At 53.8% G+C, this 115,343-nt stretch carries 110 protein-coding genes, 2 tRNA genes and 1 pseudogene (2 of these 113 running past the window's edge); 64 read left to right on the top strand and 49 right to left on the bottom strand.

Annotated elements, in window-relative coordinates:
- The 12 genes from ACO6S1_RS10290 to ACO6S1_RS10235 form a co-directional block, all read right to left on the bottom strand.
- Nucleotides 1-317: the start of a heavy metal translocating P-type ATPase gene (locus ACO6S1_RS10290; RefSeq protein ID WP_422342608.1), read on the bottom strand. The gene continues 1,816 nt to the left of window position 1, outside the view; the window shows 317 of its 2,133 coding nt (coding positions 1-317); it begins with the start codon at nt 315-317; its stop codon lies off the left edge, out of view.
- Nucleotides 314-790, bottom strand: a complete 477-nt coding sequence (locus ACO6S1_RS10285; RefSeq protein ID WP_422342607.1) for a FixH family protein — start codon at nt 788-790, stop codon at nt 314-316. Before ACO6S1_RS10285 ends, ACO6S1_RS10290 begins: the two co-directional genes overlap by 4 nt.
- On the bottom strand, nt 787-2,244 hold the full coding sequence (gene ccoG / locus ACO6S1_RS10280) for a cytochrome c oxidase accessory protein CcoG (protein WP_422342606.1): 1,458 nt from the start codon (nt 2,242-2,244) through the stop codon (nt 787-789). The genes ACO6S1_RS10285 and ccoG overlap by 4 nt, the downstream gene beginning before the upstream one ends.
- Complete coding sequence (gene ccoP / locus ACO6S1_RS10275; protein WP_422342605.1) at nt 2,231-3,181, bottom strand: cytochrome-c oxidase, cbb3-type subunit III; 951 nt, start codon at nt 3,179-3,181, stop codon at nt 2,231-2,233. The genes ccoG and ccoP overlap by 14 nt, the downstream gene beginning before the upstream one ends.
- Entirely contained in the window at nt 3,174-3,335 is a 162-nt protein-coding gene (locus ACO6S1_RS10270; RefSeq protein WP_422342604.1) for a cbb3-type cytochrome c oxidase subunit 3, read from the bottom strand. The genes ccoP and ACO6S1_RS10270 overlap by 8 nt, the downstream gene beginning before the upstream one ends.
- Nucleotides 3,332-4,066: a cytochrome-c oxidase, cbb3-type subunit II gene (gene ccoO, locus ACO6S1_RS10265; protein ID WP_422342603.1), complete on the bottom strand. Its 735-nt coding sequence runs from the start codon at nt 4,064-4,066 to the stop codon at nt 3,332-3,334. The genes ACO6S1_RS10270 and ccoO overlap by 4 nt, the downstream gene beginning before the upstream one ends.
- 13 nt (nt 4,067-4,079) lie before the next feature.
- Nucleotides 4,080-5,750, bottom strand: a complete 1,671-nt coding sequence (ccoN, locus tag ACO6S1_RS10260) for a cytochrome-c oxidase, cbb3-type subunit I (protein ID WP_422342602.1) — start codon at nt 5,748-5,750, stop codon at nt 4,080-4,082.
- Nucleotides 5,751-5,911: 161 nt separating this feature from the next.
- Entirely contained in the window at nt 5,912-6,622 is a 711-nt protein-coding gene (locus tag ACO6S1_RS10255) for a Crp/Fnr family transcriptional regulator (protein ID WP_422342601.1), read from the bottom strand.
- Between the two features lie 111 nt (nt 6,623-6,733).
- Nucleotides 6,734-7,264, bottom strand: coding sequence for a single-stranded DNA-binding protein (gene ssb, locus ACO6S1_RS10250; RefSeq protein WP_422342600.1), 531 nt, complete (start codon nt 7,262-7,264; stop codon nt 6,734-6,736).
- A 51-nt stretch (nt 7,265-7,315) separates the two neighbouring features.
- Entirely contained in the window at nt 7,316-9,175 is a 1,860-nt protein-coding gene (feoB, locus tag ACO6S1_RS10245) for a ferrous iron transporter B (protein ID WP_422342599.1), read from the bottom strand.
- Between the two features lie 3 nt (nt 9,176-9,178).
- A complete protein-coding gene (locus ACO6S1_RS10240; protein ID WP_422342598.1) occupies nt 9,179-9,445 on the bottom strand; it encodes a FeoA family protein in 267 nt (88 codons plus the stop codon).
- A 91-nt stretch (nt 9,446-9,536) separates the two neighbouring features.
- Complete coding sequence (locus tag ACO6S1_RS10235; protein WP_422342597.1) at nt 9,537-10,214, bottom strand: COQ9 family protein; 678 nt, start codon at nt 10,212-10,214, stop codon at nt 9,537-9,539.
- A 141-nt stretch (nt 10,215-10,355) separates the two neighbouring features.
- Here ACO6S1_RS10235 and ACO6S1_RS10230 point away from each other — a divergent pair, with 141 nt between their 5' ends.
- Nucleotides 10,356-11,453, top strand: a complete 1,098-nt coding sequence (locus ACO6S1_RS10230; RefSeq protein ID WP_422342596.1) for an alkene reductase — start codon at nt 10,356-10,358, stop codon at nt 11,451-11,453.
- 18 nt (nt 11,454-11,471) lie between these two features.
- On the opposite strand, the gene ACO6S1_RS10225 is transcribed toward ACO6S1_RS10230, so the two are convergent.
- Complete coding sequence (locus tag ACO6S1_RS10225; RefSeq protein ID WP_422342595.1) at nt 11,472-11,906, bottom strand: DUF1465 family protein; 435 nt, start codon at nt 11,904-11,906, stop codon at nt 11,472-11,474.
- Nucleotides 11,907-12,087: 181 nt separating this feature from the next.
- On the bottom strand, nt 12,088-12,291 hold the full coding sequence (locus ACO6S1_RS10220; RefSeq protein ID WP_422342594.1) for a YdcH family protein: 204 nt from the start codon (nt 12,289-12,291) through the stop codon (nt 12,088-12,090).
- A 189-nt stretch (nt 12,292-12,480) separates the two neighbouring features.
- Between ACO6S1_RS10220 and ACO6S1_RS10215 the strand changes: the two genes are divergently transcribed.
- From ACO6S1_RS10215 to ACO6S1_RS10175, 9 genes are all read left to right on the top strand, one after another.
- Complete coding sequence (locus ACO6S1_RS10215) at nt 12,481-12,639, top strand: YdcH family protein (RefSeq protein WP_422342593.1); 159 nt, start codon at nt 12,481-12,483, stop codon at nt 12,637-12,639.
- A gap of 171 nt (nt 12,640-12,810) precedes the next feature.
- Nucleotides 12,811-13,830, top strand: coding sequence for an NADP-dependent oxidoreductase (locus tag ACO6S1_RS10210; protein WP_422342592.1), 1,020 nt, complete (start codon nt 12,811-12,813; stop codon nt 13,828-13,830).
- A 104-nt stretch (nt 13,831-13,934) separates the two neighbouring features.
- Nucleotides 13,935-16,217 (top strand): phosphoenolpyruvate--protein phosphotransferase, encoded by a 2,283-nt coding sequence (ptsP, locus tag ACO6S1_RS10205; protein ID WP_422342591.1) that lies wholly within the window; start codon nt 13,935-13,937, stop codon nt 16,215-16,217.
- A 180-nt stretch (nt 16,218-16,397) separates the two neighbouring features.
- Nucleotides 16,398-17,270: a helix-turn-helix domain-containing protein gene (locus ACO6S1_RS10200; RefSeq protein WP_422342590.1), complete on the top strand. Its 873-nt coding sequence runs from the start codon at nt 16,398-16,400 to the stop codon at nt 17,268-17,270.
- A gap of 102 nt (nt 17,271-17,372) precedes the next feature.
- On the top strand, nt 17,373-18,257 hold the full coding sequence (locus ACO6S1_RS10195) for a tetratricopeptide repeat protein (RefSeq protein WP_422342589.1): 885 nt from the start codon (nt 17,373-17,375) through the stop codon (nt 18,255-18,257).
- A gap of 25 nt (nt 18,258-18,282) precedes the next feature.
- The gene (gene tilS, locus ACO6S1_RS10190) at nt 18,283-19,230 is read left to right on the top strand and encodes a tRNA lysidine(34) synthetase TilS (RefSeq protein ID WP_422342588.1); all 948 of its coding nucleotides are present in this window, start codon (nt 18,283-18,285) and stop codon (nt 19,228-19,230) included.
- A 156-nt stretch (nt 19,231-19,386) separates the two neighbouring features.
- Nucleotides 19,387-21,339, top strand: a complete 1,953-nt coding sequence (gene ftsH / locus ACO6S1_RS10185; RefSeq protein ID WP_422342587.1) for an ATP-dependent zinc metalloprotease FtsH — start codon at nt 19,387-19,389, stop codon at nt 21,337-21,339.
- A gap of 89 nt (nt 21,340-21,428) precedes the next feature.
- Nucleotides 21,429-21,800 (top strand): hypothetical protein, encoded by a 372-nt coding sequence (locus tag ACO6S1_RS10180; protein ID WP_422342586.1) that lies wholly within the window; start codon nt 21,429-21,431, stop codon nt 21,798-21,800.
- A gap of 132 nt (nt 21,801-21,932) precedes the next feature.
- On the top strand, nt 21,933-22,799 hold the full coding sequence (locus tag ACO6S1_RS10175; protein ID WP_422342585.1) for a sterol desaturase family protein: 867 nt from the start codon (nt 21,933-21,935) through the stop codon (nt 22,797-22,799).
- 13 nt (nt 22,800-22,812) lie between these two features.
- Here the strand turns inward: ACO6S1_RS10175 and rpoZ are convergent, their stop codons facing one another.
- A complete protein-coding gene (rpoZ, locus tag ACO6S1_RS10170; protein WP_207989176.1) occupies nt 22,813-23,160 on the bottom strand; it encodes a DNA-directed RNA polymerase subunit omega in 348 nt (115 codons plus the stop codon).
- A gap of 148 nt (nt 23,161-23,308) precedes the next feature.
- Here rpoZ and ACO6S1_RS10165 point away from each other — a divergent pair, with 148 nt between their 5' ends.
- Nucleotides 23,309-24,532, top strand: coding sequence for a phospholipase D-like domain-containing protein (locus tag ACO6S1_RS10165; protein ID WP_422342584.1), 1,224 nt, complete (start codon nt 23,309-23,311; stop codon nt 24,530-24,532).
- A gap of 156 nt (nt 24,533-24,688) precedes the next feature.
- Nucleotides 24,689-25,783: a class A beta-lactamase gene (bla, locus tag ACO6S1_RS10160; RefSeq protein WP_422342583.1), complete on the top strand. Its 1,095-nt coding sequence runs from the start codon at nt 24,689-24,691 to the stop codon at nt 25,781-25,783.
- A 32-nt stretch (nt 25,784-25,815) separates the two neighbouring features.
- On the opposite strand, the gene ACO6S1_RS10155 is transcribed toward bla, so the two are convergent.
- Entirely contained in the window at nt 25,816-26,004 is a 189-nt protein-coding gene (locus ACO6S1_RS10155) for a hypothetical protein (RefSeq protein ID WP_422342582.1), read from the bottom strand.
- 117 nt (nt 26,005-26,121) lie between these two features.
- A complete protein-coding gene (locus ACO6S1_RS10150) occupies nt 26,122-26,460 on the bottom strand; it encodes a hypothetical protein (protein WP_422342581.1) in 339 nt (112 codons plus the stop codon).
- A gap of 234 nt (nt 26,461-26,694) precedes the next feature.
- On the opposite strand from ACO6S1_RS10150, the gene ACO6S1_RS10145 reads away from it, so the two are divergent.
- From ACO6S1_RS10145 to metH, 4 genes are all read left to right on the top strand, one after another.
- Complete coding sequence (locus tag ACO6S1_RS10145) at nt 26,695-27,714, top strand: ArsR/SmtB family transcription factor (protein ID WP_422342580.1); 1,020 nt, start codon at nt 26,695-26,697, stop codon at nt 27,712-27,714.
- Nucleotides 27,711-28,667, top strand: a complete 957-nt coding sequence (metF, locus tag ACO6S1_RS10140; protein ID WP_422342579.1) for a methylenetetrahydrofolate reductase — start codon at nt 27,711-27,713, stop codon at nt 28,665-28,667. Before ACO6S1_RS10145 ends, metF begins: the two co-directional genes overlap by 4 nt.
- On the top strand, nt 28,664-29,713 hold the full coding sequence (locus ACO6S1_RS10135) for a homocysteine S-methyltransferase family protein (protein ID WP_422342578.1): 1,050 nt from the start codon (nt 28,664-28,666) through the stop codon (nt 29,711-29,713). Before metF ends, ACO6S1_RS10135 begins: the two co-directional genes overlap by 4 nt.
- A gap of 128 nt (nt 29,714-29,841) precedes the next feature.
- Complete coding sequence (gene metH / locus ACO6S1_RS10130; RefSeq protein ID WP_422342577.1) at nt 29,842-32,472, top strand: methionine synthase; 2,631 nt, start codon at nt 29,842-29,844, stop codon at nt 32,470-32,472.
- A gap of 48 nt (nt 32,473-32,520) precedes the next feature.
- Here metH and ACO6S1_RS10125 read toward each other — a convergent pair whose 3' ends face one another.
- Together ACO6S1_RS10125 and ACO6S1_RS10120 are read right to left on the bottom strand one after the other, a co-directional pair.
- Nucleotides 32,521-33,156, bottom strand: a complete 636-nt coding sequence (locus ACO6S1_RS10125; RefSeq protein WP_422342576.1) for a PEPxxWA-CTERM sorting domain-containing protein — start codon at nt 33,154-33,156, stop codon at nt 32,521-32,523.
- A 334-nt stretch (nt 33,157-33,490) separates the two neighbouring features.
- Complete coding sequence (locus ACO6S1_RS10120) at nt 33,491-34,126, bottom strand: PEPxxWA-CTERM sorting domain-containing protein (protein WP_422342575.1); 636 nt, start codon at nt 34,124-34,126, stop codon at nt 33,491-33,493.
- A gap of 74 nt (nt 34,127-34,200) precedes the next feature.
- Between ACO6S1_RS10120 and ACO6S1_RS10115 the strand changes: the two genes are divergently transcribed.
- Entirely contained in the window at nt 34,201-35,349 is a 1,149-nt protein-coding gene (locus ACO6S1_RS10115; protein ID WP_422342574.1) for a right-handed parallel beta-helix repeat-containing protein, read from the top strand.
- Between the two features lie 62 nt (nt 35,350-35,411).
- On the opposite strand, the gene ACO6S1_RS10110 is transcribed toward ACO6S1_RS10115, so the two are convergent.
- On the bottom strand, nt 35,412-36,134 hold the full coding sequence (locus ACO6S1_RS10110) for a winged helix-turn-helix transcriptional regulator (protein WP_422342573.1): 723 nt from the start codon (nt 36,132-36,134) through the stop codon (nt 35,412-35,414).
- A gap of 197 nt (nt 36,135-36,331) precedes the next feature.
- Between ACO6S1_RS10110 and ACO6S1_RS10105 the strand changes: the two genes are divergently transcribed.
- Together ACO6S1_RS10105 and ACO6S1_RS10100 are read left to right on the top strand one after the other, a co-directional pair.
- Nucleotides 36,332-37,198 carry a hypothetical protein gene (locus ACO6S1_RS10105; protein ID WP_422342572.1) on the top strand — a complete coding sequence of 289 codons (867 nt, stop codon included), beginning with the start codon at nt 36,332-36,334 and terminating at the stop codon, nt 37,196-37,198.
- 137 nt (nt 37,199-37,335) lie between these two features.
- Entirely contained in the window at nt 37,336-37,587 is a 252-nt protein-coding gene (locus ACO6S1_RS10100; RefSeq protein WP_422342571.1) for a hypothetical protein, read from the top strand.
- A gap of 191 nt (nt 37,588-37,778) precedes the next feature.
- On the opposite strand, the gene ACO6S1_RS10095 is transcribed toward ACO6S1_RS10100, so the two are convergent.
- Nucleotides 37,779-39,452 (bottom strand): alkaline phosphatase family protein, encoded by a 1,674-nt coding sequence (locus tag ACO6S1_RS10095; RefSeq protein ID WP_422342570.1) that lies wholly within the window; start codon nt 39,450-39,452, stop codon nt 37,779-37,781.
- Nucleotides 39,453-39,537: 85 nt separating this feature from the next.
- Here ACO6S1_RS10095 and ACO6S1_RS10090 point away from each other — a divergent pair, with 85 nt between their 5' ends.
- Entirely contained in the window at nt 39,538-41,661 is a 2,124-nt protein-coding gene (locus ACO6S1_RS10090) for a protein-disulfide reductase DsbD family protein (protein WP_422342569.1), read from the top strand.
- Between the two features lie 37 nt (nt 41,662-41,698).
- Nucleotides 41,699-42,316, top strand: coding sequence for a thioredoxin family protein (locus ACO6S1_RS10085; protein ID WP_422342568.1), 618 nt, complete (start codon nt 41,699-41,701; stop codon nt 42,314-42,316).
- A gap of 254 nt (nt 42,317-42,570) precedes the next feature.
- Here the strand turns inward: ACO6S1_RS10085 and ACO6S1_RS10080 are convergent, their stop codons facing one another.
- The 3 genes from ACO6S1_RS10080 to uvrB all read right to left on the bottom strand — a co-directional run bounded on the left by ACO6S1_RS10080 (nt 42,571) and on the right by uvrB (nt 46,386).
- Nucleotides 42,571-42,945, bottom strand: a complete 375-nt coding sequence (locus tag ACO6S1_RS10080) for a hypothetical protein (protein WP_422342567.1) — start codon at nt 42,943-42,945, stop codon at nt 42,571-42,573.
- A gap of 320 nt (nt 42,946-43,265) precedes the next feature.
- A complete protein-coding gene (locus tag ACO6S1_RS10075; protein ID WP_422342566.1) occupies nt 43,266-44,063 on the bottom strand; it encodes a class I SAM-dependent methyltransferase in 798 nt (265 codons plus the stop codon).
- Between the two features lie 145 nt (nt 44,064-44,208).
- Nucleotides 44,209-46,386 carry an excinuclease ABC subunit UvrB gene (gene uvrB, locus ACO6S1_RS10070; RefSeq protein WP_422342565.1) on the bottom strand — a complete coding sequence of 726 codons (2,178 nt, stop codon included), beginning with the start codon at nt 46,384-46,386 and terminating at the stop codon, nt 44,209-44,211.
- A 140-nt stretch (nt 46,387-46,526) separates the two neighbouring features.
- Here uvrB and ACO6S1_RS10065 point away from each other — a divergent pair, with 140 nt between their 5' ends.
- The 14 genes from ACO6S1_RS10065 (at nt 46,527) to pal (ending at nt 56,500) form a co-directional block, all read left to right on the top strand.
- The gene (locus ACO6S1_RS10065) at nt 46,527-47,066 is read left to right on the top strand and encodes a DUF3617 domain-containing protein (protein WP_422342564.1); all 540 of its coding nucleotides are present in this window, start codon (nt 46,527-46,529) and stop codon (nt 47,064-47,066) included.
- Nucleotides 47,032-48,255: a serine hydrolase domain-containing protein gene (locus ACO6S1_RS10060; protein WP_422342563.1), complete on the top strand. Its 1,224-nt coding sequence runs from the start codon at nt 47,032-47,034 to the stop codon at nt 48,253-48,255. Before ACO6S1_RS10065 ends, ACO6S1_RS10060 begins: the two co-directional genes overlap by 35 nt.
- Nucleotides 48,256-48,314: 59 nt before the next feature.
- Nucleotides 48,315-48,698, top strand: coding sequence for a VOC family protein (locus ACO6S1_RS10055; RefSeq protein WP_422342562.1), 384 nt, complete (start codon nt 48,315-48,317; stop codon nt 48,696-48,698).
- Nucleotides 48,699-48,700: 2 nt separating this feature from the next.
- A complete protein-coding gene (locus ACO6S1_RS10050; RefSeq protein ID WP_422342561.1) occupies nt 48,701-49,093 on the top strand; it encodes a VOC family protein in 393 nt (130 codons plus the stop codon).
- Nucleotides 49,094-49,121: 28 nt separating this feature from the next.
- Nucleotides 49,122-50,459, top strand: coding sequence for an amidohydrolase (locus ACO6S1_RS10045; RefSeq protein WP_422342560.1), 1,338 nt, complete (start codon nt 49,122-49,124; stop codon nt 50,457-50,459).
- Nucleotides 50,460-50,465: 6 nt separating this feature from the next.
- Nucleotides 50,466-50,813 carry a TraR/DksA family transcriptional regulator gene (locus tag ACO6S1_RS10040; RefSeq protein WP_422342559.1) on the top strand — a complete coding sequence of 116 codons (348 nt, stop codon included), beginning with the start codon at nt 50,466-50,468 and terminating at the stop codon, nt 50,811-50,813.
- 377 nt (nt 50,814-51,190) lie between these two features.
- Nucleotides 51,191-51,529 carry an ArsR/SmtB family transcription factor gene (locus ACO6S1_RS10035; RefSeq protein ID WP_422342558.1) on the top strand — a complete coding sequence of 113 codons (339 nt, stop codon included), beginning with the start codon at nt 51,191-51,193 and terminating at the stop codon, nt 51,527-51,529.
- Nucleotides 51,522-52,022: an SRPBCC family protein gene (locus ACO6S1_RS10030; RefSeq protein WP_422342557.1), complete on the top strand. Its 501-nt coding sequence runs from the start codon at nt 51,522-51,524 to the stop codon at nt 52,020-52,022. Before ACO6S1_RS10035 ends, ACO6S1_RS10030 begins: the two co-directional genes overlap by 8 nt.
- Nucleotides 52,023-52,116: 94 nt before the next feature.
- Nucleotides 52,117-52,587, top strand: a complete 471-nt coding sequence (locus ACO6S1_RS10025) for a YbgC/FadM family acyl-CoA thioesterase (RefSeq protein WP_422342556.1) — start codon at nt 52,117-52,119, stop codon at nt 52,585-52,587.
- 20 nt (nt 52,588-52,607) lie between these two features.
- Nucleotides 52,608-53,306, top strand: coding sequence for a protein TolQ (gene tolQ, locus ACO6S1_RS10020; protein ID WP_422342555.1), 699 nt, complete (start codon nt 52,608-52,610; stop codon nt 53,304-53,306).
- Between the two features lie 3 nt (nt 53,307-53,309).
- Nucleotides 53,310-53,750, top strand: coding sequence for a protein TolR (gene tolR, locus ACO6S1_RS10015; RefSeq protein WP_422342554.1), 441 nt, complete (start codon nt 53,310-53,312; stop codon nt 53,748-53,750).
- Nucleotides 53,751-53,771: 21 nt separating this feature from the next.
- The gene (locus ACO6S1_RS10010; RefSeq protein WP_422342553.1) at nt 53,772-54,524 is read left to right on the top strand and encodes a cell envelope biogenesis protein TolA; all 753 of its coding nucleotides are present in this window, start codon (nt 53,772-53,774) and stop codon (nt 54,522-54,524) included.
- A gap of 22 nt (nt 54,525-54,546) precedes the next feature.
- Complete coding sequence (tolB, locus tag ACO6S1_RS10005) at nt 54,547-55,899, top strand: Tol-Pal system beta propeller repeat protein TolB (protein WP_422342552.1); 1,353 nt, start codon at nt 54,547-54,549, stop codon at nt 55,897-55,899.
- 91 nt (nt 55,900-55,990) lie between these two features.
- Nucleotides 55,991-56,500 carry a peptidoglycan-associated lipoprotein Pal gene (gene pal, locus ACO6S1_RS10000; protein WP_422342551.1) on the top strand — a complete coding sequence of 170 codons (510 nt, stop codon included), beginning with the start codon at nt 55,991-55,993 and terminating at the stop codon, nt 56,498-56,500.
- 76 nt (nt 56,501-56,576) lie between these two features.
- On the opposite strand, the gene ACO6S1_RS09995 is transcribed toward pal, so the two are convergent.
- From ACO6S1_RS09995 to ACO6S1_RS09985, 3 genes are all read right to left on the bottom strand, one after another.
- Nucleotides 56,577-56,873, bottom strand: coding sequence for a hypothetical protein (locus tag ACO6S1_RS09995; protein WP_422342550.1), 297 nt, complete (start codon nt 56,871-56,873; stop codon nt 56,577-56,579).
- Between the two features lie 37 nt (nt 56,874-56,910).
- Nucleotides 56,911-59,826, bottom strand: a complete 2,916-nt coding sequence (locus ACO6S1_RS09990; protein WP_422342549.1) for a M16 family metallopeptidase — start codon at nt 59,824-59,826, stop codon at nt 56,911-56,913.
- A gap of 141 nt (nt 59,827-59,967) precedes the next feature.
- Nucleotides 59,968-60,594, bottom strand: coding sequence for a class I SAM-dependent methyltransferase (locus tag ACO6S1_RS09985; protein ID WP_422342548.1), 627 nt, complete (start codon nt 60,592-60,594; stop codon nt 59,968-59,970).
- Nucleotides 60,595-60,698: 104 nt separating this feature from the next.
- Between ACO6S1_RS09985 and ACO6S1_RS09980 the strand changes: the two genes are divergently transcribed.
- Both ACO6S1_RS09980 and ACO6S1_RS09975 read left to right on the top strand, forming a co-directional pair.
- The gene (locus tag ACO6S1_RS09980; RefSeq protein WP_422342547.1) at nt 60,699-61,046 is read left to right on the top strand and encodes an antibiotic biosynthesis monooxygenase family protein; all 348 of its coding nucleotides are present in this window, start codon (nt 60,699-60,701) and stop codon (nt 61,044-61,046) included.
- A 6-nt stretch (nt 61,047-61,052) separates the two neighbouring features.
- A complete protein-coding gene (locus ACO6S1_RS09975) occupies nt 61,053-62,408 on the top strand; it encodes an MFS transporter (protein WP_422342546.1) in 1,356 nt (451 codons plus the stop codon).
- Between the two features lie 13 nt (nt 62,409-62,421).
- On the opposite strand, the gene ACO6S1_RS09970 is transcribed toward ACO6S1_RS09975, so the two are convergent.
- Nucleotides 62,422-64,758: a CDC48 family AAA ATPase gene (locus ACO6S1_RS09970; protein WP_422346128.1), complete on the bottom strand. Its 2,337-nt coding sequence runs from the start codon at nt 64,756-64,758 to the stop codon at nt 62,422-62,424.
- 353 nt (nt 64,759-65,111) lie between these two features.
- Between ACO6S1_RS09970 and ACO6S1_RS09965 the strand changes: the two genes are divergently transcribed.
- The gene (locus ACO6S1_RS09965) at nt 65,112-65,990 is read left to right on the top strand and encodes a LysR substrate-binding domain-containing protein (RefSeq protein WP_422346127.1); all 879 of its coding nucleotides are present in this window, start codon (nt 65,112-65,114) and stop codon (nt 65,988-65,990) included.
- A gap of 178 nt (nt 65,991-66,168) precedes the next feature.
- The gene (locus ACO6S1_RS09960) at nt 66,169-66,420 is read left to right on the top strand and encodes a hypothetical protein (protein ID WP_422346126.1); all 252 of its coding nucleotides are present in this window, start codon (nt 66,169-66,171) and stop codon (nt 66,418-66,420) included.
- Nucleotides 66,421-66,510: 90 nt separating this feature from the next.
- Here ACO6S1_RS09960 and ACO6S1_RS09955 read toward each other — a convergent pair whose 3' ends face one another.
- Complete coding sequence (locus ACO6S1_RS09955) at nt 66,511-67,911, bottom strand: glutamate ligase domain-containing protein (RefSeq protein ID WP_422346125.1); 1,401 nt, start codon at nt 67,909-67,911, stop codon at nt 66,511-66,513.
- A 56-nt stretch (nt 67,912-67,967) separates the two neighbouring features.
- On the opposite strand from ACO6S1_RS09955, the gene ACO6S1_RS09950 reads away from it, so the two are divergent.
- Nucleotides 67,968-68,801, top strand: a complete 834-nt coding sequence (locus ACO6S1_RS09950; RefSeq protein WP_422346124.1) for an LD-carboxypeptidase — start codon at nt 67,968-67,970, stop codon at nt 68,799-68,801.
- Here the strand turns inward: ACO6S1_RS09950 and ACO6S1_RS09945 are convergent.
- From ACO6S1_RS09945 to ACO6S1_RS09930, 4 genes are read right to left on the bottom strand one after another with little or no spacing between them, the layout of a single operon-like run.
- The gene (locus ACO6S1_RS09945; protein WP_422346123.1) at nt 68,798-69,361 is read right to left on the bottom strand and encodes a carboxymuconolactone decarboxylase family protein; all 564 of its coding nucleotides are present in this window, start codon (nt 69,359-69,361) and stop codon (nt 68,798-68,800) included. The two genes, ACO6S1_RS09950 and ACO6S1_RS09945, sit on opposite strands and share 4 nt — an antisense overlap.
- Entirely contained in the window at nt 69,361-70,257 is an 897-nt protein-coding gene (gene yghU, locus ACO6S1_RS09940; RefSeq protein ID WP_422346122.1) for a glutathione-dependent disulfide-bond oxidoreductase, read from the bottom strand. The genes ACO6S1_RS09945 and yghU overlap by 1 nt, the downstream gene beginning before the upstream one ends.
- 23 nt (nt 70,258-70,280) lie before the next feature.
- Nucleotides 70,281-70,706, bottom strand: a complete 426-nt coding sequence (locus ACO6S1_RS09935; protein WP_422346121.1) for a hypothetical protein — start codon at nt 70,704-70,706, stop codon at nt 70,281-70,283.
- A gap of 9 nt (nt 70,707-70,715) precedes the next feature.
- Complete coding sequence (locus ACO6S1_RS09930; protein ID WP_422346120.1) at nt 70,716-71,165, bottom strand: peptidylprolyl isomerase; 450 nt, start codon at nt 71,163-71,165, stop codon at nt 70,716-70,718.
- A 171-nt stretch (nt 71,166-71,336) separates the two neighbouring features.
- Here ACO6S1_RS09930 and mgtE point away from each other — a divergent pair, with 171 nt between their 5' ends.
- Nucleotides 71,337-72,746 carry a magnesium transporter gene (gene mgtE / locus ACO6S1_RS09925; RefSeq protein WP_422346119.1) on the top strand — a complete coding sequence of 470 codons (1,410 nt, stop codon included), beginning with the start codon at nt 71,337-71,339 and terminating at the stop codon, nt 72,744-72,746.
- 9 nt (nt 72,747-72,755) lie between these two features.
- Nucleotides 72,756-73,268 carry a GNAT family N-acetyltransferase gene (locus tag ACO6S1_RS09920; RefSeq protein ID WP_422346118.1) on the top strand — a complete coding sequence of 171 codons (513 nt, stop codon included), beginning with the start codon at nt 72,756-72,758 and terminating at the stop codon, nt 73,266-73,268.
- A 19-nt stretch (nt 73,269-73,287) separates the two neighbouring features.
- Here ACO6S1_RS09920 and ACO6S1_RS09915 read toward each other — a convergent pair whose 3' ends face one another.
- Complete coding sequence (locus tag ACO6S1_RS09915; RefSeq protein WP_422346117.1) at nt 73,288-73,788, bottom strand: hypothetical protein; 501 nt, start codon at nt 73,786-73,788, stop codon at nt 73,288-73,290.
- A gap of 164 nt (nt 73,789-73,952) precedes the next feature.
- Between ACO6S1_RS09915 and ACO6S1_RS09910 the strand changes: the two genes are divergently transcribed.
- The 3 genes from ACO6S1_RS09910 (at nt 73,953) to ACO6S1_RS09900 (ending at nt 77,876) form a co-directional block, all read left to right on the top strand.
- Nucleotides 73,953-74,354: a DUF1489 family protein gene (locus tag ACO6S1_RS09910; protein WP_422346116.1), complete on the top strand. Its 402-nt coding sequence runs from the start codon at nt 73,953-73,955 to the stop codon at nt 74,352-74,354.
- A 287-nt stretch (nt 74,355-74,641) separates the two neighbouring features.
- Nucleotides 74,642-76,747: a hypothetical protein gene (locus ACO6S1_RS09905; protein ID WP_422346115.1), complete on the top strand. Its 2,106-nt coding sequence runs from the start codon at nt 74,642-74,644 to the stop codon at nt 76,745-76,747.
- A 220-nt stretch (nt 76,748-76,967) separates the two neighbouring features.
- A complete protein-coding gene (locus ACO6S1_RS09900) occupies nt 76,968-77,876 on the top strand; it encodes an aldo/keto reductase (protein ID WP_422346114.1) in 909 nt (302 codons plus the stop codon).
- 12 nt (nt 77,877-77,888) lie between these two features.
- Here the strand turns inward: ACO6S1_RS09900 and ACO6S1_RS09895 are convergent, their stop codons facing one another.
- Together ACO6S1_RS09895 and ACO6S1_RS09890 are read right to left on the bottom strand one after the other, a co-directional pair.
- Nucleotides 77,889-79,406, bottom strand: a complete 1,518-nt coding sequence (locus ACO6S1_RS09895) for an MFS transporter (RefSeq protein WP_422346113.1) — start codon at nt 79,404-79,406, stop codon at nt 77,889-77,891.
- A gap of 98 nt (nt 79,407-79,504) precedes the next feature.
- Nucleotides 79,505-80,548 (bottom strand): LacI family DNA-binding transcriptional regulator, encoded by a 1,044-nt coding sequence (locus ACO6S1_RS09890; protein WP_422346112.1) that lies wholly within the window; start codon nt 80,546-80,548, stop codon nt 79,505-79,507.
- Between the two features lie 295 nt (nt 80,549-80,843).
- Here ACO6S1_RS09890 and ACO6S1_RS09885 point away from each other — a divergent pair, with 295 nt between their 5' ends.
- From ACO6S1_RS09885 to ACO6S1_RS09855, 7 genes are all read left to right on the top strand, one after another.
- Nucleotides 80,844-81,188: a hypothetical protein gene (locus tag ACO6S1_RS09885; protein ID WP_422346111.1), complete on the top strand. Its 345-nt coding sequence runs from the start codon at nt 80,844-80,846 to the stop codon at nt 81,186-81,188.
- Nucleotides 81,185-83,593, top strand: coding sequence for a TonB-dependent receptor (locus ACO6S1_RS09880; RefSeq protein WP_422346110.1), 2,409 nt, complete (start codon nt 81,185-81,187; stop codon nt 83,591-83,593). The genes ACO6S1_RS09885 and ACO6S1_RS09880 overlap by 4 nt, the downstream gene beginning before the upstream one ends.
- A 106-nt stretch (nt 83,594-83,699) precedes the next feature.
- The gene (locus tag ACO6S1_RS09875) at nt 83,700-85,217 is read left to right on the top strand and encodes a tryptophan halogenase family protein (protein WP_422346109.1); all 1,518 of its coding nucleotides are present in this window, start codon (nt 83,700-83,702) and stop codon (nt 85,215-85,217) included.
- Between the two features lie 5 nt (nt 85,218-85,222).
- Nucleotides 85,223-87,094 (top strand): alpha-amylase family glycosyl hydrolase, encoded by a 1,872-nt coding sequence (locus ACO6S1_RS09870; RefSeq protein ID WP_422346174.1) that lies wholly within the window; start codon nt 85,223-85,225, stop codon nt 87,092-87,094.
- On the top strand, nt 87,057-88,730 hold the full coding sequence (locus tag ACO6S1_RS09865; protein WP_422346173.1) for an alpha-amylase family glycosyl hydrolase: 1,674 nt from the start codon (nt 87,057-87,059) through the stop codon (nt 88,728-88,730). The genes ACO6S1_RS09870 and ACO6S1_RS09865 overlap by 38 nt, the downstream gene beginning before the upstream one ends.
- A complete protein-coding gene (locus tag ACO6S1_RS09860; RefSeq protein WP_422346108.1) occupies nt 88,727-90,787 on the top strand; it encodes a glycoside hydrolase family 97 protein in 2,061 nt (686 codons plus the stop codon). The genes ACO6S1_RS09865 and ACO6S1_RS09860 overlap by 4 nt, the downstream gene beginning before the upstream one ends.
- A gap of 18 nt (nt 90,788-90,805) precedes the next feature.
- Nucleotides 90,806-92,335, top strand: a complete 1,530-nt coding sequence (locus tag ACO6S1_RS09855; protein WP_422346107.1) for a tryptophan halogenase family protein — start codon at nt 90,806-90,808, stop codon at nt 92,333-92,335.
- A 76-nt stretch (nt 92,336-92,411) separates the two neighbouring features.
- Here the strand turns inward: ACO6S1_RS09855 and ACO6S1_RS09850 are convergent, their stop codons facing one another.
- From ACO6S1_RS09850 to ACO6S1_RS09830, 5 genes are read right to left on the bottom strand one after another with little or no spacing between them, the layout of a single operon-like run.
- Nucleotides 92,412-94,181, bottom strand: coding sequence for a SulP family inorganic anion transporter (locus tag ACO6S1_RS09850; protein WP_422346106.1), 1,770 nt, complete (start codon nt 94,179-94,181; stop codon nt 92,412-92,414).
- A gap of 7 nt (nt 94,182-94,188) precedes the next feature.
- Nucleotides 94,189-95,466 carry an NAD(P)/FAD-dependent oxidoreductase gene (locus ACO6S1_RS09845; protein WP_422346105.1) on the bottom strand — a complete coding sequence of 426 codons (1,278 nt, stop codon included), beginning with the start codon at nt 95,464-95,466 and terminating at the stop codon, nt 94,189-94,191.
- 29 nt (nt 95,467-95,495) lie between these two features.
- Entirely contained in the window at nt 95,496-95,903 is a 408-nt protein-coding gene (locus tag ACO6S1_RS09840; RefSeq protein ID WP_422346104.1) for a DUF6691 family protein, read from the bottom strand.
- Nucleotides 95,900-96,340 (bottom strand): YeeE/YedE family protein, encoded by a 441-nt coding sequence (locus tag ACO6S1_RS09835; RefSeq protein ID WP_422346103.1) that lies wholly within the window; start codon nt 96,338-96,340, stop codon nt 95,900-95,902. The genes ACO6S1_RS09840 and ACO6S1_RS09835 overlap by 4 nt, the downstream gene beginning before the upstream one ends.
- Nucleotides 96,340-97,257 (bottom strand): MBL fold metallo-hydrolase, encoded by a 918-nt coding sequence (locus ACO6S1_RS09830; RefSeq protein ID WP_422346102.1) that lies wholly within the window; start codon nt 97,255-97,257, stop codon nt 96,340-96,342. The genes ACO6S1_RS09835 and ACO6S1_RS09830 overlap by 1 nt, the downstream gene beginning before the upstream one ends.
- A 101-nt stretch (nt 97,258-97,358) precedes the next feature.
- On the opposite strand from ACO6S1_RS09830, the gene ACO6S1_RS09825 reads away from it, so the two are divergent.
- The gene (locus ACO6S1_RS09825) at nt 97,359-97,991 is read left to right on the top strand and encodes a peroxiredoxin (protein WP_422346101.1); all 633 of its coding nucleotides are present in this window, start codon (nt 97,359-97,361) and stop codon (nt 97,989-97,991) included.
- Nucleotides 97,988-98,386, top strand: coding sequence for an ArsR/SmtB family transcription factor (locus ACO6S1_RS09820; RefSeq protein WP_422346100.1), 399 nt, complete (start codon nt 97,988-97,990; stop codon nt 98,384-98,386). The genes ACO6S1_RS09825 and ACO6S1_RS09820 overlap by 4 nt, the downstream gene beginning before the upstream one ends.
- Before the next feature lie 24 nt (nt 98,387-98,410).
- On the opposite strand, the gene ACO6S1_RS09815 is transcribed toward ACO6S1_RS09820, so the two are convergent.
- From ACO6S1_RS09815 to ACO6S1_RS09800, 4 genes are all read right to left on the bottom strand, one after another.
- Nucleotides 98,411-98,857, bottom strand: a complete 447-nt coding sequence (locus ACO6S1_RS09815; RefSeq protein WP_422346099.1) for a pyridoxamine 5'-phosphate oxidase family protein — start codon at nt 98,855-98,857, stop codon at nt 98,411-98,413.
- A gap of 60 nt (nt 98,858-98,917) precedes the next feature.
- The gene (locus ACO6S1_RS09810) at nt 98,918-99,346 is read right to left on the bottom strand and encodes a DUF2267 domain-containing protein (protein WP_422346098.1); all 429 of its coding nucleotides are present in this window, start codon (nt 99,344-99,346) and stop codon (nt 98,918-98,920) included.
- A gap of 168 nt (nt 99,347-99,514) precedes the next feature.
- Nucleotides 99,515-100,816 (bottom strand): acetyl-CoA hydrolase/transferase family protein, encoded by a 1,302-nt coding sequence (locus tag ACO6S1_RS09805; protein WP_422346097.1) that lies wholly within the window; start codon nt 100,814-100,816, stop codon nt 99,515-99,517.
- 10 nt (nt 100,817-100,826) lie between these two features.
- Nucleotides 100,827-101,891, bottom strand: a complete 1,065-nt coding sequence (locus tag ACO6S1_RS09800; protein ID WP_422346096.1) for an NAD(P)-dependent alcohol dehydrogenase — start codon at nt 101,889-101,891, stop codon at nt 100,827-100,829.
- Between the two features lie 272 nt (nt 101,892-102,163).
- Here ACO6S1_RS09800 and ACO6S1_RS09795 point away from each other — a divergent pair, with 272 nt between their 5' ends.
- From ACO6S1_RS09795 to ACO6S1_RS09785, 3 genes are read left to right on the top strand one after another with little or no spacing between them, the layout of a single operon-like run.
- Nucleotides 102,164-102,901 carry an ABC transporter ATP-binding protein gene (locus tag ACO6S1_RS09795; RefSeq protein ID WP_422346095.1) on the top strand — a complete coding sequence of 246 codons (738 nt, stop codon included), beginning with the start codon at nt 102,164-102,166 and terminating at the stop codon, nt 102,899-102,901.
- Complete coding sequence (locus ACO6S1_RS09790; RefSeq protein ID WP_422346094.1) at nt 102,895-105,279, top strand: ABC transporter permease; 2,385 nt, start codon at nt 102,895-102,897, stop codon at nt 105,277-105,279. Before ACO6S1_RS09795 ends, ACO6S1_RS09790 begins: the two co-directional genes overlap by 7 nt.
- A 4-nt stretch (nt 105,280-105,283) precedes the next feature.
- Nucleotides 105,284-106,510, top strand: coding sequence for an efflux RND transporter periplasmic adaptor subunit (locus ACO6S1_RS09785; protein ID WP_422346093.1), 1,227 nt, complete (start codon nt 105,284-105,286; stop codon nt 106,508-106,510).
- A gap of 107 nt (nt 106,511-106,617) precedes the next feature.
- Here ACO6S1_RS09785 and ACO6S1_RS09780 read toward each other — a convergent pair.
- Nucleotides 106,618-106,693, bottom strand: a tRNA-Ala gene (locus ACO6S1_RS09780).
- A gap of 69 nt (nt 106,694-106,762) precedes the next feature.
- A complete protein-coding gene (locus tag ACO6S1_RS09775; RefSeq protein WP_422346092.1) occupies nt 106,763-107,089 on the bottom strand; it encodes a TIGR02300 family protein in 327 nt (108 codons plus the stop codon).
- Nucleotides 107,090-107,270: 181 nt separating this feature from the next.
- Between ACO6S1_RS09775 and aroA the strand changes: the two genes are divergently transcribed.
- The 7 genes and pseudogenes from aroA to ACO6S1_RS09740 all read left to right on the top strand — a co-directional run.
- On the top strand, nt 107,271-108,644 hold the full coding sequence (gene aroA / locus ACO6S1_RS09770; protein WP_422346091.1) for a 3-phosphoshikimate 1-carboxyvinyltransferase: 1,374 nt from the start codon (nt 107,271-107,273) through the stop codon (nt 108,642-108,644).
- On the top strand, nt 108,641-109,285 hold the full coding sequence (locus ACO6S1_RS09765) for a (d)CMP kinase (protein ID WP_422346090.1): 645 nt from the start codon (nt 108,641-108,643) through the stop codon (nt 109,283-109,285). The genes aroA and ACO6S1_RS09765 overlap by 4 nt, the downstream gene beginning before the upstream one ends.
- A gap of 206 nt (nt 109,286-109,491) precedes the next feature.
- Nucleotides 109,492-111,195, top strand: a complete 1,704-nt coding sequence (rpsA, locus tag ACO6S1_RS09760) for a 30S ribosomal protein S1 (RefSeq protein WP_422346089.1) — start codon at nt 109,492-109,494, stop codon at nt 111,193-111,195.
- A gap of 272 nt (nt 111,196-111,467) precedes the next feature.
- Entirely contained in the window at nt 111,468-111,749 is a 282-nt protein-coding gene (locus tag ACO6S1_RS09755) for an integration host factor subunit beta (RefSeq protein ID WP_422346088.1), read from the top strand.
- 127 nt (nt 111,750-111,876) lie between these two features.
- Nucleotides 111,877-111,963: transfer RNA gene (locus ACO6S1_RS09750), tRNA-Leu, on the top strand.
- 232 nt (nt 111,964-112,195) lie between these two features.
- The gene (locus ACO6S1_RS09745) at nt 112,196-113,407 is read left to right on the top strand and encodes a tyrosine-type recombinase/integrase (RefSeq protein ID WP_422346087.1); all 1,212 of its coding nucleotides are present in this window, start codon (nt 112,196-112,198) and stop codon (nt 113,405-113,407) included.
- 71 nt (nt 113,408-113,478) lie between these two features.
- Nucleotides 113,479-113,610 (top strand): annotated as a pseudogene (locus ACO6S1_RS09740) (transposase); the annotation flags it as partial.
- Nucleotides 113,611-113,899: 289 nt separating this feature from the next.
- Here ACO6S1_RS09740 and ACO6S1_RS09735 read toward each other — a convergent pair.
- Both ACO6S1_RS09735 and ACO6S1_RS09730 read right to left on the bottom strand, forming a co-directional pair.
- Nucleotides 113,900-114,925, bottom strand: coding sequence for an IS110 family transposase (locus ACO6S1_RS09735; RefSeq protein WP_422346086.1), 1,026 nt, complete (start codon nt 114,923-114,925; stop codon nt 113,900-113,902).
- A gap of 150 nt (nt 114,926-115,075) precedes the next feature.
- Nucleotides 115,076-115,343 carry the end of an MFS transporter gene (locus ACO6S1_RS09730; protein ID WP_422346085.1) on the bottom strand. Its footprint extends 953 nt past the window's final position, so 268 of the gene's 1,221 nt are visible here — the last part of the coding sequence; its start codon lies beyond the right edge, outside the window — the gene reads right to left on this strand; its stop codon occupies nt 115,076-115,078.

Genomic DNA, 115,343 nt, shown 5'->3' with positions numbered 1-115,343 from the left:
ACAGCGAGCGCGCGGATCAGCCGGTCCGTTCCGCCTTTTTCTTCTGCCAGCGGATTTTCAGCCAAAATTTGCACATCGAAGCCAAGCTGCTCAATCCTTCGCTTTATCTCATCTTCACGCAATTCGGGCAAGTGCGATACAGCAACCTGCTTGGTTGAAAAATTGACCCGAGCAGAAACAATATCCTGCGCACCCACCAGTCCGTTTTCAATTTTCGATATGCACCCCGCGCACCGGATTGCAGGAACCGCGAAGCGCGAAACTATAGCATCCTTGCTATCTGCTTTGAGAGCGTCAAGATCAGCTACCGCGTTCAAAGAACTTCCTGTGCCAGCGCCATTCTATTGCCGCGATGCATGATCGTGATCCGCAACTTCCAGCGTCCTTCAGGCAGGACGTCGCGGCTAATATAGGCACCGGCGCGGTCCTGCGTAAAATGAAGAGTAATCGGTTCGGTTCGCCCAACGGGATGTTCTGCAATCGCTGTGATTTGGGCATCCTGTAGCGTGGAATCATCGGCTTGAAGCACGGTCAACATCACTTTACCTTTTAGACGCGTCACCCGCGACGCGGTCCAGCCATGAGCCTGCTGTTTGCGGGCCTCCTCCAGCCATGAATTATAGCTTTGACTGGCTACGTATGTGTTGTCGACCAACGTGCCGCTAAAGGTTGAGACAGCAAAACGCGCCATAATCATATTGACTGCAACAACCACCAAGAAGAAAGCGACGATCATCGCTGTGGCATGATAGCCAGTGAATTTCTTGGAATTTGTGGATTCTGTAATCATTCGGGTGTCTCCGGACGTTCAAAAAAGACGTTATGGCTATCTTGTGCTGTCCGGTCATCTTCGGCCTGGACAGTAAGTGTAAATTCATCCCTTGCAGGCCCCTCTCCTGGAGCCGCAACGAATAATCTCACCCTGCCTACGCTGTCAGCCGGAACATTTACCTTTACGGTTTGGCCAGCTGTTTCCCGTGATCCCGTATTTGACCATAGCACAGCTTGATCCAAGCCAGAAATAGAAATTTCCATTGTCCGCGGCCGGTTCTCCATATTCCGTAAATTGGCCGTATAGGCGTTGCGAACAGCGCCGTCTGCGAGCTGCACATATAGCGGATTACGATCATGGTTGGCGCTGATATCGATGCGGGTGCGGTTACCAACAGCAAAGAGCATGGCAAGGCCGATTGCACCCCATGCTGAGAAATAAAGAATAGTCCGCGGCCGAAAAAGCGTTTTCATAACCGGTGTGTGCGGTTTACCCGCCTTTTCGAGTTCGGCATCCTCTTCTGTAACATAGTCGATAAGGCCCCGTGGGCGGCCCACCTGGTCCATCACCTTGTCACAGGCATCGATGCATAACGCACATGTAATGCAGCCAATTTGTGGCCCTTCACGAATATCAATACCGGTCGGACAGACTGCAACGCATTGATTACAGTCGATACAGTCGCCAAAGCTGCCAGGTTGTGCCTCGGCCTTTTTGACACTGCCGCGGGGTTCACCGCGCCAGTCTTTATAAGTTACGGTTAAAGATTTTTCGTCCATCATCGCAGCTTGAATCCGTGGCCACGGGCACATGTAGATGCACACCTGCTCGCGCATGAAGCCGCCAAAAATGAACGTCGTTGCAGTCAATACGCCTACCGTCGCATAAGCCACAAAGGCGGCTTCGCCGGTGAAAAAGTCCCGCGCCAATGTCGGTGCGTCAGCAAAATAGAATATCCACGCGCCACCGGTGGCCAGCGCCACCAACAGCCAGATCGTCCATTTGCTGAGCCGTTTGAAGATTTTCTTTGGTCCCCAGGGCGCATCCTGCAAGCGGAACTGGGCATTGCGATCGCCATCAATCGCCCGTTCGATATGCTGAAACAGATCGGTCCAGACCGTCTGTGGACAGGAATAGCCGCACCAGGCGCGCCCGACAGCAGACGTCACCAGAAATAATCCGATGCCCGCCATAACCAACATGCCAGCGACATAGTAAAATTCATGTGGCCAGATTTCGATCCCGAACATAAAGAATCGCCGGTTTGCAAGGTCGACCAATACTGCCTGATCAGGCGCGTAGGGACCACGGTCCCAACGGATCCACGGTGTAATATAGTAGATCGCCAGCGTCACCGCCATGATCACCCATTTCAGCCGTCGAAAACTACCGTCTACCGCCTTGGGATAAACGCCTTTACGCTTTTCATATAGCTGCAGCTGGGGATCTAAAATTTCCTCAGGATTGCTCATCGGCCGGAGTCTCCGTATCAGTCGCTGTTGCCGCTGGTTCAGCAGCATCCTCTGATACCGGCGGCGCCTCACCGCCACCCAGTGAATGTACGTAGGCCGTCAACATCCTGATTGTCGCGGCATCCAGGCGATGACCCCAGCGCGGCATTACCCCGTTGCGGCTATTGGTGATGGTATCGGTCAGCGAAGCGCGATCCAATCCATAAAGATTAATCGCATCCGTCAAGTTGGGCGCGCCTTGTGTGCGGTCGCCTTTGGCATCGCTGCCATGGCAGACAGCACAGTTATTCTCGAAAAGCCCAGCGCCGCGCGTTGCCGATTCGCTTGGATTCTCACGTCCACTTAGTACCCGCACATAAGATACCAAATCCTGAATCTCATTGGTCTGCAATATTCCATCGCGGCCAAAAGCAGGCATTTGGGAAAAGCGGGTCTCGGCATGATCCGGATTCCGGATGCCATGGATCAATGTATATTCAATCGCTTCCATGTCGCCACCCCACAGCCACTCATCATCGTTGAGATTGGGATAGCCAGTGAAACCGGCCGCACCGGCACCATGACATTGTACACAATGGACTTTGAAAGCCGAGCGGCCACCCTGAATGGCCTCATTGAGCAATGCGGGATTGTCAGCCAGCGCATTGATATCGGTACCGACCAGCGCTGCCCGAATAGGTTCCAACTCTGCCTCACGTTTGGCGACTGCCTTTTCGTAATCACCACGACTGGACCAGCCCAGCACGCCTTCCGTGGCGCTGTTAAGCATGGGCCATGCCGGGTAGAGCACGACATAGATCAGGCCCCAGATGATTGTCGCATAGAGTGTCCACAGCCACCAGCGCGGCATTGGCGTGTCGAGTTCCTCGATTCCATCCCATTCATGACCAACAGTCTTGGTGCCAGTTGCCTCGTCTATTCTTTGTTTATCAACCATCGTCGTGATCCTCTTCAAAGATCATATGTGCTGCTTCATGATGTTTGCGGCCGGATCCAGGTCGAAAGGTCCAACCAATCATCGTCAAAAAGACCATGCCCAGAAACAGCAACCCCCAACTGTCTGCAAAATGCCTGAGTGCCTCATAACTCATCGTGGCTCCTCCAGCGGTTCTGCTGCTTCGAAATCGACCAATGTGCCAATCATCTGAAGATAAGCGACCAGAGCATCCATTTCCGTCAACCGATCCGGATCACCGTCAAAGTCCCTCACCTGTGCCTTGGGATAACGCTCAACCAGATCGGTGGTCACCGCTTCTGGATCAGCCTGCGCCATCAAATCCTCGTTAGCCGCGGCAATGGCTTCCTCCGAATAGGGTACGCCAACCCGCCGCTGTGCCCTGAGATGCTTGACCATATCGCCCGCATTCAGATCCTTCTCCGCGAGAAACGCATAGGGCGGCATGATGGATTCCGGCACTACCGACCGCGGGTCAATCAGATGCTGGACATGCCACTCATCAGAATACCGACCGCCAACACGCGCAAGATCGGGACCCGTTCTTTTTGATCCCCACTGGAACGGGTGATCATACATGCTTTCTGCCGCCAGACTATAATGGCCATAGCGTTCCACTTCATCGCGGAACGGCCGCACCATCTGGCTGTGGCAGCTGTAGCAACCTTCGCGAATGTAGATATTACGCCCGGCGAGTTCGAGCGGCGTGTAAGGCCGCACGCCTTCAACTTTCTCGATCGTGCTGTCGATCCAGAAAAGCGGTGCAATTTCCACAATTCCACCTATCGCCACGGTGACGAATGCTGCCACGCTGAGCAAGGTGACATTGCGTTCAAGCTTCTTATGTTTTTCGGCAAAACCAGCCATGGTTTCGTCTCCCTTATTCAGCAGGCGCGATGGCGGGTTTGCCCACAATCGGCTTGTCCAGTTCCTCATTATGAGGGGTTTCGGTCATGGGTTTCTCGTCGCGCTGTTTGCCGGCAATCGTCATCCAGACATTGTAAACCAGCACAAAGGCGCCAGCGAGATAGAGCAGACCGCCCGTCGCGCGGATCAGGTACATCGGCAGCATCGCAGACACCACTTCGGAGAAAGCGTAAACCAGATAACCGTCATCACCATATTCGCGCCACATCAGGCCCTGCATGATACCGGCAACCCACATGGACGCAGCGTAAAGAACGATGCCAAGCGTCGCGAGCCAGAAATGCCAGTTCACCATCCGCAGCGAATAAAGCCGCTGCTTGCCCCACAGACGCGGGACGAGATAATAGAGGCAGGCAAAGGTGATCATGCCATTCCAGCCGAGCGCGCCGCTGTGCACATGTCCAATGGTCCAGTCGGTATAATGCGACAGGCTGTTGACCGCCTTGATTGACATCATCGGCCCTTCAAACGTGCTCATTCCGTAGAAAGCGAGCGCCAGAACCATCATCCGAATAATAGGATCGGTACGTATCTTGTCCCATGCGCCGTTGAGCGTCATCAGACCGTTTATCATACCGCCCCAACTGGGCATCCACAGCACAACCGAGAAGACCATGCCGAGCGTCTGTGCCCAATCGGGTAGCGCCGTATAGTGAAGATGGTGCGGACCGGCCCAGATGTAGAGGAAAATCAGAGACCAGAAGTGGATGATCGACAGACGATAGCTGTAAACCGGCCGCTCTGCCTGTTTCGGTACGAAGTAATACATCATCGCAAGGAAACCTGCTGTCAGGAAGAACCCCACAGCATTATGACCATACCACCACTGCGTCAGCGCATCTTGCACACCGGCAAAGGCTGAATAGCTTTTTGAACCCAGCAGGCTCACCGGCATCGTCAGACCATTGACGATATGCAGCATCGCAATGGTCAAAATGAAAGAAAGATAGAACCAGTTGGCAACATATATGTGCGGTTCGGAACGACGTACAATTGTGCCGATAAACACCGCTGCATAGCAGACCCAGACTATGGTCAACCACAGATCGACATACCATTCCGGTTCGGCATATTCCTTGGACTGCGTGACACCCATCAGATAGCCTGTGGCGGCCAGAACAATGAACAGCTGGTATCCCCAGAAAACAAAACGGGCGAGGCCAGGGAAGGCCAACCTCGCCCTGCACGTGCGCTGCACGACATAATAGCTTGTCGCGATTAGCGCATTGCCTCCGAAAGCAAAAATTACGGCAGATGTGTGAAGCGGCCGCAATCGACCGAATGTCGTGAACTCATTGTTGAGATTGAGCGCCGGAAACGCCAATTGCAGCGCAATAACAAGGCCTACGGTCAATCCGGCAATGCCCCAGAAAATCGTCGCTATCACGCCCCAGCGAATAGGATCATCATCATAGATGCCGGGATCGGCGGGTGCCTTTAATATGCCGCGACCAATGGCGGCATAGTCCGCTTTATTGATCGTTACCCATAGAGTGATACCCGCCGCCAAGGCGATGATCGCCATATGCACGGCAAAGCCAGAATCTGCTGCCAGAACCATGGCAATAAATGCAAAGAATACGATAGCCAGCCAGCCGCCAGCCTTGATCAAGAGCGTGTCCATAATGTCCTTCCCTGTGTCGACAGTTTCAAAAACCGTCTTCAACGGAAAAGGGCATGGCAGGGCATGGCGCCATTCTCATTGATCTAGATCAACAAGGCGTCGCATCTTATAAAAGGGATGAAATCTAATGTTTGCGCAAATAAATTTACCTGCTTCGCAACTCAAGCAACTCCGCTATCAGCGATAGTTTGCAAACGCGTGGCATCAAGTATCTGGACATTGCGATGATCCGGCAGTGCAATCACGTCATTTTTTTTCAGCTGGGTCAACTGACGGCTCACCGTTTCAATGGTCAGTCCCAAAATATCCGCAACCTGTTGACGCCCAAATGGCAACGCGAACTGCTGAAGACTTCCCCCAACGACGCTACAACTGGCATCTGCCAGCCGTTCGGACATCTCAAGTAGAAAGGAAGCAACGCGCTCTGGCGCGGTTTTCCGACCCAGCATCAACATCGAGCGACGGACCCTGTCCAGCTCGATCAAGGTACGCTGCAATAATTTATGTTCCAAGTCCGGATGCTCCCGAACAAACTGGTCGAAATCGGATCGTGAAAAAACGCAGACTTTGGAATCAGCCAGAGCCGTTACTGTATATTCATTCCGGTCACCGAACGGTCGCCCGACAAAATCAGCCGGATAAAGCAACCCGATTATCTGCTCCCGACCATCTTCAAGAGAGGAGGTGAGTTTAAAAGCGCCTTCAACCACATTGGCGACGATCAGGCTATCGTCTCCTTCCCAAATCAAAGCTTGCCCAGCCTTTATTGAAACCTTGCGAGAGAGGCGGTTGATCGCAATTAGCTCATTATCGTCCAAAGCCGAACAAATGGCCTTATTCTTGACGACGCATTGTTCGCAATTGTTCATCATGAGTCATTAGCCCTCGTAGCCTATCAGTGCAATTATTCAGCCTCACCCCGCTTATTTTGACCGATATTATCAAGCAGCCCACCTCACCTATAAGAAACCGCGTATCAGTATCTAGAAAGGTACGTCGTCATCCAGGTCGCTGTCAAATGCGCCGCCGCCCTGTCCACCGCCTGAAGAACTCCCACCAGTGTTACCCCAGCCGTCATTGGACCCGCCGCCGGAGCCACCACCAGAACCGCCGCCGCTCCAGCCGTCATTGCCGCCGCCTTGACCGCCCATGCCGCCACCCTGACGGGAATCCAGCATTTCCAGCTTGCCGTCAAAACCCTGCAATACAATCTCGGTCGAATAGCGGTCGTTGCCAGACTGATCCTGCCATTTGCGGGTCTGCAGCTTACCTTCAATGTAGACTTTGCTGCCTTTGCGCAGATATTTCTCCGCGACGCCGGCCAAACCTTCTGAGAAGATCGCGACGCTATGCCACTCGGTCTTTTCCTTTTTCTCTCCGGTATTGCGATCTTTCCAGCTTTCGGACGTCGCGATGCGCAGATTGCAGACTTTACCGCCATTGTTAAACGTACGCACTTCAGGGTCGGCACCCAGATTTCCTACGATAATTACTTTGTTGATGCCGCCAGCCATTTGCATTTTCCCCTTGGAATATCTGTGATGTTTTTCGAGTCTCTGGAGGCTCTATAGACCGAGGGCGACAGCACTCCAATATGTAATCCCGGCCGCAACGTATGCGAGCGCAAAAAGATAGCAGAGCATGAACATCGGCCATTTCCAACTATTAGTTTCGCGGCGGGTCACGGCGATGGTGGATATACATTGCGGCGCAAACACAAACCACGCAAGAAAAGCCAGCGCGGTCGGCAGAGACCAGCGGCTTTGCAGCCGTTCTGTAAGCGATTTGGCTTCGGTCTCTTCGTCAGGCGCATCGATCGCATAGGTCGTTGCAAGCGCCGCCACTGCCACTTCTCGGGCTGCCATGGCAGGGATGAGTGCCAATGCTATGTCCCGGTTGAATCCAATCGGAGCAACCACCGGTTCGATAACATTGGCTATCCGGCCAGCGGCGGAATAATCCACCTGGCTGACAGGACTGTCGACCGGCACTTTGGGATAAGTGAGCATCAACCACAAAACCACAGTGGCGGCAAAGATGATCGTACCGGCACGGCGCAGGAATATCCAGGCGCGCTGCCACAGGCCGAGCAGCACATCACGCATTCGGGGCAGCTGATATTTGGGCATTTCCATTAGAAAGCCACTATTAGGGCCCTTCGCTATGGTACTACGCAGAACCAGCGCGGCAGCCATCGCGCCGACAATTCCGAGTATATAGAGTCCGAACAGCACCACCCCCTGCAAACCCACGCCGGGACCAATATCCCGCGCTGGGATGAAGGCGCCAATTATGATCGCATAAACTGGCAGCCGTGCAGAACAGGTCATCAATGGCGCGACCAAAATCGTCGTCAGCCGGTCCTTCGGATCGGCAATGCTGCGCGTCGCCATAATGCCGGGAATGGCGCAGGCAAAAGAAGACAAGAGCGGAATGAAGCTGCGTCCTGACAGACCGACACTGGCCATCAGGCGGTCCATGATAAAGGCCGCACGGGTCATATAGCCGCTCGCTTCCAAGAGCAGAATGAACAGGAACAGAATCAGAATTTGCGGAAGGAAGACAACCACGGAGCCGACTCCGCCAATGGCGCCTTCAATGATGAAGTCGCGCACAAAGCCCTCGTTTATATTGGCTTCAACAGCCGTCGCGACCCATGCGCTCGCCTCTTCGATCCAGCCGATCGGTGCTTCCGACCAGGCGAAGACAGCCTGAAACATGACGAACATGATCGCAAGCAGGATAATCGGACCGGCAATCGGATGCAGAAACAAGGCATCCGCACGCTCTGACCAACGGCGACCGGCGGTTTCGGCGACCACTGTTTGAGCGGCAATTGTCTTTGCCTGTTTGCGAAGGCCATGATCCCGTTCCTTCGGGACCACGATAGCCTGTTGGTCTGATTTTTCACTTAGTTGCTTGTCGATTGCTGCAGACAACTCCTCGAGTCCGCGACGGCGCACGGCGACAGTGGGAATAACCGGTACGCCCAGTGCGGCTTCCAGTTTCGTCGGATCCAGTGTCAAACCATCCCGCTCTGCCAGATCCATCATATTGAGCGCAATGACGACCGGTTGGCCCAGCGCGATGATTTCCAGCGCGAAACGCAAGTGATTATCGAGATTTGCGGCATCGAGCACGATGATCACGGCATCCGGCTTGCGCTCACCTTGCTGTTCACCAAAAATCACACTGCGGGTAACGGCTTCGTCGGGGCTGGTTGGATCAAGGCTGTAACTGCCGGGCAAATCAACCAGCTCAACCGGACGGCCATTGGCCAATTGGAAATGACCGGATTTGCGCTCGACCGTCACGCCAGGATAGTTGGCAATTTTCTGGCGCGCGCCGGTCAGCGCATTGAACAGGGCGCTTTTACCCGCATTGGGGTTGCCCGCGAGGACAATGAGGGGGGCCGTTTGACTCATCGTCTAGGCGGGCAGAACCACCGATATCGCCGATGCATGCGATTTGCGAATAGCAATCATCATCCGACCAACTTTCAAGGCAATGGGATCATTAAAGCCGAACATGCCTTTGTGCAGTTTTTCCACGGCAACGCCTTCATCCAGGCCCAGAGCACGAAGCCGTGCACCCTCATTTTCGGACATGGCTGCCCAGTCGATGGCGGAAATTTCGGCGCGCTGGCGCATCGCAAGGCGGTCCAGCGTAACCGCAATCGTAACGGGTGCGTTCATGGAGGGACTCAATCGATCTCAGTTGCGATTGATTATCAATATTGATTGGCTATGGCGAGTCTTTTGTTGGTCACCACGCTTCTGTAGTCGATCACGTGCCGCGGTAACGCAGCCGTCCAATGAAGCGAGCCATGCTGAATCGATCTCCGGTTGGTCGGGTAATCTTGGCCTTCACTTTTTCAAACTGCATGACATTTTCGATCCGACGGTCGAGAAATGCCAGCGTTTCGGAATAATCCTCACTCTCATCGTCAAGAAAAACGCTGATCGTGCTGCCATAGACAGCAGATAGCAAAGTTCGCTTAGTGTAATGATTATAGTCGGTTGCTGTATCGCCTGCGAGCCGCCACATTTTATCGGCTGCACGCCAGCCGAGTTTGGCTGCCTTACGAATATTGGGAGGCGCGGCAAGAATAGCCAAAGCTCTGCGCAATCCTTCGCGATCCATTTCCAATATCTCGAGCCGGGCCGCCACCAAGGCGGTAATCCGTTCCCGGATTTTCATTGCGCCCAACTCTTCTTCCGAAAATTTCATCGCCATGGCTTTGTCGATCGATTGAAACCAAGCATCAATCATGTCGACCGGCCCCTCATTAAACGCCAGCCTCGCCATCTCTGCATCTACACCCGTTTGCTCTGCCGCAGCGGCCACGGCTTTTTCATTCCAGCCATCAAAAGCTGCCTGAGAAGCCAAGAGCGGAGCAAGATAAGCGCGCACTTCGTCCAGCGTCGGGTCATCCCGCAGTGGTTCGAGATTCTTTGGGTGCATATGTTATATTCCTTGCATGTGCGGAGGCCAACAAATCCAATATAGGCTGAAAGAAAAGATTTTCAAAGCATTGCATTGCAAAGCGCCACTGGTCTGACTAGCTATTCATCAAGCAATTAAATTGAGCGAAAGAGCAAATCTATGAGCACGTTATTCGATCCCATCACCCTTGGCGCTATCGAAGCCCCCAACCGCATGCTGATGGCACCCCTTACCCGGTGCCGTTCAACGATGGAACATGTGCCAACTCCTATCATGGGTGATTACTATGCACAGCGCGCCGGCGCTGGCTTGATCATTTCCGAGGCCACAGGCATCAGCCAACAGGGTCTCGGCACGCCTTTCGCACCCGGCATCTGGAATGACGAACAAACCGAAACATGGAAACCAGTTGTCGAGCAGGTTCATGCAGCAGGCGGACGCATCATCTGCCAATTGTGGCATATGGGTCGGATCGTCCACCCCGATTTTCTCGGTGGCAAAAAACCCGTATCTTCATCGGCCACCACTGCTCCCGGAAGTGTTCGTACATATCAAGGCAAACGCGACTATGTCGAAGCGCGGCCTTTGGAATTGAACGAGATTCCAAGCCTGTTAGACGACTACGCCAACGCAGCTGAGAACGCTAAAAAAGCCGGCTTTGACGGTGTCCAACTACACAGTGCCAACGGATATTTAATCGACCAGTTTATCCGCTCCGGTACCAATTTCCGCACCGATGAATATGGTGGCTCAGTTGAAAACCGCATCCGCCTGTTGGGCGAAGTAACACAACGGCTGGTGGACGTCTGGGGTGGCGACCGGGTTTCGGTACGTCTATCGCCCAATGGCGATTCACAGGGCGCGGATGATGCAACTCCGGTCGAAACATTTACCGCAGCCGCCAAATTGCTCGACAGCATCGGCATCGCCTTTCTCGAACTGCGTGAGCCCCCTGCGCATGGCACATATGGCAATACTGACGTGCCGCCGGTTAGCCCCGATATTCGTCCCGTGTTCAGCAAGCCATTGGTGCTCAACAGTGATTACTTCTATGATAATGCCACACAGGCGCTGGCGAATGACAAAGCTGATGCGATTAGCTTTGGCCGGACATTCATGACCAATCCGGACCTGCCAGAGAGATTCCGCACTGGTGCTAAGCTGAACCCGATAGACTTTACGCCGACCTGGTATAGCCAGGGCGCAGAAGGCTATGTCGACTATCCAACGATGGAAGAAGTCAAGGCAACCGCCTGAGGCGAAAGTCCGATAATATCAGAAAGAGCTCTCGAGTCGCCGGAACAAATTATGGACCGGCGGCTCTGGAGCTTCCTGATACTCCATGCGCACAGAAAGGCGCTGTAAGCGCTGGAACAGCTCTTCACTGGCATTGATGATTTGCTGCGCTTCAAAGGGGAAGAGATCGACAACCGGTCCATCGCTGGCAGCGGCATATCCAAGCTCACGGTCATGGTTCCATGCTTCACCGTCCGTCAACTCGTCGCCATGAAGCGACTTTTGATTAAGAAGCCAAGCGATGCAATGCATCAAACGCGTGGTCACCTTCAGCGATTCACAGGAAAAAGCCACCGATAGTGCCGCTTCGTCATGACACTCGTCATTAAAACGGCCGGACTCAAAATAGGACCGTGCTTCATCGGCGAGCACCATTGATTCCGTGTAAAGCGCATCCAGTAATTTGGGCGTCATCAAGGTATTGCTTTCTGCCATCCCAGGTGTGTAGCAAATTTTATATGATCAAGCACAGTTAAATTTCACCCGACAGAGGGTTAATGTTACCCTTGTTTCAATGTGATACGGCCCACACAAGCGGGTTAATTGATGGACAAAAACGGTTAATGGCGAGGATTCGTCGCAAATTCATCCAATCTTAGGCGATTATATCGGGTATGAGCTGATTTTCGATTTGAATGATCCTGTCTCGCAGCAGTAATTTTCGCTTCTTCAGCCGCGCCGCCCGCAGCTGATCATGTCCGCCCGATTCCATCAAAGCTGCAATCGCATCGTCTAAATCACGATGTTCGATTCTCAGCAGTTCGAGCCGCTGCTGCAACTCTTGGTCGCTTATCGCCATAATGGATCCATTCGCCCCTTGCATGCCTGCAATAATTTTGTCATCTTCACCCTATTCATGGATTAAGTCTAAACCAAGACAATAATACCATGTAGCGGTCGACGACTTAATCATAAGCGCTCGACATTGAGAAAGGGACACCCGCAACCGCTTTCGAAATAATAACCATATAATAATCAGGAGAATATTATGGATCAGAATCATGTGTCTGCCCTGCGCGGAAAGCACGAAGCCCTCGACCGCAAGATTAGCGAAGAAGAGGCCCGCCCGGTTCCAGATACAATTCGGCTCCATGACCTGAAAAAGCAAAAGCTGCGGTTGAAGGATGAATTGCTGACAGAGGCCTGAATTCTCGATGTGATTCTGAACTGTTGAGAGATTTTATTGTTCCAATATGTCCCTGACACCCGCAAACTGGTCTGAATCACACTCCTAAACCAGCCTAAATCATTCGAGTCATTGACTTACTCTCCGGTTTCCCCAAAGTTTGGGCGAACTGATAGCGAGAGGATAGCCCCCATGACCACGAACGAAATTTGGTATCTACGCAAACGTCCCGTCGGAAAGATCGCGGAGGGCGACCTTGAGTTGGTAACGGAAGAAATGGCCCCATTGGGACAGGGCATGGTTCGGGTGCGGACAATCTATTTGTCACTGGATCCAACCAACCGCATCTGGATGAGCGACATGGACGGCTATCTCCCCCCCGTCCCGATTGACGACCCGATGCGCGGCGGTGGTATTGGTGTAGTTGAAGAAAGCAATTTTGATGGTGTTCCGGTAGGGGCTCTTGTCAACACGGGTCTATCCACTTGGGCACTGTATAATGACATAGCTGGTGACATGGCGAACGTATTGCCATCCATCCCCGGTGTTCCCCTTACCGCTTATATGGGCCCCTTGGGCGCGACGGGCATGACCGCCTATTTTGGACTGACGGATATCGGCAAACCCAAAGAAGGCGACACGCTTGTTGTTTCGGCAGCGGCTGGGGCCGTTGGATCCATGGTTGGGCAGATCGGTAAGATACACGGATGCCATGTGGTCGGTATTGCCGGTTCTGATGACAAGTGCCAGTGGCTGACCCAAGAAGCAGGCTTTGATGCTGCCATCAACTACAAGACCGAAAATATTGGTGCGGCGCTCGACAAGCATTGCCCCAATGGCATCGATATCAACTTTGAAAATGTCGGTGGTGAGATCATGGATGCAGTTATCGCCCGGCTAAACGATTTTTCCCGCATGCCTCTATGCGGGTTGATCTCAACCTATAATGATACGAACGGGTCGCCCGGTCCTTCTAACTTCGCCAATCTGCTGATGCGGCGCACCACATTGCGGGGCTTCATCATCCTCGATTATTTTGATCGCTTTCCTGAAGGCGCACAGGCGATGGCAGGGTGGTTGATGGAAGGACGTATCAAATTTGAAACAGACATCGTGCAGGGCATTGAAAACGCGCCTGCTTCTCTCGATCGCCTGTTCACTGGCGCCAATTTGGGCAAGCTCGCGGTGCAGTTCGGTCCGGAACCGGACTAAATCGCCTTAATTATCGGGCGCAAGTCGCAGAGCTGAAGATATTTTCTGGCTTTCAGCCAGTTTTGTATATCGCGCCTGCGAACGGTTTCTGCTAGATCAATGCCATGGCCACCAAACATAACCCCAGTCCTGTAACCGCTCGTAACATATTGACCGGTCTACGGTCGATAATGGCCTCCCCAGGCAATGCACAATCGAAACTCAATCAGGTAGTCGAAAACATCGCCGAGGCAGTGAGCAGTGAGGTCTGCTCGATATATTTGCGGCGCGAAGGGGTCCTTGAGCTATATGCCACCCGCGGACTAAATCAGGAAGCGGTCCATGTCACCAAATTGGCTTTTGGTGAGGGATTGACCGGCTATATTGCGAAAAATGTTGAAACGTTAAACCTCGACGAAGCGGCCAGCCATCCCGATTTCCAATATCGTCCGGAAACCGGTGAGGAGAAATTCCACAGCTTTGCCGGCGTTCCGATAATCCGCAATCAGCAAGCCGTCGGCGTTTTATGTGCGCAGCATATCGAACCGCGCAAATATTCCGAGGAAGAGATAGAATCGTTCCAGACAGCGGCCATGGTGTTGTCTGAGTTAATCTCCAATGCCGGACTGGTCGACGAGGACTCTGTAGACGCACCGGAAGCGCACAATAATGGTGCTGACCGGCTTAGCGGGTTACAACTGGTCAAAGGCAAAGCCAGCGGATTTGCCGTCTTTCACCAGCCTAGGGTCAAAATCGAACATACGGTTGCCGAAGACACGGAAGCTGAACGACACCGGGTCTATTCGGCCTTCGCCAAGATGCGCAATCAGATTGATCAGATGACCAGCCAGGCCGAGTTTGGCGTTGGCGGCGAACATGAAGAGGTGCTGCAAACCTACAAGATGTTCGCCTATGACGAGGGTTGGAGCCGCCGGATCAACGAAGCGATTGACAGTGGTCTAACCGCGGAAGCCGCCATTGAACGGGTACAGCAACATACGCGGATGCGGATGCGTCAGATCGACGATCCTCTGCTTGCCGAGCGGATGCATGATCTCGAGGATCTTGCCAACAGGTTGCTGCGCATTGTTTCCGGCCAGATGGGGACGGCGGCAACCATGGGTCTGCGGCAGGACACCATATTGGTCGCTCGTAATTTGGGGCCAGCGGAATTGCTCGAATATGATCGGCGGCGTCTAAAAGGTGTAGTGTTGGAAGAAGGCTCGCTGACTGCCCATGTAACCATCATCGCCCGTGCGATGGATATACCGATTTTGGGTCAGGTGAAAAACATTCGCCAGATTGTTCGCGAAAATGACCATCTTCTGCTCAATGTCGATGACAACGCGCTGTTCGTTCGGCCGAGCCCTTCGATGGAAGACGCGTTTGAGACGCAGATTGAACTGACCCAAAAGAAGCGGGCTGCCTATACCGAATTGCGGGATAAGGAGCCGGTTACCAAGGACGGCACACGAATAACGCTCAACATCAACGCTGGCCTGCGCGACGACATGGGCATGTTGAACCTGACCGGAGCAGACGGTATCGGCCTGTTCCGCACAGAGTTTCAGTTTCTGGTTGCCGCGAATATGCCGGGACGTGCAGGACAACTGCGCTTCTACCGTGACGTGCTGGATGCAGCTGGTGACAAACCGGTCATTTTCCGCACCGTCGATATTGGCGGGGACAAGCCCCTGCCCTATTTTCAGGCCAGTGAAGTCAAGGAAGAGAATCCCGCGATGGGCTGGCGCGCCCTGCGCATCGGGCTGGAACGCGATGCCTTGATGAAGGTGCAAGCGCGTTCGCTGATTGAAGCCGCCGCAGGTCGCAAGCTGAACGTGATGTTCCCCATGATCGCTGAACCTTGGGAGTTTGACGAAGCTCGGGCGGTATTCGAAAAACAGCTCGATTTCCTGCGTCAGCGAAAGAAACAATTGCCCTTGTCGATCCGCTATGGTGCCATGCTGGAGGTACCAGCGCTGGCCGAGTGCCTCGATCTAATGGCGCCGCGTCTTGATTTTCTGTCCATTGGAACCAACGATCTCACCCAGTTTTTGTTTGCCGCGGATCGCAGCAATCCGAAGTTGGCAGAGCGCTTCGATTGGCTGAGCCCGGCGATATTGCGCTTCATTAATCGCATTTCCAAACAAGCCAATGATCTGGGCATTGAGCTCAGCGTATGTGGAGAAATGGGTGGACGCCCTCTAGATGCTTTGGCTTTGCTTGGGCTAGGCATAGAACGTCTTTCGATCACGCCAGCCTCGGTTGGTCCTATCAAAGCCATGGTGCGCTCACTGGACTTGTCTGGCGCGAAGGTAGAGATTCAAAGCCTTTTGTCTGATCCGCCCGCAAACCCAAGGACTGCTCTTGAAAAATGGGCCGTGAAACAAAATGTTGATCTGGGTTAACCGGCCGAATGTAAAAAATTGCATCTCGTTTGCGGCGATTTAGCTTATTCGCGTACAGATTTCCGCTAAAGTTGCAGTTACGTGTTGCGTGATAATTATTGACTTTTCATCGCTCTAGTGGCTTTTCTGTCAACATAGTATCAATAGGGTCGCACCGCGAACCGGCCGAAGGAGAGTATCATGGCCGACGAGAATGACGCTGAAGAATTAGACAACGAAAACTCTGAGCTGAATCTGCACAGTGTCGGCGAAATGCTGCGTCATGCGCGGGAACAAAAAAATCTCAGCCGGGAAGATATTGCGAAAACGACACGTATCCCGCAACGGCATCTTGCATCAATAGAGTCCGGCGACTTCTCAGCCTTGCCGGGGCGAACCTATGCGATCGGATTTGCGAAGTCCTATGCACGCACAGTGGGTCTCAGCGAAGTTACAATTGGCGCGCAATTGCGCGAGGAAATGGATGATCAGGGCCATCAGGCCTACGAGCCGGAAACAAGTGGATATTCGCCAGCAAACCCCAGCAGCATCCCTCCCAAATATCTCGCCTGGACAGCTGCGGGTATTGCAGCCGTTCTGCTGGTAGCTTTCTTGGTATGGCGGACACTTTTCCTCGAACCCGGCGATTTCATGAGCAGCGGATCAGAAACGGAGTTTGTCGAAGATAGCGTCGCTGGCGAACCAATAGACGGTACGTTGGAACCAGAAGGACCCGCCCCTTCTGCCAGCGGAACTGTAGTTTTGACCGCCACCGAAACCGTATGGCTGAAAATTTATGATGAAGATGGTGAGCGGTTATTCGAAAAAGAAATGGCCGCTGGCGAACAATATACTGTTCCGAATGATGCGAACGAACCGCAAATATTGACCGGGCGCCCTGATGCATTGACCGTTACGATAGATGGCAACGTCGTGCCTGCGCTTGGTACAGCCGATCGCACAATCAAGGATGTCGGTATCAGCGCGGCAGCGCTGTTAACGCGCTCCAATCCGGGTGGGCAAACATTAGACGGCGATAATGATGCGGCAGCCACGCAGACAATCAACCAATAATTCGGTCTCTAAACTATCTCCCATTGTTGTGAATCGGCGTAATTCAGTTTACTTCGCCCGATGATTCATGGTTAACACGGCTCAAATATTTGGAGGCTGCTTATGAAATCCGTTCTTTTATCGACCCTGGGCGCAAGCATATCGGTCAGCCTGCTGGTTGCCGCCCCTGCCTCTGCGCAAAATGCAAATGTCGACAAGCGCGTTGACCGGCTGGAGCAAGAAATGCGCGCTGTGCAGCGCAAGGTTTTCCCCGGTGGATCATCCCGTTTTTTTGAACCAGATATCGCTCCTGATACTGCCACTCCGACTACTCCCTCAACTACCAGTTCCGCAGTATCCGACCTGATAGCCCGGGTTGACGCGCTGGAGCGCAGTCTTGCCTCGCTGACCAATCAAGTAGAACGCAATGATTTTCGCATCAAACAGATCGAGGATAAAATGGCTGCGGACGCCGTGCCACCGGTGAGCACCGATCCAGCCACTGTTTCAACTGCGCCCTCCACTGGTTCTGACCCGGGTGACCAGCAAAACGCGGCCAGCGCACCTGATCCTGAGCGCGTAAGCGGCGTTGCTTCTATCATTATGCCTGACACAGGAAACGCGGGCGAAGACGCCTACATCTACGGCTACCGTCTTTGGGAGGCAAAATATTATCCCGAAGCACAAGCCCAGCTGAAAAAAGCTGCCGAAGATCATCCTAACCACCGTCGGGCCAGCTTTGCCAAGAATCTGCTTGGACGTGCCTACCTAGATGACGGGAAACCGGCATTGGCATCCGTTGCACTATACGAAAATTATCAGGAGCTGCCACGCGGCGAACGCGCACCGGATAGCCTATATTTCCTTAGCACGGCTTTGGTTCAGCTCGACAAAAAAGCCGATGCATGCCGTGTTCTGGCTGAATTGCAAGATGTGTATCCTAATGCCGCTTCCGGCCGCCTTAGAGAACGCGTCGAGTCAGGAAATGCGGCCGCGGATTGCAGCTAATTGGTGAACCGGGTTTAGCAAGGTCATGACAGACACAGCCCTTTCCGATCGTTTTCACGATGCGGTGGTGGCGCTTGTTCCTGACTTTGAGAATAGCAATGATATATTGGGACTGGCGGTATCCGGCGGCCCTGACAGCCTCGCGTTACTGCTATTGGCTCATGAATGCTTTCCCGGTCGTATTGCAGCCGCCAGCGTCAATCATGGATTGCGCCCGGAGGCTCATGACGAATGCGAATTCGTGTCTCGCCTCTGCGTAGAACGCAATATTCCCCACCAGATCCTGAAGCCCTCCACACCCATTCGCGGGAGCATTCAAGTAGAGGCGCGCAAAGCACGCTATTCGTTGCTCAATAGCTGGCTGGAACATCGCAATATTGGGCTGCTTGCCACGGCCCATCATGCTGATGATCAACTCGAAACCCTGATTATGCGAATATTACGTGGCAGCGGTATCGATGGAATGTCAGCCATTCGAGCAAAGCGCGGTCACATTATCAGGCCACTGCTTCGCTTTTCTAAAGACATGTTGGTCCAATTCGTCAGCGCACAAGGCATTACCCCGATTGATGATCCGACCAATAAGGATCAAAGCTTTGATCGCGTCAGGGTGCGCGAGGCTTTGGCAAAACTATCAGGTTTTGACGTCAGTCTCGCGAGCCAGAGCGCCGCCGCGTTGGACGATGCACGCACAGCAATTCATTGGATGGTCGACCAATTGTCGAACACCCATATCAGCAAAACTGCTAACGGCTGCAGGCTGGACAAGCACGAATTTCCGCATGAAATCACCCGCAGACTATTGCTCAAATGCTTGCATATCTGCGACCCGGCATTATCCCCCCGTGGCAGCCAGTTGGAACCGCTAATCAAGGGGCTGAAACAGGGCGAAACGCTGACTATTGGAAATATATTGTGCAAAGGCGGATTAACCTGGTCCTTTGCACCTGCGCCAAAACGGAACAATAGCTAAATTTATCAACGCTTTGATGGATTATCTGAATATACGATCAGACTGACCCGCAAAAACATTGGTGCTTATATTGTCATCGCGAAGAAAACACCTATCTTTAAGAGACAGATTCGCCGGTGATATAAGTCGCCGGCTTCAACACAGGACGTAACGCACATGAACGACGAACAGGATCCAAAGGAAAATCCGTGGATGAAAAGCATGCTCATCTGGGCAGGCGTGATCGTCGCGCTATTGCTAACGGTTTCGATGTTTGGCGCCGGTGCTGGCGCAGACTCAGGTGATGCGATCAGCTATTCATCTTTCCGCGCGAAAGTTGCGGAAGGCAGCGTGAAGTCGGTTGCCATCGCGCCGGACAAAATTACTGGCGAACTCACCAATGGCGATAAATTCGCGACCACGCCGGTTGGCAATGATCCAAGCCTAGTGAAACTGCTCGACGAAAAAGGCGTTGAATATAGCGGCAAGGCTGAGGAAAGTCCGAGCATTTGGCAATATCTATTGATCCAATCCCTGCCCTTCCTGCTCATTCTCGGTATCGCGTTTTTCGTGCTGCGTCAGATGCAAAAAGGTAGCGGTTCAGGCGCAATGGGCTTTGGTAAGTCCAAGGCGAAAATGCTGACCGAAAAGCAAGGTAAGGTAACATTTCAAGACGTCGCCGGCATTGATGAAGCGCGTGAAGAGCTGGAAGAAATCGTTGAGTTTCTGAAAAACCCCGGTCGCTTTTCCAAACTCGGTGGTCAGATACCCAAAGGTGCTTTACTGGTTGGATCACCTGGTACCGGTAAAACCTTGCTCGCCCGAGCGATTGCAGGCGAAGCGGGTGTACCATTCTTTACCATTTCCGGTTCTGACTTTGTTGAAATGTTCGTAGGTGTAGGTGCGAGCCGCGTCCGCGACATGTTTGAACAAGCCAAGAAAAGTGCACCATGTATTGTCTTCATTGATGAAATTGATGCAGTCGGTCGCCATCGTGGTGCAGGCCTTGGCAACGGCAATGACGAGCGCGAGCAGACATTGAACCAGCTTCTGGTCGAAATGGATGGTTTTGAGGCCAATGAAGGCATTATTATCATCGCTGCAACCAACCGTCCTGACGTTCTGGATCCAGCGCTGCTGCGTCCGGGTCGCTTTGACCGCCAGGTTGTTGTGCCCCGCCCCGATATTGAGGGCCGCGAGAAAATTCTCGAAGTGCATATGAAGAAAGTGCCGCTGGCACCCGATGTCAACGCACGCACAATTGCACGTGGTACACCCGGTTTCTCCGGTGCAGATCTTGCAAACCTCGTTAACGAAGCTGCTCTGATGGCTGCCCGCCGCGGCAAGCGTCTTGTTGCTATGGATGAGTTTGAAACCGCCAAAGACAAGGTCATGATGGGTACTGAGCGCAAGTCCATGGTGATGACCGAGGACGAGAAGAAAATGACCGCTTATCATGAAGCCGGTCACGCTATTGTTGCAGTGCACGAGCCTGCTTCTGATCCGATCCACAAAGCGACTATCATTCCCCGCGGCCGAGCGTTGGGGATGGTTATGCGCCTGCCGGAGCGTGACAGTTACAGCTATCACCGTGACAAGATGCACGCCAATATGGCGGTATCCATGGGTGGCCGTGTCGCTGAAGAAATTATCTTCGGCTATGACAAGGTATCGTCCGGTGCGTCAGGCGATATTCAATATGCGACCAAGCTAGCCCGTGATATGGTTACACAATGGGGCATGTCGGATGAAATGGGTCCGTTGCAATATGAAGAGGAGCAAGGCGAAACGTTCCTTGGTTACTCACAATCTCAGCGTGTCCATATGTCGGACGAAACAGCCAAGAAAATCGACAGCGAGATTCGCGGTTTGGTGGATGCAGGCTATGAACGAGCAAAAGATGTGCTGACCAAGCATGAAGACCAACTGCACTTGCTGGCCAATGCCTTGCTCGAATATGAAACCCTGTCGGGCGACGAAATTGACTCCCTCGTCAAGAATGGAAAATTCGAGCGTCCTGACGGCGATGTGGTCAAGCCCTCTTCGGTTCCGACCATTGGTACCTCGATACCGAAAGCCGGCAAGAAGCGGAAAGGCCCATTTGGCGACCCCAAACCGCAAGGCGCTTGAACGCAGGTGTATTAGAAGCATAATTCACTTACTATTCAGATAATTTGAGACAAAAGGCTTTCTTCAAAAATTGAAGGAGGCCTTTTTTCATGAAGCAATATTTCCGGTGCGTTGCTGTCATCCTGCCGCTGTCACTTGCAGTCCCTGCATCAGCGATGCCCGTATCCGAGTTTCTTCCTAAAGCCGACAAACTGATGAATGCCGGAATGGGCGCCATGTTTTCCGAGCATCGCAAACCCGTCATGGCCGAGATGGAAGCCGTAACCAATGGCTATCGCGCTGATATCCAGGCCGCGCGTGCTGCTGGTAAAACGCCTTCCAGCTGTCCACCGCCCAAAGGCAAAGGAAAGCTGAATGGCAAGGAATTTATCGCTCATCTTAAGACTATCCCGGCGGCCCAGCGCAATATGGAAGTAAAGACCGCCTTCTACGGATTTATGAAGAAAAAATATCCGTGCTGATGGCCAAAGCCCCCTCTTCAAGGGAAAAGGTGCATCGGGCAGAAGACCTCGACTTTGTGGTGTGAACTGTGTGAACTTTGGATATTCGCATCCGAACCTTGCCTCGGCCAAGCTTAGCTGCGACAAAAGGCTATGTCCTTTCTCGACCAATATGAAGCGATTGTCAGGCTGAGCGTATTTGCAGGCATCTTCCTGCTCATGGCGCTGCTGGAAATCGCGATGCCACGCAAACAGCGCGTCCTCAGCAAAGGTTCACGCTGGATTACCAATATCTCTCTGGTTTTTATTGATACGTTGGCGCTGCGTCTGGTGATGCCAATTTTGGCAGTAGGCATGGCCCACTATGCATCGGAGCGCGGTTGGGGCTTGCTTACCTTGGTCGATCTTCCGCTTTGGGTAGAGATTATCATCGCCTTCCTGCTGCTCGACATGTTGATCTATGCCCAGCACATTGCCTTCCACAAAATCCCGATCCTGTGGCGCTTTCACAAAGTGCACCATGCCGACCGTGATCTTGATGTTACCAGCGGTGCCCGTTTTCATCCGGTCGAGAGCGTGCTTTCGATGGCCTATAAGCTTGTTTGCATTGTGCTGATCGGGCCTGCCGCCTTTGCGGTTTTCCTGTTTGAAGTCGTGCTCAATGCCGCGTCCATGTTTAATCATGCCAATGTTAGATTGCCGCTTGGTTTGGACCGGGTGGTACGTTTGTTCATTGTAACGCCGGATATGCATCGCGTGCATCATTCGATCATCGAACGGGAAACCAACAGCAATTATAGCTTCTTCCTGACCCTCTGGGACCGAATGTTTCAGACCTATACCGCGCAACCGGAGAAAGGGCATGATGACATGACAATCGGTCTATCGGAATATCAGGATAGCAAGCCAGCCAATCTGGCCTGGAGCTTGCTGGTACCTTTCATGCGCAACGCAGACGCACAAACAAAAACAGGCGGCAACTCTGTCGAAGAGCGCCGCCCGGTTTTAAAATCAGACTAAACTTTACTAAGTCTTAGCGCCGTCCATAGTCGCCAGATACGCCCGCGCTACGTGGCGGGGCGGCAGCCGTCAGGCGAAGTGCCTCTGCGGACTGGCTGATCGAACCGATTTCATCCGGTGTATCATCGTCATCAATCTGCACTTTCTGCAGCGATTGGACGAGGCTTTCTTCCAGATCTTTTGGCTTGATCGTTTCTTCAGCAATTTCGCGCAGCGAAACAACCGGATTTTTATCGCGGTCACGATCGATCGTCAGTTCAGCACCGCCGGAAATTTCCCTTGCACGCTGGGCTGCAAATAGGACCAAATCGAACCGATTGGTGACTTTATCAACGCAATCTTCAACGGTTACGCGAGCCATAAGGCGCTCCTGATTCTCTATAATTTGTGAAAAGAGACCTGCAACTAGGGAAAGCGCCTGCTTTTGTCAACAAATCTGATCGCTTGATTGATCACCAACATCGTTAATCAATTGTCGCTTCCGGACCAATAATCTATGCATCCCAACTATGACCGTATCTGCTTCTGACAACGAGCCCCAGGCCTCGATTGATAACAAGCTTGAAAGCGACTGGTTCAATGTCGGAGGCAATAATCTCAAACTGGTGCATCGACCTTCCGAACGGCTTCAAGCGCTGTTCAACCTGATCGAGAGCGCAGATCACTCATTGAAGTTATTTTTCTACATGTTTGAGGGTGATGATGTCGGACGTTCGGTATTGGACGCGCTTATCGCTGCCTGCCGGCGCGATGTCCGGGTCGAACTGATGGTTGACAGCTTCGGTTCCAATGGTGCTCCAAAGGGTTTTTTCGATCTTTTTGAGCTGGCCGGTGGACGTTTCGCAATCTTCAGCCCGCGATTTTCAACCAGCTATTTTGTCCGTAATCACCAGAAGATGATCATTGCCGACAACAGCCGGGCAATTATTGGTGGGTTCAACATCGCCAACCAATATTTTGACCGACATTCACAAGATGAAAACAGTGAAAATGATGAGACGAGCTGGGCCGATCTCGGTGTTATCATCGATGGCCCAGAAGTCGCCAAGCTAGGACGCTATTACGAGAAACTCTCCTACTGGGTACAGAACAATAACGGGCATATCCGCTCCTTGCAAAAAATGGTGCGCCAATGGGACGCAGGTGATGGTGATTTCCGTTGGCTGCTGGGAGGCCCCAGTAATCGTCTGAGCCGCTGGGCTTGGGCTATCAAACGAGATCTCGAAAATGGCAGCAGACTGGATCTTGTCAGTGCCTATTTCTCTCCAGGACAGGGGCTTCTGCGGAGGATTGCACGCTTATCGAAACGCGGTGGCAAAAACAGACTCATTTTGGCAGGAAAAACCGACAACGCTGCTACAATCGGGGCAAGTCGGCTGCTTTATGGCTATCTGCTAAAACGCGGCGCAGATATTTACGAGTATCAGCCGAAACGTCTGCATATGAAATTGGTCATCATCGACAACGTGGTTTATATCGGTTCCGCCAACTTCGATCTTCGTAGCTTGTTCATAAATGTCGAAATGATGGTGCGGATCAACAATAAGGACTTTGCTGAACACGCTCGCCAACTTGTAGATAATATGTGTGATGAAGCTCTCCCGATTTCAAAGGAGCTACACAAATCACGCAAGGGACTTCTCAACAGGCTGCGTTGGACCTTATCCTATTTCGTAGTGAACATATTGGATTATACGGTGACACGGCGGATCAACTTCGGCGTAAAAAAATAACTTTGCGGTTCGTCGCACGCTCAGAATCGTTCATCGCAAACATCGGTTTTGGCTCTGTTCAGGCAAATTCGTGTACGTAAAGCGATAGATTGTAGTAGATGGTTCGGGCAGCAATACTGCCCCGTAAATATCTGAACAGGGATTGGTAGTTAGTTTATGGCATCTGTGCGCTTTATAATCGTTCTCTTCTTCATCACTAGTATGACTGCCTGCGTTGCACCATCGGAAGGGCGGCCCGTTGTTTCGAATGAACAGAAAAATACACCGCCTCCGCGCTATGATAACAACCCGCCCAGAAACGCAGAGCAACCGACGCGCAACCGTCCTGATGCAACACTAAAAAGAGAAATTGCCGAATTGTGGCGTACTTTTCCGGGCAAAACCGGGATAGCAATAAAGAGCATTGATGGCGGCTGGACCATCGGTCACCGCGTTGATGAAGACTTTCCTCAACAGAGTGTTTCAAAATTGTGGGTGGCAATGGCCGTTCTTGACAAGGTTGATCAGGGACGTATTTCACTTTCCGATGCCATCCAAATCGGGCCAGATGATCTTACGCTTTTTTATCAACCATTAGCGGCCGAGGTAAAACGCGAAGGGCGGGTTGTAAAAAGCGTATATACATTGTTGGAAAAGGCTCTTGCCTATAGCGACAACACCGCAAACGATGCTTTGTTACGTCATGCTGGCGGGCCAGATGCCGTTAATGAATTCATTCGTCGCAATAACCTGGGCAAGATAAAATTCGGTCCAGGCGAGCGATTAATGCAGAGCAAGATAGCAGGACTGAAATGGAACCAGAACCTGTCGCAAGGCCGGAAATTTTATACTGCGCGCGCAAATGTCCCGCTAGAGCGACGCCGACAGGCTCTATCGGAATATCTTGCGAATCCGATCGACGGTGCCAGCCCCGGAGCCATTGTTGATGCGCTTGACCAGCTGGCTCGCGGAGAATTACTTTCGGCAAATTCGACCCAGTTACTCCAATCGATTTTGAAACGCACCCGCAGTGGACCGAAGCGCCTCAAAGCAGGCGTTCCCGCTGGCTGGGAGTTTCTTCACAAGACCGGAACAGGACAGATATTGGGGGCTGTATCAACCGGCTATAACGACGTGGGCATTATGACCGCCCCAGATGGAAGTCGTTATGCCGTTGCTGTGATGCTAGGTAATACAACCGCTCCTGTTCCCGAACGCATGCAACTAATGCAATCGGTAACGCGCGCAGTGGGGCGATATCATCAGCGATAGAGCGATCAATCTACCTACTCTGTCGATTCATTTTATTCTTTGGTTGTTGGCTCTTCTACAACATCTGCAAGCGGCGCGTTGCGTTCATCCAGCATTTCGGCTGCCTCATCAAGCGCTTTCGCCTCTCCAACAGTTACGCCGCCAGGGCCGGGATCATTCGGAGCGGGACCACAGGCTGCCAGTGCCAACGAGATAATATAAACCCAAGGTTGCCTTCCCATGTCACTAATCCTTTTTCTCCAAATGCTGGTTCTCAAGAATAGCATGTGAAAGCTGTTTTCCAGAACAAAAAAGGGCCGCCCAACGGGCAGCCCTTTTCGTAAGAATATCTAAAAGACTTATTCGACTGCACGTTTTGCAGCGTCAGCGCCTTTTTCGATCAAGTCATTAGCTGCGCCTTTTGCCGCATCCTTAGCAGCATCTGCGGCATCGGTAGCTTCTTCTGCAGCGCCTTCAGCAGCTTCACCAGCTTCTTCAGTTGCTTCAGCAGCAGCTTCGCCCATGGCATCCGCTTCGCCTTCAGCGGCAGTCATAGCGTCGTCAGCAGCTTCTTCAGCAGTTGCTTCTGTGCCTTCTACAGCTTCGTCCGCACCGGCTTCTGCATTTTCATCAGCACCGGAACATGCGGCCAAGCTAAGCGCAGCAGCAAGAACGAATGATGTTGTAACTTTTTTCATTGGGTAAACCCTCTACTTTTTCCTCAAAAAAACCACGCGAACAGATGATAAACTCCCTCGATCTGCTCACGGATGGGTGCTTTACCGCTATGAAAAAAGGATAGCAATGGCGAACCTTCTTACCCTATGATCGATAGAGACTTTTTTTTGTAATATTTGGAAAAATCGACTATCCAAAGCTAGCAAATCTAATAGATTGACTAGATATAAAGAATTCTTTATATCATCATTCCAATGAATGACGTCCTTACCATATTCAGAGCCCTTGCTGATCCGACGAGAATTCGAATCATGCTTCTTCTGCTCAAAATGGAGCTTGCTGTCGGCGAGCTTGCCCAGATTCTAGATCAGAGCCAGCCGCGCATTTCCCGTCATATTAGAATATTGGACGAAGCCGGTCTCGCAGAACGTCGAAAGGAAGGGAGCTGGGTTTTCCTGCGCCCAGGCAAAGCACCGCAACTTGAAATATTACGCCGATTGTTTCGATCGGATGATGTGATTTCATCCGATCAAGCTGTTAGCGATGAAGCCCAATTGTCGCTCGTCCGAAAGACTCGAGCTGAAATGGCAGAACGGTATTTTGAGGCACATGCAGAAGAATGGGACGCGATCCGTTCGCTTCATCTACCCGAAAATGATGTCGAGCAAGCAATGCTCGCCCTGCTGAAAGATGTTAATTTGGGTCATATGCTCGATATCGGTACAGGAACCGGTCGCATGGTTGAACTGTTCGGACCGAATTCCGAGAGAGTAACCGCACTTGATAAAAGCCCTGAAATGCTGCGCTTAGCCCGGGCTAAACTGCTCGGCAACGAATCAGACCAGACCAACCAAGCTGCACTCGCGCGAAAAACTGAACTAAAACTGGGTGATTTCAATAATCTGCCTATTGGCGATGGAAAGATCGATAGCGTTCTTTTGCATCAGGTACTGCATTACGCCCAACAGCCGGAAGCTGTCCTCGCAGAAGTTTCGAGAGTTGTCCGCGATGGTGGTATTGTCATGATCACCGATTTTGCCCCCCACGATCGCGAAGAGTTGCGAACCGCTCATGCCCATGCCCGGCTTGGTTTTTCAGACGACAGTATGAAGCGTTGGTTTGCCGCTTCCCAGATTGAAATGGTGCAAAGCCGGACGCTGGATGGCGGCAAGCTAACCGTCAAGATATGGGTAGGTCGCAAGTCCAATCTGTCGCAAATCCATCCGGGGAGCGATGTTGCTGCAAATTTATCACAAAAAAGAGCTTCCCTATGACCGAACACACCAGACCTTTAGGCTTGAATCAATTGGAAGAGGCAAAGCGGGCGCTTGATGTTCCGTTATTCGCCGGATTGAGCGGCGATGCTGATGTTTCCTTTGAATTCTTCCCTCCGAAGACCGAAAAGATGGAAAAGACCTTGTGGGATAGTGTGGTTACGCTGGAACCTCTTAATCCCCGATTTGTCTCGGTCACCTACGGAGCAGGCGGATCAACCCGGGAACGTACACATGCCACGGTTGCGCGCATTGCCAAGGAAACCCGTATTCCAGCGGCTGCCCATTTGACCTGTGTCGGGGCGAGCAAGTCGGAAATTGCTGAGGTTGCCGAAGCCTATTGGGATGCGGGTGTTCGTCACATTGTTGCACTGCGCGGAGACCCGCCAGCGGAAGGACAGGCGTTTGAACCGCATCGGGAAGGTTACACAAGTGCCGCGGAACTGGTTAAAGGATTGAAGGATATTGCGCCTTTTGAAATCTCGGTGGCGGCCTATCCGGAAACCCATCCCGAAGCCAATTGCCCGCAGAGCGATCTCGATAATCTTAAACGCAAGCTGGATGCCGGCGCAAGCCGCGCAATTACGCAGTTTTTCTTTACCGCCGAGGCCTTTTTCCGGTTCCGGGATGCAGCGGATGCAGCCGGGATTGATGCCGAATTGGTACCGGGAATATTACCGGTATCGAATGTTGCCCAGACGCGGAAGTTTGCGGGTATGTGCGGTGCCGAGATCCCGGCGTGGATGAACGACCTGTTTGAGGGGCTGGATGACCACCCCTCTGCACGCCAGTTGATCGCGGCAACCGTTGCCGCCGAACTATGCCGCAAACTTTATGCCGGCGGCGTCCGACAGTTTCATTTCTACACGCTCAACCGTGCAGAGTTAAGCTACGCGATCTGCCACCTGCTCGGCAAACGCCCATCCGGCGCAGCGCAGGAGAAAGCAGCATGACGGGTCCCGGCGATCAGCTTCGCGCTCTGGCAGCGGAACGCGTTCTCGTTTTTGACGGCGGCTATGGCACGGCGATCCAGAATCACGGCCTTGGCGAGCGCGACTATCGCGGCACGCTGGAGCTCAGCGATGACCAGAAGGGCAATAACGACCTGCTCAGCCTGACGCGGCCCGATATTATCGAGGGCATTCACACCGCCTATCTGGAAGCGGGCGCGGATATTGTCGAAACCAATACGTTCAGTTCCACCGAGATTAGCCAGGCCGATTACGGCTGCGAGCATCTGGTCAGGGATATCAATATCAAATCCGCCGAAATCGCTCGGCGGGCCTGCGACAAGGCCGAGGCCAAAGACGGCAAGAAACGCTTTGTGGCCGGCTCTATCGGCCCGACCAACAAAACATTGTCGCTCTCTCCCGACGTCAACGACCCCGGCTTTCGCGAGATTGATTTTGACTATCTCAAAGGCGTCTATCGCGAGCAATGCGATGCGCTGATCGAAGGCGGTGTCGACTTTCTGTTGATCGAGACAATCTTCGACACGCTCAATGCGAAATGCGCCGGCATGGCCGCACAGGAAGCGGCAGAGGCTTGTGACCGTGACGTACCGCTGATGATCTCCATGACGCTGACCGACCTGTCAGGACGCAATTTATCGGGCCATACGGTCGAGGCGTTCTGGCACGCGGTGCGCCATCTGAAGCCGATCACCATCGGCCTCAATTGTTCCTTTGGCGCCGACCAGCTGCGCCCGCATCTAGCGATGCTGACCAAGGAAGCGGACACGCTGATCATGGCCTATCCCAATGCCGGCCTGCCCAATGAACTGGGCGAATATGACGAGTTACCGGATCAAACGGCGGCGCTCATCGGTGAGTGGCTGGATGATGGCCTGGTCAATATTGTCGGCGGCTGCTGCGGTACCACGCCCGAACATATTGCTGCCATTGCCAAAGCTGTTGAAAGCGCCAAGCCGCGCGCAATAGCATCACCGGCTGTCCAAACCCGTTTGTCTGGATTGGAACCATTTACGATGGCAGCTTAGTTCCCACTCCCCTTCAGGGGAGAGGGTTAGGGAGAGGGGCAGTCTCTTTCTAAATATTTTGTTTTGATTCGAGAGGACTCCCCCTCTCCCCGGCCCTCTCCCCTGAAGGGGAGTGGGAGAAGGAAATAATGACCACACCCCCCTCTTCCGCGCAATTTGTCAATATTGGCGAGCGTACCAATGTCACCGGGTCCGCGCGGTTCAAAAAGCTTATCCTCAACGATGACTATGAAGCCGCCGTGGAAGTCGCGCGGCAGCAAGTCGAAAATGGTGCGCAGATTATCGATGTGAATATGGATGAAGGCCTGCTCGACGCGGAACACGCGATGACAACCTTCCTCAAGCTCATCTCGGCCGAACCGGATATTGCCCGCGTACCGGTGATGATCGACAGTTCCAAATGGTCGGTGATCGAGGCGGGTCTGAAATGTGTCTCTGGCAAACCGATCGTCAATTCCATCTCGATGAAGGAAGGCGAAGAGGAATTTCTGAAATATGCCCGAAAATGCATGGCTTACGGCGCAGCTGTGGTCGTCATGGCATTTGATGAAACCGGTCAGGCGGATACCAAGCAGCGCAAGGTTGAGATTTGTGAGCGCGCCTACAAATTACTCACCGGCATCGGCTTTCCGCCGGAAGATATTATCTTTGATCCCAATGTGTTCGCCGTGGCGACGGGGATTGACGAGCATCGCCGCTACGGGCTGGATTTCATCGAAGCGGTGGCCGAAATCAAGGCGCGCTGCCCGCATGTCCATTTTTCGGGCGGGCTATCCAACCTGTCGTTCAGCTTTCGCGGTAACGAACCGGTACGCCGGGCAATGCACAGCGTCTTTCTCTATCACGCCATTCCTGCCGGACTGGATATGGCCATCGTCAATGCCGGACAGCTGGATATTTACGACGATATCGATCCGGTGCTGCGCGAACATTGCGAAGATGTCATTCTCGACCGCGAACCCAAGGATGGTGGCGACGCGACCGACCGGCTGATCACTCTGGCCGAGAAATTCCGTGGCACCGACAAGGCGGCGGAAAAAGCCGCTGCCGAATGGCGGGGATATGATGTCGTGAAACGACTCGAACATGCGCTGGTCAAGGGCATTGACGCGCATATTATCGAAGATACCGAAGAAATGCGGGTGTCCGTCAAGGATGCTGGCGGACGTCCGATCGAAGTGATCGAAGGCCCTTTGATGGACGGCATGAACGTCGTCGGAGACCTGTTCGGATCGGGCAAGATGTTCCTGCCGCAGGTGGTGAAATCCGCACGTGTGATGAAAAAGGCCGTCGCCCATCTATTCCCTTATATCGAGGCGGAAAAAGAAGAAGGTGCCAAGGGCAAAGGCAAGATAATCATGGCGACCGTCAAGGGCGATGTGCATGATATTGGCAAGAATATCGTCGGCGTCGTGCTGCAATGCAATGGCTTTGAGGTTATCGATCTCGGCGTGATGGTGCCCTGGCCCGACATATTGAAAGCCGCCAACGAGAATGATGCCGACATGATCGGCCTGTCCGGCCTGATCACACCGTCGCTCGACGAGATGGTCACTGTCTCCGAAGAGATGGAACGCGCCAAGATGACCATGCCGCTGCTCATCGGCGGAGCGACAACATCGAAAACCCATACGGCCTTGCGGATTGAACCGGCCTATTCCGGACCGACTGTCTATGTACTCGATGCCAGCCGTGCCGTGGGTGTCGCCTCACAGCTCGTCAGCGATACGCAGGCCGAGGCCTTTATCGCCAGTACCCGTGAAGACTACGAACAGGTGCGTATTGCGCGCGCTGGCAAGACCGCCAAGAAACTCGCTTCCCTCAATGAAGCCCGTGCCAATGGTGCGGCCGTGGACATGAGCAAAAAACCACCGGCGCCGAAAAAGCCGGGACTGCACGTTTATGAGAACTGGGATCTCGCCGAGCTGCGCGATTATATCGACTGGACCCCGTTTTTCCGGGCCTGGGAACTCGCCGGAACCTTCCCGGCCATTCTGACCGATGAAGTGGTCGGGGAAAGTGCCAGTGATCTGTACAAAGACGCACAGGTGATGCTGGATCGGATCATTGAGGAGAAATGGCTGACCGCCAAAGGCGTCGCTGGCCTGTGGCGCGCGCGGCGGGATGGTGATGACATCATGGTGTCGCCGGAAAATGAGGAAATCGCGCTTCCCATGCTCCGCCAGCAGGTCAGCAAACGGTCTGGCAAATCGAACAACTGCCTCGCCGACTTTATCGACACATCCGATGACTGGATGGGCGGCTTTGCGGTGACCGCAGGGCATGGCATTGACGAGCATGTCGCGCGTTTCGAGGCGGATAAGGATGATTATAACAGCATTCTGATCAAAGCCTTGGCCGACCGTCTGGCCGAAGCTTTTGCCGAGCGCATGCACGAACATGTCCGCAAGGATCTGTGGGGCTATGCCGCAGACGAGAATCTCGACAACAAGGCGCTGGTTCAGGAAAAATATCAGGGCATTCGTCCTGCTCCGGGCTATCCGGCCTGCCCCGACCATAGCCTGAAACCGATCCTGTTCGATATGCTGGATGCTACCCATCATACCGGGCTGGAACTGACCAGCAGCTTTGCGATGACGCCGACCGCTGCTGTCTCCGGCTTCTATTTCGCTCACCCGCAAGCCGATTATTTCGGCGTGGCGCGGATTGGTGAAGATCAGGTGGAAGATTATGCCGAGCGGCGGGGTGTTTCGCTGGATCTGGCACGGCAATGGCTAAGACCCAATCTGAACGAATAAAGCCGACCTCTTTCAAGACCGGCTTTATCTATTCAACTGCAATAGTGTTTAGGCGAAGCTGACCTTCGGCATCGCTTTGCGGCGCCGGCGCAGCGCTCCGCCAACCAGGCCAAAGCCGCCAATCATCATCGCCCAGGTTGCCGGTTCCGGCACCACCGGAACTGCAGTCAAAACCCGAATAAAATCTCCTGGCGTTGATGCACGGAAGCTGATGTTCAGTCGGTTACCGTCAATGTTAAAACTGTCTTGCCCTTCCAGCCCGCGTGCGCCGGGGTTGAGGTAGTTCACGTTCACATTGCCCAACAGCAAATCCGTTGCGCCCAGTGTAGCCTGTGTGTCCAATACGCCCAATATATCACCATCAAAATCCACATAGCCGGACACCGTACGATTCCGCCTCGGATCGAAGAACACATAATGGCTGTTTACGACAGTACCCGCTGCCAGACCACCAATGGCAGAGGTCAAGGTCACGCTCTGCTGTTCGTTGAAAGCAAAAAGATTGTTGGAATTCTGATTATCATTGCCAACCGCAAAACCCGGAGCAGGGTCAAGCTCCTCGAAAACGCCGCCTAGATTAAATGCGCCGCCGCCAGTTAGCTCGCCCATGATGACAGCAGCATTTGCTGACCCGGCGAAAGTGAGGCTGCCAACCGCCGCTGTAACCATCAGATATTTAAGCATATTGCGTTCCCTTGAAATGAGTAGCTGTAAAACCTCTTTGCATCCCCTCGAAATGCCGTTTTTATTGCATTTAACAATAAATTAGCGAAAATCGTTGAAATTATACAGTGCTGTTAACGCATTTTTAGCTGATTTCCAGACCGGATGATCGGGAAAAACACCATTTTACAAGTCTCTCTGGATTCAACCTGGGAATCGGGTAGCGCCTAGTTTTTGGGGCTATCATGGGTTTATTTGGGAATCTGCGGACGCCCAATTTGGACAAATAGGCAATCCAAACGAACAAAGCCGGCCTCTTGCGAGACCGGCTTTATTGCATTCAAAACCGTTTTGTTCAGGCGTAGCTGACTTGTGTTGTCACTTTGCGGCGCCGACGCATCGCTCCACCAACGAGCCCAAACCCGCCAATCATCATGGCCCAGGTTGATGGCTCCGGCACTGCTGGAGCCGCAGTTAAAACACGGATATAGTCGCCCGGAGACGATGCCCTGAAATTCACATTCAGCCGATTGCCAACGATATTAAAGCTATCTGCAGCTTCCAGGCCGCGAAGCGCGACACTGACATAGTTCACATTGGCATTACCGAGCAGCATGTCGGTCATGTCCATATCCGACTTGTCCGACAGCACACCCAATATATCGCCGTCAAAATCCACATAGCCGATGCCACGGAGGCTTGGGCCCGGATCGAAAAAGACATAGTGGCTGTTTACAACCGTTCCAGCCGCCAGACCGCCAACAGCGGACAACAGGGTCACGCCTTGTTGTTCGTCAAATGCGAACAGATTGTTCGATTGTTGATGGTTATTGCCGACGGTAAAGCCCGGTGCAGGATTAAGCTGTTCAAAAACGCCGCCATTATCAAACGCCGTTCCTCCAGTCAGCTCGCCCATGACAACTGCAGCATTTGCGGAACCAGCAGTGAAAAGGGCACCAACCGCTGCCGCGGTTACGAGATATTTTTGCATTGTAATTTTCCTTCTTCGAGCAAATGCTCGCTTTACAATGCGACCCAATTCGGGGTCTTAACAGATTAGTTACCATGTTTCCAGAACCTGGAGCGCGTCTGTCCCGTTTCGAGACTCCCGTTCAGGTGAACCCTCGTGAGTTCCTTCAAAGCCGGATATTAACGGGTTCCATGCCAGATGAATATATTTGGGACAGTACCATTGCCGATATTGTGTCGGGATTGGCACACCATTATATGGATCATGATATTTTTCCCGCTTTTTCAGGAGTTTCAGAATTGAAATTTTCGGCCCATATTTTGACAACCGCCATTCTGGCAGGCGTAGTCAGCCCGGTTGCATTTGCACAGAGCAACGCACCGTTCACCGTAGCCGAAAACGGACAACGCTTTTATAGCCTGTCTGAAGCGGTAGAGGCCATTGGAGCGCGAAAAGGCACAATCGTAATCGCACCCGGTGCTTATGGTGATTGCGCGGTTCAGACAGAAGGCCAGATTACTTATCGCGCCGCAGTTCCCGGCAAGGCCATTTTGGACGGCGGAATCTGCGAAGGAAAGGCGGCTTTGGTCTTGCGTGGTCGGTCCGCTATTGTCGACGGGATTATCTTTCAGAACCAGCGCGTGCCCGATGGCAATGGCGCGGGCATTCGCCTCGAGCGCGGCAATCTGACCATAACCAACGCCCTGTTCCGCAACAGTGAACAGGGACTGCTGACCGCCGATGACGCCAGCGGCAATATTGTTATTGATCGCTCGACATTCCAGCGGCTTGGTCGCTGTGACCGGGGTCTGTCCTGTGCACACAGTATCTATATCGGCGATTATGGTTCGCTCATTGTGACAAACAGCCGTTTCGAAAAGGGCAATGGCGGCCACTATGTGAAAAGCCGGGCACCGCGTATCACGGTTACCAACAGCAGCTTTGACGATACCCAGGGCCGGACTACCAACTATATGATCGACCTGCCGGCGGGCGCATCAGGCGTGATCAGCGGCAATGTTTTTGTGCAGGGGCAAAACAAGGAAAACTGGAGCGCCTTTGTTGCCATTGCAGCAGAAGGCCGGAAGCACAGCTCGGCGGGTCTCAACATCCATTCCAACAGCGCGTCTCTCGCCAAAGGTGTCGAGCGAAAAACCTGGTTTGTCGCCGACTGGAGCGGGGACAAGATGCGCATTGCAAATAACAGCCTTGGTCGCGGATTGACCCGTTACGAAAAGCGGTGATTCCGGGATTTTAAGGATGGGTTGAGTTGACTTTGTCCCGAAAGCAGAGATGAGCTTCCTTGTTACGCCCTGCGGACGGAAGCACGCAGTTCTTCTGGCTGTATCGGAATATTGGCCAATCGACTCCGACCGAGCAACGCGGGCAGAAGTCTGGTATATTTTTCTTCACCGAATACTTCCAGGTCCCCGTTTGCCATCGCTTCATCAAGGTCGGACCGTCCCAAATATATTCTGGCAAGAGTTTTGGCTGCCACGGTGATTTGCATATCGACTTCAAAATCGCGATCTATGATGCATAGATCAACCTGATCCCCTTCGAATATCAACCAGCTATTCTGGCGCTTGCTTGTTTGATCATACAGGAAAAAGTGAATAATGAACGGGTTGGGAAGCGCGGGATGTGGGTTGGCCTTGTGGCGGATGTTCCACATTAAATGATCGCTGTCGAAATCTTCCAGCGCGGGCTCTATCCGGAGCCATTCCTGCGCCCAGTCAGCCATGCTGAAAACAACCTTGCTGAGCGCTTTGCCAGCCGGCGTCAGCGTGTATCTGGTTTGATTATGGCTCGCCGATTCCGTCTTTTTGATAATGCCTGCATTCGTCAGCTCTTTCAGCCGATTGGACAGGAGGGAGCGTGACATACGTGGCACTCCTCTGCTGATATCATTGAAGGATGTATAACCGAAAACGAGTTCTCTCATCACCAGCATCGTCCAGCGCGTGCATAAAATTTCCGCTGCCATTGAGAGGGGGCAATATTGACCATAGCTAGGCGCTTTACTCATGTTGCTGTCCTTCGGTTTATACGGCGATATCGCTGTCTGTTTGCGACAATTGGACCAGACCCGGAATATTGCCAGTACAGTAACTGTACCATGTAGTCCTACTGCAGGACTATAGCGCATCATAAAATGGGTATAGCAACGAAACAGAGCTTAATCCTGCCACGCTTGGAAGGGTTAAAAGCCACATAGGAGTGATCATGCGCAATTTGCAGAAATATAAAATTCTTTTGGTGTCGGGCGCTTTGTTTGCCCTCGGAGTGAGCGTTGAAGCCCAGGCCGACAGTGTGACGGATTGGAACATAAAGGCGCGCGATATGGTTGTTGATGCAAAATTTCCGACACCACATTCGAACCGGGCATTGGCCATCGTGCACACGTCAATTTATGAAGCCGTAAATGCCATTACAAAAAAATATCCTGCTTCCCTTGATCTGAAAGCGCCCGACGACTCATCGATAGACGCCGCTATCGCGTCAGCCGTTCGGGTTTCGCTTTTAAATCTCATGCCCGGCAAAGAACGCGAGATTGAGAATGTATATGCAGAGGCATTGGCAAAGATCGCAGATAGTGATGAAAAGACCCAAGGCGTTGCAATCGGTCAACAAGCGGCAAGCGCCGTCTGGGCCGCGCGTAAAAATGACGGCAGCCAGTCCCCGGAAACTTACAGGCCCTACACAACGGCTGGCAAATATGTTCCAACAACCATACCGGCTGCGCCAAACTGGGCAAACCGCAAGCCCTGGATGTTTTCTGACCCGACCAAATTCCGTCCGGGGCCTCCGCCAAAATTAACCAGTGATGCCTGGACGCGCGACTTTATCGAAGTCAAGAAAATGGGCAGCAAGAACAGCGCGCATCGTTCCGAAGAACAGACGAGAATGGCAAAGTTCTGGGAAGCAACTTTACCACCAATCTATCATGGTGTTGTGCATTCTGTCGCCAATATGCCAGGACGCAACGTCACCCAAAATGCGCGCCTGTTTGCGGCCGTGACGCGGGCAACCGATGATGCCATGATCGCTGTGTTTGAGGCAAAATATCACTACGGTTTTGGCGGCCCATAACCGCCATTCGCAACGCTGATATCGATGGCAATGAAAACACCTTGAGGGATCCTGCATGGGTTCCTTTCATTCCCACGCCGATGCATCCTGAATATCCATGCGCCCATTGCGTCGTAGCGGGAACAGTAGGCGCTATTTTGAAAGCCGAAATCGGGGAGAATGCGACGCCGGAATTGTGGACTGTAAGCTACACGGACGGCGGGGCCAGAAGGAACTGGAAGAGTGTTGACGACTTCATACAGGAAGTTTCCGATGCGCGTATCTATGATGGCGTTCATTACCGAAGCTCTGCGGATGTCGGCTCTGAGATGGGTTTGCAAATTGGGGCATTGGCTGTCGAAACCTATTTGTCACCGTTGAAATCATCTGAAATTCCAGAAGACAAGTAACATTCTTCACGACCGCACGGATGATGATAATTTCGAGCCAATAAATGTCCGCTGTGGCGCCCATGGCGGGCATATAGCCGCATAGACTGATTCAATGGTGGGATTTAATCCTGCTCCCGACGCGGCTGGTCCGATCAAACTGCCAAATTCGGATAATTTGTTTCATGGGGCTTTGCTGCTCCCCTACCCGTTTACCGGCAATTATCTTCCACGCCGCCGTCAATATCCAGACAGCGTCCGTCAAACTCTCCTTCAGAAACCTTGAGCCCGATTAGCGACGCCAGGGTTGGCGCGATATCGACCGTTTGCACAGAAAGCGGTTGCTCGAAATGGCTTATGCCCGCGTGCCAGAACAAGATCGGTATGCGCCGGTCATAGTCCCACGGACTGCCGTGCGTTGCAACATAGCCGCGCATCGCTGTTGCAATCGGGGTCACACCTTTTTTCAGCAGCACGATAAAATCACCGGACCGGTCGGGATGGAAAGACGTCCGCGCGCGCTCGGCCAGGCTCCATTCTTCGACAGGACCGGTTGGCATCGGCATTCTGGCAAGTTCTGCGCCGTCCAGAACAGCTTCCACTTGGCGATTGCGTGCCATGATTGCCATGGCCTCTGCTTTGACTTCCCCGCGCAAAGAGGTCGGCAGAGTCCGATTGATATAATAATCGCCAAACGGGCTATCGGCGTAAATGATCTGGCCATATTTGCGCAGCTTGCGATTTTCGTAAAAAACTTCGTTGAGCCCATCCGCACTGACTTCACTATCGATCCGCTGCGCTTCCGGAGCGCCTTGCTGGTTCAAACGCTCGGGCAAATCATGGCCGCCATGATCCGCGGTCAGCACGACCACATAATCACGCTCCATCTTGTCGAGTTTATCGAAAAAATTGCCGAGATTCTTGTCCAGTTCTGACAGATTGATACACATTTCAACTCCGCCCGTGCCAAAGGCATGCCCCACATAATCCGTCGCGGAGAGGCCGATATTCAATATATCGGTAAAGGCAAACGCACCCAACCTTTCGTTCGCCACCATTTTTTCCGCCAGCGCCAAAACAGCCGCATCGAAATCGGGAGAAGCCCGAAAGATCGACGCGCCATTTTCAGGGCGCTGAAACTGATAGGTACCAACCGCGCTGTCTGCATCGACAGGAATAGCGCGGTTGCGGGTTTCGCAATGGGCCGGGACCGCGATTGGCGCGCGCGGTTTGGCGAGCATCGCTTTGATGTCTGCGTTGAATTTCGGCAGCGCTGGTAGCATCAGCCCGTCTTGTTTGGTTTCAAATCCTTCACCGCGCCACCAGAATATCATGTCCGGCGCGTTACCGCCCATCATCAAGGCTGCCCGGTCTTTGCCGGATACCGCCATATTCCGGGAATCTGGCGATACTGTCTTTAGTCGTTCCCCCAAAGTCGGCACGAGCAAATGCCAGGCAGACGCGACATAATCGCCCTGCGTCGCAGCGGTAATGCTGCCAAAGCTGGTGCCTTCAATCCGTTCGTCTTCCGCGCAATATATCGTTTTATCAGCGCGCTTTACGTCCAGATCGATCCAGTTATTGGCAATAATACCGGCGCGTCCGGGATGGACCCCGGTCATGATGGTGGCATGGCCAGGACAAGTTTCGGTTGCTGCATGCCCCTGATATCCTGATGGGAATACCGCGCCGCCCGTCAGGCGTTTCAGGCCACCGGTAAATGTGCTGCGATATTCGCTGAACAGATCGGACGAAAACTGGTCCACCGATATCGCAATCACCAATGTGGGCTTGTCTGACTTGCCTTGCCTGTGATCTTCGGCATTGGCTGCGCTGGAAATTGCAATAAAAGCTATGAAACTTGTAACATATTTGATGACGCGCACGAATAATCCCCATGATATAAAGCGGCTATGGCAAGACAGCCGCCAATAGAGTAACAGCGTTCGATACGAAATGGTGAGTTTTTTTATGACATCTGAAACCTCTTTGAGGACGATCTCGGCAAGTTTCCGGGTTTTGCTGGCGGTGCTTCTGTTCACGGTGCTGCTCGGCGTCAGCCCCGCCCGAGCGCAGGTCGATCTCAATAAGCGTGAGTTAAATGTGCCTGCCACATTGGTAGCGGAATCGCAGCAAGTGCAAGCAGGGCAAAGCGTCACCCTCGCCTTTGTCATGAACCCCAAGCCAACCTGGCACGGTTACTGGGAAAACCCCGGTGATGCGGGCATTGGCATGAGCTTTGACTGGAAACTGCCAGACGGCGTCACTGCAGGCAAAGCCCGGTATCCGGTGCCTGACACATTGCTGATTTCCGGTATTATGAACTATATTTACAAGGGCGATTATGCCGTCCTCGTCAATCTGGTCATATCCGAGAAAGTCAAACCCGGCCCGCTGGCCATATCGGTTAAGTCTGAATGGCTCGCCTGTACCGACGAAGTCTGCGTACCTGAGCAGGATGAGCTGTCGATCAACCTGCAAGTCGTTGGTCCGGATGCAGCGGTTTCGCTGAACAATGCTTTCAATGCTTATCGCGAAGCCTTGCCGCGACCTCTTGGCAGTGCGGCCACATTCACCGTCAAGGATGACCTGTTTCGCCTGTCCGTTCCCTTCCCGGCTAATATCGATGTTGAAACGCCCTATTTCTTTATCAAGGAAGACGGGATTGTGGACTATGGCGCACCGCAAAAAGTCAACCGCGATGGGGACAGACTGATTATCGAAACCGCAGCCCGCGGCGATGAACTTCAGAAAATTTCCGGCATTTTGAAAATCGGCCCAAACATGGGGTTGTCTTTAAACGCGACCACAGGAGATGTGGAAATGTCGGGCGTGCCGATCGGCGGTGGTAGCGGCGGAAATTTTATTGGTGGTGGCGACCAGTCTAACGCCTCCCTTCTGTTGATAGCCCTGGGCGGCGCGATTGTCGGCGGTTTGCTGCTCAATCTGATGCCCTGTGTTTTCCCCATTCTCAGCCTGAAGGCGATCAGCCTCGCCAAGGCTGGAGGGGAGGAAACGATCGTGCGCCGCGATGCGCTGGCTTACACTGCAGGGGTTGTCGTTGTTGCCACCGTGCTGGGTGGATTGCTGCTGGCTCTGCGCGCTAGCGGTGCTGCCGTCGGCTGGGCTTTCCAGTTGCAGGATCCACGGATCATCTTTGTACTGCTTGCGCTGGTAACCGCCATCGGTTTCAATCTCGCAGGGCTGTTTGAACTGCCCAATGTGAATTTCGGCAATAAGCTGACCCAGCAAGAAGGACCTTCCGGCTCCTTTTGGACTGGCGCGCTCGCCGCCTTTGTCGCAACGCCGTGTACCGGCCCTTTCATGGCAGCGGCACTTGGCGCTACCATCGTACTTCCGCCCATTGCTGCATTGATAATTTTTGCCGGCCTTGGCGTCGGCCTGGCTCTGCCCTTCCTGCTGATCGCCTTTGTTCCTGCGATACGCAATCGAATGCCCAAACCAGGTGCCTGGCTGGATAGTTTCCGCAAGGCCATGGCTGTGCCGATGTTTCTCACGGCTATCGGCTTGATCTGGCTCCTTGGTCGGCAAATCGGGACTGACGCATTGGGACTTTCGTTGATGTTCCTGCTGCTGGTCACATTGATCCTCTGGTGGTTTGGTGGCGGTCAGTCAAAAGGATTCTCGCGCGGCGCTTTGACGACCGGTGCGCTCGTCGCTGCGATCATTGGCGGCATCCTGTTCCTGCCCAATGCCGAGGCTATGGACGAACGGAAGGTCGCCAGCGCGTCGACAGCCACCTTGCCCAGCGAGCCGTTTAGCGAAGCACGCTTGTCCGAGCTTCGCGCCTCTAACCAACCGGTCTTCGCCTATTTTACAGCCGACTGGTGCATTACCTGCAAGGCCAATGAAGCCGCCGCCGTCCAACGTCAGGAAACTGCCGATGCTTTTGCCGAGGCCAATGTCGCGGTGCTGATGGGCGATTGGACCCGCCCTGATCCGGAAATCAGCAATTTTCTGGAGAAGCATGGCCGCGCCGGGGTTCCGCTCTATCTCTATTATGAGCCTGGCAAAGAACCTGTTATATTGCCGCAGATATTGACCGTCGGTACTTTAACCGATCTGGTCACATGACCCCCAATAACTGATTGATCGCAGCAGGAGAGCCCCCATGAATTACAAATCCACCCTCACATCCCTTGCCGCAGTCGCCGCTATCGGCGTCGCTATGCCTCTTGCGGCCGCACAGAAAAACGGCACCATCGCGCAGGATTTCAAACTGACCGATATGTATGGAAAGACCGTGCAGCTTTCCGACTTCCGTGGCAAAACCGTGGTGATGGAATGGCATAATCCGGGATGTCCATTTGTCGTGAAGCATTATGACAGCGGCAATATGCAAGCGACCCAGGCCGCGGCTCGTAAACAAGGGGCTGTCTGGCTCACCATCAATAGCGGCGCGGCTGGCAAACAGGGCTATATGAAAGGTCCAGAAGCACAGAAGCTGGCCAAGGATCAAGGCATGAACGCCGATCATTATCTGCTCGATGCCAAAGGTGTCGTCGGAAAGGCTTATGCCGCCAAGACAACACCGCACATGTATATCATCGATGGTTCCGGAAAACTGGTTTATCAGGGTGGTATTGACGACAAACCAACCGCCAACAAAGCTGATATCAAAGGCGCTCGCAATCATGTCACTGCGGCTTTGGCCGAGCTAAAGGCCGGAAAAACCATCTCTGTGGCCCAGTCCCGGCCCTATGGCTGTTCGGTTAAATATGCGAGCTAAAGGCTGCGGCTGAAGCAGGAAGAAAAGTAGGGCCGTCGCGCGATACTCAACCGGCGCGCCAGCCCTACTCCCCCAAAAGTCCGGCGGCTTGCAAACCCCCTGAAAGCCCCCGTAGAACGGATTGCCGGACCTAAATTGTAAGCATCAATGCTTGTTCTTGGTCAAAGATTCGGAGGACAGGCTCAATACGCAACACGATCCTGTCCTCCGCCTTTGTTCCGACGGCAAGCGACCCTAAGCCGCCGCCGGTCAAACTAGTGACCCGTCAGGTTAAACTTCTTGGTGCCGTTGGCGCCAATAAGTTCAATGCCCTTCGTACCTGACAGGCCAGAAAGCGGCATTGATTTCTCATATCGTTCGACCCCCATCGAAACGTCATGGTCATTTGCCGCGCGCGCTTCCCACGCTATCTCTATCTGCTGATATTCGGTCAACGGATCACCCAATACTGGCAGTAATTTTATGTCCGCGCCTGGTCTTGGTGCTGGCCCCGAAACAATGAGGTACAAACCTTGACCCAAAGTTGGACCGGCTCTTAGTTCGGCAGAGTCGAAATCGGCGGCGTTTACGCGGCCGTATCTTTTCGGCCGAGCAGTTTTGCCCGCTTTCATCTGTTCGTCATTGTTCACAACAAGCTCCATAAGAACCTCTCTGTCCAAAACCGAGATGCTGACCGCGGCTCATCATTGTGGCCGGTGTTTCACTTTTCGTGTCAGCTCGTAACTACGCAACTTATGTAGGACGCTATAGCCCAACACAGCATGAACCACCTTGTAAACTATTGTAACAACCCGTAAACAGTTGAAATTATATTACAATTTTCTGAAATTTAATCCGCTAAACCGCATGCAGCTTTTGTAAAAATGCTGCACTGCACAAGAACCGGGGCGAATCGATTCGCCCCGGCCTTACTTTTCTGGTGACTGCGTCACTGCTTAGCGGCAAAGGTTTAAGCGGGTTTCCGAAACTTCATGACAAAACGATTGGTTTTGCCACGCACGGATGGATCGAAGACATTTTTTTCGAGATCATCATCCGGATTAGTGAACATATCGCTTTGTGCTTCCAGAACAAAACCCGCTTTTTCAAAATCGGCTTTGGCCGTTTCCGGATCGATCCGGTGCGTTTTCTCGACCACTTCTCTGGTATCGCCAGCATTGCCGACATGATCAATGACAGCAACAATTCCACCTGGCTTCATGCCAGCATAAAGCTTGGTCAAAAATGCGGCCGGATCCATACGCGGCACCTTGAATTTTTCGCTTTCCCAATAGAGATCGTGATAGATGAGGTGCATCATGGCAAAGTCAAAGCTGTCGGCCTCTGGTGTATAATCACCCAGCTGTGACTGCACGAGGGAAACCCCCGGTTGTCGGGCCGAAATTCCGGCCCATTTCGCTTTCGCAGCGTCGCTCGTTACGAATTGTGGTGGGTTGACCGCGGTTACAGTCCCGCTTGCACCAACGGCCGCGCCCATGATTTCGCTGTAATAGCCGCCACCTGCAAAAATATCGAGCACGGCATCACCGGTTTCGAGACCCATGAAGGCCAATGTTTCGGCAGGTTTCCGGCTAGCGTCCAATTTTACGTCGGCTTCATCCCGTCCAGTGGCTGAAACAGCTGAAGCCAAATCGGGCGTATTTTGGCCGGTTGCCTGCGCTGCAATGGTGGATGCCTGATCATCATAGGCCGTCGCGCCAAAAGCCAGAGCAGAACTCGCTAAGACCATTAAGATAGTGGTTTGCATAACATCTCTCCCCAATTCGTTATAACGGGAGCATGAACCTTGCCTGTCTCACGATCAAGCCGACCACAGGTCGTTCATCTACCGGAGAGTGTCGTTAGTCGAGAAGATCACTTGCATGATAACAACCGGTAAAACAGCATAGCTATCAAAATTTCCGCTGCGTCTTACCATAACGCATCTTGCGCGTACCCGGTTTGCCTTCGGTAGCACGGCCTTTGGGTTTGGCGAGTTGCAGATCGGCGGGCAAGCCCAGTTCGTCAGCCTCCAGCTTGCGAATTTCATCCCGCAGACGCCCGGCTTCTTCAAATTCCAGGTCAGCCGCCGCATCGCGCATGCGTTTTTCAAGGCTTTCGATATGGCTGCGCAGATTGTGACCGACGAGATGGTCGGTATCATCATCAATCGGCACGGTGACCTGATCCTTGCTTGCGACATGCGCAACAATATCACCGATATTTTTCTTGATCGAAAGCGGCGTGATTCCGTGGAGCTTGTTATAAGCCTCCTGCTTCTCGCGCCGTCGTCCGGTTTCGTTGAGCGCCCGTTCCATTGATCCGGTAATGCGGTCGGCATAGAGGATCACCCGGCCATCGACGTTTCGCGCCGCGCGGCCAATCGTCTGGATCAGCGAAGTTTCGGAACGCAGGAAGCCTTCTTTGTCTGCATCCAATATCGCGACCAGCCCGCATTCGGGAATATCTAGTCCTTCACGAAGCAGGTTAATCCCGACCAGAACATCATAGACGCCCAGCCGCAAATCACGGATTAACTCGATCCGCTCCAGCGTCTCGACATCGCTGTGCATATAGCGGACTTTCAGACCCGCTTCATGCATGAACTCGGTCAGGTCTTCCGCCATTCGCTTGGTCAGTGTCGTGACTAGGGTGCGATAGCCTTGCTGGGCCACTTTCCTGCACTCGTTGACCAGATCATCGACTTGATCCTCAACCGGCTTGATCTCTACCGGCGGATCAATCAGCCCGGTCGGCCGAATGACCTGCTCGGCAAATACACCGCCGGTTTGCTCCATCTCCCATTTGCCGGGTGTGGCCGATACACTGATGGTTTGCGGCCGCATCGCGTCCCACTCGTTGAATCGCAGCGGACGATTATCAATACAGCTGGGTAATCGAAAGCCATATTCGGCCAGCGTAATCTTGCGGCGATGATCGCCTTTGGACATAGCGCCAATTTGCGGTACCGTCTGATGGCTCTCATCGACAAAGAGCAAGGCATTATCCGGCAGATATTCAAACAGGGTCGGCGGCGGTTCGCCAGGCAAACGGCCGGTCAGGAAGCGCGAGTAGTTCTCGATACCCGCACAACTGCCAGTCGCTGCGATCATCTCGAGATCGAAATTCGTCCGCTGTTCAAGCCGTTGATGCTCCAGCAGCTTGCCCTCGGCTTCCAGCTCTTTCAGCCGCACACCCAGCTCCAGCTTAATCGCTTCCATCGCCTGTTTCATCGTCGGACCGGGGGTTACGTAGTGAGAATTAGCAAAAATCCGGACCTGATTGAGGCTCGCCCCCTTCTTGCCCGTCAGAGGATCAAATTCGACAATCTCCTCAATTTCGTCACCAAAGAAGGAAATGCGCCACGCCATGTCCTCATAATGTGAGGGGAAAATTTCCAGATTGTCACCACGCACCCGGAAATTCCCACGGGCAAAGGCCTGATCATTTCGTTTATATTGCAGGGACACGAGCTTGCGGATGATATCGCGCTGGTCAACCGCCTGTTCTTTTTTCAGATCAAAGATCATCGCCGAATAGGTCTCGACCGAACCAATACCGTAGAGACACGAAACAGACGCGACGATAATGACATCGTCTCGTTCGAGCAGCGACCGGGTTGCGCTGTGGCGCATACGGTCAATCGCTTCGTTTACCGAGCTCTCCTTCTCAATATAGGTGTCCGACCGAGCGACATAGGCTTCAGGCTGGTAATAATCATAATAGCTGACGAAATATTCGACGGCATTGTTAGGGAAAAAGTTTTTGAATTCGCCGTAAAGCTGGGCAGCAAGAATTTTGTTCGGTGCCAATATCAGAGCAGGCCGCTGGGTTTGCTCGATAATCTTGGCCATCGTAAAGGTCTTGCCGGAACCCGTAACGCCAAGTAGCACTTGATCCAGCTCGTCGCCCTTTATACCCTCCACAAGCTCCTTGATCGCCTCTGGCTGGTCTCCCGAAGGCTCAAAGTCACTAACCAGTTCAAAGGATTTGCCGCCTTCCGATTTTTCGGGTCGCACAGGTTTATGCGGTACAAAATTTTCATCCGTTTCAGGTTCCGCCAAACCTTCTCTGATTACTAGATTTACCATGGAAGCGATATGGAACAAAACGGGTCCATTGTCATCCCCCAATATGTTGCGTTCAATGATGTTACACTTCCAAAATTTACAACGATGATCAATCGGGTTATGGCAAATTCGGGTTCAGTAATCAGATGAGGGAAATCCAAGTGAAAAAATTAGTTGTATCGGTTGCCGCCGTGGCGTTGCTTGCGGGCTGCTCTAGCAACACAGCGGATGCCGATGGCGATGGCAATATCACCGCTGACGAAGTTGCGAAGGTGATGAACGAAGTCACGCTTGAACCAGGTGAGTGGGAAAACACGGTCGAGATTGTCGATGTAAAAGTCGAAGGACTGCCCGAGGGCGCGCCGGCCGGAATGATTGATGGCATGAAAGGCCAAAAAACCGTGACCAAAACCTGCATCACGGAAGAGCAAGCCAAAAACCCGGGTGCGGAATTTTTTGCAGCGCAAGAGCAGACCGACTGCAAAATCAAGAAATTTGATATGAGCGGCGGCGCGATTGATTCTGAAATGTCCTGCTCCAATGTCGGAGCTCCTGGCGACATGAACATGGCGATGAAAGGCCAATATGGCCCCAGCAGCTATGAAATGACCATGACCATGGATGGCGGCGCTGGCGGCATGAAAATGAACATCACCGCAAAGAATAATGGTAAGCGTATCGGCAAGTGCCCAGCGGGCTAATCAGTTGCTGTTCAACTTGATCAATAACGGAGCAAAGGCCCTGTGCTTTTGCTCCGTTTTTTTTGGCATTGTCGGATTGGCCCCGGCGCAACCGGCAACCACAACGGGATCTCCGGCAGGCGTAAAGGTCGACTTCGATGCCGATCGTCACGCTGTTGTCGCGATTCAGGGGGTGTCCAACCGAACAACAGGCCGGGCACTTATGCCGGATGACCCGGTTCGCATCGCATCGATTTCAAAGCTCTTTGTCAGTCTCGCTGTCATGCGATTGACCGAGAAAGGCTTACTGGAGCTCGATCGCGATGTATCAGAACATCTCGCCTGGTCCCTGCGCCATCCCGGCTATCCAGATGTGCCGATCACCTTGCAGCAGTTGCTTTCGCATCAATCCGGCCTGCGCGATGGCATAAATTACGCGCTGCCCATGGACGCACGGCTGCAAGACGCATTGCAGGATCCGAAGGCTTGGGACAATGATCATCCGCCCGGTGCGTATTTCGCTTATGCCAATTTGAATTTTCCGGTTGTTGCATCAGTTATGGAAGCGGCAACGGGCAAGCGTTTTGACCGGATCATGCAGGACGAAGTTTTTGAGCCACTCGCGCTCGATGCCTGTTTCAACTGGACCTTGTGCAGCGATCAAAAGATTGCCGCTGCCGTTACGCTTTATCGCGCCAATGGTGATGTCGCCCGCGATGATCTGCGCGGTGTCCGGGAAGAATGCTCGTTGGTTCCCGCTCGCGATGGCAGTTGCGATCTGCGATCCTACACACTCGGCGTAACCGGCTCGGTCTACAGCCCGCAAGGCGGTTTGCGTATTTCCGTCCTTGATCTTGCGAAAGTCGGACAAATGTTCGTGCGCAATGACGGCACTTTCCTTAGCAGATCGAGCATTGCCATAATGACCAACCCAGCATGGACATATGATGGCACCAACGGTGACAGCGAAGACGGCTATTTCTGTGCTTACGGCTTGGCGGTCCATATTCTGGCAGCACCGGGACGCCCCGCATCCTGCAAAGACGACCCTTTTGGCGACGGCAAAACGCGCTTTGGCCACAGCGGTGAAGCCTATGCCCTGAAATCCGGCCTTTGGGTCGATCCGGCGCGCGGGCGTGGCACTGCCTTTTTTCGAACGCAGGTACCGGAAAATGACCCGTCAGGTCATTGCATCTATTTCTGTGAGTGATAGGTTTCACTCCGAAACCGAATCAACAACCTCGATAAAACCCCTCAGGAGAAACACAGATGATTGCCTACACCATGCTTGGTACCAATGATAAAGACAAAGCCGTCGCGTTTTATGATAAGCTTTTCGAAGGCACAGATATCAAAAAGCTTTTTCAAACACCTTTAGGCGGCCAGTTTTACGGCAGGAAGCCGGGCCAGCCGATGATCTGCATCACCAACCCCTATGACGGCAATGAAGCCTGCTTCGGTAACGGCACGATGGTAGCTCTATCCTTTGACGATACAGACCAGATCGATGCACTGCATGCCAAGGCGCTGGAACTCGGTGCAGCCGATGAAGGCGAGCCGGGATGGCGCGCTCCCGATGTCTTTTACGGTGCCTATTTCCGCGATCTTGATGGTAACAAGCTTTGCGTCTGCAAAATGAACATGGGAGGTTGATCATGATTGGTTATGTCACACTAGGCGTCAATAATATCGAGAAAGCGCAAGCATATTATGATGCGCTGCTCGGTGAAATCGGTGCCAAACGATTGATGGAACTCGAAGAGGGTGGTTTCACGCTTTATGGCGCGGAAATGGGCGCGCCCTCGCTTGCGATCACCCAGCCTTATAATGGCCAAAAGGCCGCGCCAGGGAATGGCAACATGATCGCTATTCCCTTTGAAGAACGGGCGCAAGTCGACAGCTTTTACAACAAGGCGATGGAACTGGGCGGCAGCGATGAAGGCCCTCCGGGACTGCGTGGCGATGAAGGCCCGCAAGCCTTTTACGCAGCCTATTTTCGGGATCCGGAAGGCAATAAGCTTTGCGCTTTTCGTGTTGGGCCAGCATAAGGACTGAAATTCTTCGGGGAGAAAAATCTTGAAACATGCATTTCTGGCTCTGGCAGCAGGCACCGCTCTTTTATATGGCGTACCGGCAGCGGCCCAATCGACTGATCTCGCAAAGGCCGTCGCGGCGGATTATGATGCCAAGCTGGAAGCGCTGTTTATCGATTTTCACAAAAACCCCGAACTGTCCTACAAGGAAACCCGTACTGCTGCCATTATTGCAGAGGAATGGCGAGCGGTCGGATGGGACGTCACGGAAAAAGTGGGCGGCACGGGTGTCGTCGCTGTCATGAAAAATGGCGACGGCCCGACGCTGATGCTGCGCGCCGATATGGATGGCCTGCCGCTCGTCGAGGATAGCGGGCTGGACTATATGTCGACCGTCAAGCAAGTCAGTATCGATGGCGAAGAAAAGCCCGTCATGCATGCTTGCGGCCATGACGTGCATATTACCTCACTGATCGGAACCGCGCGCCGCCTCTCGGCAATGAAGGACCAGTGGAGCGGCACGATTGTGCTGGTTGCCCAACCGGCTGAAGAACGGATTGGCGAAGCCAAAATGATGATGGATGACGGCCTTTACAGCCGCTTTCCAAAGCCCGATTTTGCCATGGCCTTTCATGTCAGCGCGGACACACCCACCGGCAAGCTGGCGCTGAGCGAAGGGATTAGCTATTCGTCGGTCGATACGGTCGACATCATCGTTCATGGTGTCGGCGCGCACGGTGCCTCACCCCATCGTGGCAAAGACCCGATTGTCATGGGCGCGCAGATTATCATGGGCCTCCAGACCATCGTCAGCCGCGAAATAGCGCCGCTGAAACCGGCGGTGATAACGGTCGGTTCCTTTCACAGCGGCTTCAAGCATAACATCATTTCTGATCGCGCTGTCCTGCAATTGACGGTCCGCTCCGACGATGATGAAACGCGGCAGAAACTGCTGTCTGGCATCAAACGGGTGGCCACCAATGTCGGCAGAATGAACGATCTGCCGGAAGACAAGCTGCCGGAAGTGAAAGTGTCGCATGAGGCCACCCCTGCGGTTTACAATGACGCGGCCCTGACGAAACGTGTCCAGACGGTCTTCAAGAACCGCTTCGGCGCCGATATTTTCGACAATAAACCACGCCAAGGCATGGGCGGCGAAGATTTTGCCTATTTCGTTTCCCCGAATACCGATGTGCCGGGTGTCTATTTCAACGTTGGCGGGACGCCACAAGCCGACTTTGACGCCGAGGAAGCGGGCGGCAAGCCGGTGCCATCGCACCACTCGCCCTTTTTCAAAGTCGCACCACGAGAGTCGGTCACACTGGGCACCGAAGCCATGACCGCCGCCGCGCTGGACTTGCTCGCTCCCCAGGCAGAATAGGCTGCTATGGCAGACGATCTTTCCAAAAGTCAGATCGCGGCCTTGAAGACCATTATGCTCGAACGACAGGCAGGGCTCAAAGCGCTGGATGAGGAAGCTGCGGGTTGGAGCGATACTGTGGAGCTCGACCAGCAAAGCGTCGGCCGCCTGTCGCGGATGGATGCGATGCAGCAACAGGAAATGGCGCGGGCCGAAGCACGTCGCCGAACCAGCGACCTCGCCCGCATCGATATCGCGCTTAAACGCATAGACGAAGACGAATATGGCTGGTGCGCCGAATGTGGGGAGCCCATTGCCTACAAGCGTTTGGAAATTGATCCCGCCGCGGCGCTATGTGTGACCTGCGCGCGATAAAAAAATTGCCGATGGGCCACGGGAACGCTTCATCTTGCGCTCATGCTGAGCTCGTCGAAGCATCCTGAAGGACGTCACGACCGTGGCACCAAACACCCTTCGACAAGCTCAGGGTGAGCGCAGCAGATAGTATTCGCACGTATAATCTCAAAATAGGGTCACACACCCCAAAGCAGGATTTCCTTTACCCCCGAAAAGGTCGGAAGGCTGCGGGTTTACGGATATTCAAAGTTAAGAAAGAACCGGCGCGGGTATAGCGTTTTGAGAGCATGTAGGAAAGCGGATTAGCGCATTTTCCTCTCTCGCCAATGCGAGCAAACAGCAGCGCGTTCGGCAGTGATCTTGACATGCAACCATTTAGTTGCTTAATAGCGGGCATGACAGATATCTTCCAAGCCCTTGCCGATGAGTCGCGCCGCCTGCTTCTCGACCGCCTTTTTGAGAAAGGCGGACAGAGCCTGAATGATTTGTGCGAGGGCTTCCCCATGTCTCGTCAGGGGGTCGCGAAGCATCTCGGAATATTGGAAAAAGCCAATCTGGTCTCTGTTCACTGGCAGGGACGAAGCAAGCTTCACTATCTCAATCCGGTCCCACTCGCTGACATTGTCCACCGCTGGGTCGGCAAGTTTGAAGATGCCCGCATCGACGCGCTGACCGATTTCAAAGATCAGATCGAAGACAAACAAAAACCAGAACAGGAGAAACGCCATGCCTGATATCACCCCTGTAGAAACCATCCCAACCCGTGCCTCGACCGGTGAACCGTGCGCGCCTGATTTCGTCTACACCATCTATATTGCCGCCAGCGCGGAAACAGTCTGGAACGGCCTGATCGACCGTGAAATGACCAAAGCCTATTGGGGCCATTATAATGAATCCGACTGGAAACAAGGATCACGCTGGGAACATGTCGGCAGCGACAGCGGCAAGGTCACTGTAAGGGGTCAGATTATCGAAATGGATCCACCGCGGAAGATGGTCTGGAGCTGGGCCTTTGCGGACGAGGCAGACGAACCGGCCAAATTGTCGCGGGTAACTTATGAACTGGTTGCGCTGGGCCCGGATACGAAACTGACTGTGACCCATAGTGAACTGGAACCCGGTTCTTCGATGGACATAGGCGTTCGAGAAGGTTGGTCTGCTGTTCTGAGCAACCTCAAGAGCATGATCGAAACCGGAAAAGCCATGTCGGAAGAGGATTGGAAATGATTTCCGTCAGTTAACCGCCAAAAAGACTCAATTTTACGCTGAACGGAATCATTAGCGCTTTCCCCGCTGGAATCAGCTGACTAATGTCCCGAAGATGGATGCCATTAGTAATCTTCCGTCCGATATCAGTCCGCATGAAGGTCAATTTCGCGACTATCATCACTATTTTGCCTGTCGTGTCTATTACGAAGACACCGACTTTTCCGGTATTGTCTATCACGCCAATTACCTGAGATTCATGGAGCGGGCGCGCTCCGACATGCTGCATCAACTCGGCATGGACCAGCGCGCAGCCTTTGAAGCGGATGATGGCGCTTATGCCGTCGTCGATTTGCAGATTAAATATATTGCGCCCGCCAAATTTCAGGATAATCTGCTAGTCGTCAGTCATGTGAGCAAATTGCGTAAAGCCAGCGTGAACATCGAACAAATCATCATGCGCGGTGACGAAAAAATAACGTCAGCCAGCGTTCAGGCAGCCTTCCTTACGCCCGCCGGGCGGCCACGACGGCAACCTGAGGCGTGGACGAAAGCCTTTGCGGCTGTCATCGCGGATGAGGAATAGAAAATTAAGAGGAAACAGCCTTGCTAGACAGTCTTTCGATCCATGCAGCTTCCGGTGAGTTTTCGCCCTTTGCCTTGTTTTTGCAGGCGGATATCATAGTCAAAGCGGTAATGATCGGGCTGCTGCTGGCCAGCGTGTGGACCTGGACGATCATTGTCAGCTTTGCGATGAAAATAGGTCAGGTCCGACGACGGACAGACCGGTTCGAAAATTCCTTCTCCAAGGCCAATGACGTTGACCAATTTTATAATGACCATGGCAAATCCGGCCTGCCTATCGCCAAGGTGCTGGCCTCGGGCATGCGCGAATGGCGGCGGTCTACCGCGCGCGGACCGATTGACCGTGATGGTACGCGGCAACGGCTGGCAACAGCGATGAACGCAACAATAGAGCATGAAGTGGACAAATTGGCGGACAGGCTGAATTTTCTGGCCACGGTGGGCAGCGTTGCCCCCTTTGTCGGTCTGTTCGGAACGGTCTGGGGCATCATGCGCAGTTTCTCGGCCATTGCGGCGGAGCAGAATAGCTCGCTGGCCGTCGTTGCGCCCGGCATTGCCGAAGCGCTGTTTGCCACCGCCATCGGTCTATTTGCCGCGATTCCAGCGGTTATCGCTTATAACCGCTTCTCCCACAGGCTGAACAAGCTGGAAGCCCGTATGGGCCGTTTTGCCGATGGATTCCACGCGACGATGAGCCGCGAACTGGAAATGGGGGAATAAACCATGGGAATGAATCTTGCCCCGGGTAATGGCCGCCGCAATCGCGGCCGCGCGCCGATGTCGGAGATTAACGTCACCCCCTTTGTCGATGTCATGCTGGTGCTATTGATCATCTTCATGATTACCGCACCGCTGCTGGTCACAGGCGTGCCGGTCGACCTGCCCGAAAGCCGCGCCAACGCACTGGATCAGGAACAGCAACCGGTGCAGATTTCGATAGATCAGGAGGGCCGCATTTACCTCGATGACGAAGAAATGAGCCGAAATGCCTTGGCCGCGCGATTAAACGAAATTGCCGCAAATCAGAGCGCCGAAGACCCCCGGCAAATTATGCTGCGCGGCGATAAAACGCTGGATTACGGGCTTATCATGGGGGTTATGGGAGAGCTCAACCGGGCAGGCCTGAACCGGGTATCATTAGTCACAACAGGTTCATCTGAGTGAAATTAGAAATCACAGGCTGTTATGGAGAGAGCTGAAAAAATTGGCTTAGGCGTCGCGGCTGGCGGGCATATTGCCTTGTTCGGCCTACTTTCGTTCAGCCTTTTGTCCCAGCCGGACGAAGCCTTTAAACCCAAAGCTATCGAAGTCATGATCGCCGACGAAGTCGGTCTGGAAAGCGCTTCTCCCAATCCTGCCCTGGTCCCGCCCGCAACCAGTGTGGCACCAGAGCTGGGTGATCCTGATCCCGAAGATCTCAGCAAGCCCGATCCCGTCGAATTGACCCCGGCACCGGATGTAAAGCCGGCTCCACCTCGGGAAAAGCCGGCTGCCAGACCAAAGCCGGAAACCAGGATCGACCCCGAACCCAAACCCAAGGGATCGCGTCTCGGCAAAGATTTTCTGAAAGGGGTCACCGATCAGTCTTCGGTCAGCCGTAACCAGAATGTCACTGGTGAAAAGGCCTCGGCCAGGGCGGTCGCATCCTTGCAGCAAGAGCTTTACCGGCAGCTGAAACGCCAATGGAAACCGCCCACTGGCGCGGATGCCGAAAAACTGCGCACAAAAGTGACCGCACGGCTGGACCGCAGCGGCAATATTGTCGGCACTCCAACCGCTACAACAACAGGAATTACGCCCAGCAATCGGTCGCAGGCCGATATTCACAAGGAGCGTGCTATTGCCGCTGTGAAGCTGGCTGCACCCTACACAACATTTCCCGAGAAATATTATAGCGAGTGGCAGGTTATCGAACCTGTTCTATACCTCGGTATATAAGCTCGGAATGAAGGAGACCATAATGGCTATCACAGCCTCTAAGCGTATCAGTTCCTGGATTATGGCCGTTATGGCAATGGCCGGACTGACAGTCGGAATGGCCGTGCCAGCGCAGGCCCAGCTGACCGTTGATGTTGATAATGTCGGCGCCGATGAACTGACCATCGCCGTGCCCGGCCTGCCGACTCCGCAGAATCAGGAAACCGCGGCTGGCACCACGGCGGAACTTGGCAACAAGATCAGCGACGTGATTGTCAGCAACCTGCAATCCAGCGGCTTGTTCAAACCGCTTGGCCGCAATCAGGTGCGCGGAATCAGCTTTTCCGAAGTGACAGCGCCGCAATTTCCCTATTGGAACGGCACCAACGCATCTGCCTTGATTCAGGGATTTGTCCGCACCAATGGCGACGGCAAGCTGACGGTTGGCTGCTATCTCTATGATGTTGCACTGCAAACCGAACTCACCCGGCAAGGCTTTGTGGTCGCGCCACGGGATTGGCGGCGGGCGGCACATAAATGTGCCGACAGTATCTATTCGCGCCTGACCGGGGAATCGCCCTTCTTTGACAGCCGGATCGCCTATATTGCCGAGACCGGCCCGAAGGATAACCGCCGCAAAAGACTGGCGATCATGGATAGTGACGGGGCCAATCACCGGTTCATCACCAATGGACAGGCAACCGCCCTCACCCCGCGATTCTCGCCGGATTACTCCAAGATCGTCTATCTCAGCTTTCTCGACGGCAATCCGCGTATCTATATTTACGAGATCGGTACCGGGCAGCAAAAGCTGATTACCCAGAGCACCAATCCGACCTTCGCGCCGCGCTGGTCACCCGATGGCAAGTGGATACTCTATTCCATGGCGATTGCCGGTAATACCGATATCTACAAAGTCTCTTCACAAGGCGGACAACCCAAACGGCTGACCTTTTCACCAGGGATCGACATCGGCGGCAGCTTCTCCCCCGATGGCAGCCGGATCGTGTTTGAAAGTGACCGTTCGGGCAGCCAGCAACTCTACGTGATGGGCGCCAATGGTGGTGACGAGCGGCGGATAAGCTTTGGCGGTGGACGCTATGCGACACCGGAATGGAGCCCGCGTGGCGATCTGATCGCCTTCACCAAGATCGCGGGCAATTTCCGTGTTGGCGTCATGACCCCCGGCGGCAGTGGTGAGCGGTTGCTGACCAATAGCTGGCAGGACGAGGCACCGACCTGGGCACCCAATGGCCGGATCATCCAGTTTTTCCGAACCACCCGTGGCAGCGGCAATACCGGTATCTGGCAGGTCGATCTAACGGGCCGAAACGAACGCCAGTTACCCACACCCGTGAATGGCTCTGATCCGGCATGGGGACCGTTGCTGCCGTAAAATTCTTATACAGATTGCAAGAAAAGTAGGACAAGTAACTGAAAACAGCTTATAACTACCCGTAAGGGCACATTAGACTAGGAGCAGAAATATGTTAAAATATGCGACCCCCCTGCTGATTACCTCAAGCCTCATCCTTGCAGGCTGCGCGAAAAAGGCACCGGAAGAATTGCCACCAGCACCGGTCGGAACCGCCGATCCTGTTGCGCCGCCAACAGATACGGGTCCTGGCTATGCGCCCGGTTCACAAGGCGATTTTCTGGCAAACACGATGTCGGACCGCATCCTTTTTGATACGGATCGTTATAATGTGGATTCGCAGGATCAGGTGGTCCTCCAAAGTCAGGCCCAGTGGCTGGCCCAGCATCCCAATGCGCAGATCACGATTGAAGGCCATGCTGACGAACGCGGCACCCGCGATTATAACCTCGCGCTTGGTGAGCGCCGCGCCAATGCGGCCAAAAACTATCTGGCTTCGCTGGGTGTCAGTCCGACCCGGATGACCACGGTCAGCTATGGCAAGGAACGCCCCGAAGCCTTGGGCTCCAACGAAGCGGCCTGGGCACAGAATCGCCGTGCGGTGAGCATTGTGGTGCAATAACTCCAATCATCACATATCATTAAAAAGGCCGCTAACCCTATTGGGTAGCGGCCTTTTTTGTGTCTGGCTATCAGCCTTATTTCTTGGTGCCGCTCATCGCCATTTCACCAAAAGCGCCGGCATTGACAGAACCGGTCAGAACGCCGTCGACAATCGTCGCTTTGCCTTCCAGTTTCATTGGCATCGGCACGGTCATGTTCATGACCCAGGTCAACTCGTTGCCGTCAATCTTGCCGTCTTCCAGTTCCATCGAGCCCATTGAGCCTTCGTTGGTGCCAGTGAACGTATCGCCATTGGTGACGATTGTCACGACAGAGGCCTGGTCACCCATGGGGGATTTGGTTACGCAATCATATGAACCATCAATCGACATTATATTCTCCTTTTGTATCTTAGCCCTGAACCGTCGGTCAGTCTTGCCCGACCGCCGAATCATCTGAACTGCCTGCCTTACTAACATCGGTGTTACCAGCTTCATAGCCGCGATATTCGATCGGCATATCAAGCGCTTCGAGCTGCGTCTTGATCTTGTCCGCATCACCGACAATCACCCAGGTGAACTTGTCGGGATCAATCGCACTCGCCATCGCCTGGTTGAGATCATCGGCCGTGAGCGCCTTATAGCGATCAGCCACGGTTTCCGCATAGTTGGACGGCCGTTTGAACATCACATCGCCTTGCATTTGATCCAATACCCGGCGGGACTGTTCGAACTGTCCGGGCAGCTGGCGAACATTGCCGTTCACCGTCCGCTCCAGCTCTGCCGGGGTAACGCCATTATCGCCAAGAAAGTCTTTCACCTGGCCCATGATCGCAGCAACGGCCGGACCGGTCTGATTGGTCTGGACCGGAGCCCGCATGATATAAGGCACCTCATGTTCACCGCGCAGCACCGTGTTGCGGGTGCCATAGCTCCAGCCCTTGGTTTCACGCAGGTCCATGTTGATCCGCGACAGGAAATTGCCGCCAAGAATTTCATTAGCGGCATTGAGCGTCAACAAATCATCCGTGCCTTTATACGGTAAAACCTGTCCGGCGAGGATCATTGATTGGGGACTGTTGGCGCGGTGGATGACCACGATTTTGCCTTCTGCCTCGGGGATCGTGGCATCAAAATTTTTGCCGGCTGCCGGCTGGCCTTCCGGTTGCCACTCGCCAAAGCGCATTTCCAGTTTTTCGAGCAATGCCTGCTGGTCAATCTGGCCAACCGCAAAGATGGTCGCATTTTCAGGACGCATCCAGCTTTGATGGAAATTCACCAGATCATTTCGTGTAATCGCTGTGACGGACTCTTTCGTGCCGTTGCCAGACAGGCCGCGACCATAAGGATGGGCGTCACCGAACATCAATGGCGGCAAAGCGTTCGTCGCGATGCTGAGCGGATCACTTTCTTCCCGGTCGATAGCCGTAAGCTGCTGGACCCGCATACGCTCGATATCGTCTGTTTTGAAAGCCGGATTTTTGACAATATCCGCCATCAGGTCGAGCGACGCATCGAGATTCGGATTAACCGCGCTAAGATTGACGTCCGTCCGGTCGCGTCCACCGCCAACGCTGACATTGGCGCCCAAACGCTCTTGCTGCTCGGCAATCTGTACCGAGGTCAGGCTGGTCGTGCCTTCTTCCATCACGGCGGTGGTGAAATTCTGAAGACCGACCTTGTCGGCGGGATCAGCAGCAGCCCCGGCATCAAATGACAGGGTCACGCGGGTCATCGGAACTGCATTACGCTGCGCAAAATAGACCTTGATACCGTTGGACAAGGTTGCAGTTTCGACATCCGGAAAATCAACATTGGGAATGTCGCCTACCGGCGGAAAAGAGGAGCGGTCAACCGCGACAGGAGTTGCCTGCTCGCTATCACCCTGCATATAGAAGGCCGGACTGGTCAGCGATCCGGTGCGTGCGCCTTTACCGGATTCAACTTCCTCATAGGCTTCGCGTTCGCCAGGCACCACGCGAATACCAACAACCGGCCGTGTCAGCCATTTCTTCATCGCTGCGGTCACCGATGCGGGCGTTGCCGACGCCAGCCGGTCCAATTCTTTCTTGTAATATTTCGGATCATCGGAATAAAGCTCGCCCTGCGCCAGCGCGGTGGCCTTGCCATTAAAGCCGCCAACCTGCTCCAATCCCGCTATCCGGGCAGCGGCATCGCGGGTCGCAACCCGCTGCACTTCATCTTCGGTCGGACCGTTTTCGATGAAGTCGGCGATGATATCATCCAGCCGCTTGGCAACCACGTCGGCATCTTCACCCGGCTTCACATCCGCCTGAATCTGCACCAGACTACCATGGACAAAAGGCAGCACGAACGCAGAAACCGCCACGGCGTTTTTCTCTTCGCGCACCATGATATTATCAAGCCGCGAGCTGGCCAGACCGCCCAGCACGGTCATGCCGACATCAAGCGGCGTGTAATCGGGGTCATTGAGACCCGGCACCACCCAGTTGCGATATATCCGCGTGGTCGCAACCTTGTCTTTCATCACATCAAAAACCGGCGCGTCCAAAGTCGGCAGTTTCGGGTTCAGCACTGGTATCGGCTTGCCCTTTGGAATGGCGCCAAACCATTTTTCCACCAGCGGCTTGGCGGTCGCGGCATCGATATCACCGGCGAGTACCAAAATTGCATTATTGGGACCATAATGGTCGATAAACCATTGCTTCATGTCATCCAGAGAAGCGGCTTCGAGATCTTCCAACGATCCGATCGTGCTGTGGCCGTAAGGATGCGCGTCCGGGAACAGCAATTCCGTCTGGCGATAGCTTACCAGGCCATAGGGCCGGTTATCGCCCTGACGCTTCTCGTTCGAAACAACACCAATCTGGTTGTCGAGCTTTTCCTGCGTCACCGCGCCGAGCAGATGGCCCATACGGTCACTTTCAAGGAACAGGGCCACTTCGAGGGCCGATTTTGGTACTGTCTGAAAATAGTTGGTGCGGTCCAGCCAGGTCGTGCCGTTCAGATCTGTTGCACCAATTTGACGCAGCGGTTCAAAATAGTCACCCGGTGCGTTTTCGGAGCCATTGAACATGATATGCTCGAAAAGATGGGCATAGCCCGTTTTGCCTTCCGGTTCATGCGCAGAGCCGACACCATACCAGATTGAAACCGCCACAATCGGTGCCTTGCGATCGGTGTGGATCAAAACTTTCAAACCATTGTCCAGGGTGAACCGCTCGTAAGGAATATTAACGGCGTCGACCAGCTCACTGACCGGTGCAGGCTTGGCACCGCCATGATCGTCGGCCAGAGCCGGGGCAGCGAAGCTTAAAGCCGTGGAGGCAAGCGCAAGCGCAATCGTACGGGGGAAACGTGACATCCGGAAATCCTCTTCAAATATTGTATATCTGGAAACTACTATGAGCATGCGGACTTGTCGCGCAAGTCCTGTTTGGTCTTCGACAAACGGTAGACTCGCATCGACCAACTACAATGCCGATGAAAGAGACAGGACAAGAACCTATTTCTTTTTCCAGCCCCAGAACAAATGGCACGGCAAGATGTTCCAAATCGAATAGCCGTTGTCAATCCGATCGAAATGCGGCGCCATGAAATCGCGGGCGCGTTTGACGAATTGATAGACCAGAAAGGCGCCACCCGGACGCAAGGCGTCATATGTTTCTTTTGCTATTTTGGGACCGAGCTGATTGGGCAAGGTCGAGAATGGCAGGCCTGACAGGATATAGTCGGCTTTGTCATGACCCAGATCACGGATAATCTGCTGCACATCGGCTGCCGATCCATGGATCGGATAGAAGCGGCTGTCACGAATGGTCTTGCTGAGATAATCGATAAAATCGGGATTGAGATCGATGACGATCAACGTCGCATCCGGCTTCATGCGCTCCAGCACCGGCCGACAGAATGTGCCAATCCCGGGGCCATATTCAACAAACACATCGCATTCGCTCCAGTTCACCGGCTCCAGCATCTTTTTGACAGTTACGGCCGACGAAGGAATGATCGAACCAACCATTACCGGGTGCTTCAAAAATCCCTTAAAGAAAACGCCCCATGCGCCAAAAGTTCGAGCCGCGCGCAGTTTGATTCGGCCCCATATCGGCGCTTTTGCAAGGCTGTTGGTCAATCACTTTCTCCATTTGTCATCCCGCTGTCTTATTAGGCCATAACAGTGCTATATTCAAACATGTTCGCGCTTGTCCGAGGCGGGGAGAGGTTTAAAAGAACAATATGAAACTGCATCCTCCCGAGTCCATCGCCGTAATCTTTTGCGCCCAGCGCACCCGGGACGATGATGAGGCCTATAAAGCTGCGGCTGATGTTATGAGCAACCTCGCCGCCCAGCAAACCGGTTATCTCGGGCAGGATAGCAGTCGCTCGGAAAACGGCCTCGGCATCACTGTAAGCTATTGGCAGAATGACGCCGCTGCAAAAGCATGGCGCGATCATCCGGTGCACACAGCCATTCGTGAACAGGGTCGCGGCAAATGGTATGAAAGCTACACGCTGCATGTTGCGCGCATTGAACGCAGCTATGACTGGAATAAATCTGGGAACGACCAAAATAGCGTGCCATAGGAGCTCATGGCTGATTCTCCTGCCCCGCCTCTGGAGGCCAAAAAGCATAAACCGATAGACAGCACCCGCATGACGGTGCTGTTCGCGGTCATGCTCGTCACGGCGTCCGGCAATACCGCGATGCAGTCGATCTTGCCGACCATCGGAACCCAATTGAAAATCCCGGATTTCTGGGTCAGCGCGGCGTTTAGCTGGTCGGCATTATTGTGGGTTTACACGGCGCCCAAATGGGCCCGCCTGTCTGACCATCGCGGACGCAAAGCACTGATGCGGCTGGGGATGATTGGTTTTACCGCGTCTATGGCACTAGCGGGTCTGGCGCTCTTTCTAGGATTGCTGGGATGGTATGGCGCGATTTGGACCTTCGTCCTGTTTGCGATATTCCGGAGCCTATATGGCGGCCTGGGCTCCGCAGCCCCCCCGGCGGTGCAAGCCTATGTGGCAGCCCGGACGCCGCGCGCAGACCGGACCAAAGCGCTGTCTTTGATCGCCTCCTCTTTTGGCCTTGGTACGATTGTCGGCCCTGCCATCGCGCCGTTGCTGATCTTGCCCGTTCTTGGCCTTTCCAGCCCGATGTTTGCCTTCGCCCTGATCGGCATCATTGTGATGATCGCATTGGCGCTGAAACTGCCCAATGATGATCCGGGTTTTGAAGCGCGCGGTGTGGTGACCTCGGAACCTTATAGTGCCGCGCCTTCCGCCGGCAGCCTGAAAGACGACGGCCACGAAGACCAACCGGTTGGAAAACCCTCCCCGGACGGCATACCGCCACGATTGCGATGGGGTGACAAGCGGATCAAACCTTGGCTGATCACAGGCATCATGGGCGGCAATGCCCATGCCGTCATTCTGGGTGTCATCGGCTTTCTGGTGCTCGACCGGCTCGGCCTGCGGGACGATCCCAAGACCGCGATTGAAATGACCGGCATTGTGCTGATGTCCGGCGCCGCAGCAACCTTGCTTGCGCAATGGGGGCTGATCCCGCTGCTGCAAATGGGGCCGCGGTCGTCGGTTCTGTGGGGGATGTTGCTGGCCGGTATCGGTTGCTTCATCATCGGCTTATCCAGCGATCTTTATGGTATCATCATCGGTTTTGCGGTCAGCTCGCTCGGCTTTGGTCTGTTTCGCCCCGGCTTTACCGCTGGTGCTTCGCTTGCGGTTGAACGATCGGAGCAAAATGGCGTCGCGGGCATAGTGGCTTCTGTCAACGGCATGGCGTTTATCGCTTCACCGGCCATCGGCGTATTGCTCTATACCTATATCAGCGCGCTGCCCTTCTGGATCGCGGTCACCATGTGCCTGTTCATCTTCGGCTGGGGCTTCAAGACGCTAAAGCTGGATGAAGCCCCCAATCCTCAATAACTAACCCGGACCGCTAAAACTCATGCTTGCTGTCGTTTACCGGCGTCAACATGCCGGGGGCGACAAAGCCAATAGGCTCGGCGCGCATCGCATTTTGTTTCAGCTGCGCTTCCATTTTTGAATATTCTTCCTCCATTTCCGGCGTCACCGAGGCCCGGCTGTCTTTCAATGCCTTCTCAAAATGCTTCATCGATACCTTTTCGACCAGCCCGCCATGTTCGCGCAGGGCATAGAGCCCGGCACGGCGAACCAGATCTTCCAGATCAGCGCCAGAATAGCGTTCGGCGCGCTGGGCAATGTCATCGAGATCGACATCTTTATCGATCGGCATTTTAGCCGTATGAATGGCGAGAATTCTGCGGCGCCCCTCTTTCTCCGGCACTGGTACATAAACCAGTTCATCGAAACGACCGGGCCGCAGCAGCGCCGGATCAACCAAGCCGGGGCGGTTTGTCGCGCCGATCAGGATGACCGACTGCATTTCCTCCAGCCCGTCCATTTCGGCGAGGATCGTGTTCACGACCCGCTCGGTCACCTGCGGCTCGCCCATCCCGCGCCCGCGGGCCGGGACCAGACTGTCAATTTCGTCGATGAACAATATGGTTGGTGCAACCTGCCGGGCACGGGCGAACAGCCGCGCAATCTGCTGCTCGCTCTCGCCATACCATTTAGACAATAGATCGCTGGATTTGGTCGCGATGAAATTGGCTTCCGCCTCCCGTGCGACGGCTTTGGCGAGCAATGTCTTGCCGGTTCCGGGCGGTCCATAGAGCAAAAATCCCTTGGCCGGGCGAATACCCAGACGGGTAAACGCCTCTGGATTTTTCATCGGCAGCTCAATGCCTTCTTTCAAACGCATCTGCGCGTCGTCCAGACCGCCAATATCTTCCCATCGCACATCCGGAGCCTGCACCATGACCTCGCGCATGGCGGATGGCTGCACTCGTTTCAGCGCCTCGACAAAATCGTCACGTCGCACAACCAGTTCTTCCAGCACCTCTGGCGGAACAGTTTCGGATTCCAGATCCAGTTTCGGCATGATCCGGCGAACCGCTTCGATCGCAGCTTCGCGCGTCAAGGCAGCCAGATCGGCACCAACAAAGCCATATGTCGTGCGCGCCAGTTCCTGAAGGTCGACCGCTGACTCCAACGGCATGCCGCGGGTGTGGATACCCAGTATTTCTTTACGGCCGCGCAGATCGGGAACACCGACGATGATCTCCCGGTCAAACCGTCCCGGACGGCGCAGCGCTTCATCAATCGCTTCCGGACGATTGGTCGCTGCGATCACCACCAGATTGAGGCGCGATTCCAGACCGTCCATCAATGTCAGAAGCTGGGCCACCAGACGCTTCTCTGTCTCTCCCTGCACCTCACCGCGCTTGGGCGCGATCGAGTCGATTTCATCTATGAACAATATCGAAGGCGCCGCCTTGGTCGCCGCTTCGAAAACTTCCCGCAGCTTCTTCTCGGACTCGCCATAGGCAGACCCCATGATTTCCGGACCGTTGATCAGGAAAAATTCTGCGTCACTTTCATTTGCCACAGCACGGGCCAGCCGTGTCTTCCCGGTTCCCGGAGGACCATGCAACAACACGCCGCGTGGCGGATCGACACCCAGGCGGGTAAATAACTGCGGATAGCGCAACGGCAGCTCCACCATCTCTCGCAATTGATCGATGGTTTCATGCAATCCGCCAATATCATCATAGGTCACATCAGCACGGCGGTGTTCCGTTGATTCTTCATATTCCGGGCGCAGTTCGACTTCGGTATTCTCGTCAATATGGACAAAGCCCTTGGGTGCGGTCGACACCACCATCAGGCGGATTTGAGTCAACGAGAAAGCGGGCGCGGCCAGCATTTGCTGCAACTGTGGTGGCATGTCGCTGCGGTCGACCTGCTGCTGGCCGTGGGTCGCGACAAAGTCGCCGGCGTTGAGCGGGCGCCCCATGAAGCTGCGCTTCAGACCGGCACCGCTGCCATGCAGCCGCAAGTCTTTTTGTGCAGGAGCGAATATAACTTTCTTCGCTGCTTTTGACTCAACCTTGCGGATTTCGACAAAATCGCCGGAACCGACACCCGCATTGGCGCGCTGCAAACCGTCGAGCCGGACGAAATCCAGTCCTTCGTCTTCGGGATAGGGTAAAACGGCACGGGCCGGCGTGGCTTGCTTGCCGCATATTTCAACAACATCGCCTTCCATCAAGCCCAGTTTGGCAAGATTGTCCCGCGACAGGCGAGCAAGTCCGCGGCCACTGTCTTCCGGCCGTGCATTGGCGACTTGCAGCTTTATCATCTGGGAATCGGATTCAGGGTCAGATTTGGATTCGGATTTGGGATCAGACATAGGGGGATGAACTCCTGCCACTTTTATTGTTACCAACAAGATAGGGAGGCGTTTGCAATTATGCGACCCTGTAATTGACCGAAATCGGGCGATCAGGGTGAGAAGAGCCGGATTTCCGGCAAAAAAAAGGCCAGTCCCGAAAGACTGGCCTATAAAAGTTTTTAGGAGAGGATGCCTGAAAGGCGAGTTCTATTTGGGCGAGAATCGCTTATGTTGCAAGTGCGAAATAAACATTATTGGTTGCATTTTTTGCAATAAGACAATTCTTCTATTGGCGCGATTTAGCCAATCTATTTCAATTTCTTGCAATTTTGCGTTGCACAATCCGCATTTAACTCGATAAGACGTCAGCCATGAGACGTCTTCCTCCCCTACGTGCTCTTGAAGCCTTTATCCGAGTCGCGAGACTCGGCTCATCAAAAGCGGCTGCTGCCGAACTGGCATTGTCTGCTCCAGCATTAAGCCGCCGTATCAAATCGCTCGAAGACCATATCGGCAAACCGCTGTTTGAACGGCGCAATCAGGCTATGGTCCTCAACGAGGATGGCCAATCACTGCTTGAGGCGGTTGCACCGGCAATGGAAACCATTGGCGAGGCGGTGGAACAGATGACCGTCAGCGGAAGCGACCTGCGGCTGCGCCTGGGGGTTTTGCCGCTATTCGGCGCAACCCGGCTTGTACCGCGCCTGCCCGAACTGCGAAAACTTTACCCCAAACTGCATATTGACGTGGATACGTCTGCCCATGCCGAGAATATGCTGGGTGACGTGATCGATGCGGCGATCATCATTGCGGATCATGTGGATCCCAATCTCTATTCGGTGAAGCTCGACAGCAACAAGGTCTATGCGATTGCCGCCGCGGATCTCGTCAACGGCCCCAATGCCATAAAAACGCCCGAAGATCTGAAGGGGCATAACATCCTCATCCATAGCGATATGGCGAAGGCCTTTGATCGCTGGAAAGAGGCCGTTGGTCTGCCTGACCTGGATCCGGCAAGCATTGACCAGATGAACAGTGGCCCGTTGATGCTGGAAGCGGCAGCACAAGGCCTTGGTGTCGCGATCATGCATGGTGGCCATTTCTCCGACGCCAATGACCCGCGCCTCGCACGGCTGTTCGACTATGATATCGACAGCCCTTATTCCTATTGGTTTGTCTGCCGCAAACGGGACAAGAAAAATCGCGCCGTGCGGATTTTCCATGACTGGGTTGTCAGAGCAGGTCTCTAAGCGACGAAGCGTGCGGGTTAAACTGTTAGACCTCCATGACATTTATTTGATTTTATGATAATAAACAAGAATCGTCGCGCATAGTCGGCATTTATTGCCTTAAAACCAAATATTGGGGAACTATTGTACGGATAATCCGTACTATAATAGTGCTTGAAAAAGATATTGGAGAAAATGCATGCGTTTCAAGACTTTGACTGCTTTAGCAGCTCTATCCCTCTCGACAGTCCCGGTTATGGCCCAGTCACAAGCGGTCACTCCCGTATCCAGCACAAGCGTTGAGCGTGTTTCTGCGACTCAGGAACAGGCGAATAATCTTGGCGGGGGTAGTGATACGATCATCGCCGTCTTGGCGGCCGGTATTGCTGCGACTTTCGTTACATTGACGATCATCAACGATGATGATGACGACGATCCCGTCAGCCCCTGATACAAGTCGAAACTAAATTTTTTTTGACACCCGCGATAATCACCAACGATCAGGCCCTTATAAAGGGCCTGATTTGCGTTGGAATAGCCGTTATTGATTGACGGCGAGTTTCGCCAAAATATCGGATGCAAATATACTCAGCGTATCATCGCGCGCACCCATGATGACAATACGATCGCCGGGCTTGGCAATGTGCACAATATGATCCCCGCATTCCGCACGACCGGCAATATGACTGGCCATGCCACCGGCTGCATTGACTGCATCGGTTATGGATTCACTGCCAATAGTACGGTCCACCGTGCCGCCGAAATAGACGGGATCGCACAAGATGACCCGGTCATCGCCATCCAGCATGTCCGCAAATACCTGCGCCAGTTCAGCGCCCATTTTATGAATCGGGCCAAAACCATGTGGCTGAAAAAAAGCGATGATACGGCCTGGAAAGGCCTTCATCGTTTGCAGCGTGGCGGCAATCTTGTCCGGGTTGTGGCCGAAATCATCAATCACGCTGATGTCATTGGCTGTGCCGACCACATCAAAACGCCGGGCAAGGCCGTTAAACTGGGCGATAGCGGCGACGCTTGTTGCCACTGGCACACCGACGGCCGATGCTGCGGCAATAGCAGCGAGCGCATTGGCAACATTATGACGACCCGGCACTTGCATGGTGACGGGATAGTCATCGCTATTCGCCGACAGAATGAAGCGGCTGCTAACCGGCGCTTCGTCAATATCAGTGGCCCTAAAATCAGCACCCTCTGAAAAACCAAAGCTGATGGCGTCCTTCAAATCCAGATCAGCGACCAAGGCCATGGTCTCGGCGTCATCCCGATTCCAGATGCAATGCTTGGCTTTGCCGGCAAAATCTCCGAACAATTGCCGCAATTCCTCAAGGCTTTTGTGATCCAGGCTGACATTGTTCAGCACGGCTATTTCAGGATCAAATAGAGCGATAGAACCATCGCTCTCATCCACCTCGCTGACCATGATGTTGCCATCACCGACCCGCGAACTGGCAAAAGGCGCATCATCCGCGACAAAATTTTTCATCACCGCACCATTCATGATCGTTGGATCCAGACCGGCCTCGGTCAATATCCAGCCGATCATGCCGGTCACGGTGGATTTACCGCTGGTCCCGCCAATCGCAATGCTGCGCGGTGAGGCGTTAAACTGCTCGGCCAGCAATTGTGCGCGGGTCATCCGGGCACAGCCCAGACTATTGGCCTTGGCTACATCCGGCACACTATCCTCGATCGCTGCCGATGCGATTAATATCTGATCACCCGAGGTCAATCCGCTGCCATCCTGCGCAAACAGGCCAACCCCTTTGTTTTTCAACCATTCAAACTTGGCAGCGAGCCGCCCTTGATCCAGCGCCCGGTCCGAACCAGCCACGTCAGCGCCCTTTTCCCGCACAATCATCGCCAGCGGCAGCATGCCTGATCCGCCAATGCCGCAAAAATAATAGGATTTGTCTTTACTCATAATCCCCCGCTATGGCCTCGACAGCTTTTTGGCAATTGTGTTGGGGTAAAAATTTCATGAAACAGGTCAGGATCGGCATTTGCGCGCCATCAACGCCCCTTTATGAAGAAGAGGCACAGCAACTTATTGACAGCATCAGCAAAAGCCATCCGCAAGCAGAACTGGTCTTTCACGATCAATGCTTTGCCATCGAAGGACATTTTGCTGGCAAAGATGATCTGCGCTGTTCTGCTTTCGTGTCATTGGCCAATGACCCATCGCTTGATGCCATCTGGTTTGCCCGTGGCGGATACGGCGCGGCGCGGATAGCAGACAGCATCTTGGCGCAACTGGGACCAGCTGCGCGGAATAAAACCTATATGGGTTACAGCGATGGCGGCAACCTGCTCGGCGCACTCTATAAAGCGGGCATTGGCATGCAGGCGCATGGCCCCATGCCGGTTGATATGCGGCGCGATGGCGGCATGGTGGCGGTCGAGCGCGGGCTCGACTGGTTGGTAAGACAGGATGCTTCTGCGCTGGAGCCCCATGTCGAGGCCGGTCAGAAATATGCTGCGTTCAACCTGATGACCTTGGCGATGATGGTCGGTACGCCCTTGCTGCCCGATCTCAAAGGTCACGTGCTGATGATCGAGGAAATTGCGGAATATCTCTACGCGTTTGACCGCGCGCTGTTCAATGTCACTACATATCTGGCAGACAAAGGTCTCGCAGGCATCCGTTTGGGACGGGTCAGCGACATACCAGAAAATAACCGACCCTTTGGTGAAGAAGCGGAGGAAATTGTCCAGCGCTTATGTAACCGCTACGCCATTCCCTATCTGGGAAGCGCGGATATCGGTCATGATGTGGACAACAAGGTGGTACCCTTTGGCACCGTCCCTGCTTAGCCTTTTAGATCGGGGTCCAGCTCCAGACCCTCGTCCAATTGCACGCCATAGCTATTCAGCATCATCGAAACCTGGGTATATTGACCGACGGTCATAACCAAATCCATGCGCTGTTTTTCGGTCAGTTCCGAAAGGTCTGCCCAAGTCGCATCGGACACGAAACTATCACTGGTCAGTTCATCCGTCGCCCGCAACATCGCAGTTTCCAGCGGCGTCCAGCCAGGAGCATCCGGCCCTGCTTTGATGCGCTCAATCTCTTCGTCCGTTATCCCGCAATCTTTGCCGATGCGGACGTGCTGTACCCATTCATAACCGGATTTCCAGTTAAACCCGGTCCGCAGGATAATGATTTCCCGCTCGCGCTCCGGCAGGCTGTTGTGGCGCGACAGCATATAGCCGCCCCACCACATAAACGCTTTGAAGGCCTTTGGCGCGCGGGCCAATGTGCGGAAGATATTGAGCACAGGTCCTTGCTGGAAACGCTCGCCCAGCATGGCCTTTTGTTCGTCATCCATCTCCGCATCGGATAGCGGCGTGATACGCGGCTTATCGAGCCGCATTATTCCGGTGCCTCAACCTCGCCGCGTGCGATCCGTTTGTCTTGTGTATTGGTTTCAAAATCGCTGGCATCATGGCGCTCGTGAAGCTGTGTCTCCGGCTCACCATAGGGACGGTTGACCATCATGCCGCGCTTGACGGCTGCCCGTTCACCCACTTGCGCGGTCCAGCGCTGCACATTTTTATAGTCTTGCACCGAAAGAAACTCGCCGGCTTCATAAAGAACACCGCGCGCCAAGCCGCCATACCAGGGGAAGATCGCCATGTCCGCGATGCTATATTCATCGCCTGCAAAATATTCGTTGTCCGCGAGATGACGGTCCAGCACATCCATCTGCCGCTTCACTTCCATCGCATAGCGGTTGATCGGATATTCGTATTTTTCCGGTGCATAAGCATAGAAATGGCCAAAACCGCCGCCAAGGAAGGGCGCGCTGCCCATTTGCCACATCACCCAGTTCAGGGTTTCTGCGCGCTTGGGTTGGTCTTTCGACAGGAACATATCGAATTTTTCAGCGAGATAGATCAGCATGGAACCCGATTCAAATAGCCGGGTTGGCGGCGTTGTGCTGTGATCCATCAGCGCGGGGATTTTGCTGTTCGGGTTAATGTCGACAAAGCCGCTACCAAATTGTGCGCCCTCGCCAATATTGACCAGCCAAGCGTCATATTCGGCGGCAGTGATGCCTGCTGCCAATAGCTCTTCGAACATGATCGTGACTTTTACGCCATTGGGCGTGCCGAGCGAATAAAGCTGGAACGGATGCTTGCCAACCGGCAGGTCCTTGTCATGGGTGGGCCCTGCAATCGGGCGGTTGATATTGGCAAAACGCCCACCGCTTTCCGTATCCCATGTCCAGACTTTGGGTGGGGTATATTCGGCCGGTTGGTCAGTCATTGCGCTTGTCTCCAATTATCAGTCTATTCTATCCGCGTGAAACGTGATGTTCTCCCGCGGGTGCCATCAATATAGCTCAGCTTTTCTTCTGACACGGAATAAAGCAGATAGCAGGCTTGTTTTTCTTTTCCGACCAAAATGAAAGCTTTGCCCGCAAAATCAGGCACCTGCGTCTTGCAGCTATCGACAAAAATGATCGGAACATCATATTGCGGATCACCGTCATAGATGCTCTGGAAGCTGCTGCCTTCTATCAGGATGGTGTTTTTGGGATCTTGGGTAGATGCCCATTTGCCCTGCATCTCTGCAAGCGGTCCGGTTTCGGCTGCCGCCGGGTCGATGACAAAGGATTTGTCATTTTTCGCATCATCTGCGGTATCTTCTCCGGCCGCACAAGAGGCCAGCAACAGGCTGGCAAATGTAAGGCCGGAGAGAAATGAGGCTTTCACAGAAAGCGCTTAGCCCAGTGTAACGCTTTTGATCGCACCAGGCTGCGCAGGTGGCTCACCCTTAGGCAGTGCATCCACAGCGTCCATGCCGCTCGTGACTTCGCCCCAGACGGTATATTGACCGTCGAGGAAACCGGCATCGTCCAGGCAGATAAAGAACTGGCTGTTCGCACTGTTCGGGTCCATTGTCCGAGCCATCGAGCAGACACCGCGGCTGTGCGGAGCATCGCTGAATTCTGCTGGAATATCCGGTTTGTCGGATCCGGACATGCCAGTGCCGGTGGGATCACCGCCTTGGGCCATGAAACCATCGATCACGCGGTGAAAAACAACACCGTCATAAAAGCCTTCGGAAGCGAGCTCGGTAATCCGCTCGACATGGCCGGGCGCCAGATCGGGACGGAGTTTGATTTCAACATCACCCGTGTCGAGATGGAGTGTCATTTTTTCGTGCGCCATAGGCTATTCCTTATAGTTTATGTTTCAGTCGTTCATTGTCTGGCCCTGCATATAGGGGGACCAATCACAAAAATCACCCGCTGCGTTCGATAAATGTCACAAAAGATTGCAATTATAGCCGTACAGCTACTACAAACCCGCCATATGTGACGCCAAACAGGGAGCATCGACATGACCGAGATGACAGACGCTCCCGACGTGGAAGATGTCGCACCACCCAGCCTGGACGAAGACAACCGTCTGACGGACGAATTTGTCCGTTCGGTTTCCGAAGCGGTGGATGAAGGCAACAGCAATCTTGCGCAAGAACTGGTCAATCCGCTGCATAATGCGGATATTGCCGATCTGTTCGAACTGATCGACGAAGACGAACGCGCGCCGCTGGCCGGAGCGCTAGGCGATCTGGTGAGCGCCGATGTGCTCGCCGAGATGAACGAGCATGTTCGCGAAGACCTGATAGAAGTGCTTGAGCCGGGTCAGATTGCCGACCTGACCGAACAGCTTGAAACCGATGACGCGGTCGCGATTATCGAGGATCTGGAAGAGGAAGAGCAACAAGCGGTTCTCGCCGAACTGGAACCGGAAGATCGCGCCGCAATTGAAAGCGCCCTTACCTATCCGGAAGAATCGGCTGGCCGGATCATGCAGCGCGATCTGGTGGCCGTGCCGGAGCATATGAATGTCGGCCAGCTGATCGACTATCTGCGCGAACATGGCGACCTGACTACCGAATTCTGGGAAGTCTATGTTGTCGATCCCGCACATAAACCGGTCGGCACCTGCCAGCTCAGCTGGATATTGCGTGTCCCCCGCGACATTGCCGTCGCCGATATCATGAAGCGGGAACAGACGCTGATCCCGGTTGATATGGACCAGGAAGAAGTGGCGCTGCGTTTCCAGAAATATAACCTGATTTCCGCTGCCGTCGTCAATGAAGACGGTCGCCTGATCGGCATGATCACGGTGGATGACATTCTCCACATTGTGGAAGATGAAGCCAGCGAGGATGTCTTGCTGCTTTCGGGTGCCGGCGAAGGCGATATTAACGAGCCGATCCGCGACAGTTACAAGGCACGGGTACGCTGGCTTATCGCCAATCTCGCAACCGCGATGGTCGCCAGTTTCGTGATCTCCATATTTGGCGCAGCCATTGAGCAGATGGTGGCGCTGGCGATATTAATGCCAATTGTGGCGTCCATTGGCGGCAATGCCGGGACCCAGACCATGGCGGTTTCGGTGCGCGCGCTCGCGATGAACGAGCTGACCCGGTCAAACACCCGCAGGATAATCGGACGCGAATTCCGGATCGCCATCCTCAATGGCGGGACCATCGCGGTGCTCGTCGGAATCGGGACAGCGATTGCGTTTGCGAACCCGGTGCTTGGTGTGGTCATCGCTGTCGCTATGCTGATCAACATTGTTATCGCGGGATTTGCGGGAATTTTTGTACCGGTTATGCTCGACCGCATGGATCAGGATCCAGCCCTGGCCTCATCCGTATTCGTCACCATGATCACCGACACCATGGGCTTTCTGGCTTTCCTAAGCCTCGCGGTTGCAAGCGGTATGGTCAGTTTCTAGGGCTTAGACATGATTGAAACCGAGCGACTATTGCTCCGCCCTCATATCGCTGGTGATTTTGCTGATTATAAAGCGATGTCGCAAGACCCGGAAGTCATGCGATATATCGGGCGAGAGCCCTCGGCAGATGACGAGGCCTGGTTACGGTTTCTCGCCCATTTCGGGCGATGGGACGTTTGTGGGTACGGTCTGTTTGCCATCATTGAAAAAGAAACCGCTCGCTATGTTGGCGATGCCGGTTTCAGCGATTTCCGGCGCGGCCTGGGTCCCGAATTTGATCCGTTTCACGAAGCCGCCTGGATGTTCTCAACCGCTGGCCAGGGCAAAGGATATGCAATTGAAGCCATGACCGCTGCGCAAAAATGGCTGGAGGGTAAATTTTCGCCACAGAAAACTGTCTGCATCATCAGCCCAGACAATGGACCGTCAATAAAACTGGCTGGCAAGCTGGGATATCAGGAGACGGGGACTAGTCGCTACAAGGATAGCGACGTGCTTATGTTTGAACGCATCAACCGATAACAGCTAAGGCAACCGGTCGTCATCCCGAGCGACTGTCGACCAGCCAAGGCTTATAGACCGACGCAAAATTACGCATATCAGTATAGATGCGATCGCGACCGCATGGCGCGATCATCTCACAGATCAGGGCGTCGAAGCCAGGCCGACATTCTTGCCTTACACAGCACAGCATATTCAGCAGCAGCATCTCGTCCGGCATCGTGTGCGGACAACAGGCGCGGGCGATTTTCACGCTTTCGGGCCAAGCCTCGCCAATGGCTTCAACCAGGATGAGAAACCGGTTGGCTGCAAGCTCCCCACCGAGGCGGTCCTGCAGATAGGGGCGAGAGTCGCGATAGCATTTCTGGCTCATGACCGCGACGCGCAGTGACATGATAATTCGTGCCTCTGAGGCAGCGAGCGACATCAGGTGGGGCAAGGGAGCCATCAGTTTTGCAAGACTGTCAGTCCTCAGGTTGCTGGACTCCGATTTCTCTGCTCCCGATTTTTTCGGCGCCGACCTTCCCGACCATGTTCCCATATTCGCATCTCCTCTTTCAGATTCGATTGCGACTGTATGATATTGATAATCATTTGCAATAGAAAATATTAGAAGTGCCCTGATTTGGGTTTGAACTGTGTGTGGAGCAGGACAGGCAGCGGACACAACTTGACTAATCCGGCCGTGGCCCACAGATAAGCAGCATGCCGCTCAACATGACCAAGATCGCGTTTCGTAGTGAAAGTCCTGCAACCCTCAGGGCCTGGCTGGAATCACATAAAGAGCTTGGCGAAGCGCGGCTGACCACCCGCTACCTGCCCAAGCGGCATGCCGAAATGGTCGGCGGGTCGCTCTATTGGATCCATCAGAAAAAAATTGTCGGGCGCAGTCCAATCATTGGCTTCATGGAAAATGGCGAAGGCCGCCAGTGGATCCGTCTGGAGCCGAGACTGATTGCTGTTCAGACGATACCCCGCCGCGCGCATCAGGGTTGGCGCTATCTCGAAGAGAAAGACGCGCCGGCTGATCTGGGTGAAGGCGCGGAAGGCGCGGAGGAAATGCCCGCCGAGATGCTCGGAGAACTTTCCAAACTCGGCCTGGTTTAGCTTTAACCGACCCTATTTTACATAATCGAGAATAAATTTTCTGTTTAATAGCAGTGGTTTAGCTTTTTTCTGTCGCGCGCTCCACCGCTGAAATATTCACTGCATTCTCATCCACTTATCTGTTAAATAGGATAAAAACGCCTATTTTGCAAAGACTTGCATGTCCATTTTTTCCAATCGGACGGGAATGACTTGGCTGTATCTCCTCGGTCAGAAGCAGCGATCCTCCCCCAGAGAAACCGGACGCCGCCTCAGGTCGCATTTTCTTGAACCAAGGAGATGTAAAAATGAAACTACCACATAGCGTACCCTGCCCCAATGGCACCGAACGAGCCCGTAAAGCCAAAGAACTGCGTGAACTGGCAGCGGAAATATCGCGGACCCGGCCCCATGCCGCGTCGCGCAATAATGCCGAGGAACTGGATTATGCCGGTTCCAAATTCCCCACCAACTTTACCAAGGGATTGCATCATGATGAATTTGGCATACTCTCTTTTGGCGACGATTATCGCACATTTGTCGAGGCAATAAATAGCGACGACACCAATCTGTTTGAGAACCATGTATTGGACGCGACGGACCGCGCTGCGGAAACAAGCGAACCCACATTTCAGTGCACGGTGAATAGCCAGATACCGCAATGGCGCGGCTGGGAAAGCCCGCGTGCCGGTCATGTCTATGAATTGCAAGGGCCGGATGCGGACAGCGTTGGCATGGCCCCTGCTCCGCGCGTTGGCTCATCGGAAAAAGCCGCTGAAATGGCCGAAGTCTACGGCCTCGCACTATTGCGCGATGTACCATTTACCAGCATCTGTGCCGGCGACAGCGCCAAGCAACTATGCGACGGCGACAGTGATGCACAGCTGACATCTGCTCAGATGGTTGACGCGCTCAACAGCATGCCGTTTTTCAATGGTACCGGCGTGACATCCTCAACCCCGCCATATGTTGACGCAGACGGGCTTAACAATTTTGAGCGCAATCGCCGCTTTGCCCGGACGCAAGATGACAGCAATCCGGTTACCGCCCCTCTCACCACCGAAACGGTGTTCCGCGGTTCGACCAAAGGTTCGCTCGCCGGGCCTTACGTGTCGCAGTTCATGCTGATTGGCAATACCGGCTTGGCTGGTCCTGGTGGAGGAGCTGCGAGCTTCCCCGGCAAGGATGCGGGCTATGACCTCCAAGATGGTTTCATCCGCTATGGCAGCCTGTCCATCGACCAGCGGACAACAGTCCACAAAAGCTGCCTTGACCATATGACTGACTGGCCAACCTGGCGCGATGTCCAAAATGGTGCGGACTTCCGCGGTGCCAACCTGTTCGAGGAGAAACGCCGGTTCATTACGACACCCCGCGATCTTGCGACCTATGTACATTTTGATGCGCTCTATGAAGCCTATCTCAATGCGGTACTGATCATCGATGCCATGGGCGTTCCTGCTTCCAAAGGCTTTCCCGAGCCGGGTTTTCGGGACAGCAGCAGCGGATCACCGCGACGCACCGCCTTTGCCACCTTTGGCGGACCGCACATTCTGTCTCTGGTCACGGAAGTGGCGACACGGTGCCTCAAAGCCGTCCGACGCGAAAAATTCAACTATCACCGCCGGGCCCGTCCCGAGTTGATGGGTGGGCGCATGGCATTGGTCGAATGCGGCGATGCCGACAAGCTGGGCGATGCACAAGCGGCGTTTGAGCAAATGCACGGCGAGTTGCCCGACGCGCTGAAGGCAGCGTTGATCGCCCATAATGGGGCGCAAAACGAGACCGCTATGAACGATATGCGTCTGACCGACTGTGCTGGTGGCTCGACGCCTTTCAGCAATTTCGATGACTGCAACCTGCTGCTCCCCATGGCTTTCCCTGAAGGATCGCCGATGCACCCGGCTTATGGTGCCGGTCATGCGACGGTGGCTGGTGGTTGTGTCACGATGGTCAAAGCCTTTTTCGAGATGTTCGAAGGCAATGACAGTGGTGTCGAACGGCCGCTGGTCGAGCCGGATGGCACGCCGATCGTCTATGTCCCCAATGCCAATGGCAATCGTCTGGTGCAGGACAGCAAGTTCGCGGGAGCGCTGACCATACAGGGCGAACTCGACAAACTGGCTGCCAACATCTCGATTGGCCGGAACATGGCGGGCGTCCACTATTATTCCGACTATTATGACAGCCTGCGCATGGGCGAGCGTGTCGCGGTCGGAATTTTGCTGGAACAGGCGCCAACCTATGGTGACCCTATGGAAACGACGTTCACCAGCTTTGACGGTGATTTCATTTCGATCAACGGTCAGGCCGATTCCGCGGCGACGCTGACCATCATTGATCGCAACGGCAAACAGATTTCCAATCAGGAATGGTGGCTCCGCCATGTGCCTGGGGAACAGATGATTCTGTGAATGTCGTCACATTCACAGAGTAACAGGGGAGCAGGCCGGAGCGATCCGGCCTGTTTTCTTTCTATTGCGAACATACGGATTTTATGTGTGCCCTTTCCATCCCGAAAGCAGCGATTGCTCTTCTTGGGTTTGAATTGTGACATTAGAGCGTTATGGCTGCATGCCCGCGGCACGACCAAATATCATAACATCATCACCTTTGAGCAAAGAACGAATAATCATGAGCCTGCTTCCAAAAATTTCACCAACCCGTCAGCTTGGACAATCCGGTATCGAAGTAACATCGATGGCATGGGGCATGTGGCGCTTTGCGGGGCGTGATGTTTCCGAAGCCACACAATTGATTCATGCTGTGCTCGATTGTGGCATTACCTTGTTCGACACAGCTGATATTTATGGTTTTAACGGAACAGATGGTTTTGGGGATGCCGAAGCATTGTTGGGGGAAGTGCTAGCCAATGACAAAGGCCTGCGCAGCCGCATGATTCTAGCCAGTAAAGGCGGTATCATGTTGCCGCGGCCTTATGACAGTAGCGCCTCTTATCTGGAACAGGCGATTGACGCGACATTGGCGCGGCTTGGTTTGGACAGTATTGAGCTTTGGCAGATCCACCGGCCCGACATCCTGACCCATCCTGAAGAAGTGGCCCGCACGCTTGAGCAAGCGGTACAGTCGGGGAAGGTACAAAGCATTGGCGTTTCAAATTTCACGCAAAGCCAGATTTCCGCTCTGAACCATTTTCTGGACCAGCCGATTGTCAGTACACAGCCGGAGATTTCGGCCCTGCGCATCGACCCGATGGAAAATGGCGAACTGGATCAGGCGATGGTGATGGATTTGACACCACTTGCCTGGTCTCCGCTTGCTGGCGGCCGGATTGCATCACCGGATGATGATCGCGCCCATGCCGTGGTCAAGGAACTGGACCGAATTGCCGAAACATTTGGTATTAGCCGGGCGGCCACGGCCTATAGCTGGATCATGGCCCATCCTTCGCGCCCGATTCCGATTATCGGATCGCAGCGCACGGACCGGATCGCCGATGCGATGGATGGGATGACGGTGCAGTGGAGCAGACAGGACTGGTATGCGGTGCTGGTCGCCGCAAGGGGCGTGCCGCTCCCATAATCCGGTCGCGGCCTATGCCTTGATTGCAGACTCCTTCGGCAGAACCGCATCAACGCGCAGCATCGCCAAAGCGGCTATAACCAATACCGCCGCAGCAAAAGCCATGGTCCAGATTGGTTCGGTCGGGAAGAACGCTTTCATGATCGATCCCATGACGGTCGCCACCAACAGCTGCGGCACGACGATGAAAATGTTGAACAATCCCATATAGATCCCAAGCTTTCTCTGCGGCAGGCTCGATGCCAATATGGCATAGGGCATGGCGAGGATGGATGCCCATGCGATGCCGATGCCAATCTCGCTGATCAGCAACTGGTTTTTATCGCGGAGGATGAAAAAACTGGCATATCCCGCGGCCCCACAAAGCAGACAGATTATATGAGTCTTGGCTTTGCCGAACTTGCCCGCAAGCCAGGGTAGCAAAGAGAGCGCTGCTATTGCCGCGATGCCGTTGTAAACGGTGAATAATACGCCTACCCAATTGCCGGCCTCCTGATAACCGGCGCTTTGCGGATTGGGGGAATCAAATACATATTGAGCGACCACCGGGGTGGTGTTGATCCACATGATGAACAAGGCCGACCAGCTGAAAAACTGTACAAGCGCCAGTCGTTTCATCAAATCGGGCATACCGGAAAAATCACCGACGATACTGCTCAACATATTGTTGGAGCTTCCGCCGCGCGCCAGAATGATCGCGATGATGCTGGCAATACCATAGCCTGCGAGCAAGGCGCCCAGTAGATAGACTTCCTTTTCGAGATCGAACTGGACGACGGCCAGTAGCACCACAATACCGGCTGCAATCCAGACAAAACTGGTGGCGAATGTTTTCGTCGCGAGGGCCCGCACAGTTTGCGTAGCTTCTTCGTCACTAGCGACGCCGTCAAAAGCCGCCATTTCATCCGGACTATATTCCTCGGTCGTAAACACCGTCCACAGTACCGATAGCAGGAACATGATTCCGCCGAACCAAAAGGCATAGCGCACCGTATCTGGTATTCCACCATCCGGCGAAACGTTGGAAACATTGAGCTGCTCCAGCACCCAGGGAAAGATAGATCCAACAACAGCACCTGCGCCGATGAAGGCGGTCTGGACGGCATAGCCTGCGCTATGCTGATCCTTTCTAAGCATATCTCCGACAAAGGCGCGGAAGGGTTCCATCGAGATGTTGATGGAGGCATCGAGAATCCAGAGCATCACGACGGCAAACCACAAAACGGTAGATTGCGGCATGACCAGTAGCGCTATGGCTGCCAGAATCGCGCCGGCGAGAAAATAGGGGCGCCGCCTGCCCAGCTTGCCGATCCACGTTTTGTCGCTGAAATAACCGACAATCGGTTGCACAAGCAATCCGGTCAAAGGGGCAGCAATCCAAAGAACCGACAGATTATCGAGTTCTGCACCAAGCGATTGGAATATCCGGCTCATGTTCGCATTTTGCAATGCAAAGCCGATTTGAATGCCGAAAAAACCGAAGCTGATATTCCACAGGCCCCAAAAGCCTTGTCGTGGTTTCTCCGCCATATATCTCTCCCCTCGCGCCGCTATGATGCTGCGTCGTTACGCGTTGGTGGCAAATTGCTTCGTGCCTTACAATGCAGCACCCATTGTATACGTATGCTTTATGCTTTTGCAGTTGCCGAGGAATCGCGAACCATCAGCTTGACCGGCAGCGCCGAAGATTCAACCTTTTCTCCAGCAATCTGTTGCAAAAGGGCAGTAACCAGCGCCTCGCCTGCGGTTTTCAAGTCCTGTGTCACAGTTGTGAGCGGCGGTGCGGTCATTGCGGAAGCCGGTATATCGTCAAAGCCAACTACCGCGATATCTTCCGGGATTTTCAGGCCCGCTTCCTGCACTGTCCGCATTGCGCCAATGGCGATCAGGTCAGAAGCTGCGAAGATGGCGTCGAATTTCTGACCGCTGGCGATTAAGGACTGCACTGCTTCCACACCGCTTTCCTCGCTGCTGAACCCATCGCGCTGTAATGCCGGATCAATTGCGATGCCTGCTTCCGTCAAGGCGTCACAATATCCGAGCCAACGGGCTTCGAACTCGGGGGCGTGGCTTGATGCCGTTCCGATAAAGGCAATGTTTTGGCGGCCTTTTTCCAACAGATGCTGCACGGCCTCTTTGCCACCGCCGCGATTATCTGAACCCAGCGTCAAGCCGGGCTCGTCGGTTCCAGCAAGCCCCCAGCGAACAAAATGCGTCCCCTGCCCAACAAGATGGGTCAGCCGGTCGCGATAATCCTCATAGTCGCCATAGCCGAGCAGGATGATGCCGTCGGCGCGATGGCTGTCCTGATAGTCGGTGTGCCAATCGCCGGACAGCTGCTGAAACGAAATCAGAAGGTCGTAACCGCGCCGCGCGCATTGCCGGGTGATTGACCCCAGCATGGAAAGGAAAAACGGGTTGATAAGGCCGTCGTCGGGCGCAGGGTCTTCGAAAAACAAAAGCGCCAAGGTATTACTTTGTTGGGACCGCAGAGAGGATGCGTTTTTGTCGACTTTATAGTTCAGCTCTTTCGCGATTTTCTGTATTTTTTCACGCGTAGATGCGCTTACCGATGGACTGTTACGAAGCGCGCGAGAGACGGTCGGCTGCGAAACACCGGCCAAATATGCGATGTCGAACGATGTCGGTTTGCGTGGTGGCGAACCATCCATGCGCTGTCTCTCCTGACGTGCCCAAGCGGTTGCCAGCATGGTCAAAATTTCTCTGAATTAGCTTAGGACATTCTATCACTATTGCAAATATCCGGGTCAGGAAAACTTTGTTGCCCAATTGTTACAACATGCTCCCTCATCGAATATGTGCATACGTATGTGAACTATGCAGCGCGTAATTTCCGATCATAAAGACCCGAGTTTGACGCACGATATTTGCGGAAATCGTGACGGTATCAAATTGAATTTATGGACCTTTCCGGCACGAATCGGGGGTCCGATTAGGGGAGTGAATATGAAGAAATCGCATTTCAGTAAGAAGCACGGCCTTGTTCAAGCCAGCCGTGCTGCGCTTGGATTATCGCTGGCAATAGCAGCCGGCAGCACCACAGCATTTGCCCAAGACACCAGCCAAGAGAACCAATCGACTGCGGAGATTGATGAAGAAGAAGGCGTTATCGTTGTTACCGGCTTTCGCGCCAGCCTTGAAAGCGCTGTAAGCGAGAAGAAACAGAGTGACCAGATTCTGGAATCGGTTACCGCCGAAGATATCGGCAAACTGCCGGACGCTTCTATCGGTGAGTCGATTGCCCGTCTGCCCGGCCTGACATCACAACGCCTTAACGGCGTGCCAATGTGATCGCCGTTCGCGGTCTGGGCCCGGATTTCTCGCAAACATTGCTTAACGGTCGGGAACAGACCTCCACCGGCGATAACCGTGCGGTTGAATTTGACCAATACCCTTCTGAAGTTGTCAGCCAAGTTGTTGTTTATAAATCTCCCACCGCATCACTTGTCGGCCAAGGTCTTGCAGGCACGATTGATGTTCGCACGATCCGTCCACTGGAATATCGGGAGCGGGTCATTGCGGTTGGTGCACGTGGCACCTATGCTGATCTTGGCGCTTTGAACGCCGGCTCCTCAAAATATGGCTATCGGGTCAACGGCACCTATGTCGACCAGTTTGCCGACGATACCATAGGCATCGCAATCGCCGCCGCTTATGTAGACGAGCCCTATCAGCTGCAGGAATTTAACGCTTGGGGCTATGCTGGCGACGGATCTGATGCGGCGCCGTTTGCCATTGGCGGTTCGAAGTCATTTGTAACATCGACCGAACTGAAGCGCTTCGGCATAAACGGTACCTTGCAATATAAACCGGCCGATACCGTCATGATGACGTTGGATGGCTTTTATTCAAACTTCAACGATGATCAATCCAAGCGCGGCATTGAATTGCCGCTCGCCTTTGGCGGTGGATTCGGAACGACCGGTGATCCCAGCAACTTCACGTTTGAAAACGGATTTGCTACAGCCGGTACATTCGAAAACGTCCGCGGCGTCATTCGCAATGACATTTTTCAGCGCAAAGCTGATCTCTACTCTTTCGGGTTTAACACAACTTATGAAGGCGATGACGGTTGGAAAGCCTTTATCGATATTGGATATTCCAAGACCGACCGCAATGAGTTGAGCATCGAAAGCTATTCGGGAACCGGTTTCAACGGTGATGACACTGGCAACGGTGCGGCGGGGACGATCGGCTTTGAATCTGGCCTAAGCGGTACGGTATTCAACCCGTCGCTGGACTATAGTGATCCCAGTGCGATTTTCCTGACCGACCCCTTGGGTTGGGGCGGCGGTGTGGTGCCGCAGGCTGGTTATTACAACAACCGGATCGTCGAAGATGAGCTTAAGCAATATCGTGTCGGTGTGGAGAAAGAATTTGATGGCGGGTTCATCAAAGCGGTCAAATTCGGTCTCAACTATACCGATCGCGACAAGAGCTTGACGCCAGATGAGTCGCTGGTGCGACTGGCGGGCGGTGCTCTAGAAACGGCCATTCCTCAGGATGCGCTGCTCCGGCCAACCAATCTGGACTATCTCGGCCTCGGTCCCATTGTAAGCTATGACGCGCGCCAATTGATTGATAACGGTATATTGGTTCTGGAACCAAATAATGTGCCTGATGTTTTCGCTAAAGCCTTTTCGGTCAGCGAAGATATTCTGACAGCATATCTGCAAGCAGATATCGAGCAGGAATTCGGTGGCGCAACGCTGACCGGTAATTTCGGCGTGCAGGCAATCAATACCGATCAGGAATCAAGCGGACCGACTTTTGCTGACGGTGTGCGTACTGACCGGACGCTGGGCGACAGCTACTGGGATGTCCTTCCCAGTCTGAACCTCTCGCTTCGTTTTGACAGCGATTTCATCATCCGCTTCGCTGCTGCGCGCCAGATTCAGCGACCAAGGATTGATGATATGAGGGTTTCGCTGGAATATAGCCGCAATGAAACGGATCCCAGCGGCGTATTTCTGGACGGGTCAGGCGGCAATCCGTTTCTGCGGCCCTACCGTGCAAATGCGATTGACCTGAACTTCGAGAAATATTTTGGCCAGTCAGCCGTTATTTCCTTGCAGTTGTTCTACAAAGATATCGTCAGCTATATTGATCGCAGCAAACAGCCGTTTGATTTTACCGGCCTGCCACTCCCGCAGGGCCTGCCAGTTGATACACAGATTGGCTTACTGGAACGGTCGGTGAATACCGGCGGCGGTGATTTTTATGGTGGCGAGCTCGCGCTGACGCTTCCCTTCAACAATATTACCGAAGCTCTGGACGGCTTTGGTGTGACTGGCGGTGTGGGCTACACCAAGAGCAAAGTTGAAGATGCTAATGGCGATATTGATGACATTCCCGGCTATTCCAAATGGACGGCGAACGGCACATTGTTCTTCGAAAAATGGGGCTTCAACTCCCGGGTCAGCGCGCGTTATCGGTCAAGGTTCTTGGCAGATTTCAGTGGCTTTGGTGGCAATTTAACCCGGCGACTGGCCTTACCGGAAACCATTGTCGATGCACAGATCGGTTATGACTTCCAGGAAGGCAGCGCCCTTGAAGGCCTGTCCCTCTATCTGCAGGGTCAGAACCTGACGGACGAGCGTTTCGCATCGATTGATGGTGACGGCACCCGATTGAAAGTGATCGATTATCAGATTTATGGCCGCCGGTTCCTGATCGGAGCGTCATTTAAATTCTGATATTGTTGAAAGCCGGGTCTGTTGACGATGTGCCAAGCTTGATGGACATTGTGAACGGATCCGGCGACCGGCATAATAGTTGTGACCATAAATGAGGGAGGCGGCAATGCGAAAATTTGTCATTGCCGGCGGGGGGACCGCTGGCTGGATGGCAGCGGCAGCGCTTAGCCGCTTCCTCGGTAAACAGGCCAACATCACCTTGGTTGAATCCGATGCGATTGGGACGGTCGGTGTCGGCGAAGCGACCATACCCCAAATCCGGCTTTTCAATCACGGCCTCGGCATTGATGAAAATACCTTTGTCGCTGCAACCCAGGGCAGTTTCAAGCTCGGCATCCAGTTTGATGGATGGAATGGAGACGGTCAGCACTATATTCATGCTTTTGGCAATATCGGCCGGCAACTCGGGCTGGTCGGCTATCACCACTATTGGCTACGCGCACTGAATAACAACAAAATCAATGACTTATGGTCTGCCAGTCCTTGCGCCGTGGCTTTGGCGGAAAACCGGTTCGCACCGGTTGAAGAAAAGCCCGGTCAACTCCCCAGCGGCGTTGCCTATGCCTATCATTTTGACGCCGGGCTTTACGCAAAGTTCCTCCGGCAATATGCCGAAGTGGGCGGCGTCAAACGCATCGAAGGTCTGATTTCCCAGGTTGCACAGGATCCCGAGAACGGAACCATTCAATTGCTCCATCTGGAGTCTGGGCAAGTGATCGAAGGCGATTTCTTCATCGATTGTTCCGGCTTTCGCGGTCTGCTGATCGAAGGCGCGTTGAACGCGGGCTATGACGACTGGAGCCATTGGTTGCCCTGCGACCGCGCGGCTGCTGTGCCCTGTGAGGCGACCGAACCGCTGACGCCCTTTACGAAATCATCGGCGCGCAGAGCGGGCTGGCAATGGCGCATTCCGCTCCAGCATCGCACCGGTAACGGGCACGTTTATAGCAGCGCCTATATGTCGGATGACGAAGCAGCGTCTATCCTGCTCGACAATCTGGACGGGCGCGCGTTGGACGATCCCCGACAGCTGCAATTCAGAACTGGTAAACGCAGTCGCGCCTGGGTGAAAAATTGCGTCGCGCTGGGCCTGTCCGCTGGTTTCATGGAACCGCTGGAATCGACCAGCATTCATCTCATTCAATCCGCCATCGCGCGGCTGTTACAACTGCTCCCCGGCGACCATATCGCGGATGCGGACATTGCCGAATATAATCGCCAGACAGATTTTGAATGGGAACGCATTCGCGATTTCCTGATCCTGCATTATCATGCCAACGGCCGAAATGAACCATTCTGGCAGGCTGTCCGCGATGCCGAAATTCCCGGCAGCCTTGCGCATAAAATCGCCCTTTTCAAAGCCAATGGCCGGATCGTTCGCGAGCATGAGGAATTGTTTACCGAAGCGGGTTGGCTGCAGGTCTTGATCGGACAAGGCATTATGCCGGAAGGCTATCATCCCCTCGCCGATCAGCTCAGCGAAAATGATCTGGCCGAGTTCCTGAAGCTTGCCGGCCAACATGCCCAAACGATTGCGTCACGCATGCCGGATCATAGCGACTATATCGCGCGCCATTGCGCCGCGCAGCAACAACCCTCCCCAACCAACAGGATCGTAGCCTAATGATGATGAAGAAAATTTCCTTGCTTACCAGTCTGGCGCTTTCGACAGCGTTTCTAAGCGGTTGCGGGCAAGCGGAAGCGCAAGATGGGCCGATCTATGGCAATGGCGAAGCAACTGTTGCTTTGGACAGCGTTAGAGCACGGTTGCCCGAAGATGAAATCATCTATTTCGTTCTGCCAGACCGTTTCGAAAACGGCGATCTTTCAAACGACACTGCCGGCATTGAAGGCGGGCGGTTGCAATCCGGCTATGACCCGACCCATAAAGGCTTTTATCACGGCGGTGATTTGAAAGGATTGACCGAAAAGCTTGATTATATTCAAGGGCTTGGCGTTACCGCTATATGGTTTGCACCGATCTTCAAAAACAAGCCGGTACAGGGCACGCCCGGCAAAGAAAGCGCCGGCTATCACGGCTATTGGGTCACTGATTTTACGCAAGTTGATCCGCATTTCGGCACCAATGACGAATTTCGCGCTTTTGTTGATGCTGCCCATGCGCGCGGGATGAAAGTTTATATGGACATTATTGCCAATCACACGGCGGATGTTCTTTATCCCAAGGAATGTGAAGGCAAATCAGAATGCTCCTATCGCAGCAAGGCCGACTATCCTTATCGGCGCAAGGGCGGCGTGGACGGCGCAGCAATTAATGAAGGATTTGCCGGTGACGCGGTGAGGACGGCGGAAAATTTCGCGAAACTGACCGACCCGACCTATGCCTACACTCCGGTTACCGCCCCGGGAGAGGAAAATATCAAAGTTCCCGCGTGGCTTAATGATGCGATCTGGTATCACAATCGCGGCGATACGACATTTGAAGGGGAATCCTCCCGCTATGGCGATTTTGTCGGCCTTGATGACCTGATGACCGAAAATCCGCGCGTGGTGGACGGGTTTATCGAAATATTTGGCGATTGGATCGACAAATATAGCATTGATGGTTTTCGCATAGATACCGCCAAGCATGTGAACCCCGAATTCTGGACGCGCTTCACCCCTGCGATGCTGGAACGGGCAAAGGCCAACGGCATAGACAATTTCCATATCTTTGGTGAAGTCTACGCCCATGAAGTCGATCCCGGTTATCTGGCCCAGTTCACCAAGCGCGACGAGCTGCCCACCGTCCTCGATTTCGCGTTTCAGGTCGCAGCGCATGATATGCTCACAGGCAAGGCGGGTACGCATATCTTCGGCAAACTGATCGACGGGGATGTGCTCTATGCCGGTGGTGAGGCCACCGCACGACAACTGCCAACCTTTCTTGGCAATCATGATATGGGCCGCATGGCGCATATGCTGGACAAAGCCTATCCCGATGCCACCGAAGAAGAGCGGCTCGCGCGCATATCGCTGGCGCATGTTCTGCTGTTGGCGACACGCGGCGTACCCACCATCTATTCCGGCGATGAACAAGGCTTTGTCGGCGATGGTGGAGACCAGGCCGCGCGTGAAGACATGTTCCCCAGCAAAGTGGACGTTTATAATGACAACCGCCTGATTGGTACGAACGCAACCACCGCCGAGGCGAATTTCGATAATCAGCATCCGCTCTATCAACTCATCGCCGAACTCAGCAAGAAGCGGAAACAGACACCGCAATTGCGCTATGGTCGCACGCTATTGCGCGCCAGCAGCGAAAAACCGGGATTGCTCGCCTTCACCCGCGGAGATGATGATGGCACCGAGGTCTTTGTAGCGCTCAATATGACCAACGAAGCCATCGAACAAAATGTCGAAGTCGGCATCAACTCGGTCAATTTTTCAACTCTGGCAGGTCAATGTGCCGCCACCGTTTCGGCTCCCGGATCGGTTTCCGTCAACCTCCCTCCGCTTGGCTATGCGATCTGCCAGGCCACTCCCCAGGACAAGAAGTGAACACGTGCTACAGAAATTGCATAACATAGCTGATAGTGATCCCGACACCGCCACACCATGGTGGAAGGGTGCTGCGATTTATCAAATCTACCCGCGCAGCTTTGCCGACAGCAATGGCGACGGCATTGGCGATCTTGCCGGTATTACCGCGCATCTTGACCATGTTGCCAGTCTGGGTGTCGATGCGATCTGGCTGTCGCCGTTTTTCAAATCACCGATGAAAGACTTTGGCTATGACGTCGCCGATTACCGCGATGTCGATCCGATTTTTGGCACGCTGGCGGATTTTGATGCGCTGATAAAGCGTGCACACGAACTGAACCTGCGGGTGACCATTGATCAGGTCTATTCACACACATCCGACCAACATGCATGGTTTGCCGAAAGCCGCAGCAGCAAGGATAACCCCAAAGCCGACTGGTATGTCTGGGCTGATGCCAAGCCCGACGGTTCGCCACCTTCCAACTGGCAGTCTGTCTTTGGCGGGCCAGCCTGGACCTGGGACGCGCGGCGCGGGCAATATTATCTGCACAATTTTCTGTCGAGCCAGCCGCAGCTGAATGGTCATAATGCCGAGTTGCAGGAAGCGTTGCTTGATGTGGGCCGTTTCTGGCTGGATCGCGGCGTCGATGGTTTTCGCATCGATGCGCTCAATTTTGCGATGCATGACCCTGAATTGCGCGACAATCCGCCCGCACAGCCGTCGAACAAGAAACGCACACGATCCTTTGATTTTCAGCAGCGGATTTACAACCAGTCGCACCCAGACATTCCGCTGTTCATCGAGCGTATCCGAGCACTTACGGATGAATATGATGGGTGTTTCACGGTTGCCGAAGTCGGCGGTGACGATGCCGAGCGAGAAATGAAACTGTTCACCGCCGGAGAAACCCATCTCAACAGCGCCTACGGCTTTAACTTTCTCTACGCTGATGCTTTAACACCTCGCCTGGTGCGCGAGGCGGTTGAGCAATGGCCAGATGTTCCGGGTATGGGTTGGCCAAGCTGGGCATTCGAAAATCACGATGCCCCGCGCGCTGTTTCACGCTGGGTCGCTCCGGATTATGCTGATGCTTTTGCCCGGATGAAAATGTTGTTGCTCATCGCATTGCGCGGCACGGTGATAATCTATCAGGGCGAAGAACTGGGTCTGACACAGGTGGATATCGCCTTCGAAGACCTGCAAGACCCAGAGGCTATCGCCAACTGGCCACTGACGCTCAGCCGCGACGGCGCACGGACGCCGATGCCATGGCAGTCTGGCGCGCTTCATGGCGGTTTTTCGGAAAGCCAGCCGTGGCTCCCGGTTTCCGATGATCATCATCCGTTGGCCGTGGACAAGCAGAATGAGGACGCATCATCGCTATTGAATCTCACCCGGGCGCTGATTGCATTGCGCAAAAACCATGAAGCCCTGCGATCGGGTCGATTGGATGTCCTGAAAGCTGATGGTGATCTGTTGATCTTCGAACGCGAGGCTGGCGACGAAACGCTGGTCTGCGCATTTAACATGGGTCCCAGTGATCTGACATGGGATCCGGAAAACGGCACTCTCGTTCAGTCAGTGAACGATGCAACCATTCGCGATCTGCCAGCTTATTCCGGCATCATATTATCCAGAAATCAAGGAGAATGATTGTGGTCAAATCCCCTGTCCGCCATGTCTTGCTACTGATCGTCGCGTTTCTATCCGGACCGGCCTTGGCAGAAGACCTCGCCTCAGCAACCTCCCCGGATGGCCAGATCAAGGTTTCGGTGATGATCAATGGTGAAGGCCGGGTACAATATGCGGTCGAAAGGAACGGCAAGGCCATAATTGCGCCATCACAAATGGGTTTTCAGTTCACCGATGGCATCCCCATGGCACGCGGCTTTGCCTTTGACGGCGCTGAGACCAATGCAGTGGACAGCAAATGGGAATTGCCATGGGGTGAACGCGCCACGGTGGTGGACCAGCACAACGAACTGGCCGTCAAGGTCCATGATATGGGCGGCGATAAAGGAACATCCAAACGATCCCTGACCATCCGTTTCCGGCTGTTTAATGACGGTATCGGCTTTCGCTATGAACTGCCTGCCCGTGCCAACGGCAAATCATGGAATATCGCGGATGAGAATACTGAATTTGTGATTGCGCAAGAGGGCACATCCTGGTGGACGCCCGCTGGTGACTGGAACCGCTACGAATATCTCTATCACGAAACATCAATTGATAGTGTTTCATCGGCCCACACCCCGATAACCATGAAGCTGGCGGACGGCACCCACTTGGCATTTCATGAGGCGGCTCTGGTCGATTATTCGGGCATGTGGCTGAAACGGATTGAGGGGCGGCGTTTTCGTTCCACCTTGGCTCCGTCCAGTCGCGATGCGCGGGTCAGTCGCAATGGGGCATTTAGCACACCATGGCGCACCATCCGGATCGCGGCGGATGCGCCCGGGCTGTATGACAGTGACCTGGAGCTGAACCTCAACGAACCGAACAAACTCGGCGATGTCAGCTGGGTCGAGCCATTCAAATATATTGGCGTCTGGTGGGAAATGCACCTCGACACCGCCAGCTGGGCCTCTGGCGAAAAACATGGTGCGACCACCGCCAATACCAAACGATATATCGATTTTGCCGCCAAACATGGTTTTCGCGGCGTGCTTGTCGAAGGGTGGAACAAGGGCTGGGACGGCAACTGGTTTGGCAATGGCCGCGATTATTCCTTCACCGAAACCTATCCCGATTTCGATATTGAATGGCTGACGGATTATGCCAGAGAAAAGGGCGTCCGTCTGATCGGGCATCATGAAACCGGCGGCAATATCAAAGTCTACGAAGCGCAGCTGGATGATGCGATGGCGCTCTATCAAAAGCTGGGTATTGATGCAGTGAAAACCGGTTATGTGGCTGACGCTGGCGGGATCATTGCACCGGGCGATGACCCGGATGGTGAGCGCTTTGAGTGGCATGATGGCCAGACCATGGTCCGCCATCATCTGAAAGTCGTTGAGACCGCCGCCAAGCATAAGGTCGCTGTCAATCCGCATGAACCGATCAAGGATACCGGCCTGCGCCGGACCTATCCCAATTGGGTAAGCCGCGAGGGCGCACGCGGTATGGAATATCAGGCATGGGGAGAACCCGGCAACGGACCAAGCCATGTGCCGACACTGATATTCACCCGAATGCTGTCGGGTCCGATGGATTATACCCCGGGGTTATTTTCATTAAAAGGTCGCGATGGGCGGGATCTGGAATCGACACTGGCACGGCAACTGGCGCTTTATCTGGTGGTCTATTCACCCATTCAAATGGCAGCTGACTTACCCGAAAATCTTGCAAAATATCCCAACGAGCTGGCCTTTCTTGAACAAGTCCCCGTGGACTGGGCAGAAACAAAAACGCTGGCAGGCGAAGTCGGGGAATATGCGGTCATCGCGCGCAAGGACAAGGCCAGCGAAGACTGGTATGTCGGCGGTGTGACCGATGAGGAAGCCCGCGACATTACGGTTGACATGTCCTTCCTGCCAGAAGGCAAAGACTATGTTGCGACGATCTGGCGTGATGGCGACAAGGCCGATTATCGCACGACAGCGCGCCACGACATAGCAATCGATAGCCGCAATGTGACCGCTACCGATAAACTGCCGCTGCGCATTGCTCCGGGTGGCGGCTTTGCACTTCGTTTGACGCCAGCGCGCTAAACAGAGCATTTGAATGATATGACCGATCCCGCAGCCAAAGATTTTGTAATACTTGGCGGCGGGACGGCAGGCTGGATGGCGGCCTGCTTGCTCGCAGATCAATGGCGTGGTCGCGGCGCAACGGTCACGCTGATCGAAAGCAGGGATATCGGTATCATCGGCGTGGGCGAAGGCTCCACGCCGCAATTGAAAGCGTTTTTTGACAGATTGGGCATTGCCGAAAGCAAGTGGATGCCCGCCTGCAATGCCACATATAAAAACGGCATCAGCTTTCACGGCTGGTCCAGCCATCCCGGCTATGAAAGCTATTTCCACCCCTTTCCGACCCCGCTCGACAACCATACGGCTGGCAAATTTTTCTATAACACGCGGGCTCGGCGTACCGGACGGGATGTCGCCGCCCATCCTGATCAGTTCTTCCTGCCTGCTCTTTTGGCCGCGACAAACAAAGCGCCGATTGCACCAGAGAATTTTCCGCTGGAACCAAGCTATGGATATCATTTCGATGCCCATAAAGTTGGTGCTTTTTTGGCCTGCCACGCGGCAGAAAATCTAGGCGTCAAGCATGTCGAGGGTAAAGTCGAGACTGTTGAACGCGCCGAGAATGGCGACATTGCCGCTCTTTTTACCGAAGATGGAAGCCGCATCGCCGGAGATTTTTTCCTTGATTGCAGCGGTTTTCGTGCGATCCTGTTCAATGGCGCTTTGGCAGAACCCTTCATCCCCTTCTCGGACAATCTGTTCAACGACAGTGCCGTGGTCATGCCAACGGCTCGCGCGGAGCAGGAACCATTGCCAAGCCAGACCAAGGCATCGGCGCTATCCGCAGGTTGGGTCTGGGATATCCCGCTGACCTCGCGCACCGGTAACGGCTATGTTTACTCCTCTTCCCATATCGACGCCGCGGCCGCAGAACGCGAGCTGCGCCAGCATCTTGGTGTTGGTGACAGTGGTGAGGCAAGGCATCTGAAAATGCGGGTTGGCCGCGTGCAGAACAGCTGGTCGCACAATGCGCTTGCCATTGGCCTGTCGCAGGGCTTCCTTGAGCCGCTGGAAGCGACCGCGCTGCACATCGTTATGGCGACGGTGGAACATTTTATCGGATCATTTGAGGCCGGCGTCTTCACTCCGCAGCATCGCGATCATTTCAACGCCGAAATCGCAGCGCGTTATGAAGGCATCCGCGATTACATCGTCTGCCACTACAAGGTAAACAGTCGCGAAGATTCCGCTGGTATCGACTATTGGGCCGCAAGCCGAAATAATCAAAATCTATCCGATGGACTAAAGGCTGTGCTTACCAGCTGGTTCACCGGCAGTGACCTAAGCGCAGAAATATCCCGGCTTGATATCACGAAATATTATAGCGCGATTAGCTGGCACAGCTTGCTGGCCGGTTACGGCGTATTTCCCGATGACACAAAGATTAGCCCGCCCGGCAATGATATCATCCTGCATGATATGATCGAAATAGATCACTTTCTAGACCGTTGTGCGATGAATTTCAGTGACCATGCTGACATTTTGGCGGACATCAAGAAAGCCTAGAACGCATATTCCGGGAAAAGTTGTAAACCGCATCGATACTCCATCGCCTGAGCCATCGGCACGTCATGCCTTTCGATCATATCAACCCCCTCTCCTTCCACAAATCCTTGTTATTTTCCGCCTCATCGTGGTGATTGCTCGCCTCGATGAGCTTATTATAAGCGGTGTTTTGCGACAGGAAAACTTTTCCGGATAGCTCATCGAGGAAATGGGACCTTTTCAGGCGGTCCATGACCGGTCCTTTCACCTCGGAGAAATGCAGGCGGATATCGGCGTCATCGAGCCGGTGATTTACCGCCTCGATGCTTTCCAGCGCAGATGCATCAATGGCGTTTACCGCCGAGCACATCAGGATGACGTGGCGGACATCTTTATGGTCCGCAACTTGTTCCAAAATGAATTCTTCCAGCCAGCGCGCGTTGAGATAGGTCAGGCTTTCGTCGATCCGGATCGTCAAAATACGTGGATCGGTGAACACCTTATGGCGGTCAATATTTCGGAAATGCTCTGTCTCCGGTACGCGCCCGACAATTGCGGCATGGGGCCGCGAACTGCGCCACAAAAATAGTGCAAGACTAAGGGCAACCCCGGCGATTACGCCCGGTTCAACACCGGCAAGCAAGGTGATGCCAATGGTTGCTGCCATCGCAGCAAAATCGGTCTTGGAATAAAGCCAGATGGTGCGCGGCGTTTTCAGATCAACCAGACTGAGTACGGCCACAATTATGGTCGCGGCGAGCGTTGCGATCGGAAGCGAGGCAAGAAATGGCGTGAGAAACAGAGCCGCGACAGCAATGCCGATAGCAGTAAATGCACCGGCGGCAGGTGTTTCTGCACCGGCGTCGAAATTGACTACCGATCGGGCAAAACCGCCGGTGACAGGATAGCCGCCAGAAAATGCAGCCGATATATTGGCTGCGCCCAGGCCGACAAGTTCCTGGTCCGGGTCGATACGCTGGCGGCGTTTTGCGGCCAAAGTCTGGCCGACAGATACCGATTCAACAAATCCGATAATGCTGAGCAGCAAGGCCGGTACGGCAAGCTTTTGCCACAGATCGAGATCGATCAACGGCACGGAAAAGGGCGGCAGGCTTTGCGGAATATCGCCAACAACATGAACGCCTTTTGCTTCCAGTCCAAAAACTATGGTGGCAATTGTCGACACCGCAACAGCGGCGATTGGGCCCGTTTTAGCCGTCAAATCTGCCGCGCGCGCTTTCAGGCCAAGACGCATGAGAAGCGGCTTTAATCCTTTGCGGACCCAGAACAAAAAAGCGGTGGCCAGCACGCCGATGACCAGCGTCGGGATATTCACCGTGCCAATCGACGAGAACAGGCTTGTAACCAACTCTGGCATCGCAGCGCCGCTGGCCTGGATGCCGAGAATGGACTTCAACTGGCTGGTTGCGATGATGATGCCACTGGCGGTGATAAACCCCGATACCACCGGATGCGACAGCAGGTTGGCTAGAAATCCAAGTTTGAATAACCCCATCAGCAACAGGAATAATCCCGACAACAAAGCCAGCACGAGAGCGGCCGCGATAAATTGTGCGCTTCCCGGCGGTGCGATGGTACTCGCGGCGGTCAACGTCATGAGCGATACAACCGCAACCGGGCCTACAGCCAGGGTTCGGCTGGTGCCAAATATTGCATAGGCGATTAGCGGCATAATCGACGCGTACAGACCAATTTGCGCGGGCAGTCCCGCGAGCATGGCGTAAGCCAGACTTTGCGGGATCAACATGATCGTGACAATTATGGCCGCAACCCCGTCGTTGGTCAGAGTCGTGGAATTATACGATCGTCCCCATTCGAGGATCGGGAAATATCTCGAAATTTTCATCTGCGCATCAATTCGCGCCAATTTGATGCGGTTTGACCATCCATTCGCGCCCCTTGAGCATACCATACCAGTAAACTGGAGGCAGTATCGTATCTTTCAACAACCATGCAAGTCGAGAAGGTTGCGTCCCATCAATCAGCCAGGTGGGAAAGCTCGGTAACAGCTTGCCGTCATAACCGAACTCCGCCAGAATGATCTTGCCGCTTTCCACCGTCAGCGGGCAGCTGCCATAACCGTCATAATCCGCTGCAGGCGGCTTGCCTGCCAAAGCGGCCAGCGCATTCACCGCTACAACCGGTGCTTGCTTGCGCGCAGCCGCCATGGTTTTGGCATTGGGCGCACTACAGGCATCGCCGAGCGAATAAATGTTCCGATATGTCATATGTTGCAGCGTTGCCTGATCAACATCAACAAACCCGTTTTCTGCGGCCAGCGGGCTTGATCGGATGAAATCCGGAGCACATTGCGGCGGGACGACATGGATCATGTCAAATGCTTCCTGGACACGCTTCGTCTTTTCACCATCTTTTTGTTCGAACGTCGCGACTTTGGCCTCGCCATCAATAGCAACAAGCGTCGATTCAAAGTTCAGATGCGCATCATAGCGCTCCACATATTCCATCAACGCCGGAACATATTCCTTCACACCAAACAGCACCGCTCCTGCATTGTGAAATTGCACATCGATGTTTTGCAAAATCCCTGCCTTCTCCCATCTGCTGCAGGAGAGATACATAGCCTTTTGCGGAGCACCGGCACATTTTATCGGCATGGGCGGCTGCGTGAACAGCGCGCGACCCTTCGCCAGATCCTTGACCAGCTGATTTGTGTAGGGCGCGAGATCATAGCGATAATTGGACGTGACGCCGTTTTTCCCCAAGGCTTCTGGCAGACCTTCGATCGCCTCCCAGTTCAATTTGATTCCCGGGCAAACGATGAGCACATCATATGCGATCTGCCTGCCATCAGCGGTGATAACCAGGTTGTTGTCGGGATCAAATGTTTCTGCTGCGGCCCTGATCCATTTGGCGCGTTCGGGGATCAGGCGCTTTTCTTCACGCCGGGTGAAGTCCACCGAAAATATGCCGCCGCCAACCATAGTCCAACCGGGTTGATAATAGTGAACATCAGACGGTTCTATGATTGCCAGGCTTGCTTTTTTGTTGCGTTTGAAAATGCTTGAGGCAGTTGCAATGCCGGCTGAGCCCCCACCGACTATGACGATGTCGAACCTGTCTTGCTCTTTTACTGTGCCCGATTTTGTATCTTTCCCGTCGCGTGCCATTAGACATCCTTCCCGATGATTTTCTTCGATCAATTGGTAACGCGGTGAACCACCATTCCCGCAAGCATGGCGACAACGAACGCTAGAGCGGGCAAAGGATTGATAGCCAGGTCGGCAAGACCCGGTCCGGGGCAGAGGCCACTAATGCCCCAGCCAGCCCCAAAAAGAACCGCTCCGATCGCCAGTTTGCGATCGATGTTTTTTGTCCCCGGCAATGAAAAATGGGCGTCCGCAAATGGCTTTTCGATCCGCCGCTGAATGAGCCATGCAATTGCCATCGGAATGATCGCTCCACCCATCACGAAGGCAAGCGTCGGATCCCAGTTACCAAACAGATCAAGAAAGCCCTGAACGCGCGCTGGGTCGGACATGCCGGAATAAGCCAGGCCGGCGCCGAAAATGCTCCCGGCGACAAGAGCTATCGCAAGGCGGATCATAACAAACCACCAAAGCGCATCAACGCCACCGTGATAAAACCACTCGCCATAAAAATTGCCGTTGCAGTCAACGAGCGCCGAGAGAGCCGCGACATTCCGCAAACACCGTGACCACTGGTACAGCCTGAACCGAGCCGTGTGCCGAAACCGACCAGCAATCCGCCCAAGATCATCGGAATCACCGTTGGCGGAAAGCGCGTTTCAACACCGCCTGTTGCAAGGGAGACCAAAAGAGCTCCGAGGGGCAGGCCGACAACGAAAGCGATCGCTATGCTGCGCGGTGCACCGCTGTCCGCAATACCCGTCGCCCTTGCGGCAAGTCCGCTGACACCGGCGATACGACCAAGACCAAGCAGCATAAGGGCTGCAGCAATACCGATCATCAGACCACCAATGACGCCTTCAACCGGCATCGCGTGAGGAAAAGCGGCCAACATCAGACGCCGTTCAGCGGAAGTTTGAGATAGCGGACACCATTGTCCTCGGCAGGCGGCAAATGGCCCGCACGCATATTGACCTGAACTGATGGCAGGATCAGACGCGGCATATCGAGTGTTTTGTCACGCGCGGTGCGCATTTTGACAAAATCATCCTCGCTCACACCGTCATGAGCGTGTATATTACCCTCTCGCTGCGCGGCGACTGTGGTTTCCCAGACATATTGATCCCGCCCTTCCGGCAGATAATCGTGGCACATGAAGAGACGAGTGGTTCTGGGAAGCTCCAATATCCGGCGGAGCGAGCGATAGAGCTGCCGCGCATCACCACCTGGAAAATCGGCCCTTGCCGATCCATAGTCGGGCATGAACATGGTATCTCCAACAAATACCGCATCGCCGATTACATAGGCTATATCCGCCGGTGTGTGGCCGGGAACATGCATTACGGTAACATCCATATTGCCAATGTTGAACGTGTCGCCATCGGCAAAAAGATGATCAAAGTCAGAGCCATCGCGTTGAAATTCGGTACCGGCATTGAAGAGCTTGCCGAAGACCTGCTGAACGGTGACAATATGCTCGCCAATGGCAATTTTGCCACCCAGTTTTTCCTGTAGATAGGGCGCTGCGGAAAGATGATCGGCATGGGCATGCGTTTCCAGAAGCCATTCAACCTTCAGGCCCTCTTCTTTCACATAGTCGATCACCTGGTCAGCTGAATCGAAAGACGTTCGCCCTGAAGCGGGATCAAAATCAAAGACACTGTCTATCACTGCCGCCCTTTTCGTCGCTTCGTCGTGGACGACATAAGTGACCGTAAAGGTCGGTTCGTCAAAAAACGCCTTGATGATCGGGATGTGCTGTTGCGCCGAAGATACTTGATTCGACGCATGGGCAAGTACTGAGTCGGTCATGGATTATCCTCTTATATTCATATTTACATAAATCATGTAATACACTATACGTGTTGCGTCAATGGGACCGCGATGTCAAACGGGTGCCAGAGGAAGAGTTGATGATAGAAGAACAACCAAATACTCCTGTAATGCTGCGTGTTGGCGACAAGATACCGGACTTTGAGGCACGCACTACACATGGCCCGATCAAGCTGTCCGATTTTCGTGGTCGCTGGTTGATTTTCTTCTCCCATCCCGCTGATTTCACACCCGTATGTACAACCGAATTTGTTGCTCTCGCGCGCAAGGCCGACGCCTTTGAAAAAATGAACTGCGCCCTGGTTGGCCTATCGGTTGACAGCCTGTATTCGCATCTCGCATGGGTGCGCGTCATTCAGGAACAATACGGGGCGGAAATATCCTTTCCGATTGTTGAAGATCCCAGCATGGCCGTCGGCAAGGCATTCGGGATGATCGACGAAAATGCAACCGACTCTACTGCCATGCGCACAAGCTATTTCATTGATCCCGAAGGAATCATCCGGGCAACAACCTGCTATCCCTATAATGTCGGGCGATCGGTTGATGAAATGATCCGACTACTTACCGCTTTGCAGACGGTTGCAGACGGGGAGGCTCTCACGCCAGAAGGGTGGCAGCCTGGCGATGATCTTCTGGCCGTGCCGCCAGCCTCGGTTGCGGATATTGACGATGGTGAAGACTGGTTCTGCAGGAAGGTGACACCGGCATGACCGCACTTTTCGAAAGCCGCGAACTGGCCGATCGCGCCAGCGAGAAATTGAAAATCTATGCGCAGCCCCAGAGATTGATGATCCTTTCATTTCTGGCTGGCGGAGAGAATACGGTCAGCGACATCGACAATGCAACGGGCATCGGTCAGCCTGCGTTGAGTCAGCAGCTGGCGGCGCTCCGGCGCGCAGAAATTGTAAAGACGCGGCGGGACGGAAAGCAGATCTGGTATGAACTGGCCGATGATTCCGTACGCCTGTGCGTTGAAACCATGGAAGCGATATTGAAGGACGAGCCTGACAAGCAGCAGCTATTGGAAGCTGCAACGCCCAGTGTATCGGTCAGAAAACGAAAGCCTGCTACTGCCGGTACGGCGGGTTTCGCCAAAATCCTCTAAGCCAAGCCGAAACTATCCAGCTCTTCATGCCTCGACAAGTTCGGTATGACCGAACCCCTTGCTGTAATCGAGAAGCGAAATAATCACGAGATCGACTCGAATGAATGCGACATCGGCCTGCTCATCCATTGTAAGGTCCTCAACCTGCGGGAATTTTGCGTAGATTAACTGCCCAATCTTTTCCTGTTCGGTTTTACCGGTCACAATTGTTGCATGGCCGGCTGCTGAAATGCTTTTGATGTCGTCCCAGTCTTCATACGGGCGATCAACCGTTAGTGATACTCTTCCGTCCCGCGCAATGTTCCGGGCTTTTTGCGAGTCCGCCGATGTTCCGAAATAGATGGTGAGATCATCATTCACAAAGCTCACCGTTGTTGCTTGCGGAAATCCATTTTCACGAACGGTTGCAATGGTCATGTCATTGACATCGGTGAGGATGGAATTGATCGTCTCGTGTTGTTTCTTGTTCATAATGCTTTCCTGCGAGGATGGTTTGTTCATCGGTAGAAGTCCGGTCGTCGAACCGGCCAATCAATCGTCCCAGAGTTTTCGGATATCCTTCGGCAAACTCGCTTTGATGTCATTCATTTCTCCGACCGAAACATGGTCGGCAATGACGTTGAGAGCTGCTGAAACTAATTCTGACGGGTCATAGCCGGGGGTGTGGCCAAAGGCTTCCTCGACCGCAGAAACAAACTGGTCCTTGTGCCTCATGTTCGCGGTAGCCTTGGAAGGACGATAGCCTTCATAATAGATTCCGCGAATAAGGGTCGGAAGCTGTGCAGCCAAATGCGCACATTCATCAGGTTGCAAGCGGTCGCGCAGCACATGCAGGGCCGATCGCAGCAACATATATGCCCGATGTTTGTCATCCCAGTCGAGCTCCTCCATAATTTCGTTGACCCAGATATTGGCGTCCTGAATCGCTTTGTCGAATATGGGTAAGCCAAGAGCACTCATGATGTTTCTCCACGGTTCCGGTTTTGAAAATGGACTTGCACGATAGTCTTCGCCGACATCTGCGAGACGACGACGGCGATATTGGGATAATCCAAAACAACCGGAGGCCGCATTCGTGGATTCTACATAGGAGAAACTACCTAATAGCGCGATCTGGTCTCGGGAAACTCAATGCAACGCATCCATCAGTTCGGCGCGAAAGTTCGGATGAGCGAGCGCGATCAGGGCTTCCGCACGTTCGCTCAGCGATTTTCCCTTCAAATCCGCAAAGCCATATTCCGTAACGACAATATGCGTATCATTTCGCGGCGTTGTTACAGGGCCATCAAGCGTCGGCACGATCCGGGATACCGTGCCACCCTTTGCCGTAGACCGGCAGGCGATTATGGATTTTCCGCCCTTCGATGCGGTCGCTCCGCGCACGAAATCCAATTGTCCACCGGCACCGCTATATTGTCGGCCCAATAAATGTTCCGAATTGCAGGCGCCGCCCAAATTGATCTGTAATGTCGCGTTGACCGACACAACATTGTCATTCTTGGAAACATGGCGTGGATCATTGACAATATCCACTGGTGCGCTGTGCATTGCCGGATTGTCGTCGAGAAAATCATAAAAGGCACGGTCTCCCATGGCAAAGGTAAAGACGCTGCGTCCATGATAGGTGGTTTTCGCCTGATTGGTAACCGCTCCGCATTGTGCGAGCCTTGCCAATGCCGGGGTCATTAGTTCGCTGTGAATCCCAAGATCCTTGCGATCCTCCAGGAGCGCACAGACCGCGCTGGGCAATGTTCCGATACCCATTTGCAAACAGGCGCGGTCGTCAATCATATCGGCAATAATCGCTGCAATCTTCTGCTCTTCTGCACTAATCGGCGGGCATATTTGCTCAGCGAGCGGAACATCATTGTCGACAATGGCATCTACCTCGGAAATATGGAGCAGTGACTCGCCAAAGACGCGCGGCATATTCTCATTCACCTCAACGATCAGGCGCTTGGCGCTTCGGGCCGCCGTCGATGAATAGTCATTGCTGGTACCAAAGGTAAACCAGCCATGCCGGTCCATGGGCGATACGGTGGTGATGAACGTGTCGAGCGGAACCTTATCTTTCAGCAGCCCGGGCGATTCACTGAACGCTACCGGAACAAACTCCACCGGCGGTGGGCCTTCTTCCGCAGCCTCTCTCAACAAGGTACGTTCGATGCCGCTCAGGAACATGCAATGGGGACGGACGCGGTCAAGCAATGCGGGCTTCAACAGTGTCTCGCCCGCATGGGCCATAGAATGAAAATACCATAATTTGAGATCATTGAGATCGCCCGCCTCAACTCGTTCCGCTATAGCTTTAAGCAAAGCGGGCGGTTCCGCGACAGCCATGCCCATGGCGATATGGGCGCCGGAAGGAATGTTGGACACGGCCCGGGCCGCGCTCATGGATTTGGCGCGATATTGTTGCTGTAATGACATCAGGGCGCGATCAGGGCTGAATTGCGATTTTCAGAACACCGTCGCGCTGGTTCGCGAACAGGTCATAAGCCGTCTCGATATCATCGAGCGAAAAATGGTGGGTGACCAGCGGGCTGGCATCGACGCGTCCCGACCCGATCACATCCATCAACCGGCGCATGCGTTCTTTGCCGCCCGGACAAAGTGTACTGACAATCTTGTTATCGCCCAGACCTGCCGAAAACGCATCGAGCGGTATCGTCAGATCTTCGGAATAGACACCGAGCGAAGACAAGGTTCCGCCGGGGCGCAATACGCGCAAGGCGCCTTCAAAAGTCTCGGTCTTGCCCAGTGCCTCAATCGACACATCTACCCCACGCCCATCCGTTATCCGCATAATCTCGTCAACCGGATCGACCTTACTGAAATCAACAACATGATCTGCACCCATGCTGCGCGACATTTCCATGCGTTCGGGAATTGATTCAACTCCGATAATAGTAGTGGCACCCATCATCTTCGCCCCCGCGGTCGCACAAAGGCCGATTGGTCCCTGGGCAAAGACCGCCACGGTATCGCCAATTTGTATCTTGCCCGATTCCGCCCCGCTAAAACCCGTCGACAGAATATCAGGACACATCAGCACCTGTTCGTCGGTCAATCCGTCAGGCACAGGTGCAAGATTGGCCATCGCATCGGGCACTTTGAGATATTCGGCCTGCGCACCATCAATTGTATTCCCAAAGCGCCAGCCACCTATCGCTTTCCAGCCATGGCCGGCCTGACCGCCGCATTGCGCATGAAAACCGCACATCGAGGCGTAAGATGTACCGGTTGGTGTAATCGCGCCGGCAATAACGCGCTGACCTTCGGTAAAACCCTCAACAGCAGAACCGAGTTTTTCGATGATCCCAACTGGTTCATGGCCAACGGTCAAGCCGGTTTCCACCGGATATTCACCCTTCAATATATGGATGTCTGTTCCGCAAATAGTGGTTGTTGTTATCCGGATCAACGCATCAAGGGGACCAATGTCCGGAATCGGCTTTTCACCAAGAATAATCCTGCCCGGCTCAATAAAAATCGCCGCTTTCATGTGGTTTTCCATGGGGGAAGACTCCGTTGAAATATCTGATCACGACTGGAAATTTATGAAAGAAGCGCAAATTCGTCTCTACGCAATTGCGCGTAGTTGCGGTGTCTAACTGGCCTCGACATTCCGTAACAATACCTATCGCTCGCACGGCAGCAGCGTCCTAAATTCCCTATTCTCACAAACAATTATGGGACAATCAGCATGCAAAAACATGGAGACTTTTTATTGGCTCCCGGTGTTGATGCATATAAGCTGACCAAATCCCGCGTCTGATGTCTCAGCCACTGAAATCCGCGTCGGCAAAGAGCGACAACCTCTATTCCATAAGCGGCCTGACAAAAATCTACGGCGAGGGACCAACGGCTGTTTCCGCCCTGCGCGGAGTCGATCTCAACCTGCCCAAATCGGCCATGGTGGTGCTGCTGGGGGCCAGCGGATCGGGAAAATCAACCTTCCTGAATATTATCGGCGGACTGGATGAAGCGACCGCCGGGACGGTGATGTTCGAGGATCAGGAGCTAACCGCACTTGGACCATCCGCGCTAACCGAATATCGGCGCAATTCGGTAAGTTTCGTGTTCCAGTTCTACAATCTGGTCGCTTCCCTTACCGCACGGGAAAATGTCGCACTCATCACAGAGATTGCCGAAGATCCCATGAATCCTGAAGAAGCGCTGTCTATGGTTGGACTGGAGGGCAGGATAGATCATTTCCCATCACAGCTTTCCGGCGGCGAACAGCAGCGGGTGGCCATCGCCCGTGCCATTGCCAAACGCCCCAAAGTCATGCTGTGCGATGAGCCAACAGGCGCTCTTGATAGCCAGACCGGGGTAAGAGTGCTGGAGGCGCTCGATCAGGTCAACCGGGAGCTTGGTACCACGACGCTCCTGATTACGCATAATGTCGTGATTGCGGATATGGCTGACAGGCTGCTGCGCTTTGCCGATGGCGCGCTGGTTGAAGACCGCGATAACCCCAAACGTGTTGCTCCGGCTGCTTTGAAATGGTGACCTTGCCAGCCTGGCTAGGGTCACTGGACCGCAAGCTTCTCCGCGATATCTGGCGGCTGCGCTCACAAGCGCTGGCTATTGCACTTGTTATTGCCGCGGGGATTGGGATGGTCGTGATGTCCTTTGGGATGATCCGCTCTTTGGAAGCGAGCCGCGATGCCTATTATGACCGTTACCGCTTCGCCGATATTTTCGCGTCAGCCGTGCGCGTGCCCGACAGCCTGCTGGATGACATTCGCGCCATCGACGGCGTCAGCATTGTCGAAGGCCGGTTGACCAGCGGCGCGACGCTTGACATTCCTGGTATATCGGAACCGATAACCGCACGCATACACTCCCTGCCCGCCTCTGGCATGCCGACCGTCAATGCATTGGTATTGCGCAGTGGCAGGTTACCGGATCCCGGCCGCCCGGGCGAAGTGCTGGCCAGCGAGAAATTTGCAGAGGCAGCCCGCATCGGGATTGGCGATGATATTGATGGGCTGCTCTATGGGACCAGGCAAAGTTTTCGTGTGGTCGGAACGGTGCTGTCTCCGGAATATGTTTATGCCATTGGACCAGGTCAGATTTTTCCGGATAATCGCCGTTTTGGTGTGCTGTGGATGGGCCAGGAGCATCTTTCCGCGGCGCTCAATTCAACCAACAGCTTCAATGAAGCCCTGATCCGGCTTGAACGTGGCGGCAATTTGCATGATGTAATCGACCGGGTCGATGTTATCCTGGAGCGCTATGGCGGACGGGGAGCGACACCGAGAGCGGATCAGCTTTCTGATCGCTTTCTGGAGAACGAGCTGTCCCAGTTGAGCAGCATGACCGCTATTCTTCCACCGATATTCCTTGGTGTAGCGGCGTTCCTGATCAACATGGTGTTGTCACGGCTGGTCGAATCAGAGAGGGAGATTATCGGCCTGCTCACTGCATTTGGCTATCGTAGCAGAACGATCATGTTCCACTATACCAAATTAGCACTGGTACTCTCGATTCCGGGACTGGTTCTCGGCCTCTTGTTGGGATCATGGATGGGCCGCGGTCTGGCCGGCCTGTATCAGGAATTTTTTGTATTTCCATTCCTGACCTATCGCGCGGGCTTTGATGTATTTTTCATATCATGCCTGGTTGCGATTCTCGTCGTGCTGTTGGGCGCGGCGCAGACGGTGCGCCGTATTGGCAGGCTGACAGCGGCCGAGGCGATGCGTCCACCTGTGCCGCCGAACTATTCGGGAGGATTTGCCCGTTTGGTTGGACGGATTAAGGGGCTGGATGAGCCAACGCGGATCATCTTGCGAGGCTTGGCTCGCCGACCACTGCGATCCGTACTGGGGTCTGTCGGCATCGCGGCTGCCCTCGGCCTGTACATCACGTCCGCTGGCTCAACCGATAATGTCAGGCTGATGATTGACCTGATGTTCAATCAGGCCAACCGGGCTGACGTGAACGTGGTTTTCACCGAGGATCGCGATGATCGTGCCTTGTTCGAGTTGGCCCGGCTACCTGGTGTGATGCGTGTTGAGCCTGTGCGTTATATTGGCGCCAAACTGAGCGCCGGGCATCGTTCCAAATCGGAGACCATCACCGGGATGAAACCGGCAGGCGATCTCAATCGGCTGATTGATCTCGACAACGGGATTGTCGAACCACCAACCCAGGGGTTGATGATATCCTATGGTTTGTCAAAGGAACTGGCGGTCGGTCCCGGCGATATCGTCGACATACAAGTTACCGATGGGCGGCGTCCCCAGATCAGCATGCCAGTGACCAGCGTTCTCAGCAGTCCGGTGAGTAATCCCGCCTATATCGACTTCAAAAATCTTGGCCCGATTATGAAAGAGGCGGAACTGTCCTCTGGAGCCTATCTAAGCGTTGATGCAACCCAGACTGACAAGCTCTATCGGCGGCTGAAAGACATGCCGATGATTGCAGGATTTTCACAGCGTTCCGCGGCTCTTCGCGGCATTGAAGAAACAATCGGAGAAACCATGGGTATTGTCAGATTGTTCAATGTCGCCTTCTCCGGGCTCATTGTATTTGGCGTGGTTTACAACAATGCCCGGATCAGTCTCGCCGAACGCGCCCGCGATTTGGTCTCGCTGCGCGTTCTGGGCTATCGCCGGTCGGAAGTATCCTACATTTTGCTCGGTGAGTTGGCATTGATCGTGATGGCCGGATTGCCGCTCGGCATGATGTTTGGATATTATCTGTCGCTTCAAATCAGCGAAGCGATAAGCGGTGATCTGTTCATCATACCCTTTGCCCTGTCGGCGGCGACGGTAGCCTTTGCAATATTGATCGTCCTTATAACGGCGGCCGTGTCTGCCCTGTTTGTCCGGGGACGGCTCGACCGCCTCAATCTTGTCAGCGTATTGAAAACGAGGGAATAAGAAAATGGCCAAGAAACATTTCAATCGCCCCGGACCCAGAATCCTGATCGGATTGATTATATTGGTGATATTGGTGGCAATATTCTTTGCGGTCCGCACGCCGCCGATTGATGTCGATACTGCGCAGGTTGTCGAGGCTCCTTTGCTGGTCACAATTGATGACGAAGCCGAAACACGCGTCCGAGACATGTTTGTCGTCGCGGCTCCGATAAACGGTCGTTTGCTGCGGATTGATCTGGAGGCGGGCGATCAGGTTGTGGCTGGTCAAACGGTGGTAGCACGGATGATGCCGGCGCAGCCCGACTTTCAAAATCCGCGGAGCGAGGCTGAAATCAGGGCGCATATCCGTGCGCTGCAGGCCAATGTGCGATCCTCTGCTGCGAGGATCAATCAAGCGCAGGCTGACCACAAATTGGCTGTGGCCAATTTTGAACGGACGGACGCCATATTCAAACGCGGCTTTGCAACCAAAACCGCACATGATGCCGCCAGGGCAGCGCGTGACACCAGCGCAGCGCATGTAGCAGAAGTCTTGCAAGCTTATGAGACTGCACAATTTGATCTCAAAGCAGCGCAAGCCAGCCTGATGGGCCCTTCCATTGGCAACAGTCGCCAGAACGCGCTGGATATCACGTCTCCCGAAAGCGGGTCAGTGTTGCGCGTGACGCAAGAGAGCGAAACTTTGCTGACTGCCGGAGCAACAATCATGGAACTGGGTAATCCCGCAGATATCGAGATTGTCACAGACCTTCTATCAAGTGATGCGGTGAAGATAAAACCCGGCAGTGATGTGCTAATCGACAATTGGGGCGGTGACCGCCCGTTACGGGGGAAAGTACAGCGGATAGAACCCTTTGGTTTCACCAAGATTTCAGCGCTGGGTGTGGAAGAACAGCGGGTGAATGTCATCATTGACTTTGTCGATCCCTTAGCGGCGCGAAAGCGTCTCGGTCATGGTTATCGCGTGATTGTTCGCCTGGTCGAATGGTCGGGGGAAGATATTCTGCAAGTACCTATTAGCGCCCTGTTTCGTGACGCTGGAAACTGGTCTGCATTTATCATGAACAATGGAAATGCGAGATTGGTTCGCGTAAAAGTTGGCAGGATGAATGATGAACGCGCGCAGATCTTGGAGGGATTGCAAAAGGGAGAGTCGGTTATATTGCATCCCAGCGAAAAAATTGAGGACGGAACAAGGATCAGGCTGAGAAACGAATCTCGCGCGGGGTGATTAGATTATGGATGAGACAAGCGTCCAGTTTGCCGCCAACGGCCCTTGCTTGCGCTGCGGGAATTTTCAGGCCGCCGATCCCCCGGATCGGCTTTTTTCCTGAAAATTGGTGGAGCCTAGCGGGATCGAACCGCTGACCTCTTCGCTGCCAGCGAAGCGCTCTCCCAGCTGAGCTAAGGCCCCTTATGCGGCGCGTTTAATCCAAGCGCGCCGCTTATTGCAAGCCCCAAATGGTGCCTGCAGGTATCAAATTCAAGTTTCGGCGTTATCGTCGTCGTCACCTTTGCCTTTGGTAACACCCAAATCATCATCGCCGCCAAGATCGACTTCATTATCTGGCGAAGGATCATCGTCGTCGATGTTGATGTCCAGATCATCATCGGCCACTTCGTCTTCTTTTTTGGCGTCTTTTTTAGGCGCTTCTTCAAACGGCATCGGTTGTTTGGATTTCAGGCTTGGCTCAGGCGTCCATGTTTCATCACATTCGATGCAGGCAACCGGATCCTCTTTACCCAAATCGTAAAAACGTGTTCCGCATTTCGGGCAGCTTCTTTTCGTGCCCCATTCTGGTTTCACCATGGCTGGTTCCAAATCCTTATTTGTCAGTAATATATAATGACCGCTCGCAACATTTACGGAATCGATCAATCAATCGGGCCGCGCCTTGCCATAGCTAAGCGGCGCTGTCAAAAGCCGTTTCACATCCTGAAACGAATCATGCGCGATTCAACCGCGTATGAATGCAGTATAAAGCCCATAAATGACCAGCAAACCGACAGATCAGACGATAGCGGGGCCAAAACCAGCTTCATTCAAGCCCGGCGGCCCTTTGACCGGCAGGATAACGGTGCCGGGGGATAAATCCATTTCCCACCGCTCGTTGATTCTCTCTGCGCTCGCCATCGGCAAGAGCCAGATTAGCGGATTGCTGGAAGGGGAGGACGTTCTGGCCACCGCCGCCGCTTTGCGGGCAATGGGCGCAAAGATTGAAAAAAGGGACAGCAGCTGGACGGTAAACGGTGTTGGCGTTGGCGGATTGATGCAACCGGAAACGGCCATTGATCTCGGTAACAGTGGAACCTCTGTCCGCCTGCTCATGGGTCTTGTCGCTTCCCATGATCTAAGCGTGACCTTCACCGGTGATGCCAGCCTTTCCAAGCGGCCTATGGGCCGGGTGATTGATCCACTGTCCAGCATGGGCGCTGATTTTACAGCGCGGATGTCATCGGACGGCAAAGCTTGCCTGCCACTTACTCTGCGCGGTCTGTGTCCCGCCATTCCCATTGAATACCGACTGCCAGTGGCGTCGGCGCAGGTTAAATCCGCGATCCTGCTTGCGGGACTAAATGCGCCGGGTGTGACGCGCGTAATAGAACCGGTTCCTACCCGTGATCATAGCGAAACCATGCTGAAAGGCTTCGGCGCGAACCTGACAGTGGAAACTGACAGGGATGGCAACCGGATCATTTCGCTAACAGGCGAAGCCGAACTATCACCGCAGAAGATCAAGGTGCCCGGAGATCCTTCCTCTGCAGCTTTTCCGGTCGTCGCCGCGTTGCTTGTTCCGGGATCGGATATTGTGGTCGAGAATGTCGGCATAAACCCGACACGTGCTGGCCTGTTCACAGTTTTGCAGCAAATGGGCGGTGATATCAGCTTCAAGAAAAAACGCATCGTTGGCGGGGAACCGGTGGCTGATATTCATGTGAAACACAGCAAGCTGACCGGTATTGATGTTCAGGCAGACATCGCTCCGAGCATGATCGATGAGTTTCCAATCCTTTTTATTGCAGCCGCATTGGCAGAGGGAACAACTACTACCAGCGGTCTGCATGAACTGCGCGTCAAAGAGTCCGACCGCTTGAGCCAGATGGCCGAGGGTTTGAGCCTGTTGGGCGTGGATGTAACCGAGAAGGAAGACGGTCTGGTTATCACTGGAAGCGGCGGACCGATTCCGGGTGGAAAGAAAAAGACAGCCATTAAAACAGCGCTGGATCACCGCATCGCGATGAGCTTTGCGGTCGCTGGTCTGATGACAAAAACAGGCGTTGCGATTGACGATATGAGCCCGACAGAAACCAGCTTTCCGGGATTTGCTGATTTGCTGGCCACATTGCAAGGCAGCGCCAAATGATTATCGCGGTTGATGGCCCTACCGCCTCTGGCAAAGGAACCATTTCCAAGGAGTTGGCCAAGTATTTTTCGCTCCCGTTTCTCGATACTGGCCTGCTCTATCGCGCGGTTGGATGGACCTTGCGAGAGCAGCACGGAAATGCGGATAATCCGGCCGACGCGCTTAGGGCCTGCATATTTGATGCCGCATTGCTCGATGAACCTGGCTTGCGAAGCGAAGCCGTAGGCGGCCTGGCCAGCCGGGTCTCGGTCCATCCCGAGGTGCGCAATGCGTTGGACAAGCGCCAGAAAGATTTCGCCTATCAACCGGAGGGCGCAGTTTTGGATGGCCGCGATATCGGGACCGTAATTGCGCCCGATGCAGACGTAAAACTGTTCGTGACCGCCTCATCCGAAGCCCGCGCCGTTCGCCGTTTCGAAGAAATGAAGCGCCGCGGAGAGAAGGTGAACTTTGATGACATCCTTGCTGATATTCTAAAACGCGATGAGCGAGACCGCAGTCGGACGACCGCACCCCTCAAGCCCGCGGAAGATGCGGACTTGCTTGATACGACCGATTTGACTATAGGCGACGCCGTTCAACAGGCAATTGCCTTGGTGAATATGAAGATAAGCCGCCGGCGCGACAAAGATCCGGCATAGCAAAAAAGCAATGTGTAAGACGGAATGGTGCATAACCATTCTGGCTTTGGCGCAGCTTTTTTTGTTTTGGCTAACGCTGCATATCACCAAATTGTCGCAGTTTTCTGGGGAATATGGCTGTCACATTCGGTGGCAGTCATGTTTTGGTCCAAGACCAGCGGAACCAACCGCTTGGCCCGAAAAAATGACTATTAAGGAACTCTTATATGGCCTCTACGGCATTTCCCAGTCGCGACGATTTCGCGGCACTATTAAACGAATCAATTGGCGGTGAAGATCAGGGCTTTGAAGGCCGCGTGGTCAAAGGCACCGTTGTCGGCATCGAAAATGACATGGCTGTCATCGATGTTGGACTGAAATCAGAAGGCCGTGTGGCGCTGCGCGAATTCGCCGCTCCCGGTCAAAAAGCCGAACTCAACATTGGCGATGAAGTCGAAGTCTATGTCGATCGTATCGAAAATGTGAACGGCGAAGCCATGTTGTCCCGCGATCGCGCACGCCGCGAAGCTTCCTGGGACAAGCTTGAAAAAGAATATGACGAAGGCAACCGCGTTGACGGTATTATCTTCGGACGCGTCAAAGGCGGCTTTACGGTTGATCTTGACGGTGCCGTAGCCTTCCTGCCCGGCAGTCAGGTTGATGTCCGTCCCGTGCGTGACGTGACGCCGCTGATGGACATTTCTCAACCCTTCCAGATCCTAAAAATGGACCGCAAGCGTGGCAATATTGTTGTATCGCGCCGTGCGATCCTCGAAGAGACCCGCGCTGAACAGCGTAGCGGACTTATTGAGTCTCTTGCTGAAGGTCAGGTTACCGAAGGCGTCGTGAAAAACATCACCGACTATGGTGCATTTGTGGATCTGGGTGGCATTGATGGCCTGCTCCACGTCACCGATCTAAGCTACAAGCGGGTCAATCACCCGAATGAGATGATCAACATCGGCGATACGCTGAAAGTTCAGATCATCAAGATCAACAAAGACACGCAGCGTATCTCGCTCGGCATGAAACAGCTTGAAAGCGATCCCTGGGATGCTGCTTCCGAGAAATATGCCGTTGGCACGAAACTGACCGGTTCGGTTACCAACATCACCGAATATGGTGCCTTTGTTGAGCTGGAAGCCGGCATTGAAGGCCTTGTCCATGTTTCCGAAATGAGCTGGACCAAGAAAAACGTACATCCTGGCAAAATCGTCTCCACCTCTCAGGAAGTGGATGTGATCGTTCTGGAAGTCGATACCGAAAAACGCCGCATTTCGCTGGGCCTCAAACAGGCACAGTCCAACCCATGGACCGACTTTGCCGATGCACATCCTGTCGGCAGCACGGTTGAAGGCGAAGTCAAGAACGCGACCGAATTCGGTCTGTTCATTGGGCTTGAAGGCGACGTGGACGGCATGGTTCACATGTCTGACATCGCATGGGGTATTTCCGGCGAAGACGCACTCAACCTCCACCATAAGGGTGAACAGGTAAAAGCGATCGTTCTCGACATTGATGTAGAGAAAGAGCGTATTTCCCTTGGCATGAAGCAGCTTGAAAAAGGTGCACCTGCAGTTGGTGGAACCGATACCGGCGGTCTTAAGAAAGGTTCGGTTACCACCGTTACCGTGCTTGAAGTTCGCGATGGTGGTCTGGAAGTCCAGGTTGGCGACGATGGCGCAACTGGCTTCATCAAACGCACAGACCTTGGTCGTGACCGTGATGAGCAGCGTCCTGACCGTTTCCAGGTTGGCCAGAAGGTCGACGCGATGGTTACCGGCTTTGATCGCTCCAAGAAGCCGAATTTCTCGATCAAAGCCCATCAGTTGGCTGAAGAGAAACAGGCTGTCGAACAGTTTGGGTCTACCGACTCTGGTGCCAGCCTTGGCGACATTCTGGGCGAAGCGCTCAAGAAGAAAGACGACTAAACGCAAGGGCAATTGCCCTAACCGATTACAAGAAAAGCCCGCCTCGATTTCCGAGAGCGGGCTTTTTGATGCGTGACCGCTTTTCCACGCTGGCCCGGATGCGACCAATCCGTCCCAGTTCAAGACGTATTACGATGTAAAATCCAAAGTGCATTGAAAACACGTAAATTTTCTGTCACTATCCTAAGATAATCGCTAGTCCGAACAAACGATTTGGTTGATGGCGAACAGCATAAATTCCGTGTTTGCCCCACAATCGGAAAGGCACACCTATGATACGTTCTGAACTGCTTGAAAAACTGGCCGAAGAAAATCCTGACCTGAAGCCAGATGAAATTGAGAAGATTGTTGACTTGTTTTTCAATCAGATAAGTCAGAAATTGGCTGAAGGGGGACGCGTCGAGTTACGTGGCTTTGGTGCCTTTTCCACCCGTCAGCGGAAGCCTCGCATCGGCCGGAATCCACGTACCGGTGAATCAGTTGAAGTCCCTGCGAAGCGTGTACCCTATTTCAAACCGGGAAAAGAAATTCGCGAACAGCTCAACAAAAGCTGATCGTTTGTCCGAAACTGTCAAATAACAGACAGAGTATCGAAAAATAGCAAATTAGGCATCTCAGCACTTGACCTGCTGCGCGCAATGATGCTTGTCGCAAACTCCAACGAAGGTTGGAGCTACCGGTGCGGACGTGGCGAAATGGTAGACGCAGCAGACTTAAAATCTGCTATCCGAAATGGGTGTGCGGGTTCGAGTCCCGCCGTCCGCACCAGTTTTCAGAAGATTACAGAAATATATAGAAATATGGTGCGCCCGACAGGAATCGAACCTGTGGCCCCCAGATTAGGAATGGACCAAGAACGATCCCAGAACATCCCTAAGTGTCTATTTTGAAAAGACTTCTTGATTTCAGCCTTCCTATATGTTCTTATTATGTTCCATAGCATGTCTTGCATTCTGTTACCCGGGGTAACATTTTTCAAGACCAAAAATGGAATGAGAATATGGCCATGTCTATCCGTCTTACCGATTCAAAAATCAAGTCCCTTGCTCCTCCTAAATCTGGCAGGAGAGAGATACTAGATGCAGTTGTTCCCGGTCTAAGGGTCAGGCTTGGACGATCAGGCGCGAAATCTTTCGTTCTGCGGAAGCGCATTGGATCCAAAGTTAAGAATATTTCCATCGGGCGGTACTGCGCAAACTTTGGTTTGGCCGACGCGCGAAAGAAAGCCCGCGCGTTGCTGATTGACCTAGAGAACGGAACACCACTTCCGAATCCAGAACAAAACTCTGCACAAATTCAAAGGGGCCGCTTCGCAGACCTTTGGGAACTTTATCTGCAACGCGAAGTGAGGGGATGTAAAAGAAGTGCAAGAGAGATCGAACGATACGGTGAGCTCTATATCCTACCGGCATTCAGTGACCGGCTCGTCCACACGATTACTCGTTCGGAAGTAACCAGATTTGTGGACAGCGTTCAGTGGCTCAATCCGAATAAACCCGTTCCACGGTCTGCTCTCAGTTGCTTTGCATTCCTTAGCGCCTTCTATACTTGGCTGTTACCGCAGTTCGACAATATTCCCGCCAACCCTTGCCGTGATGCGCGCAAACCAAAGATCGGCAAACCGCGTGAGCGTGTCCTGAGCGATTCAGAGATAAAGGTTTTTTGGAAAGCCTGCGACAAAATCGGATTTCCTTATGGCGTCGCCTACAAGCTACTCTTGATGACGGGCCAGCGAAGAGGCGAAGTACTCGATTCAAACTGGCAGGAGTTTAACGGCAATATTTGGACCCTGCCAGGCGAGCGCGTGAAGAACAAGCGAACCCATATCCTCCCCCTGCCCTCCAAGGTTATGGAAATGATTCATTCAATTCCTCACAAGGACGGTGCAACAAAGCTTTTCCCGATAGCTGGTCATCCGGATAAATCACTCAATAGCTTCAACAAGGGCGCTGCTCATTTGCACAGGGTCATGACTCCGATGAACGAGGGAAATCCGATAGCTGATTTTCGCATCCATGATTTACGCCGAACCGTCGCGACAGGAATGCAGCGGCTTGGAATCCCCATTGCGGTTACCGAAGCAGTTCTCAATCACGTTAGTGGTACCATGTCTGGAATCGCGTCTGTTTATCAAAGACACGATTACCTTAATGAAAAACGTGAAGCGCTGCAGGCGTGGAATAAGCTACTATATTCCATCGTGGAAGTTTAGGCCACTGACGTACCCCCTTAAATTTCCTCCATTTATAATTAGAGTCTATGCCTAGAAGAAGGGACAGACGAATGAAGCGAACACGGTTTACAGAAACACAGATTATCGGGATATTGAAGGAAGGTTAGGTAGGCGCGAATACGTCTGACCTTGCCCGCAAGCACGGTGTTTCAGAGGCAACGCTATATAACTGGAAGTCTGAACGACTGACCGGCTGACTCCGGTCGTCTAATCGAGGGTCATAATGCAAGTCCTTTTTGCAATGGCACGTCGTCAATGTGTCGGCTGATCATGAATGTGTATACCAGGAAGCAGGGTCGTCTTCGCAGTCAGCATGAGCCGCTGCATGATGGAGCTTCGCGGGAGGGGCCTTCCAATGTAGGTACGCACTTCGCTAAAGCGCGGTGCAACCGGCATCGCGGAATGGCCCGGCTTACGTCCCCGGCAGGGACACGACCAAGCATTCAATGCATGAACGCTAGGACGAACCAGTCACGCTGCTGCGCCTATGCTTGGGTTAAAAAATTCTCCAGATTTCAACATGGCATGCATGGTGACGGCCAACTTGCGAGCCAAGGCGGTGGCGGTGCGCTTAAAGCCGATCCGGTCCTTGAGCTTGAGGCCCCATGTTCGTAACCCACTTTGAGCGAAGCTTCGGGTTAGGATGACCACTGCGGCCTCGTAGAGCAACCCGCGCAGATGCTTGTCGCCGCGCCTTGAGATATGGCCATCATAATCAACCTCACCGGATTGGTAGCGACGCGGTGTAAGACCAAGCCAGGCCGCTACTGATCGAGACTTTCGGAAATTATCTGGATCTTCAATAGCAGCTATGAATGCGGTGGCCGTGATTATTCCAACGCCTGGGATCGACATCAGGATCTGACATGCTTCGCTTTGACGCGCATCGGCGACGAGCTTTCGACTGAGTTCAGCTGTCCGCTCACGCAGGCTGCGCCAGGCCGCGAGCACAGGTAAAATGATTGTTGCCAATTTGTCCTGATCGTCCAGCAGATGACTGACATTCTGATCGAACACATTGCCCTGGCCGGCTGGGACAGTAAGGCCGAATGTCTTCATTATCCCACGAATCTGATTGGACAACTCAACCGTCATCCGTACCAGTCGAGTACGCACCGTGATCAGCGTGCGCGTGAGCATGCTATCGAAACCCTTGACTCGCATCGCCTTGAAATACCCAATCTCGGCAAGCTGAGCCAAGCCATCGGCATCATTGGCATCAGTCTTGTTGGGGGCCATGTTAAGTGCACCAGCAGCATGGCGTGCATCAATGCAGATCGCAGGCAGCCCCTCTTGTACCAGCGCGTGATAGAACCAAACCGATAAGGGGCCTGTTTCGAATACGATCAGTTCTACTGCAGGTGCGCGCTTTCGAACAAGTTCCGCAATCACCTTCGGATCAGAGGCGCATTTGCCGCGCCACATCCGTTTACCATCGCGGCGAATAGAAACTGCGGTCTCTTTTAACGATACGTCGAGTCCAATATACTCTTTCATGGCTGTTCTCCGTTAGATCCCTGGGTCGGACTTCCAGTCGCGGGCCCGTATCTTCATCTTATCGGGGAACAGTCGTCCGCTTCCACGCATAAATACCGTCGAGGCGAATCACTCCCGCGATTACTCCATGTAGGTTCATTGAAGAATTAACTACAAACGGCGGACGATGAGAATTGCAAAAAGTGCTGACGCTGCTCCAGCAAAAAAAACAGAGCGCAGTCCGTTTAGTTCTGCGATTAGACCGAACGCCGGTCCGCCGAGACCAAGCGTTAGGTCTAGGCTAGCGGTGTAGAAAGCCATTGCGACTCCGCGCGACTCCGGTGGGATATTCTGAATGGCCACCAAGCCGAGGCTCGGATACACAAGGGAAAATCCTGCGCCAGTAACTATCGCTCCGACCAACGCCCAACTTGCGCAA

Source organism: Parasphingorhabdus sp., assembly GCF_965233695.1.
GTDB lineage: Bacteria > Pseudomonadota > Alphaproteobacteria > Sphingomonadales > Sphingomonadaceae > Parasphingorhabdus.
The sequence above is the reverse complement of the archived record's forward strand: the minus strand, read 5'-3'. Positions and strand labels throughout refer to the sequence as shown.

Coding starts and splice junctions, on each gene's coding strand:
- ACO6S1_RS10175 (WP_422342585.1), top strand. CDS start 21,933: ATGTCCTTTCTCGACCAATATGAAGCGATTGTCAGGCTGAGCGTATTT.
- ACO6S1_RS09845 (WP_422346105.1), bottom strand. CDS start 95,466: ATGGCACGCGACGGGAAAGATACAAAATCGGGCACAGTAAAAGAGCAA.
- ACO6S1_RS09970 (WP_422346128.1), bottom strand. CDS start 64,758: ATGTCTGATCCCAAATCCGAATCCAAATCTGACCCTGAATCCGATTCC.
- ACO6S1_RS10165 (WP_422342584.1), top strand. CDS start 23,309: ATGACCGTATCTGCTTCTGACAACGAGCCCCAGGCCTCGATTGATAAC.
- ACO6S1_RS09785 (WP_422346093.1), top strand. CDS start 105,284: ATGGCCAAGAAACATTTCAATCGCCCCGGACCCAGAATCCTGATCGGA.
- ACO6S1_RS10030 (WP_422342557.1), top strand. CDS start 51,522: ATGCCTGATATCACCCCTGTAGAAACCATCCCAACCCGTGCCTCGACC.
- ACO6S1_RS09800 (WP_422346096.1), bottom strand. CDS start 101,891: ATGAAAGCGGCGATTTTTATTGAGCCGGGCAGGATTATTCTTGGTGAA.
- ACO6S1_RS10025 (WP_422342556.1), top strand. CDS start 52,117: ATGGATGCCATTAGTAATCTTCCGTCCGATATCAGTCCGCATGAAGGT.
- ACO6S1_RS10235 (WP_422342597.1), bottom strand. CDS start 10,214: ATGCACCCAAAGAATCTCGAACCACTGCGGGATGACCCGACGCTGGAC.
- ACO6S1_RS10255 (WP_422342601.1), bottom strand. CDS start 6,622: ATGATGAACAATTGCGAACAATGCGTCGTCAAGAATAAGGCCATTTGT.
- ACO6S1_RS09870 (WP_422346174.1), top strand. CDS start 85,223: ATGAAGAAAATTTCCTTGCTTACCAGTCTGGCGCTTTCGACAGCGTTT.
- ACO6S1_RS10180 (WP_422342586.1), top strand. CDS start 21,429: ATGAAGCAATATTTCCGGTGCGTTGCTGTCATCCTGCCGCTGTCACTT.
- ACO6S1_RS10215 (WP_422342593.1), top strand. CDS start 12,481: ATGGATCAGAATCATGTGTCTGCCCTGCGCGGAAAGCACGAAGCCCTC.
- ACO6S1_RS09905 (WP_422346115.1), top strand. CDS start 74,642: ATGAAACTACCACATAGCGTACCCTGCCCCAATGGCACCGAACGAGCC.
- ACO6S1_RS10220 (WP_422342594.1), bottom strand. CDS start 12,291: ATGGCGATAAGCGACCAAGAGTTGCAGCAGCGGCTCGAACTGCTGAGA.
- ACO6S1_RS09795 (WP_422346095.1), top strand. CDS start 102,164: ATGTCTCAGCCACTGAAATCCGCGTCGGCAAAGAGCGACAACCTCTAT.
- feoB (WP_422342599.1), bottom strand. CDS start 9,175: ATGAGTCAAACGGCCCCCCTCATTGTCCTCGCGGGCAACCCCAATGCG.
- ACO6S1_RS09990 (WP_422342549.1), bottom strand. CDS start 59,826: ATGTCACGTTTCCCCCGTACGATTGCGCTTGCGCTTGCCTCCACGGCT.
- ACO6S1_RS09875 (WP_422346109.1), top strand. CDS start 83,700: ATGCGAAAATTTGTCATTGCCGGCGGGGGGACCGCTGGCTGGATGGCA.
- ACO6S1_RS09885 (WP_422346111.1), top strand. CDS start 80,844: ATGAAGAAATCGCATTTCAGTAAGAAGCACGGCCTTGTTCAAGCCAGC.
- ACO6S1_RS09805 (WP_422346097.1), bottom strand. CDS start 100,816: ATGTCATTACAGCAACAATATCGCGCCAAATCCATGAGCGCGGCCCGG.
- ACO6S1_RS09980 (WP_422342547.1), top strand. CDS start 60,699: ATGAAACTGCATCCTCCCGAGTCCATCGCCGTAATCTTTTGCGCCCAG.
- ACO6S1_RS09835 (WP_422346103.1), bottom strand. CDS start 96,340: ATGTTGGCCGCTTTTCCTCACGCGATGCCGGTTGAAGGCGTCATTGGT.
- ACO6S1_RS10090 (WP_422342569.1), top strand. CDS start 39,538: ATGACATCTGAAACCTCTTTGAGGACGATCTCGGCAAGTTTCCGGGTT.
- ACO6S1_RS10200 (WP_422342590.1), top strand. CDS start 16,398: ATGGCCGACGAGAATGACGCTGAAGAATTAGACAACGAAAACTCTGAG.
- ACO6S1_RS09950 (WP_422346124.1), top strand. CDS start 67,968: ATGAAACAGGTCAGGATCGGCATTTGCGCGCCATCAACGCCCCTTTAT.
- metH (WP_422342577.1), top strand. CDS start 29,842: ATGACCACACCCCCCTCTTCCGCGCAATTTGTCAATATTGGCGAGCGT.
- ACO6S1_RS10155 (WP_422342582.1), bottom strand. CDS start 26,004: ATGGGAAGGCAACCTTGGGTTTATATTATCTCGTTGGCACTGGCAGCC.
- ACO6S1_RS09850 (WP_422346106.1), bottom strand. CDS start 94,181: ATGAAAATTTCGAGATATTTCCCGATCCTCGAATGGGGACGATCGTAT.
- ACO6S1_RS10210 (WP_422342592.1), top strand. CDS start 12,811: ATGACCACGAACGAAATTTGGTATCTACGCAAACGTCCCGTCGGAAAG.
- ftsH (WP_422342587.1), top strand. CDS start 19,387: ATGAACGACGAACAGGATCCAAAGGAAAATCCGTGGATGAAAAGCATG.
- ACO6S1_RS10075 (WP_422342566.1), bottom strand. CDS start 44,063: ATGCAAACCACTATCTTAATGGTCTTAGCGAGTTCTGCTCTGGCTTTT.
- ACO6S1_RS10240 (WP_422342598.1), bottom strand. CDS start 9,445: ATGAACGCACCCGTTACGATTGCGGTTACGCTGGACCGCCTTGCGATG.
- tilS (WP_422342588.1), top strand. CDS start 18,283: ATGACAGACACAGCCCTTTCCGATCGTTTTCACGATGCGGTGGTGGCG.
- ptsP (WP_422342591.1), top strand. CDS start 13,935: ATGGCCACCAAACATAACCCCAGTCCTGTAACCGCTCGTAACATATTG.
- ACO6S1_RS09825 (WP_422346101.1), top strand. CDS start 97,359: ATGATAGAAGAACAACCAAATACTCCTGTAATGCTGCGTGTTGGCGAC.
- ccoG (WP_422342606.1), bottom strand. CDS start 2,244: ATGAGCAATCCTGAGGAAATTTTAGATCCCCAGCTGCAGCTATATGAA.
- ACO6S1_RS09830 (WP_422346102.1), bottom strand. CDS start 97,257: ATGACCGACTCAGTACTTGCCCATGCGTCGAATCAAGTATCTTCGGCG.
- ACO6S1_RS10225 (WP_422342595.1), bottom strand. CDS start 11,906: ATGACGCCCAAATTACTGGATGCGCTTTACACGGAATCAATGGTGCTC.
- ACO6S1_RS10195 (WP_422342589.1), top strand. CDS start 17,373: ATGAAATCCGTTCTTTTATCGACCCTGGGCGCAAGCATATCGGTCAGC.
- yghU (WP_422346122.1), bottom strand. CDS start 70,257: ATGACTGACCAACCGGCCGAATATACCCCACCCAAAGTCTGGACATGG.
- ACO6S1_RS10145 (WP_422342580.1), top strand. CDS start 26,695: ATGAATGACGTCCTTACCATATTCAGAGCCCTTGCTGATCCGACGAGA.
- ACO6S1_RS10040 (WP_422342559.1), top strand. CDS start 50,466: ATGGCAGACGATCTTTCCAAAAGTCAGATCGCGGCCTTGAAGACCATT.
- metF (WP_422342579.1), top strand. CDS start 27,711: ATGACCGAACACACCAGACCTTTAGGCTTGAATCAATTGGAAGAGGCA.
- ACO6S1_RS10115 (WP_422342574.1), top strand. CDS start 34,201: ATGTTTCCAGAACCTGGAGCGCGTCTGTCCCGTTTCGAGACTCCCGTT.
- ACO6S1_RS09840 (WP_422346104.1), bottom strand. CDS start 95,903: ATGATCCGCCTTGCGATAGCTCTTGTCGCCGGGAGCATTTTCGGCGCC.
- ACO6S1_RS10060 (WP_422342563.1), top strand. CDS start 47,032: ATGGTAAGCGTATCGGCAAGTGCCCAGCGGGCTAATCAGTTGCTGTTC.
- ACO6S1_RS09965 (WP_422346127.1), top strand. CDS start 65,112: ATGAGACGTCTTCCTCCCCTACGTGCTCTTGAAGCCTTTATCCGAGTC.
- ACO6S1_RS09895 (WP_422346113.1), bottom strand. CDS start 79,406: ATGGCGGAGAAACCACGACAAGGCTTTTGGGGCCTGTGGAATATCAGC.
- ACO6S1_RS09900 (WP_422346114.1), top strand. CDS start 76,968: ATGAGCCTGCTTCCAAAAATTTCACCAACCCGTCAGCTTGGACAATCC.
- ACO6S1_RS09915 (WP_422346117.1), bottom strand. CDS start 73,788: ATGGGAACATGGTCGGGAAGGTCGGCGCCGAAAAAATCGGGAGCAGAG.
- ACO6S1_RS10110 (WP_422342573.1), bottom strand. CDS start 36,134: ATGAGTAAAGCGCCTAGCTATGGTCAATATTGCCCCCTCTCAATGGCA.
- ACO6S1_RS10230 (WP_422342596.1), top strand. CDS start 10,356: ATGAGCACGTTATTCGATCCCATCACCCTTGGCGCTATCGAAGCCCCC.
- ccoP (WP_422342605.1), bottom strand. CDS start 3,181: ATGGTTGATAAACAAAGAATAGACGAGGCAACTGGCACCAAGACTGTT.
- ACO6S1_RS10285 (WP_422342607.1), bottom strand. CDS start 790: ATGATTACAGAATCCACAAATTCCAAGAAATTCACTGGCTATCATGCC.
- ACO6S1_RS09745 (WP_422346087.1), top strand. CDS start 112,196: ATGGCCATGTCTATCCGTCTTACCGATTCAAAAATCAAGTCCCTTGCT.
- ACO6S1_RS10135 (WP_422342578.1), top strand. CDS start 28,664: ATGACGGGTCCCGGCGATCAGCTTCGCGCTCTGGCAGCGGAACGCGTT.
- ACO6S1_RS10010 (WP_422342553.1), top strand. CDS start 53,772: ATGGAGAGAGCTGAAAAAATTGGCTTAGGCGTCGCGGCTGGCGGGCAT.
- ACO6S1_RS10050 (WP_422342561.1), top strand. CDS start 48,701: ATGATTGGTTATGTCACACTAGGCGTCAATAATATCGAGAAAGCGCAA.
- ACO6S1_RS10085 (WP_422342568.1), top strand. CDS start 41,699: ATGAATTACAAATCCACCCTCACATCCCTTGCCGCAGTCGCCGCTATC.
- ACO6S1_RS10270 (WP_422342604.1), bottom strand. CDS start 3,335: ATGAGTTATGAGGCACTCAGGCATTTTGCAGACAGTTGGGGGTTGCTG.
- ACO6S1_RS09865 (WP_422346173.1), top strand. CDS start 87,057: ATGCGATCTGCCAGGCCACTCCCCAGGACAAGAAGTGAACACGTGCTA.
- ACO6S1_RS09890 (WP_422346112.1), bottom strand. CDS start 80,548: ATGGATGGTTCGCCACCACGCAAACCGACATCGTTCGACATCGCATAT.
- ACO6S1_RS10035 (WP_422342558.1), top strand. CDS start 51,191: ATGACAGATATCTTCCAAGCCCTTGCCGATGAGTCGCGCCGCCTGCTT.
- ACO6S1_RS09775 (WP_422346092.1), bottom strand. CDS start 107,089: ATGGTGAAACCAGAATGGGGCACGAAAAGAAGCTGCCCGAAATGCGGA.
- ACO6S1_RS09910 (WP_422346116.1), top strand. CDS start 73,953: ATGCCGCTCAACATGACCAAGATCGCGTTTCGTAGTGAAAGTCCTGCA.
- ccoN (WP_422342602.1), bottom strand. CDS start 5,750: ATGGACACGCTCTTGATCAAGGCTGGCGGCTGGCTGGCTATCGTATTC.
- ACO6S1_RS09955 (WP_422346125.1), bottom strand. CDS start 67,911: ATGAGTAAAGACAAATCCTATTATTTTTGCGGCATTGGCGGATCAGGC.
- mgtE (WP_422346119.1), top strand. CDS start 71,337: ATGACCGAGATGACAGACGCTCCCGACGTGGAAGATGTCGCACCACCC.
- ACO6S1_RS10150 (WP_422342581.1), bottom strand. CDS start 26,460: ATGAAAAAAGTTACAACATCATTCGTTCTTGCTGCTGCGCTTAGCTTG.
- ccoO (WP_422342603.1), bottom strand. CDS start 4,066: ATGGCTGGTTTTGCCGAAAAACATAAGAAGCTTGAACGCAATGTCACC.
- aroA (WP_422346091.1), top strand. CDS start 107,271: ATGACCAGCAAACCGACAGATCAGACGATAGCGGGGCCAAAACCAGCT.
- ACO6S1_RS09930 (WP_422346120.1), bottom strand. CDS start 71,165: ATGGCGCACGAAAAAATGACACTCCATCTCGACACGGGTGATGTTGAA.
- ACO6S1_RS09995 (WP_422342550.1), bottom strand. CDS start 56,873: ATGTCGATTGATGGTTCATATGATTGCGTAACCAAATCCCCCATGGGT.
- ACO6S1_RS09855 (WP_422346107.1), top strand. CDS start 90,806: ATGACCGATCCCGCAGCCAAAGATTTTGTAATACTTGGCGGCGGGACG.
- rpsA (WP_422346089.1), top strand. CDS start 109,492: ATGGCCTCTACGGCATTTCCCAGTCGCGACGATTTCGCGGCACTATTA.
- uvrB (WP_422342565.1), bottom strand. CDS start 46,386: ATGGTAAATCTAGTAATCAGAGAAGGTTTGGCGGAACCTGAAACGGAT.
- ACO6S1_RS09815 (WP_422346099.1), bottom strand. CDS start 98,857: ATGAACAAGAAACAACACGAGACGATCAATTCCATCCTCACCGATGTC.
- ACO6S1_RS10120 (WP_422342575.1), bottom strand. CDS start 34,126: ATGCAAAAATATCTCGTAACCGCGGCAGCGGTTGGTGCCCTTTTCACT.
- ACO6S1_RS09920 (WP_422346118.1), top strand. CDS start 72,756: ATGATTGAAACCGAGCGACTATTGCTCCGCCCTCATATCGCTGGTGAT.
- ACO6S1_RS09735 (WP_422346086.1), bottom strand. CDS start 114,925: ATGAAAGAGTATATTGGACTCGACGTATCGTTAAAAGAGACCGCAGTT.
- ACO6S1_RS10125 (WP_422342576.1), bottom strand. CDS start 33,156: ATGCTTAAATATCTGATGGTTACAGCGGCGGTTGGCAGCCTCACTTTC.
- ACO6S1_RS09975 (WP_422342546.1), top strand. CDS start 61,053: ATGGCTGATTCTCCTGCCCCGCCTCTGGAGGCCAAAAAGCATAAACCG.
- ssb (WP_422342600.1), bottom strand. CDS start 7,264: ATGGCTGGCGGCATCAACAAAGTAATTATCGTAGGAAATCTGGGTGCC.
- ACO6S1_RS10055 (WP_422342562.1), top strand. CDS start 48,315: ATGATTGCCTACACCATGCTTGGTACCAATGATAAAGACAAAGCCGTC.
- ACO6S1_RS09755 (WP_422346088.1), top strand. CDS start 111,468: ATGATACGTTCTGAACTGCTTGAAAAACTGGCCGAAGAAAATCCTGAC.
- ACO6S1_RS09765 (WP_422346090.1), top strand. CDS start 108,641: ATGATTATCGCGGTTGATGGCCCTACCGCCTCTGGCAAAGGAACCATT.
- tolB (WP_422342552.1), top strand. CDS start 54,547: ATGGCTATCACAGCCTCTAAGCGTATCAGTTCCTGGATTATGGCCGTT.
- pal (WP_422342551.1), top strand. CDS start 55,991: ATGTTAAAATATGCGACCCCCCTGCTGATTACCTCAAGCCTCATCCTT.
- ACO6S1_RS09810 (WP_422346098.1), bottom strand. CDS start 99,346: ATGAGTGCTCTTGGCTTACCCATATTCGACAAAGCGATTCAGGACGCC.
- rpoZ (WP_207989176.1), bottom strand. CDS start 23,160: ATGGCTCGCGTAACCGTTGAAGATTGCGTTGATAAAGTCACCAATCGG.
- ACO6S1_RS09790 (WP_422346094.1), top strand. CDS start 102,895: ATGGTGACCTTGCCAGCCTGGCTAGGGTCACTGGACCGCAAGCTTCTC.
- ACO6S1_RS10105 (WP_422342572.1), top strand. CDS start 36,332: ATGCGCAATTTGCAGAAATATAAAATTCTTTTGGTGTCGGGCGCTTTG.
- ACO6S1_RS09860 (WP_422346108.1), top strand. CDS start 88,727: ATGATTGTGGTCAAATCCCCTGTCCGCCATGTCTTGCTACTGATCGTC.
- ACO6S1_RS09945 (WP_422346123.1), bottom strand. CDS start 69,361: ATGCGGCTCGATAAGCCGCGTATCACGCCGCTATCCGATGCGGAGATG.
- ACO6S1_RS09960 (WP_422346126.1), top strand. CDS start 66,169: ATGCGTTTCAAGACTTTGACTGCTTTAGCAGCTCTATCCCTCTCGACA.
- ACO6S1_RS09820 (WP_422346100.1), top strand. CDS start 97,988: ATGACCGCACTTTTCGAAAGCCGCGAACTGGCCGATCGCGCCAGCGAG.
- bla (WP_422342583.1), top strand. CDS start 24,689: ATGGCATCTGTGCGCTTTATAATCGTTCTCTTCTTCATCACTAGTATG.
- tolR (WP_422342554.1), top strand. CDS start 53,310: ATGGGAATGAATCTTGCCCCGGGTAATGGCCGCCGCAATCGCGGCCGC.